Here is a 110,041-nt window from a genome sequence, read left to right as displayed (position 1 = left end):
CTCGCTCGGCGCGGTCATGTGGTACGCATCGGAACTCGCGCCGAAACCGGCCAGCTCGGCATAGATGCGCGCGCCACGCGCCTTGGCGTGTTCGTACTCTTCCAGGATCAGAATGCCGGCACCGTCGCCCAGCACGAAGCCGTCGCGGTCCTTGTCCCACGGTCGCGAGGCTTCAGCCGGCGCGTCGTTGCGGGTGCTCATGGCCTTCATCGCGCAGAAGCCGCCCAGGGCGGTCGGCGAGGAGCCGCGCTCGGCGCCGCCCACCACCATCACGTCCGCATCGCCGTACTGGATCATGCGCATGGCGGTGCCGATGGAGTGGTTGGAGGTGGCGCAGGCCGACACCGCCGAGAACGACGGACCCTTCAGGCCGGTGATGATGCTGAGCTGGCCCGGCAGCATGTTGATGATGGTCTTGGGCACGTAGAAGGGCGAGATTTTCTTGCCCTCGTGGAACTCGATGGTCTGTTCCTCGATGCCCAGCAGACCGCCGATGCCGGCGCCGACGATGGCGCCCACGCGCTCGGCATTGGCGTCGGTGATCTCCAGGCCCGCATCGTGCAGGGCCATGAACGAGGCACCGAGGCCGTAATGGATGAACGGGTCCATCTTCTTGGCATCCTTGCCGCTGACCCGGAATTTGCCGAACTGTTCGTTGTCGGCGGTGATGTCGAAGTCCCTGACCTCACCTGCGATCTTGGTGGTGAAACGGTCCAGGTAGGACTGCGAAACGTTGGTCAGCGGACCGATGCCGGAACGGCCTTCGGTGATGCCCTTCCAACTGGTGGCCATATCATTGCCCAACGGCGAGACCATGCCCATGCCGGTAACGACGACGCGACGCTTCATTGCAGATTCTCCTGACCCGGGTGTTGCGGGTATGACGCGGTACAACGCTCAAATGCACAGGGCCGCATGTGCGGCCCCATGAGTTTGCCGCACGCGGTCGCGGCGATTGCCACGGCCGCGCGCAAGCCGCCTGACATCAAGCCTTGACGTGGGCGTTGATGTAGTCGATCGCAGCCTGGACGGTGCTGATCTTTTCGGCTTCTTCGTCCGGGATCTCGCACTCGAACTCTTCTTCCAGCGCCATCACCAGTTCAACGGTGTCCAGCGAGTCAGCGCCCAGGTCATCGACGAACGATGCGCTGTTGGTGACTTCTTCTTCCTTGACGCCAAGCTGTTCGACGACGATTTTCTTGACGCGTTCTTCGATGGTGCTCATTGGATATCGCTCCAGATGGAGTAGTGGTTCAAAAATGACGCCATCCGGTGAGGGATGACCGTGGGATAGTGTAGTGGAAACCAGCGACGCCTTGCATCGCTGCAAAACATCTTTCAGATCAACCACTTGCGGCGCGATCCCTGCGCCACATGCTTACGGCATGTACATGCCGCCGTTCACATGGAGGGTTTCGCCGGTGATGTAGCTGGCCGAGGGACCGGCCAGGAACGCCACCGCATTGGCGATGTCGGACGGTTCGCCGAGGCGCTCCAGGGCGATCGACTTGACCAGACCGGTGCGCTGCTCTTCCGGCAGGGCCTTGGTCATGTCGGTATCGATGAAGCCCGGCGCCACGACGTTGACGGTGATGCCGCGCGAACCGATTTCCTTGGCCAGCGACTTGGAGAAGGCAATGATGCCGGCCTTGGCCGCCGCGTAATTGGCCTGGCCGGCGTTGCCGGTCACGCCGATCACCGAGGCGATGTTGATGATGCGCCCCTTGCGCGCCTTCATCATGCCGCGGATGACAGCCTTGGAGGTGCGGAACACGCTGGTGAGGTTGGTGTCGAGGATGGCCTGCCAGTCCTCGTCCTTCATGCGCAGCAGCAGGTTGTCGCGGGTGATGCCGGCATTGTTGACCAGGATGGTGATCGCACCGAATTCCTTGGCGATGCCGTCCAGCACGGCGTCCAGCGCGGCCGCGTCGGTGACGTTCAGCGCGCGGCCGTGGCCGCCCACGGCGGCCAGGCGCTCGCCGATGGCGGCGGCACCGGCGTCGGTGGTGGCGGTGCCGATCACGGTCGCGCCCTGCGCGGCCAGTGCGTCGGCGATCGCCGCACCGATGCCACGGCTGGCGCCGGTCACCAGTGCGATTTCACCCTGAAGGGGCTTGCTCATCTGTGTTTCCTCGGACGGGACCGGTCAGCAGCGCAGGCACAGGGCCATGCCGTTGCGGAGGCAGTCGAAAAATCAGGCAGCCCAGGTCTCGCGGGCAGCTTCAAAATCAGCGGGCGTGGACAGTGTGCGCGCGTCCAGCGTTTTGTCGATGCGCTTGATCAATCCGCTCAGGACCTTGCCCGGACCACACTCGGCCACACGGACAACGCCACGGGCTGCCAGCGCCTGCACGCAACCGGTCCATTGCACCGGCAGGTACAGCTGCTGGACCAGCGCCTGGCGGATCGCATCAATGCCGTCATGGATGCGGGCATCCACGTTCTGCACCACCGGCAGCGCCGGGGCGTGCCAGTCCAGGCCGGCCATCGTTTCGGCCAGGCGGTTGGCGGCTTCGCGCATCAGCGGGGTGTGCGAGGGGACGCTGACGGCCAGTTTGACCGCCTTGCGCACGCCCTTGTCGGCCAGCAGCGCCAGCGCGCGGTCGACCGCGGCCGCATCGCCGCCGATCACGATCTGGCCGGGCGAATTGTAGTTGGCCGGAACCACGACCTGGCTGCCGGCGGCCTGCTCGCAGACCTCCAGCACCAGCGCATCCTCGGCGCCAAGCACGGCAGCCATCGCGCCGACGCCGGTGGGCGCGGCATCCTGCATGAGCTGGCCGCGCAGGCGCACCAGATGGGCGCCATCGCGCAGCGACAGGGCGCCCGCCGCGACCAGGGCGGTGTATTCGCCCAGGCTGTGGCCGGCCAGGACCGCCGGCTGGGCACCGCCCACGGCATTCCAGACACGCCACACGCCAATGCTGGCGGCCAGCAGCGCCGGCTGGGTGTACTCGGTGCGGTTGAGCATTTCCTCGGGACCGCCCTGCGAGAGCGCCCACAGGTCCACGCCGGCACCGTCGGACGCTTCGCTGAAGGCCTCACGCACCTGGGGGTGCAGTTCGGCCAGTTCGGCGAGCATGCCCACGGACTGCGAGCCCTGGCCTGGGAACACGAAAGCGAGATTGGAATCGGTCACGCGGTCATCCGCCTGCAAAAATCGAACGGCAAATGATAAGGGCGAACACCGCCCTCCGTCTGTACTGACGCGTATTGAGGGGGGCTGGGCGCGGCGCGCACAGCCCCTTCAAGCGAACGGCAACAGCACCTAGGCTGCACGGTCCCTGATGAGGACCGCGACGAGTGGGGGTGCGGGACACGCCGTGAATACGTCCCTGTAGGCTCGTAGAGAACATCCATGTTTTCTACGGTCCCACACCCCCACACCCCCACTCGCCCCGGTCCCCGCACGGTGCGTCGGTGCGCATGGAACGGGCAGAAGCGGGTGCAGCGGGCAGGCGTGGCACAGCGAACGCTGTGTGCGGTGACGTGGATTGCCCATGCGCGCCGGCCAACTGTCGGCGGTGCGGCGTGCGTGGGTTCACGGGCCCCTTCGCCGCATGGATGCGGCGATGGAGCCTACAGGGACGTACTTCAACCAGCGCTTTCGATCACACCAGCAACTGCAGAATGTCCAGGTCGCCGTCGGAGAAGAAGTCGAAACAGATCACCGCCAGCATCAGCACGCCCAGGGTGGTGGCGCCGTGCACGATCAGGATCGCATGGGCCAGGGCGCGGGCCGAGCGGCCCATTTTCAGGCTGGCGCGGGCCAGACCGCGCAGGCGGCCGGAGACTTCGTGCGCGTGCGCCAGGACCGGTGCCTCGGCACCGTCCATTGCATCGGCCATCAACTGCTGCAGCCGCTGCGGGCGGTCCTCGTAGTACTTGGCCACGCCATAGCCGAACATCAGCCAGTCGCGCGCCTGGGCCTGGGCCAGGTCCATCACTTCCAGTGGGTCCTCCTCGAAATCGATGAAGCCCACCTGCTGTCCGTCCCAGGTCAGGTTGCGCGGCAACGGCTGGCCGAAATAGGCGCCGTTGCGATGTGCCGACGCGATCGCCTGCATCGCGGCCGAAACCAGCCGATCGCGGCCGGCGTCGTCGGCCTGGCGCAGGCAGGTATTGAACGAGCTGCCGTTGTCGCCCAGCACCAGCGCGGCATGGCCACTGCCGATCACCGGCGGCACATTCACTCCCTGGTCCTTCAGCTCGGCCAAGCGGCGGGCTTCGGTTTCACGGGCGGCGTCGCCTCCCCGGTGCGGCGGCGGACGCAGCGCGTCCAACTGGAACCGCCGCGCGATGAAATTGAGCAGGCCCAAGGCCACCACCCGACTTCCTTCGCCGTACTGCTTCAGCCAGGCGCGTTGCCCTTCAATGACGATGGGCTCAACCATGACGGATCTCCTGAAATGCTTACGGCCCCGAATGGGGCCGTAACGACTGCATCACGTTGTCGTAACGTGCGCTATCAATAGCGCAGCAGTGCCGAACCCCAGGTGAAGCCGCCACCGAAGGCCTCCAGCAGCAGCAGCTGACCGCGCTCGACGCGACCGGAGCGGATCGCCACATCCAGCGCCATCGGCACCGAGGCCGACGAGGTGTTGCCATGCTTGTCCACGGTCACCACCACCTGCTCCATCGACATCTCCAGCCGCTTGGCGGTGGCTTCGATGATGCGCAGGTTGGCCTGGTGCGGGATCAGCCAGTCCAGATCGGCCTTGGTCAGGCCATTGGCATCCAGGGTTTCGTCCACGACCGAGTCCAGCGCCTTGACGGCGTACTTGAACACATCGTTGCCCTTCATCAGGATCGCGCCGCGGGCGTTCTCGCCCTCGCCGAAACCGGCCGACACGCCGACAGGATTCCACAGCAGCTCTTTCTTGCTGCCATCCGAATGCAGGTGGGTGCTGAGGATGCCGGTGTCTTCGTCGGCCTTGAGCACGACCGCGCCGGCGCCATCGCCGAACAGTACGCAGGTGGTGCGCTCGGTCCAGTCGACGATCCGGGTCAGGGTTTCCGCGCCGATGACCAGCACATGGCGTGCGTCACCGGAGCGAATGAATTTATCGGCCACGCTCAACGCGAACACGAAGCCCGAACAGGCCGCGTTGACGTCGAAAGCGGGGCAACCGGTCGCACCGAGCTTGGCCTGGATCAGGCACGCGGTGGACGGGAAGATCAGATCCGGGGTGGTCGTACCCACCACGATCATGTCCAGCTGCGAAGCGTCGATACCCGCCGCTTCCAGCGCACGCACCGCGGCGTGATAGCCGAGGTCGCTGGTGGTTTCCGTGTCCGCGGCGATGTGCCGCTCCCGGATACCGGTGCGCGATTGGATCCACTCATCGCTGGTGTCGACCATTTTCTCCAGATCCTGGTTGGTCAACACTTTTTCGGGCAAATAGCTACCAGTGCCCGCGATCCTCGAGTAGATCCGCTTGCTCATTGCATGTCCTGTAGCACGATCGTCAACAGCGACGACCGGGAAGAATGGGGCAAAGGCCGCTGCCCGACCGGGCAGCGGCCTTCACGAATCAATCTTCTTCGACGGCCGAGTTCGACTTGGTCGTGATCACCTTCTTGCCACGGTAGAAACCGTCAGCGGTGATGTGGTGACGCAGATGCACTTCGCCCGTGGTCGGGTCGGTCGACAGCTGCTTGGCGCTCAGGGCGTCATGCGCACGGCGCATACCGCGGCGGGACGGGGTAACACGGGATTTCTGCACAGCCATGGGATTGCTCCAAACTCGGTTCGTTTTGCTTCGTCGTTTCGTCGCACAGGACGCCAGCGCCCAGCACAGTCTTCGCTTTCGCCGCAGCCGCCGACGACAACCGGCTGCTATTGTTTTTTCAACGCCGCCAATGCCGCGAACGGATTGGCCTTGCTGATTTCTTCTTCGGTCGGTGCCCAGTCGCGATCCACTGCCTCACCATCGGGAGACAGCGGTACCACCGGGACGGCCAGGACGAGTTCGTCCTCGACCAGTTCCAGCGGACGCAGTTGGCCGTCCTCGGGGACCAGCCACGGCTCATACCCTTCCGGCAACGAGGATTCATCCTCTTCGCTGCGGATCAGGCCGAGCCGCTGCACCATCGAGACCGGCAACAGGAAGCGCTGCAGGCTGCGCTGACAGATCAGCGGCAACTCGGTGTCGATGGTCAGTTCAACATAGGATACCCGCAGGATGTCGTCGTGCGCGAATTCCAGTGCATAGGTGCACCGGCCTTCGGTATCGGCAACAAGGCCTTGCAGGCGGGTCAATTCAGCCAGATCGACCTGGCCGTCGAAGCGCCTGCGCGCTGCGACCATCCGCCAAGCATCCAGCAATTCGGGCACGTTCGCGGACATAAGCCGCTGAATGTTAAGGATCGCCCGGCCTGCTGTCAAATCCGGTTTCAGTCAGGTTGCAGCGGCCGCCCTGGAGCAGCCAGACTGCCGGCCTTCCGCGCCCGGTATTGTCGCATGACCCCGCTCCTGCTTGCCTCCACCTCCCGCTACCGCCGCGAACTGCTGGCGCGCCTCGGGCTGCCCCTGGACACCGCGCGCCCGGACGTGGACGAGACCCCCGCCCCCGGCGAGGCGCCGCGCGCGCTGGCGGTACGGCTGGCGCAGGCCAAGGCGGCCGAGGTCGCCGCGCGGCATCCGGGCCGCTGGACGCTGGGCTCGGACCAGGTCGCCGAACTGAACGGGGCCCCGCTGGGCAAACCCGGCACCGTGGCCGCCGCGCAGGCCCAGCTGGCGGCGATGTCCGGCCAGTCGGTGGCCTTCCACACAGCCATCTGCCTGATCCGCGATGGCGAGATCCACCAGGCCTGCGACCGGACCGAGGTCCGCTTCCGCACGCTGGGCGCCGATGAGATTGCCCGCTACGTCGCCGCCGAGCAGCCGCTGGACTGCGCCGGCAGCTTCAAGTGCGAAGGCCTGGGCATCACCCTGTTCGATGCAATCGACAACCGCGACCCGACCGCGTTGATCGGGCTGCCGCTGATCGCCGTGGCGCAGCTGCTGCGCCTGGCCGGTTATCGCTTGCCCTGAGCCTCGCCGGCGGGGCGCGCGGGGACCACGAACGCCTGGTCCTGCCAGCGCTCGACACTGCCATCGCGTCCATACAGGTTCAGGCCCAGCCAATGCCGGCCGGGCGCCAGCGCGCGGGTATCGATACGCGCATCGAAGCCGACGTTGGGGTGCTGCGGGTCGTTGGAGATCTTCCAGAAGGCGGTCACGTCGTAGGCCCGACCGTACTGCGCCTCGGCCACCGGACGATCATCGACCAGCAGCTCCACCCGGGCCAGGCCGACGCCATCCTTGAACGCCCAGCCGCGCACATCGAGCATGCCGTCCACCGTGGCATCGGCCACCGGCGTATCGATCCACGCCATCGCCGGCGTCACGCAGGGCCCGGCGGCGCGCTCGGCCGGCAGTTTGAACAGCAGGAAGCGCTGGAAGCCGTGGTCGTTGCTCACCACCTGCGGCGGCGGCAGCGGGCCCACCTGGCGGCAGACATCGTGGTAGCGCTCCAGCAGATCGCGATAGCGCTGGTCGCTGGGCGACAGCACCAGCAGCATGGGCGCATTCCGCTGCCCCTCGTGCAGCAGCCCCCACAGGCCGAGCTGCGCACTGCGTCCGTGCTTGTCGTTCAACGGGTGCTGCAGCACCTCGATCGACGGGTCACGCAACTGGAAGCCCAGCTCCGCACCCACCTTGAAGTTGCCGGCCAGCACCCGCGTGCCGGGCGGCATCGTCGCCAGCGACTCGCGCACGGCGCTGGCCAACGGCTGCCAGCCGGCGAAATTGCGCGGGTAGTACTTGTAGCCGGCCAACTGCTCGCGCAGCGCCGGCGTGGAGGCCACCAGATAGTAGGAGAAGGCCAGCGCCAGACCGGCGCCGGCCATCCACCAGCCGGTGCGGCGCAGCCAGCGCGGCCAGCCATTGAACACCACCGGCACCGCGATCAGCAGCGCCAGGTAGCCCGGCAGCGGCCAGTGGAAACTGATGCGCTCCACATCGGTGAAGAAGCCGAGCACGAAGATCGCCACTGTCGATACCGCGCCGATCAGGCCGAAGTAGCGCCATTGCGCGCGCGCACCACCGCCAGCGCGGGTGCCCGCAAGTGCCACCTTCCACATCGCCACGCACAGGATCGGCGTGACCAGCATCGGCTGGATCACCAGGAACCACAGGCCACTCCACTGGAAGGCCCACGGATGGCGTTCGACCACCTGGAATTTCAGGCCGGCCTCGTGGTTGTCGGCATTCCATGCCAGCAGCGGCAGCCAGGCCAGCACGCCGACAGCCAGCGCCACCCACACGCGCGGATCGCGCAGCATGCGGCGGCCCTGCGGCAGCAGCAGCAGCGCAATGAACCCCACCACGATCACACCGATGAAGCGGTAGTGGCTGAGCGCGCCGATCATCAGGCCCAGCCCCAGCTTCACCGCCGCCGCCGCATCCACCTGGCGCAGCAGGCGGGCCCCGGCGTCCAGGCACAGCACCGCCGCCAACGCCATCGGCACGTCCGGCACCGCCAGCATGCCCAGCGTGGCAGACAGCGGCATCAACAGGGTGAGGCTGCCGGCCTGCCACCCTGCCACCGCACCGAACCAGCGCGTGGCGATCCGCGATACCGCCCAGGGCAACCAGGCACCGATCGCCAGGAACGGCAGGCGCTGTGCCAGCACATGCGGACCACCGATCTCCACGCCCAGCCGCGACAGCCACGCCGTCAGGCCGGGCAGGTCCGAATACGCGGCCGCCAGATGCTGCCCTTCCTGCCAGTAGAACGCTTCGTCCACGAACAGGGGCAGGCGCGCGGCCACCACCAGTTTGACGGCGGTGACCAGCGTCCATAGCAACAGGAAAATTGTGCGTGCGCGTTGTTCGCCTTGCATTGCTCTATAGAATCAGTGGAATCATCGACACGAGACGGACATGGACAACTCGCCCCACGTGCCAGCCATGCTAACCGATGTCCTGCGACAGTCCCTTCGCAGCGCGCAGGACCAGGTCAACGCCCTGCTGCTGGGCAAGCAGCACGAAGTGCGGCTGGCGTTCGTCGCGCTGCTGTCCGGCGGACACCTGTTGATCGAAGATCTGCCCGGCCTGGGCAAGACCACCCTCGCCCATGCGCTGGCCTCCAGCCTCGGGCTGGGCTTCCAGCGGGTGCAGTTCACTTCGGACCTTCTGCCAGCGGATGTGCTCGGCGTCTCGGTTTACGACGCAGGCAGCCGTCAATTCCAGTTCCATCCGGGCCCGGTCTTCACCCATGTGCTGCTGGCCGACGAGATCAACCGCGCGCCGCCCCGCACGCAGAGCGCGCTGCTCGAAGCGATGGCCGAGCAGCAGGTCACCCTTGATGGCACCACCCATCCGCTGCCTGATCCGTTCTTCGTCATCGCGACCCAGAATCCGGTGGACCTGTCCGGCACGTTCCCGTTGCCGGACTCGCAGCTGGACCGCTTCCTGCTGCGGCTGGCGCTGGGCTATCCCAATCCGGAATCGGAGCGCGAACTGCTGCGCGGCACCGACCGCCGCCACCTGATCGCCCGGGCGACCGCCCAGCTGAGCGACGCCGACGTGCGCACGCTGCGCGAGGCCGTGGGCCAGGTGCACGCCAGCGACGCGCTGATCGGGTACGTGCAGGCGCTGCTGACCCGCAGCCGGCAGCACGCCGGGGTGCGCGTCGGCCTGTCGCCACGCGCGGGCCTGGCCCTGCTGCGCGCGGCCAAGGCGCATGCATTGCTGCTGGGGCGCGCGCATGTGGTGCCCGAAGACGTGCAGACCCTGTTCGTCGCCGTGGCTGGCCACCGCCTGGTACCCGAGGCCGAGGCCTCCACGGGACCGGCGCTGGCGCGGGCGATCCTGCAGACCGTCCAGGTCGACTGAGATGCACAGCGGCTGGGGAGACCGCTTGAAGCAGAGGATGCTGCCGGCCAATGGCCGGCACTACACGCGTCCGCGCCAGCCCGACACGTTGCCGCAGCGGATCGACCGCCGCCGCATCTATGTGCTGCCGACCCGCTTCGGCCTGTTCGTGGCCGTCCTGCTGGGCGCGATGCTGCTGGGCGCGCTGAACTACAACAACAACCCCGCGCTGCTGCTGGCCCTGCTGCTGGGTGCGACCGGCATCGCCAGCGCGATCAGCGCGCACCTGCAGTTGTCGGGCGTGCAGGTGGACGCGGTGTCGGCCGACCCGGTGACCGCCGGCCACCCGCTGCGCCTGCGCATCAGCCTGTCGCGCCGCGACGCGCGCGCCCGGCGTGGACTGCGGATCGAACACCACAACGCCCTGGCCTTTGCGCACCTGGCGCACGACGACCAGACCGAAGTCGATCTGGATGTGCCCACCACGCAGCGCGGCTGGCTGGACCTGGACCGCATCCGGCTCTCCACCACCCAGCCGCTGGGCCTGGTGCGCGCCTGGACCTGGGTGTGGCCGGACACGCCGCTGCTGGTCTACGCCGCGCCCGACACCCAGGCGCCGGCACTGCCCGAAGGCGGCGGTGACCCGCTGCACACCCGCGTGCATCCCAGTGGCGAGGAGCTGCATCAACTGCGCCCCTATCGCGCCGGCGACCCGCCGCGCAGCATCGCGTGGAAGCACTCGGCCCGCCGCGATGCGCTGCTCGTGCGCGAGTACGAGCGCCCGGTGGGACTGGACGTCCAGCTGGACTGGCGGCACCTGGCACCGCTGCCGACCGAAGCCCGGATCGCGCGGCTGGCACGCTGGGTGGACCTGGCCGAACGCGAGGGCCGCCGCTACACGCTGACCCTGCCCGGCTACCCGGTGCTGGGCCCGGGCAGCGGCAACGCCCACCACCACCTGTGCCAGCGCGCGCTGGCGGTGCTGCCGCATGACTGATCCCGTGCTGCCCCCCGATCTGCCGCGCAGCGCGCGCGACTGGAGCCTGGCCAGCGCCGCGCTGGGCCTGCTGCCGCTGCTGCTGCAACTGCCCGATGCGCTGGCGGCGGTAATCGCGGCGGTTGCGATCGGCACGGCGCTGGCCTCGCGCGGACGGGTGCTGCCCGCGCCGCTGCGGGTGCTGCTGGTCCTGGCCATGCTCGGCGCGATCTACTGGCAGATGGGCGCCCGGCCCGGCCGCGACACCGGCTGCGCGCTGCTGGCGGCGATGCTGGCGATCAAATCCAGCGAGCTGCGCTCCCTGCGCGATGCCCGCAGCCTGCTCGGCTTTGCGTTGTTCGCCCCGTTCGCCGCGTTTCTGCTCGACCAGGGGCCGCTGACGCTTGCGCTGGCGATGCTGGCCGCGTTGACCGCCCTGCTCGCCCTGCAGCGGCTTGCGCATGTGGAAGGCCAGGCCGCGCCTCCCGCCGCGCGCGGGCAGGCACGCGGCATCGCCCGGCTGGTGGCGCTGGGGCTGCCGCTGGCGCTGGCCGCGTTCTGGCTGTTCCCGCGCCTGAGCGAGCCGCTGTGGGGCATCCCCGAGCGCGCGGTGTCCAAGCCGGGCCTGTCTGACAGCATGGAACCGGGCACCTGGCTGGACCTGATGGCCGATGACACGCCTGCCCTGCGCGTGCAGTTCTTCGGGGCCGTGCCGGCGCCGTCGCAACGCTACTGGCGCGGCCCGGTGATGACGCGGTTCGACGGCCGGCGGTGGCAACAGGATCGCAGCCTCGACCGACGGCCGCCGCCGCAGGTGACCCACGGGGCGACGCGCTGGGACTACCAGATCGACTACGAACCCACCGACCGCCGGCAGCTGGTGGCCCTGGACCTGCCACTGGCGGCGCCGCCGGGCAGCGAACTCAACGCCGACCACAGCCTGCGCAGCCGCGCTCCGCTCGCATCCCTGACCCGATGGCGCCTGCAGTCCTCCCCGGCCACCGCCTACTCCCAGCCACTGACGCCCTACCAGCGCCAGCTCGCGCTGGCGCTGCCGGCCGGCTTCAATCCGCGCACGGCGGCGCTGGCCCGGGCGTGGCGCCGCGATGCCGGCCAGGACGATGCGGCGATCGTGCAGCGCGCCCTGGACTGGATCGGCCAGCGTTTCGCCTACACCCTCGACACGCCGCTGCCCGGGCGCGACGGCGTGGATGAGTTCCTGTTCGACCACCAGGCTGGCTTCTGTGAACACTTCAGCGGGTCGTTCGTGGTGCTGATGCGCAATGCCGGCATCCCCGCGCGGGTGGTCACCGGTTTTGCCGGCGGTGTCCGCAATCGCTATGGCAATTACTGGGTCGTGCGGCGCATGGATGCCCATGCCTGGACCGAAGTCTGGCTGGACGGCCGCGGCTGGGTCCGGGTGGATCCGACAGCCGCTGTAGCGCCCGAGCGCGTCTACGACACGCTGGAAGACCGTCTGGGGGCCGGCGCCGACGGCGGCCTGCAATCGCGCTGGCTGCAGGCCGGCGAGCTCGGCGACTGGCTGCGCCGCGGCTGGAACGACATGGTGCTGTCCTTCGATGCCAACCGCCAACAGCAGCTGCTGCGTCCGCTGGGCATCGAGCGGCTGGAACCGTCACAGCTGATCGCTGTTTTCATGGTCTTCGCACTGGCCGCGCTAGGCTGGATGGCGTGGCTGTTGGCACGCGGGGAGCGCGAGCGCGATCCGCTGCTGCGCGCCTGGCACCGGGTGAACCGGCGCTACGCGCGGTACGGCCTGGCCCGTGCCCCGGCCGAGACGGCCGGCGACTGGGCGCGGCGTGTCCACGCGCAACGGCCCGACCCCGCCCTGCTGGCACTCAGCGTCCGTTTCGTTCATGCGCGGTACGCTGGCGCAGACGTCGACCTCGCTTCATTATTGCGCGACCTGCGCAGGCATCGCCCGAACCCCGGAGCATCCTCATGAAGATCCAACTGCTGCTTCCCCTGGCCGCCTCCCTGGCACTGGCCGCCTGTGCAACCGCACCCAAACCGCTGCAGGGACAGTTCAGCGTCGTCACCCCGCGCGATTCGGTGGCCACCCAGCAGGTCGGCACGCCCGTCCGCTGGGGCGGACGCATCATCGAAACCACGCCGGGCCAGGGCGAAACCTGCTTCCAGCTCATCTCGCGCCCGCTCAACGGCAGTGGCCGCCCGAGCACCACCTCCTCCGATGCCAGCGACGGCCGCTTCATCGCCTGCCGCGCCGGCTTCTACGATCCGGCCGTGTTCGAGCCGGGCCGCGACGTGACCTTCATCGGCAAGATCGACGGCTACCAGAACACCCGCATCGGCGAGTACGACTACCGCCTGCCCAAGATCAACGCGGACGTGATCTACCTGTGGCCGGAACAGCGCCAGGTCGACGTCGTGCCGGCCTACCCCTACGGCCCGTGGGGCCCGGCATGGGGCCCGGGCTGGGGCTACCGCGGCTGGGGTTGGTGGTAAACAAGCAGCAGAAAGACGCCACCCCAGGGTGGCGTTTTTTCATGCCCCGAAATGCCCCAGCGGTGCGCCGGCGAGCAAATGCAGGTGGATGTGGAACACGGTCTGCCCGGCATCGCCCCGGCAGTTCATGACGATGCGGTAGCCGTTCTCGGCGAACCCTTCGCGGCGGGCGTACTCGGCCGCGGCCAGCGCCAGCTTGCCGATCAGGTGTGCCTGCGACGGCTGCACATCGTCCAGGGTCGGAATCGCTTCGTTCTTCGGAATGAACAACACGTGCACCGGCGCCTGCGGTGCGATGTCCTTGAAGGCCAGCACCTCGTCGTCTTCATAGACGATGGTGGCGGGAATCTCGCGGCGGATGATCTTGCCGAACAGGGTGTCGTGGCTCATGGGGCACCGTAGGAAACAGGGCCCTGGAGAGTAGCGCGGATGCGCTGCCGGATTCGACCCATCCCGCGCGCGGTCATTCCTGGATGTCGGTGCGCGTGCCGAAGGCATGCGACAGCGTGCCGCGGTCCACGTACTCCAGTTCACCGCCCAGCGGCAGGCCCTGGGCCAGGCGGCTGGGCCGCACGTTGTGCGTGCGCGCCAGCTGCGCCAGATAGTGGGCCGTCGCTTCACCCTCGACGGTGGCACTGGTGGCGATGATCAGCTCCTGCACCTCGCCCTGTTTCAGGCGGGCGTCGAGCTGGTCCAGCCCGAGTTCGCGCGGGCCGATGCCGTCCAGCGGCGACAGGCGTCCCTGCAGCACGAAGTACACGCCCCGGAAGCCGGTGGCGTGTTCGATCGCCAGGCGGTCGGCCGGCGACTCCACCGCACACAGCTGCTGGCGCTCGCGGCTGCCGTTGGCACAGACCGTGCAGAGCTCGCTCTCGCTGAAATCGCGGCATTGCACGCAATGCCCGATCCGCTCGATCGCCTGCGCCAACACCTCCGACAGGCGCTGCCCGCCATCGCGTTCGCGCTCCAGCACGTGGTAGGCCATGCGCTGTGCGGTCTTCTGGCCCACGCCGGGCAGCACCCGGAAGGCCTCGATCAGTTGTTCGAGCAGGGGCAGGCTCATGGCGGCGGACTCACTCCAGAAACAAACGCGCGAAGCCCGAAGGCTTCGCGGCGCAGGCAACGCGGGACGCCGGGCAGGGCCGGCGCGGCGTTGGGATCAGAACGGCAGCTTCATGCCCGGAGGCAGCTGCATGCCGGCCGTGGCCGAGCCCATGCGGTTCTTGGATTCGGCATCGATCTTGTTGGAGGCATCGTTGAACGCCGCCGCGATCAGGTCTTCGGCCATTTCCGGGTCAGCCAGCACGGCCGGGTCAATGCGCACCTTGCGGCACTCCTTGGCGCCGGTCAGGGTCACGCTGACCATGCCGCCGCCGGCGCTGCCGGTGACTTCCAGCTTGGCGAGTTCTTCCTGGGCCTTCTGCAGGTTCTCCTGCATCTTCTGGGCCTGCTGCATCAGTTGGGCGATATTGCCACGCATGGGTCTTTACTCATCAAAGGGACGGATGGAATCGGTCACGACCCGGGCGCCGTGTTGCTGGATCAGCAACTGCACATCCGGATCGGCCATGAAAACGGCTTCGGCCGCCTGTTGTCGTTCGCCACGCTGGCGGTCCGAACGCTGGTGCAGCGTTTCGGCCTCCGCGCCACCGGCTTCGATGACGATCTTCGGCGCCTGGCCCAGCGGACCGGTCAGGGCGTCGGTCAGCGCCGCCAGCGAGCGGTCCGAACACAGGTACTCAAATCCGGGCGATACCGCCAATTTCAAGACACCGCGCTGATAGCCGATGAACGCCGCGTGCGCCGCGAGCTGCCGCGACGGACCGCTGAGCTGGCTCTGGGCGACCAGTTCCAGCCAGGCTTCGGCGCTGGCCAGGCCGATCGGCGCGTCCGGAGCCACAACGGCGGCCGCCGGTTCATCGGCCGCGGACGACGGCGCAATCGCGATCCCCTGCGGACGATGCGGGACAGCGGCCGACGGGGCCGGTCGTTCCGGCGGTGCTTCCCACGGCGCGACCATTGCCGCATCGGGCGTGGCCATTTCGGCGGCCAGGGCTTCATCGCGGTCGTCGGCGGCCCCGTCCTGGTGCCACGGCGGCAGGTCGTCCGGATCGGCGACCACCGTCGGTGCGGCGGGCGTGGGGGCCGCGGGTTTGGTCGGGGTTGGGGCGGGCGCCGGCGGCGCCACCACCGGGGCCGCTTTCGGCACGGCCGCCGCAGGGGCCGCGGCGACGGCACCAACGCCGTGGCCGCTGCCGGTGCCACCGGTGCTGCCCACCCCGGTGCCGGTCTCCGGATCACGCGGTACCGGCGGCACCGCCGCCGCCGGGCGGAAGGCCAGCATGCGCAGCACGGCCATTTCGAAGCCGGCGCGCGGGCTGGGTGCCAGATACAGATCGCGGCGCCCATTCAGCGCCATCTGGTACCACAGCTGTACCACTTCCGGGCGCAGGCGACCGGCAAAGGCCACCGCATCGATGCCCTCACCCGCCGCCGATGCGCCCGGGACCAGCTGCTGCACCTGGATGCGGTGCAGGCCTTCGGCCAGCGCTTCCAGCACGCCACCCCAGTCCGGCGAGAATTCCGCCAGCAGCGCGACCACCTGCAACAGGCGGGGGCCGTCGCCGTCGGCCAGCGCATCGAGCATGGCGGCCACCTGGGTACGGTCGACCGTCCCCAGCATCGTGCGCACCACGTCTTCGCGCAGCGCACCACCGGCGTAGGCGATGGCCTGGTCCAGCAGCGACAGGCCGTCGCGCAGGCTGCCGTCGGCCGCCTTTGCCAGCTGGACGATCGCGCTCGGGTCCGATTCGATCTCTTCGGCAGCCAGAATCCGGGTCATCTGCCCCTGTATCTGGTCCTCGTCGAGCCGCTTGAGGTTGAACTGCAGGCAGCGCGACAGCACCGTCACCGGCAGCTTCTGCGGATCGGTGGTGGCCAGCAGGAACTTCACGTGCTCCGGCGGCTCTTCCAGCGTCTTCAGCAGCGCGTTGAACGCCGCCTTGGACAGCATGTGCACTTCGTCGATCAGGTAGACCTTGTACTTGCCGCGGGACGGCATGTACTGGGCGTTCTCGATCACCTCGCGGACGTCATCGACACCGGTATTGGATGCGGCATCGATCTCCAGCAGGTCGATGTAGCGACCCGAATCGATGTCCAGGCAGGCCGGGCACTGGCCGCACGGGTCGGCGCTGGTGCCCTGCTCGCAGTTCAGCGACTTGGCGAAAATACGCGCGATCGTGGTCTTGCCCACCCCGCGGGTGCCGGTAAACAGGAACGCATGGTGCACACGGCCGCTGTCCAGCGCATTGCTGAGCGCGCGGACCACGTGTTCCTGGCCCACCAGCTCGGCAAAACGCTTCGGACGCCACTTGCGGGCAAGGACGAGATAGGACATCAGGCCACCGTCTTCATCGGGACGTCCATTGTGCCACGCCTGTCCAGCCACCCTGCCCCCCGCGTCGTGCCGCTTGTGCGTTGGCGATTCCCCCGCTAGAATCTGCGCCCCTGCAGCGGGTTGTTGCCGCAGGTCCGGAGAGGTGTCCGAGTGGTTGAAGGAGCACGCCTGGAAAGTGTGTAAGCGTCTAAACCGCGCTTCGGGGGTTCGAATCCCCCTCTCTCCGCCAGACAAACGTAGAAAGGCCGCCTTCGGGCGGCCTTTCTGCTTTTCGCCCTTCGATCTCAGCCGCCGCGACAACGTCGCGCGATTCTTTGGCGGCGTCAGTCGTCCCGACGTTACCATCCCCCCATCGCATACACGTGAGGCCTCACTTTGTTCGCCCCCCCCCCTACCGCCAGGCCGAAGGCGAAGCCGCTGCAGACCGCCCGGTCAGGAACGTTCACGGACAACATGCGGCTGCCCGTCCACCGGTGGTTTCGCTATTCGGCAGGCTTTTCTGCTGAATGGGCGGAAAGCGTCATCGATGCCCACGGCGGCAAGCACTGCACCGTGCTTGATCCCTTCGCAGGATCCGGCACCACGCTTGTCGCCGCGGAGCACTGCGGCGCGGCCGCGTTCGGGTTTGAGAGCCATCCGTTCGTAAACCGCATTGCCGAGGCCAAGCTGTCCTGGCCCAGCGACAGCGATGCGTTCCTGGACGCCGCCGAGACGGTAAAGCAGCATCTCGACACCTGGGAGACGCTCATCACCGAGGCACAGGGTGCGCCCGATCTGCTGCAGAAGTGCTACTCCGTTGACGTGCTTGCCCAGCTCTATGCCCTGCGCAACGGATACACGACGGAGTCCGGCGCGCTCGATCCCGCTGCGGCGCGACTGGTGTGGCTGGCCATCACGGGCATCCTGCGCGCCTGCAGCGGCGTGGGTACGGCGCAATGGCAGTACATCCTGCCCAACAAGTCGAAGGCCAAGGTGCTGGAGCCACGGGTGGCATTTGATGCCAAGGTGCAACAGATGGCCGCGGACATGCGCTCGGCCCAGGAACACCGGTGGAGCGGTTCTGCCCGTGTGTTCGCCCACGATTCGCGCAATGCGCAGATCCCGATTGAACCTGGTTCCGTCGATCTCGTTCTGACGTCCCCGCCCTATGCAAACAACTATGACTATGCGGACGCTACCCGGCTGGAAATGATGTTCTGGGGGGAGATCAAGGGCTGGGGTGATCTGCAGAATGCCGTTCGTCAGCACATCGTTCGTTCGTGCTCCCAGCACGCGGCCGCCGATCGCGTCGATCTGGCGAGCATGCTTGAACATCCCAGCCTGTCAGCCATTCACAGCGAGATAAGCGAGGTCTGCAACGAACTCGCCACGGTACGCCTCGGCAAGGGCGGCAAGAAGGCGTACCACATCATGGTCGCAGCGTACTTCCACGACATGGCGGCCACGTTCACCATGCTTCGCCGCGCCTGCCGTGACGGCGCGCGGATGTGTTTTGTGGTCGGCGATTCCGCGCCGTACGGCGTCTACGTGCCTGTCGACGACTGGCTGGGACGCCTGGCGGTGGCCGCCGGCTTCACCTCGTATTCCTTCGAAAAGCTGCGTGACCGCAACACGAAGTGGAAAAACCGGAAACACACCGTGCCTTTGCACGAAGGCCATCTATGGATTGAGGGTTGACTGTGGCGAAATCTCCATCCCACCGCTTTGGACAGATCATTGGCGACCTCCTGGAGGAGATCGTCCTGCCGCAACTCCAGGCGTACTGCGATGCACGCGGGCTCTATCTGGACAAGAAGGGAAAGCGCGCGGCCCGCTCGGGCTCGAAGGTCAGTTGGCAGGATCGCTACAAGAACTTCCACGACCTCGATTTCGTCATCGAGTCGGGCGGAAGCGATGGCGTACGTGGGCGCCCGGTTGCCTTCATTGAAGCTGCCTGGCGCCGCTACACGAAGCACTCCCGCGCCAAAGCCCAGGAAATCCAGGGCGCGGTCATGCCGATCGCCGAACAACACTCCTGGGACAAGCCTTTCCTTGGCGCCATCCTCGCGGGTGTGTTTACCAGGGACTCGCTGGCGCAGATGCGCAGCTGTGGTTTCGAAACCATTCTGATGCCCTATGACTCGATTGTTGAGGCATTTGCGTCCGTCGGCATTGACGCACGATTCGATGAGGAAACGCCGGATCAGGAGTTCGCGCATGCCGTCGAGCAGATCGAATCACTCACGCCCGAGAAGAGAGCCTCGCTCAAAGCGCAACTGACCGCGAACAATGCAGCGCAGTTGGCGGGCTTCTTCGACAGCCTGAAGAAGGCCATCGACAGGGCCGTATCCAAGGTCATGGTCATTCCGCTGCACGGCGTGGAAAGGGAGTTCACCGGGGTGGATGCGGCAACGCAGTTCCTCGCGGAGCACGACCAGGCCAGAGTCGACGAAGGCGCGTTCCGCAAATACGAAATCGTCGTGCGTTACTCCAATGGTGACCGCGTTGAGGCCTCCTTTGAAGACAGGGCAGCGGCCCTTGGCTTCCTGGGTTACATCGGGGCCACTGCGCACTAACCGGGCGCGCGGGGATCGGCCCCAGTGGGGACAAGGTGCATTGTCCCTCCCATGTGGCAGGATCGGGCACTCGGTCAACTGCAAGGAATGCACGATGATGACAAGGACGATGTGTTGTGCCCTCGTACTGGCCTGCGCGGTGGGCATAACCGCCTGCACGCAACCGGCCGCATCCGATGGACCGGCCGCGCCTGGCGCGCCAACGCCCGAAGCAGGTGCGCCGGACGCAGGTGCCGATCCGGCACCCGGCACGGCGGTGACCCACATTGCGCCCGGCCCTTCGCAGCAGGCCCGTGCCTGCATGATTGCAGGCGAGTTCCACCTGTTCGGAAAGACGCTCCGCTCCCGCGATTGCGTGCAGTCCAGCGGCGCCTCGAGCGACGCCGAGCTGAAGAAGATCTGCGAAGGCCTGGCGGCCACCTCCGCGCAGATGGGAGGCAAGGCAGGCCAGGTCACGTATATGGACGCCTGCCCGTCCCCATCGCAGGGCCGCTGCAGACAGCTGTTCGGCCTGGCGTTCGATGGCTACTACTACGAGCGTTCCGCCGACGACCTGGCCGGCCTGCCGGACAGCTGCACCCACGGGGGCGGCCACTGGACCACCGGCTGAACCTGCCGGTCCGGCCATCCGTCGATCGGCCGCAGCGCCCCGGATCTGGATTACAGTCGCTTCGCCTCCCTCGCCTGTGCGCTGCCCCCATGTCCGACTGCTGCGGTTGCGGAAAGATCGTCGATGTTGCCGCCCTCCAGGCCAGGCAGCGCCGCGTGCTGGGCATCGTGCTGGCCATCAACCTGGCCACGTTCGTGATGATGGCCGGCGCGGCCTGGTGGAGCCACTCGTCCTCGCTGCTCTCCGGCAGCCTGGACAATCTGGGCGACGCGCTCACTTACGCGATCAGCCTGGCGGTGGTGGGCGCTTCCGCGCGGGCCAAGGGGCGCGTGGCGCTCCTGAAGGGACTGCTGATCCTTGGCGCCGCCCTGGCCGTTGCCGTGCAGATCGGCTGGCGGCTCACCCATCCCGCCGTCCCGTTGTTCGAGGGCATGGGAATTGCCGGCGCGCTGAACCTGGCGGCCAACGGGGTCTGCCTCTGGCTGCTCACGCCCTTCCGCCACGGCGACGTCAACCTGGCATCGGCATGGGAATGCTCGCGCAACGACATTGCCGAGGGCGTGGCCGTGCTGCTGGCAGCGCTCGCCGTGTGGGTGTTCGGTGCTGGCTGGCCGGACCTGCTGATCGCCGGCGCGCTGCTGGTGATGTTCCTGCGCTCGGCAGTGCGCGTCCTGCGCGCGGCCTGGCAGGCGCTGCGTGTACAGGCAACGTCGAACACGCCGGTGGCACGCTAGCCATCTCCCCACGATGCGCATCTCCCGCCCCTACCGCCCCGCCGACGCGGACGCCTGCCTGCGCATCTTCGACAGCAATGTGCCCGGCTATTTCGGCGCACATGAGCGCGCCGGCTTCGCTGCGTACCTGCAGCATCCAGACCGCACGGGCGACTACCGGGTGATCGAGCGCGACGGCCGGATCGTTGCCTGTGCCGGCCTGGCGATCGATGGAACAACCGCCGCGTTCTGCTGGGGGATGGTCGAGCATGGCCTCCACCGCCAGGGGCTCGGCCACACGCTGGCGCAGGCGCGCCTGGGGCTGGCGCGTGCCGTGGGTGCACAGCGCGTGACTCTCAGCACCAGCCAGCACACGCGCGGCTTCTACGCGGCGCTGGGCTTCACCGTGACCCGGGTCGTCACCAACGGCCACGGCCCGGGCCTGGATGCGGTGGAGATGGAACAGGTCCTGTCCGGCCGATGACGGCTCAGCCGCTCGAGACTTTCATCAGCACCAACCCACTGACGATCAGCACCGCCGCGCCGATCCGCATCGCGCTGATCTGCTCGCCCAGGAAGACGATGCCGACCACGAACGCACCGACCGCACCGATGCCGGTCCAGATCGTATACGCGGTCCCCAGCGGCAGCGTGCGCATGGCCAGCGACAACAGCCAGAAACTGGCGGTCATGGTGACCAGGGTGATGATCGAGGGAGTGAGTTTGCTGAACCCGTCGGACTGCTTCATCGCGAACGCCCAGACGATTTCCAGCACACCGGCTGCCAACAGATAGATCCAGGCCATGCGGCCCTCCTTGATGGGGCCAGGCCGTCCTGGTCAGTCGTACCCGATGCGGGGGAGGTCGTTCCTCCTGTGCGGCGTATTTTACCCACCCGACCGCCCGATGGGCGGTCTGCCGGCCAGCGGGCTACACGGGATTCAGACTCGCCAGTCTGGCACTGCGCGCCGCGCATGCGCTAGAATGCGCGACTGCACTGCCGGACCTGTTCCGTCGCGCAGCTCCAGCATCCAGTGGCCGATCCTGATCGCCCTGTCTGCGGAACGTCTCTATGGTGGCCCCGTCGGCCCCTCGCGACGCTAGGTCGAAAATCCCGCCAGGGCCGGAAGGCAGCAACGGTATCGATCGACGCGGGCGCCGAGGTCAGCCGGCGGGGCCGCCACCTTTTCAGGGGTCCGGTACCGGCGTGCCCTGGTGGAACACCATCCGCCACGCGCCTGCGCGCAACCGCCACAGCGAACTGCGCAGCACCGTGCGCTGGCGCTCGCCATTGATCACGTAGGCGCTGCGATAGCGCACCTGCGCAACGTGCGCGTCGAGCAGCAGGACGCTGACGTCCTCGGCGAGGATCTCGACCTGCGCCCGTTCGGCCGGCAGTTCCGCCAACGCGGTGGCGCGGTCGAAACAACCGCCGGAACTCCCTATTTCGGCGAAGTCGTCATCCAGCAGTGCCGACAGGCGCGCCCGGTCACCACGCACGACCGGGTCGTGCAGCGCGCGCTCCAGCGCCTCCAGATGATCGGCCAGCGCACTGGGCACCCGGCCGGCCGCCATGCTCAGGGGTCCTGCGCGACCACGTTCGCGGCAGTCGGCGTGGCCAGCACCACGCACTCGCCGGGCAGCGCGACGCGATGGCCACGCTGGCGCAGGGCCTCGCCATCGGCGTGGCTGGCGTAGTGGTACAACATCATCCGCGCCTGCAGCGCGCGGCTGTACTCGCGCTCCAGGTCATCCACACCGGTGTGCGACGGATTGCCGTGCAGGCCGCAGTCGTGGGCGATCAGTTCGTTGTCGTCGGCAAAGCGCGCGAGCATTTCCGGGATCGGCCGGGTATCTCCGCTCCAGGTCAGGGCACCCTTCAGGCGCAGGCCGTAGGCGGTTTCCGGCCAGTGGTGGCGCACCGGGAACACTTCCATGCGCACGCCGTCGTGCCAGAACGCGTCACCGACCACGATCAACTGGAACGCATCCCAGAAGTTGGCACCGCCCTCGGCCAGCACGTTGGGGTAGTCGGCGACCCGCCGATGCAACAGCGGCACTACCGGGGCCGGCACGTACAGGCGGATGCGCCCGCGGCGCTGCGGCGAGAAGAACGCATCCACGAACAGGCGCTCGAACCCGGCCACGTGGTCCAGATGCACATGGGTCACGAACAACGCCTGCGGCATGTGTCCGTAGTGGGCCTGGAAGGCGGTGAGCCCCTCGCCGCCGCAGTCGATGGTCAGCCACGGCCGTCCGGCGCGCTCGATCACCGCCATCGGCGACCCCAGTTCGACGGCCGACGCATTGCCGACCCCCATGAAACGCAGCGCCCAGTCCATCAGTAACCCCGGTTCCAGGCCAGGTCGTAGGCACGGCGCAGCCGTGCATAGTCTTTTTCCACGTCGTCGTGGCTGCGTTCGCCGCGCAGCTTGATCAGCGAGCGCAGCAGCCGCTTGAGATTGCGCTCGCGCCAGCGGGTGGCGGGAATGCGCTGCACGCCGCGGTCGAAATCGATCAGCCAGCCGTGGCCGTTGGCGTCGAACAGGATGTTGTGCGCGTTGAGGTCGGCATGGTCCAGGCCGGCGCGGTGGAACCGGGCGATCAGCCGGCCGGTCTCCTCCCAGGGCGCGCCACGGCCCGCCACCAGCGCACGGTCGGCCAGCGAGCGCACGCCTTCCAGGCGTTCCATCAGGATGGCCGCGCGGTACCGCAGCCCCTCGCGCATGTAGAACGCGGCGATCGGACGCGGCACCGGCAGCTTCTGCGCGCGCAGCGCGCGCATCAGGCGGAATTCGGCGAAACTGCGGGTGTGGTTGGCGCCCCGCCAGAAATACTGGTCACGGCTGAATCTGGCCGCCACGCCGCCGCGCAGGTACTGGCGCAGCACGCTATGGCCGAACGGCGCATCGACGAACCAGGCGCCGCCGCGGCCCCCATCACCGACCGGGCGCGCACGCTCGCCCCAGTGCGCCGGCGAGAACAGGCTCATCTCGGCTTGCCGCAGCCGCTCGCGGTCGAACAGAATGGCACCCATCCCGCGTCCATCGCGGCAGGGCGTCAGCGCTTCAGTGGCGTCGAATGCGACCATTCCTTCGAGTCTAACAACACCATGCCATCAGCGTCCTCTTCCTTGTGCCTTTTGCGTTTGTCCGCACTCGGGGACGTGACCCATGTGGTCCCCCTCGTCCGCACCCTGCAGCGCGCCCGACCGGGCCAGACCCTGCACTGGATCATCGACAAGGCTGGCCACAAGCTGCTGGACGGATTGCCCGGCGTGGTGTTCCACCCCTACGACAAAAAGACCGGGCTGGCCGGGATGCGCGCGCTGCGCGCGAGCCTGCCGCCCGGCCGCTTCGAGGCGCTGCTGCAGATGCAGGTGGCGTTCCGCGCCAACGTGCTGTCGGCCTTTGTGCCGGCGCAGCGCCGGATCGGCTACGACCGCGCCCGCTCCAAGGATCTTCACGGGCTTTTCATCAATGAACGCATTCCCGACCGCCCCGGCATCCATGTACTGGACGCGATCGGCAGCTTCTGCGAGCCGCTGGGCCTGGTGCAGGACACGGTGAGCTGGGACCTGGCGGTACCGCCTGCGGCGTTCGAATGGGCGCAGGCGCAGTGGGAGGATGACGGCCGGCCGGTGCTGATCATCTCGCCCTGCTCCAGCCATGTGCGCCGCAACTGGTATGCCGATCGCTACGCGGCCGTGGCCAACCATGCCACTGCTCGCGGCTGGCGGGTGGTGCTGTGCGGTGGGCGCAGCACGCTGGAGCGGGACATGACCGATGCCATCCAGGCCCAGCTGCAGACCCCGGCACTCGACCTGGTCGGCAAGGACACGCTCAAGCAGCTCCCCGCGCTGCTTGCCCGCGCCAATCTGGTGATGACGCCCGACTCCGGGCCGATGCACATCGCCAACGCAATGGGCGCCAAGGTGCTGGGCCTGCATGCGGCCAGCAACCCCCATCGCAGCGGGCCCTACTCGGACCGCCGCTACTGTGTGGACCGCTACGACGATGCCGCGCGGAAGTTCCTCGGCAAGCCGGCCAGCGAACTGAAGTGGGGCGCCAAGGTGGAGTTCGACGACGTGATGCAGCTGATCACCGTCGAGGACGGCATTGCGGCATTCGAACGGTATGTTGCCGACCGGTAGGGCCGGGCGCTGCCCGGCACCGTCGCCGCTCATGCGCCCGCAGCGTAGTCCTTGTACGACTTCTCTTCGACGTAGGCCGAGCCCAGCGCGAGATTGATGTCTTTCTTGATCCGGGCGCGCGCGTCGTTCTGCAGGTAGACCGTGCGGGCCAGCTCGATGAAGCGCTCGTCGAAGGCCTGGGCCTTGTCCTGCAGGCGGATGTCGTCTTCGGTATCCCACAGGCGCTCGTTGACGGCCTTCAGCTCGGCGCGCAGGCGCGCGACATCCTTGACCGCAGCCGGATGCGCCATCCAGGTCTGTTCCAGCGCGCTCAACTCGGCGCGGATATTGGCCAGCTTGGCCGGATCGCTGATGCGCTCGGACTTGATCTGCAGGATGGAAATCTTGTCGAGCAGCTCGCCGAAGGACACGGGAACGAGGATTTCAGCGGTCATGGTGGGGCATCCGTTACGTGAGGCGGTCAGTTTAACGGACCGCGCCGCGCGGGGCGTCCGCCGCCGGAACGGAGCGCAGCCGACCAACGGTCGGCTCTACCGGATTGCCAATAAAAAAGCCGCCCAGTGGGCGGCTTCTTCATTGATCTGGCGGAGAGGGGGGGATTGCGGGGCGCATCCGTGCGCCCCGCCCTTCCGCGCCATGCGCTCCAGGGCCAGCCTTTCGGCTGGCCGGATTCGCTCCTGGCGAATCCGTCGAACCCCAGCGGGTGTGCGATCAACCCGGCTCCCCGTCAGACCAATAAAAAAGCCGCCCAGTGGGCGGCTTCTTCATTGATCTGGCGGAGAGGGGGGGGAGTCTCAACCACACACTCCCCCAAACCCTTGCCGCGATTGACTTGGCGCCCTAGGCACCCACAAAAGGTGTCCAAGGAAGTGTCCACAGTACCAATCACCCGCCACGTTGCCAATTACCCACATAGGACCTGGGACTGAAACTGAACGAGCGATGCTAACTCGACGAAATCTCGGCACCGATGGCCTTGCGCCAGTCTCCGCTACGAATGTTACGCCCTATCAAAAGTTCAATCTTGCGAAGGGTATCAACGTATTGCTCTTTGAACTCGGCGACGTTTTTTGCGCAATGCGTGCAGTACAACGCATACCAATAGTGGTCTCCGTAGTAGTCACCGTCATAGTTCTTACTCATCAGTTGACACTGACACGAAGGGCAAATAGGGGTAAGACTTTCAACGGATGAGTGCGGTCCAACGCCATACCCCCAGTGCCAAACAACACCGTTGAATGTGTCCCTTCTGTAACTTCGCCATGTGGGCGCAGAACTATTGGCAGCACGTATGGTGAATATAGTTCTGGCCACAATGTAGAGGAACACCACAAACGCCGATAGCCACAGAATTATAAGCAGCCAGTTCGGGTGGGACGATGGCAGCGAAAGCCAGTTCCATGCATAACCTAAGCCTGCCCATATCTTAGGCCACCAACCCTTGAACGTTGCAATAACCGACCCAGTAATCGCCAGAATTGCCCCTCCAATCACCGCGCTTCCAACTGGATCCTTCCAGATCGTTTTTATCATGCTCATTCGCGCCCCCTTGATGGACGCATCTTACCAACTTGGCGGCTGACACACGCTGGTTTAGAGATGTTCTGATGGACGCCGCCGGGGCTTCTCCTCCAGCGATGGATGGTCCTTTCTGAACGGAGAGAAGCCGGGCCTCGTATCCAAGTTCTGCTGCGGAGGGGAGTCGCCGCTCCCAACAAGGTCAGCACAGACGACTACGGCCCTCGCCAAGGTCCGTCGCATTTTGTCGCGATCCTTCTGCAACGCATCCAACGCGGCCAGATCGGCAGACCTTTTAGCCTCCTCGTAGCGCTGAAGAGCCGCGTGCAATAGAGCCCGCCGCCTTTCAAAGGCCGCTGCCTATGGGCAGGCAAAAAGCGCCATGGCGAAGGATTGGCCACCTTCCAATGTTGCAGCGAGGCCTCGACTGTTTCAAATTCGCGCTTGAGCCCCTCCCGCTCCCGAAACCGTCGTTGCTCCTCGTGTTCGTTGTCCGCCAACCATGCCTGGCACCTAGCAATCTGCCTTTGTGCTTCCCTGAAGCGAATAGCATCGGCACTCGAAAACGCCGCTAGCAGCGCCTCCGTATCACGTTGCTGGCGTTGAATCGACTGGCGGGCGTCATCTTCCAAGTCCAAACGCTCTTGAATGAGCATCAGCGCTTGGCGGGAGGATGCATCCCCGTCGATGGTCAGCCGGACGCGCCCACCACCGGAGCCGCCGCCAACGCTTACGCGCGTGGCCGGAACGCCGTGCAGCGGCGGACCATGACTTCTATGTCCCGGTTCATTGCCCCGCAGTGGACCACTGCTGAGTTGTTCACCCCATCGGGGCTTGAGAGTTGCAAGACGGTTGCCAACTGGCACTCGAAGCACCGGCTTGGTGCCATCGCTGTCAGGTCGCAATCGACAAGTATCGACTTGATCTCGGGTGAGAGGGCTGCCAGCGCGTTGCCGGTTTCGTCGGGTTCCTGGGTGGTGGTTTTCTCCATTATTGCTCCTATTTTCTGTATTGGTATCGTGGGCAGCGGCCATCAACCGTCCTTCGTTGCGAGCCCTCTGCTCCCACATGTCCCACTTACGTTGAGTGGCGGCGTTGCTGTTGCGAATACGGCTGTTGATGGCGCGCCGCGCGCGCCGCTGTCCCTGTGCGTGGCCTTCTTTCACGGTGGGCAGGCGATCTGTTTCCCGAGCCTTCACCCAATCCCCTTGCTCTATGGCGTCTTGGTTTTGGTCCACTAGAGAGCGGGCGTCCACGCGCTCCGAGTAGCCCCCCCCTGCTCCAAATGTTGGTTCATGATTTGGGCAACGGTGGTACGCAGCGCAGTGATTTCCTTCCTGCCCTGCTTGAAATCGTCGAGAATTTTTGATGCGTACGCGCCCAAGCCCTCCGCCGCGATCTGACGGGACGTGAACAAAATATGGGCGTGGTAGTTGCGCTGATCGCCTTCCTTATCGGGCGAGTGCAAAGCAATTTGGGTGGGCACCTTATAGCGGTCCACCAGCATTTGCCCAATCCCAATCGCCAGTTCACGCCGTTGCGTGTCGCTCATTTCGTGCGGCAACGCCACAATCATCTCCCTCCCCACCCGCGCGTTCTTTCGCGTTTCAGCGACCCCAGCGGCGTTCCACAACATGCTGGGATCAGCAGCCCAGGTCGGCGTATCGGCCGGGGCTAGCATTTCCACCGATACCACACCTTTTTTCCGGGTGTAGTCGTGTATCAGTCCCGTAGTGTTGTCCTCGATCCGAATACCGGCGCGGTAGGCAGCGGCGGCGGTGACGCTATGGCCTTGGCCTCGGCTGATGCTCTTTATCGAACAGTGGTAAATCGCCATGACGCTTTTTCCCCAAAACCCCAAAAGGGCCGCTTTCGGCTCCGTGGGGTGTCAGGGGCGAAGCCCCTGACCGCAGGTTTTCACCCGGAGGGGGAAAACATAACTGCGCTTTTAATAGGCCCCTTCGGACCTTTTCAAAGAACCCGCAACTACAAGCGCGGCATATATTTATATAAACAGAAAATCAGGACTTGTCGAATCCTTATTTTCTGCTTATGTAATGTGATACCCAAAACTAGGAAAACTCATGACGAAGAAATCACTGAAAGAGCGGGCAGCGGACGCCGACAAACGCGCGAGACAACTCAAGGCGCAGTTAAACCTCAAGAACAAACGCGAGCGAACGCGGGAGGCTAACGCTCAGGAACGCAAACAACTAGCTCAGGCCATGAAATGGACCTGCCAGAAAGACGCCCATCGCAAGATCGAACTCGGCGGCGTAGTGATTGCAGCGGGCGCAGATCAGATGGATCCTGCCGAACTGTGCGGACTTCTCTTGGTGGCCCTGCGCAACCTCGCGGCCGAAAAATTGCCTGCACTCAGGCAAATTGGATTGACACATTTCGAAGCGAGAAAACATTCAAGAGGAGAGGAATGATGAAACCCGATCCGATTCCAAGACAATCGAATCTTTCCCTTACCCCAGAGCAACTGCGTGTCATCCGCGTTGTGCTTGAGTACAACCACTCGCATTTCGTTCGCCGCTACCTGATGCATCCCGGCTGTATGTGCCCAGATGAGATGGTGGAGCAGATCGCCTCGGCGCTGCCCGGCACGAACTACGCCCTGCCAGTGCAGGACATCTCAGCGCCTCCCGCCGCCCCTGGAGGTCTCGCTGATAAGACTTCCGCCTAGCCATCGCATCTGGCTGTGCGCTATCGTTCACGGATTGAAAGCCACAGGGGGGAAGCGCGTGGACTACACGTTAGGCAGGCTTCTAGGCGGCGTCGCCAATGGATTGGACGCTCCCAGTTACTGGGACACCATTGCCGAGTGGGAAGAGCGAGGCACAGGCAGGAAGACCATATACGAGAAGCGATATTTCTTTCATCGCGGCGACAAGTTCACCGTCTGGGTTGCAACGGGAATTCCGGAGCCTGACTTCCAAGCAATCATGCAATGGCACCGTGAGATGTATCGCGGTGACTTCGTTGCGATCCAGAAGGAAGTACTGAAGGAAAGTATTGCGGCGGCAACCAGTTACACGAACGTAATTCTCGCTGTCGGCTACGCTGCAATGGCAGCTTTGCTTTCAGCAGGGAAGCCAACGTTCACGCCTGTGACGTACTTCTCAGCGACAATTTTCCTGTCCATTTCCGTCTTCGCATTTGTCGCGTGGGAAGTGTACGGAATGATTGTTCGGTCGAAATCAAATATTGCGCTTGCGCAGGCCGTCAATGATCCGGAGACCTTCGAGACACGAATGAGCAGGCATCAGGAAGAGATGGCGGGGACCATGCGCCGCCTTCAGCCCCTCTGGGTTCTTAACGTCGGTGTCGCCGCTGGATGCGGCATTGTCTCCTTCGCCATCATGGTATTTGCATACATCCATGCGGCGTGGATGGCGCTTTAGGCTGGCCATGTAGAGCACTCAAGCGGCCGCCCCTTCAGTCGCCTGGAGGGGCGCTCGCCATTAGACGCGAAGGCCGCCCTGCCTCAATAGGGCATTGCTGCCGACATTGATAGCCAGTTCTTTCGATGCGGCGATGATAAGGATTAAGCCGATCCCCATGAAGGGCAGGCCGATGATACCGAACATCATCATGAAAAGTGAGCCAATCGGCTCCTTCTTCCAGCAGTAGGTTTTTCCTTCGGGCGTGGTGACGCCGTAGATAAAGTTACCTTCAACATAGAGCGTGGTGGGGCCCCTGCCGTGTACCGCTTTTTGCAGGTAGGTATTGATTCCTGCGGGTGCTCGGAACTTCGAGTAGACGTTGCTGCCAATTTCGATCACCGAGTACTGACGAACGCCATTTGGCCCGAACTGAGCGTCGCCTAACAACGTGAGTTCACCTGTAATTTTGTATCCCATCCCTATTCCCTGATGTGCAATCAGCCGCGGTTGCCGCTGGGTTCAAAACCGGCGATCCACATGCGGTAGTCGTAGAAGATGGAGGCATGGGACAGATCATTGCCCTGCCCATAGAACCCCGATACCCACGCGGCGTTGATGACAATGTTGCGCATCTTGTCGCGCATGGCCTTGTCTACATCGACCTGGAACAGCAGCCGGGGCGGATTGGGGCCACGCGTGCGACTGTCGCCCTAGGTGGGCACAGCACCGAAGCGTGGCTGCGCATTCAGAAGCCCTACGAACCCAATAGAGCGACCATACGTGCTGGCCTCACCCAGATCGTTGGTTTTGGTCAATTTTGCATCCGCGCAGGTTTTGAACGTCTCCTCGCGTGAGGCTGTCGGACTACTCCAGATCGTGGCCTTGACCGTCTAACAGGGAAGGTTCCGCCCTTATTCCACGAACGTCAGTGCCGCACGAGGCCACTGCAAGCGACCTTGAATGGCTTGGTCGTGATCTTCGTTGCGGAACAACGTGGGAAAGGTCTGGCCACCACTGATCGGCGCGACGTCCCCCCGGGATTGAGTAGCACGACGGTTTGGAGTCCAATCCTCAACGACAAGGAGATTGGACGTGAAGAAGCGCTTTTCCGAAGAACAGATCATCGGCTTCCTGCGCGAGGCGGAGGCCGGCATGCCGATCAAGGATCTGTGCCGCCAACATGGCTTCAGTGAGGCCTCGTACTACCTGTGGCGCAGCAAGTTCGGTGGCATGAGCGTGCCCGACGCCAAGCGGCTCAAAGACCTGGAGGCCGAGAACACGCGCCTGAAGAAGCTGCTGGCCGAGCAGATGTTCGAGAACGACGTGATAAAGGATGCATTGCAAAAAAAGTGGTGACCGCACCGGCGCGCAGGTTGCTGGTGCGGAGCATGGTCGAGAAAGGGCTCAGTGAGCGGCGTGCGTTGGTGGTTGCACGCATGAGCGCCAGCGCGCTGCGTTACGAGCCCAGGCCGGACCACAACGTTTAACTGCGTGAGCAGATCGCGGCACTGGCACACCGGCATTGACGTTACGGCGTGGGCATGATCCATCTGAAGCTGCGACAGAGTGGGTTCGTCGTGAACTACAAGCGTGTGGAGCGCCTGTATCAGGAAGCTGGCCTGCAGGTGCGTCGCAGGAAGCGCAAGAAGGTACCTGTCGGTGAACGTCAGCCCTCGCTGCGCCCGTCCGCCGCCAACCAGGTGTGGTCGATGGATTTTGTGTTCGACCGCACCGCGGAAGGCCGAGTAATCAAGTGTTTGACCATCGTTGATGACGCCACTCACGAGGCCGTGGCCATTGAGGTTGAACGAGCTATTTCCGGGCAAGGCGTTGCCAGGGTGCTGGACAGATTGGCCGTTCAGCGCGGTTTGCCGCAGGTGATCAGGACAGAGAACGGCAAGGAGTTTTGCGGAAAAGCGATGGTGGCGTGGGCTCACGAGAAGGGAATTGCCCTGCGCCTGATCGAGCCGGGGAAGCCGAACCAAAACGCTTACGTTGAGTCCTTCAACGGGCGGCTGCGCGATGAATGTCTGAACGAGCATTGGTTCCCGACGTTGCTCCATGCCAGGACCATTATCGAAAGCTGGCGGCGTGACTACAACGAAGAACGGCCCAAGCGGGCTCTTGGCGGGCTGACGCCCGCCCAGTACGCCGCACAGTTGGCTGGAAAGAGAGATACCATCAGCACCGGACTCTAAACCCGCCCACTACTCAAGCCGGGGGGGGCGTCGGCCCTTGGGGTAATAGCCTGCTGCCATGGCCCAGTCAAAGAACAGCGACAGCCAACGCGTCTTTGTTTCGATGTAACTGTCCGCCAGTGGCTTACCGGTCCGCTCTGCGGGCGCTTGCTTCAGACTGATGACCCATTCGGCGCAGTCGGTCTTGGACAAGTCGCCCAACGCCACCCTCGCAGGTGATCGCTTACGCGTGGAGTTCTTCCACGCAACAAAGGCCTTCACCGCCTCCAACTTCTGACCTGGCGTATTGCGCGCCCCGCTGGTCAAGGTTTTGGATCATTTCTCGACTGCTATCTCAAAGGCGATGCGAGTGGATGCCGCCAGTGGCGCACCACCCACAGAGGCCACACCGTGCTCGTTCAGCAGCCGGACGGTTTCGAGGGCCGCCGCGTTGTCTTGCGCCGAACCGTCGGTTTTGACCGTGTAGCCGTGAGGACCGGCAACGACTTCAAAGTCCGCCTGCCCCTTCTGCGCGCTGCGTAGCAGTTGGTCCATGCTCTTTGCCATATCCCCTCCTTGAAGGGCCACAGCATAGCGGGAGGCGAGAACAAGGGCTTGCAGATGCGCCACACGGGCATCGCGAGTGCCGAGCGAGCGCTTGACCACCTTCAGGCCCAGCGGGCCTTGGAAGCGCTTGGGAACTTTCCAGCGGAAGTCATAGACGCCGGTAGATGACAAGACAAGGTAATTTGGCAATCGCATGAGTGTCCAAGCGAGTGCCCAAGTGCGCGCAAACAGAAACGCCCGCAAGTCATTGACTGGCGGGCGCTTCGTTCAATCTGGCGGAGAGGGGGGGATTCGAACCCCCGAGGCGCTATAAACGCCTGCCTGATTTCGAGTCAGGTACATTCAACCGCTCTGCCACCTCTCCAGATGGTCCCGGCGAACCGGGGAGCGAATGATACGGGCAGGACGCGCCGGCGACAAGTCATTGCGTGCAATGAAGTGAATTTCTTCTGTATGGATGCCTTGCCGGATGTCCGGCGGGCCGCGATCATGCCGTTCATCCCCGCAACAATCCCCGGCCTTCGCACCGCCATGATCGAATTCGGACACCTGACCCACCCCGGCCTGCGCCGTGACCTCAACGAGGACACCTACTACGGCGATGGAGAGCTGTCCCTGTGGCTGGTGGCTGACGGCATGGGCGGCCACGCCTGCGGCGAAGTCGCCAGCGCCCTCGCCCGAGAGACCATCGTGCGCGAGATACGCCGCGGCGCCACCCTCGCCCAGGCCATCCGCGTGGCCGATGAGGAGATCATCCGCACCTCGCGCCGCCGCAACGACAGCCTGCCGATGGGCACCACCGTGGTTGCCGCGCGCGTGCAGGGCAATCGCTATGAAGTGGCGTGGGTCGGCGACAGCCGCGCCTACCTGTGGCGCGATGGCACGCTGGCGCAGTTGAGCCAGGATCACAGCGTCGTCCAGGAAATGGTCAGCCAGGGCAATCTGACCGCCGAGCAGGCGCGCGCGCACCCGCACCGCAACGTGGTGACCCAGGCGCTCGGCGTGACCGACCCGGCGCACCTGAACGTGGCCACCACCACCGGCGAGCTGCGCCCGGGCATGCAGCTGCTGCTGTGCAGCGACGGCCTGACCGAGGAAGTGGAAGACCAGGGGATCGCCCGCACCCTCGCCTTCGACGACGCCAGCGCGCAGGAATGCGTGGATACCCTGGTGGCCGCTGCACTGGATGGCGGCGGCTCGGACAACATCACCGTCATCCTGGTGCGCTGCCACTGACGCCGTCCCGCCCCGGGCAGCGCCGACCACGGGTCGGCCGCCCGGGGGCTGCAGACGCTCCCGCGCGCCCGGCGCGATTCAGGCGCTGGCGGCTTCCGCCATCTCCGGCTCGCCGTCCCAGATGGCACGACCGGCCTTCTTGCGCAGTTTGGCCAGACGCGCCTCATGGGCCTCCAGCTCCGAGGCGGTGGCGACCACGCGCGGGCGCGGCAGCAGGCGCGAGGTGTCGAAGACCTGGGCGTGCGCCGTGCCCGGCCGGCCCTCATCGACCGACCCGAAGCCGATCTCCTCCTGGCCCGACGTCAGCGCGATATACACATCGCCCAGGATCTGGGCATCGAGCAGGCCGCCGTGCAGCTGGCGGTGCGCGTTGTCCACGCCCAGCCGCTTGCACAGCGCATCCAGCGAGTTGCGCTGGCCCGGGAATCGCTCGCGGGCCATTTTCAGCGTATCGATGACCGAACAGCGGTCGGTGATCCGACCGTACTGGTCACCCAGCAGCGACAGCTCGTTGTCCAGGAAGCCCAGATCGAACGCCGCGTTGTGGATGATCAGCTCGGCGCCGTCGATGAAGGCCAGGAAGTCCTCGGCCACCTCGGCGAACGTGGGTTTGTCGGCGAGAAACTCCAGGGTCAGGCCGGTGACTTCCTGCGCGCCGGGTTCGAACTCGCAGTCGGGCTTGAGGTAACGGTGGAAGTGGTTGCCGCTGGGTCGGCGCTCGAGGTATTCCACGCAGCCGATTTCGACGACGCGGTTGCCCTTCTTCCACTCCAGGCCGGTGGTTTCGGTATCCAGGATGATCTGACGCATGGGCTCAGTGTACCGGTCCAGTGGCGCGGATCCGCATGGCCGCGTCGCGGGCGAGCTGGTCCACGCGCTCGTTGTCCGGGTCGCCGGAATGCCCCTTCACCCAGCGCCAGTCGATGGTGTGGCGCAGGGTGGCCGCGTGCAGGCGCTCCCACAGTTCGCGGTTCTTGACCGGATCACCGCCGGCGGTCTTCCAGTTCTTGCGGATCCAGCCCGGCATCCACTGGGTCAGGCCCTGGCGCACGTACTGGGAGTCGGTGAACAGCACGATGTTGCAAGGCTCGGTCAGCGCCTCGAGTCCGGAAATGGCTGCCATCAGCTCCATCCGGTTGTTGGTGGTGTGCGCTTCACCGCCGCTCAGCTCGCGCTCGTGCGCGTTGTAGCGCAGCAGCGCCGCCCAGCCGCCGGGGCCGGGATTGCCAAGGCAGGAACCGTCGGTGTGTATTTCAATTGTTTTCATTGCAGTCCAGATCAGGTCGCCACGGTGCCGTGCCAACGGCGTACCGGCAGTGGCGTTGGCCCCGGCAGGGCCAGGGTGCGTTTTTCAGCAGTGAACAGACAGGCCGCGCGCAGTGGCGCCAGGCTGCTGCGGTCGGGCGCGCGGTCGCGCCACATCGGGCCGAGGTAGCGCAGTTCCTCACAGGTGAGCCCCGCCTGGGCCAGGGTATGGCGCAGGCGCTGCGGCGAGCGCACCACCAGGCCGTGCCGGCGCCATTGGCTGCGCCACGGGCTGAACGGATTGAGGGTGGACAGCCACAGGCGGCCGCCGGGCATCAGCACGCGCGCGCACTCGTCGATCAGGTGCTCGGCGTCGCGCGCGGTCACATGCTGCAGGACGATGGCGTTGACGCTTTCGCCGGGCAGCGGCAGCGGCAGGCCGCAGCGGGCGTCGCCGGCGTAGCCCCCTGCGTCGCGGTACAGGCGCAGGCCGCGTCCAGGCAGTGTGGCCTGCTCCAGCCATGCAGGGGTCGGGGCGATCCACAGCCACGGGGTCACCGGGTGCACGGACAGCAGCGGATGCAGGCGCTCGAACTCCAGGCGGCGCAACGCCTGCGCCGGTTCAGTATCAAACCAGGATGCGACTGTCGCTTGACGGGGGCGCGGCGCGGCGGGCATGGTCCAATTCTATGCGACTGACCGCCCTGCCCGCCTTCGCGGACAATTACATCTGGACGCTGGTCGCCGACGACGGCCGTGCGTTGATCATCGACCCCGGCCAGGCCGCGCCCGTGCTGGCCGCCGCAGCGCAGCAGAACTGGCGTCCGGAGGCCATCCTGCTCACCCATCACCACGACGACCACATCGGCGGCGTGGCCGAACTGCAGGCCCGTTTCCCGGGGGTGGAGGTGTATGCGCCGGTGGAACCGCGCATCGACCTGCCTGCCCATCGGGTCGCCGAAGGTGAATGCATTCAGGCATTGGGGCTGGGCTTGCACGTAGTATCCGTGCCCGGGCACACCCGGAGCCACATCGCGTTTCACACCGCTGAACACCTTTTCAGTGGCGATGCGCTGTTCAGCCTGGGCTGTGGGCGCATGTTCGAAGGTACGCCGTCCCAGCTTCTGGCATCCCTGCACAAGCTGGCGTCCCTGCCGTCGCAACTGCTGGTCTGTTGCGCCCACGAGTACACCGTGTCAAATGCCGTCTTCGCGCGGCATGTCGACCCCACCAACGCTGCGTTGTCGCAGCGCCATGAGGAGGCTTTGGCCATGCGCCGCGATGACCGCCCCACGCTGCCGGTAACCCTGGCAAGCGAGCTCCAGTGCAATCCGTTCCTGCGTACCCATACTGCCGTGATCCAGCAGGCCGTCAGCGCCCATCTGGGTCGTCCCGTCACCGATGACGTCGACGTGGTCGCCGGTCTGCGGCGCTGGAAAGACGGATTCAGTACGTGAGTCGGCGATTGTTGCCGCTCGCGCTTGGCCTGGCGATCGCCGTGGCCGGCAGCGCGGGCGCCCAGTCGTTGACCGCCGGCATGTCGCAGAACGTCGCAGGGCTGTCCTCGCTGCCACTGGACCCGTCCGCCCTGCCGCCGCCGTCGGTGCGCAATGGCCAGGAGATCTTCGCCAGCTTCCGTGAGGGCCTGGCCGAGCCGACCTGCAATACCGAGGCCACCAGCCCGCGCTGGCAGAAGCAGTTCGCCCACGCCCCGTCCCGCCTGGCCAACCAGGATGATGACGCCTTGGTGCTGTTCGGCTATGTGGTCGAAGAGCTGCGCAAGGCCGACCTGCCGACCGAATTCGCGCTGATCCCGTTCGTGGAGAGTGGCTACCGCCCCAACGCCCGCAACGGCAGTGGGCCGACGGGCCTGTGGCAGTTCATCGCCACCACCGCCAGGAACCACCGCGTGCAGATGACGCCGGGCTACGACGGCCGCCTGTCGGCGGTGGACTCGACCCAGGCGGCGGTGCGGTACCTCAAGACGCTGCACGGCATGTTCGGCGGCGACTGGCGCCTGGCCACAATGGCCTACAACGCCGGCGAGTACCGGGTGCTGCAGTCGCTGCGCAAGGCCGGCATGAACGCGCAGAATGCGCGGCCGGCCGAGCTGCCGGGTCTGTCGCCGATCACCTATGCCTACGTCGAGAAGCTGCATGCCCTGGCCTGCGTGCTTGAAGACGCCGAGACCGAGCCGGCAGTGATGGCCTCGCTGGACCGGACCGTGCCGGTGCTCAAAGGTCACACCCTGCCCGCGGGTACCAGCGTGCAGCAGTGGGCCGCCCAGCGCTCGCTGGACCCGGCACGCATCGCACGCCTCAACCCGGCCCTGGCAAGCGGCAAGGGCCGCCCGTCCGGGCAGGTGACCGTGCTGGCCCCGACCACGCACGCGCCCGTGGACGCCAGTGCCAGTGTCGCCGCCGTGGCCAGTGCCCCGGCCTCCCCGGTAGAGGCGACCAGTCCCCGCAACGCACCCGCTCCGGCCAACAGCCGCACGGTGGCCAGCGCCGATCGCCCGCGCAGCCGCCGCCACACCGTGCGCGACGGCGAGTCGGCGTGGACCATCGCGCGCCGCTACGGCATGCCGCTCAAGGCGCTGCTGTCGCTCAATGGCTTGTCCGGCAGCAGCGTACTCAAACCTGGCGCGGTGCTTCGCGTCGAAGACTGAGCCACCCGCCCGGTCGATACCTGTCAGAAGCCCGGCCATGCCGGGCTTTTTTTGTCAGGCGCACAACGCAGAAAGCCCGGCGATGCCGGGCTTTCTGCTGTCCCTGGAACCGGGGTCGGTTACAGGTTCGCTTCTTCGGTCTGCACCTTGTAGTGCTTGCGCATGGCCTGGATGTAGGCCTTGGCCGCGGCCATGCCGTCGATCTGGCTCAGCTGCTGCTTGAGCTGCTGCTGCTGCTCCGGCGTGACCTCAGCCACGTTGCCCGGGGTGACCTTGTTCACCGCGAACACCAGGTAACGCCCCTGCACCTCGACCTTGCCGTAGGTCGGCTTGCCTTCCGCCGGCTGCGCCGCAGAGAACACCGCGCGGTTGATTTCCGGGGTCGGTACCGGCTGCGTGCGCGGCAGGCCCGGCAGCGGGCTGATCTGCAGCTGCTCGCTGGCCTGCAGCGCCTGCAGGGCCTGTCCGGCCTTGAGCTTGGCCAACAGAGCATCCACGGCCTTTTCCGACGCCTGGCGGGTACGGTCGGCATGGATCGCCGCGATCACCTGCTCACGCGCCTTGTCCAGCGGCAATGCCTGCTCGGGGGTGTGCTCGGTGACGCGGATCATCACGCTGTGGTTCGGTTCCAGCTCGATCGGGTCGCTGACCGTGCCGTCCTGCGTCAGCACGTCGGAGAATGCAGCGCGCAGCACGGCCGGGTTGGTGGCGATGCCGCTGGCGGTGGCGCGGTTGAACGGGCCCAGGGTCTGCACCGGCAGACCGATCTCCTTGGCCGCGCCTTCCAGCGAGGTCGGGTTCTTGTAGACCAGATCCACCAGGCGGCCGCTCAGCTCAGTGAACGCACGGTCGTTGTCGGCCTTGAGCTGTTCGGCGGCCAACTGGTCGCGCACCTCCTCAAATGCACGGCCCTCGCCGCCCTTGAGTTCGCGCAGCTTCAGCACGTGGTAACCGAAGTCGGTCTTGACCGGCCCGGTCACGTCACCGACCTTCATCGCAAACAGCGCGTCTTCGAACGGCTTGACCATCGCACCACGCTCGACCCAGCCCAGATCACCGCCGGTGCCCTTGGATCCCGGATCTTCGGAGTTGGCATTGGCCAGCGCGGCGAAATCGGCACCCGGCGCCTTGGCCTCGGCGGCAATGCGCGTTGCCTTCTCTTCGGCGGCCTTGAGCTTGGCCGGGTCGCTGCCGTCGGCGGCGATCAGGATGTGCGAGGCCAGACGCTGTTCGGGCGTGGCGAAACGCGCCTTTTCATCGTCATAGCGTTTGCGCAGCGTGGCCTCATCGGCGGGCGCCGCGGCCGGCAGGTTCGCGCCATTGATCTCCACATACTCCAGCGCCACCGTCTCCGGCTGGCGGAAGTCCTTCAGATGCGCGTCGTACCACTGCTTGATCTGCGCGTCGGTGACCTCGGCGGTATCGGCCGGCGTTTCCGGCAGCGCGGCGATCTCCACGTCACGCGTTTCGCCCAGCAGCTTCATCAGACGCTCGGCTTCGGCCTGGGTGGTGAAGCCGGACAGCTGCAGCGCCGAGGGCACCACGGACTGCTGGATGCTCTCGCGCACCAGCGCCTCGAACTGCGTCGGGGTGCGCGGCGGGTTGCTGCTGGCCAGTGCGATGCGGTACTGGTCGTTGTTGAACTTGCCGTCCGGTCCGATGAACCCGGGGATCGACACGATGTAGTCGCGCACGGCCTTGTCACCGATCACGATGCCGGACTGTTCGCCGGCCAGGCGCACGACCTGCTCGTCGATCATCTGGTCGAGCACGGCCAGCTTGTTCTCGGTGCTTTCGAACTCACGCGGGTCGAAATTCTCGCCCTGCTCCTGACGCGCCTGCTGGCGGGCCTGTTCAAAACGCACGCGGAAGTCCTGCGAGCTGATCTCGTGGTGCTGCCACAGGAACGACATCGGCCACCATGACGGTGCCGACTTCCACCAGGTTGGCGGCGCCGCCACCTTGGCCACGTTCTGCGCACCGACGCCACCGAGGTAGCTGTTGTCGATCACGAACAGGAACGGAATCATCAGCAGCCCCAGGATCACGGTGACGATCCAGCCTGAGGTCTTGTCGCGAAGTTTCTGCAGCATGGGAAGAATCAAGGCCTGATTGGCGAGCCCGGCAGTGTAACCCGCTTCGGGCGCGGCTCCAAAAGCGGCGCGGCGGCCTGCAGTCGCGGGCTTTCCACGCGCGGGCGGGAACGACACGTGCGGGGGCGGCGGACGCGCAAAAGAAAGGCCCCTGGTTTGCACCAGGGGCCCTCAAGAATTGGCGGAGCGGACGGGACTCGAACCCGCGACCTCCGGCGTGACAGGCCAGCATTCTAACCAGCTGAACTACCGCTCCGCGCTTGAAACTTTGCAGGCGCTCATTATATCCGAAGATATTCTGAAAAACCTACCCCGATTTACTGCTTTTCGAGGATTTATTTACAACTGGCGGAGCGGACGGGACTCGAACCCGCGACCTCCGGCGTGACAGGCCAGCATTCTAACCAGCTGAACTACCGCTCCGCGCTTGGACTCTTCTGTTTTCCGCAGCGACTCGCACCGTTGCAGAAAACAAGGCCCCCGATTGCTCAGGGGCCCGGTGTAGTGGCGGAGCGGACGGGACTCGAACCCGCGACCTCCGGCGTGACAGGCCAGCATTCTAACCAGCTGAACTACCGCTCCACTTTCAAACCAGTGTTACTGGCAGTGCTTGGTGGGTGCTGAGGGTTTCGAACCCCCGACCCTCTCCGTGTAAAGGAGACGCTCTACCGCTGAGCTAAGCACCCCAGCAAGCCGCTTAGTTTACGGCATCCTTCAGGGCTTTGCCAGCCTTGAACGACGGATTCTTCGAAGCAGCGATCTTGATGGTGTCGCCGGTCTTCGGGTTGCGGCCGGTACGGGCAGCGCGCGCACGGACCTGGAACGTGCCGAAGCCAACCAGCGTCACCGCTTCACCGCCCTTCAGGGCCTTGGTGACGGAAGCGATGACGGCATCGACGGCGCGGCTGGACTCGGCCTTGGTCAGGTCGGCGGCTTCAGCAACGGCGTCGATCAATTCGGTCTTGTTCATTCTCTACAGCTCCTTTGGCGGGGATTCCGCGTATTCGACAGTAAAGCATCCGACCGACAGTGCAGTCGGATACCGTGAAGTTCTCAGTTCGCCGAATTCAGTTTTTTGCTGACTCGCGAGTGGTGCTTTTATACCAGTCGCCCCCTACCCACGCAAGCTGAAAAGCCAATAACGACGCGGGTTTCGGCGATTTCCAGATGGCGCGTCAGTGCTTGACGCGCGTCGTGGAAGCTGTCTTGCTCTTGCCGCGCACTGTGACGCGCTGCCCATCTTTACCGGGCTTCTTCGGCGTCAGCGGTGTCTCCAGCGCCAGGTCGAGCACTTCTTCGATCCACTTCACCGGCACGATCTTCAGATCACGGGTGACGTTGGCCGGGATGTCCGCCAGATCCTTGCGGTTCTCCTCGGGAATGATCACCGTGGTGATGCCACCGCGCAGCGCCGCCAACAGCTTCTCCTTGAGGCCACCGATGGCGGTCACACGGCCGCGCAGGGTGATCTCACCGGTCATGGCGACTTCGGCGCGGATCGGCACCTTGGTCAGCATCGACACCAGCGAGGTCACCATCGCGATGCCGGCGCTGGGACCGTCCTTGGGCGTGGCACCGTCCGGCACGTGGACGTGCACGTCATGCTTCTGCAGGAACTCGGCGTCGATGCCCAGGCGCTCGGCACGCGAACGCACCACCGACAGGGCGGCCGACGCCGATTCCTTCATCACGTTGCCGAGCTGGCCGGTCAGGATCAGCGCGCCCTTGCCCGGGACGAGGGTGGATTCGATCTGCAGCAGGTCGCCGCCCACCTCGGTCCAGGCCAGACCGGTCACCAGGCCGATCTCGTTCTGTTCCTCGGCACGGCCGAAGTCGAAGCGGCGCACGCCCAGGTACTTGTCCAGGTTCTTGCCAGTGACCGACACCAGGGCCTTCTTCTTCGCCCCGGCCTTCTTGCCGGCCTTGGCCGGCTTGGCCGCCGCGACCGGACCGGCCAGTGCGATCTCCTTGACCACCTTGCGGCAGATCTTGGCGACTTCGCGCTCCAGGTTGCGCACGCCCGATTCGCGGGTGTAGTAACGCACCACGTCCTGGATGGCGTCGGCCCCGATGTCCAGTTCCTCCGGCTTCAGGCCGTTGGCCTTGAGCTGCTTGGGCACCAGGTAGCGCATGGCGATATTGAGCTTCTCATCCTCGGTGTAGCCGGGGATGCGGATGACTTCCATGCGGTCCAGCAGCGGGCCGGGGATGTTGAGCGAATTGGAGGTCGCCACGAACATCACTTCGGACAGGTCCAGGTCCACTTCCAGGTAGTGGTCGTTGAACGCGTTGTTCTGCTCGGGATCGAGCACTTCCAGCAGCGCCGACGACGGATCGCCACGGAAGTCCATCGACATCTTGTCGATCTCGTCCAGCACGAACAGCGGGTTCTTGCTGCCGACCTTGTTGAGGTTCTGCACGATGCGGCCCGGCATCGAGCCGACATAGGTGCGACGGTGGCCGCGGATCTCGGCCTCGTCGCGCACGCCGCCCAGGCTCATGCGCACGAACTTGCGGTTGGTCGCCTTGGCGATGGACTGGCCCAGCGAGGTCTTGCCAACGCCCGGCGGCCCGACCAGGCACAGGATCGGCCCCTTCATCTGCTTCACCCGCGACTGCACGGCGAGGTACTCGAGGATGCGGTCCTTGACCTTGTCCAGGCCGAAGTGATCGGCATCGAGCGTGTCCTGCGCGGCCTTGAGGTCCTTGCGCACCTTGGTGCGCTTCTTCCACGGCACGCCCAGCAGCCAGTCCAGGTAGTTGCGCACGACCGCCGCTTCGGCCGACATCGGCGACATCTGCTTGAGCTTGTTGAGCTCGGCCTTGGCCTTGGTCTCCACCGGCTTGGGCATGCCCGCCTCGGCGATCTTGCGGGCCAGCTCTTCCAGTTCGCCCGGCGCGTCGTCCAGATCACCCAGTTCCTTCTGGATGGCCTTCATCTGTTCGTTGAGGTAGTACTCGCGCTGGCTCTTTTCCATCTGCGACTTCACGCGGCCGCGGATGCGTTTTTCCATCTGCTGCACGTCGATTTCGCCGTCGACCAGGCCGACCAGCATTTCCAGGCGGTCGCCGATCTGCAGGGTCTCCAGCAGGCGCTGCTTGTCGGCCAGGCGCACGCTGATGTGCGCGGCGATGGTATCGGCCAGACGCGCCGGTTCGTCGATGCCGGCCAGGGTCTGCAGCAGTTCCGGCGGCAGCTTGCGGTTGGTCTTGACGTACTGCTCGAACAGCGACATCAGCGAACGGGCGATCGCTTCGATCTCACGCGGCTCGCGCGATTCGTCCGATTCGATTTCCACGCCCACGCCATGCAGCGAGCCGTCGCGCTCGGTGACCTGGGTGACGTTGACGCGCGACAGGCCTTCCACCAGCACCTTGATGGTGCCGTCGGGCAGTTTCAGCAGCTGCAGCACCTGGGCCAGCGTGCCGACCTGATAGAGGTCGGCCGCAGCCGGGTCGTCGGTCTCGGCCGACTTCTGCGCGAGCAGCAGGATGCGCTTGTCCGCCTCCATCGCCTGCTCCAGCGCATGCATGGACTTGTCGCGGCCGACGAACAGCGGAATGACCATGTGCGGGAACACCACCACGTCACGCAGCGGCAATACCGGCAGGTCGAGAGTCTCAGTAGGGGAACGGGCCATGTGGGCTCCAGTGGAACAGTGGGAATGGCCTCCGGGCGGCCTCGCCCGGATACAAAAAAAGCCGATGGCCTCGTTATGGGGCCATCGGCTTCTAGATGCAAGCTGTTCTGAAAAAATTCTTTCAATTCAATTACTTGAACTGATTATTCAGCACCAGCCGCCTTCTGTTCAGGCGCCGGCGGCGTCTGGTAGATCAGGTACGGTTCGGACTTGTGTTCGATCACCGATTCGTCCACCACCACCTTGCTGACGTTCTCTGCCGACGGCAGGTCGTACATGGTGTCCAGCAGAACCGATTCGACGATCGTCCGCAGGCCGCGGGCACCGGTCTTGCGCTTGAGCGCCTTGCGGGCAATGGCAGCCAGGGCGTCCGGACGGAACTCGAGCTCGACGTGTTCCATCTCGAACAGCTTCTTGAACTGCTTGGTGATGGCGTTCTTCGGCTCGGTCAGGATCCGCACCAGGGCCGCTTCGTCCAGCTCTTCCAGGGTGGCCACGACCGGCAGGCGGCCGACGAACTCGGGAATCAGGCCGAACTTGATCAGGTCCTCCGGCTCGACTTCGGCCAGCACCTTGCCCACTTCCTGCTTGCGCTCGGCGCTCTTGACCTTGGCCCCGAAGCCGATGCCGCCCGAATCGTTGGACCGCTGCTGGATCACCTTGTCCAGCCCGGCAAACGCGCCGCCGCAGATGAACAGGATGTTCTTGGTGTCCACCTGCAGGAATTCCTGCTGCGGGTGCTTGCGGCCGCCCTGCGGCGGAACGCTGGCCACAGTGCCTTCGATCAGCTTCAGCAGGGCCTGCTGCACGCCTTCGCCGGACACATCGCGGGTAATCGACGGGTTCTCGCTCTTGCGCGAGATCTTGTCGATTTCATCGATATAGACGATGCCCTGCTGTGCCTTCTCGACGTCGTAGTCGCACTTCTGCAGCAGCTTCTGGATGATGTTCTCCACGTCCTCGCCCACGTAACCGGCTTCGGTCAGCGTGGTGGCGTCGGCCATGGTGAACGGCACGTTGAGCAGGCGGGCCAGGGTTTCGGCCAGCAGCGTCTTGCCCGAACCGGTCGGACCGACCAGCAGGATGTTCGACTTCGCCAGCTCGACGTCGTCGTTCTTCTGGCGGCTCTCGATGCGCTTGTAGTGGTTGTACACGGCCACGGCCAGCGTGCGCTTGGCGCGGTTCTGGCCGATCACGTACTGGTCCAGGACCTCGAGGATCTCGCGCGGCTTGGGCAGCGAACTGCGTGCCGACTGCGCCTTCTCCTCCAGCTCCTCACGGATGATGTCGTTGCACAGCTCCACGCATTCATCGCAGATGAATACGCTCGGACCCGCAATCAGCTTGCGCACCTCATGCTGGCTCTTACCGCAGAAGGAGCAGTAGAGGATCTTGCCGCTGTCCGTGGAACGACCTTGGCGGTCTTCGCTCATGCTTCGCTTACCCAGTTACCCCACCCGCTGAACGGGGGTTCGATTCGAGAATAACACAGGGCCCGGAGGACGCCAGTCCTGCCCGACCCTGCGGAAACAAGCCGGAATGCCGGCCTGGTGGCGTCATCACGCCGGCTGGATCGACTCTTCCGGACGACGTTCCAGCACCTGATCGACCAGCCCGTAGGCCATCGCCTCGGACGCGCTCTTGAAGTTGTCGCGTTCGGTATCGCGCGCGATGGTCTCCAGCGACTGACCGGTGTGCCGTGCCAGGATTTCATTCAGGCGCGAACGCAGCGTCAGGATCTCGCGCGCATGGATGTCGATATCCGTGGCCTGGCCTTGGTAACCGCCCAGCGGCTGGTGGATCATCACGCGCGAATTGGGCAGCGCATAGCGCTTGCCGGCTTCGCCCGCGGCCAGCAGGAGGGCGCCCATCGAGGCCGCCTGGCCGATGCAGGTGGTGCTCACATTCGGCTTGATGTACTGCATGGTGTCGTAGATCGCCATGCCGGCGGTGACCACGCCACCGGGCGAGTTGATGTAGATGTTGATGTCCTTTTCCGGATTCTCCGACTCCAGGAACAGCAACTGCGCCACCACCACGTTGGCCATGTGATCGTCGATCGGGCCCACGAGGAAGATCAGGCGCTCCTTCAACAGGCGCGAATAGATGTCATAGGCGCGCTCGCCGCGGCTGGTCTGCTCGACCACCATCGGAACCAGGTTCAGGGCTTTGGTTCGGTTGTCCATTACGTGAGGCACCTATCTTGGGGGGGACAACCCCGCGCCGGAGCGCGGGGCGTGAAACGCCGTCCGCTTACTGACGGATGGCGTCCTGGAACGACATCTGCTGCTCGGTGTGCTGGGCGCGCTCGGCGATCCAGTCGATCACCTGCTCTTCCATCACGCGGTTCTGCAGCCCACTCATCAGCTGGGGGTCGTTGCGGTACATCTCAATGACCTGCTCCGGCTCTTCGTAGGTCGAGGCGATCAGGCGCATGGTTTCATTCAGGCGCTTGGGGTCCAGGCGCAGGTCGTTCCTGCGGGCCACTTCACCAACCAGCAGGCCGACGAGCACGCGCTTGGCGGCGGCGTCCTTGAAGCCTTCGTGGGCATCGGCCGGGACGTCGCCCGGGTTGCGGCCGCTGCGGCGGATCTGCTCGATCTGCTGGGCCAGCATGGCGCGGGCTTCGTTCTCGACCAGGCGCGGCGGCATTTCCACCGACGCATAGGCAGCGATCAGCTGTTCACCCACTTCACGACGCAGGCGGTTCATGAGCGCACCCTTCAGCTCGCGCTCCAGGTTGGCGCGGATGTCCTTGCGGAACTGCTCCACATCGCCACCCTTCACACCAAAGCTCTTGATGAAGTCTGCATCGACCTCCGGCAGCACCGGTTCGGACACGTCCACCGCCTTGACGGTGACCTTGACCTGCTTGCCCGCCAGCGCCGGCACGCGCCAGTCGGCCGGGAATTCGACGTCGAGGGTCTTTTCCTCACCCTTGGCCAGACCGACCAGGCCCTGTTCGATCTGCTCGAACATCATGCCCTGGCCCACGATCACGCTGCCCTTTTCGCTGCCTTCGGCCGGCAGGCGCTCGTCGCCGGCCTGCGACCAGGTTTCCAGCGCGACCAGGTCGCCGTCCTGGGCACCCCGGGTGACCGGGCTCCAGCTGCGGCGCTGTTCGCGCAGGTTCTGGATCATCTGGTCGATGTCGGCATCGTTGATCTCGGCGGTGTGACGCACCACGGTCAGCTTGCTGACGTCCACGTCGCCGAAGTCCGGCACCAGTTCGACGGTGGCCACGAAGGAGAATTCGCCGTCATCGCCCTTGTCGATGCGCGGGGTGCCGGCGATGCGCAGCTCATGCTCGCGCAGGGCGGCATCGAAGGTTTCGCGCAGCAGGCCGTCGACGGCTTCGCTGCGGACCTGCTGACCGAAACGCTGCTCGATCACCTTGGCCGGGATCTTGCCCGGACGGAAGCCCTTGATCCGCGCAGTACGGGCGATTTCGCCCAGACGGCCGCTGATGTGGGTCTGCAGGCGGTCTTCCGGCAGCGAGAAGGTCAGGCGGCGTTCCAGGTTGCCGGTGGATTCGATCGAAGCTTGCATGTTGACTCCTGCCACCGGCGGCATGGGCCCCGGCACGATGTGATGGATGAAACGGGTTTTGGACGCGGGGTCGTGAACGCGCTTGCCCGCCGCAGCCCTGTAGTTTCGCCGATTACGGCCAGCGCCGCCAGCACAGGGCCGGGAACGTCACAGGGCGCGTCACGCCCAGCATGTGGCCGTCTCCCGGATCCGGGACGTGCCCTTGGTCATGGGTGCGGGCCAAACCGGCCCGCACTGGTGCGAAAGGGGGGACTCGAACCCCCACGCCTTGCGGCACTGGAACCTAAATCCAGGGCGTCTACCAATTCCGCCACTTTCGCGAGCGTGCGCTCAGCAGTGCATTGTTGCAGGCGGACGCACAAACAGGAAGATCATCACCTTGCTTAACCGGCCGCCGACGGCGTTGCGACGGCGGTGGGTGGCGGCATGGCCTGCTGCAGCCGGTCGGCCAGGGCCCGGTAGATCGGCGTGCGGCATACCCACGACGAGGTTGCCCGCGCGACGAGCACCGCCGCCAGAATGGGCAGCAGCAGATCGCTGGTATTGGTGAGCTCCAGCGAGATCACCGCAGAGGTCAGCGGCGCCTGGGTCACGCCGGTCAGATAGGCGCACATGCCCAGCACCACCACCGCCGCCGGGTCCACCCCCGGCAGCAGCGCGGCGAGGTTGTGGCCGATGCCGGCGCCCACCGCCAGCGCAGGTGAGAACAGCCCGCCCGGGATGCCGGCAGCGTAGGAGACCAGGTTGGCGGCAAACTTCATCAGCCCGAACTCATGCCCGACCAGGGCCTGGCCCTGCACCAGGCCCCGCGCCTGTTCGTAGCCGGTTCCGAACGCGCCGGCCCCGAACACCAGGCCGAGCAGCGCCAGCAGCAGGCCACAGCCGGCGGCGAACAGGACCGGACGGGCCGTGCGTGCGCGGCCGAGCCAGCGCGGCCGGCCATCCATCACCGCCAGCACCAGGCGACTGAACAGACCGCCGCCCAGGCCACCGACCACACCGCACAGCAGGACCGCCACCCAGCCGATGCCCAACGGCAGCGTCGCGCCCACCCGGCCGAAGTAGGTGTAGTTGCCCAGCAGCCCGAGCGAGACCACGCCGCCGACGATCACGGCCGTCAGCAACGCGCCGGAGAAACGGTGCTCAAAACGCCCGGACAGCTCCTCGATCGCGAACACCACGCCGGCCAGCGGGGTATTGAACGCGGCGGCGATGCCGGCTGCGCCCCCGGCCAGCAGGAAGTGGGTGGCCTGGCGCGGATCGCGGAAGCCCAGCGCGCGCCCGATCACGTACATGAGGCTGGCACCGACGTGGACGGTTGGCCCTTCGCGCCCCACCGACGCACCACCGAACAGGGCCAGCACGGTCAAGCCGAGCTTGCCGACGGACACCGGCAACGACAGATTGCGCTGGCGGAACGCGGCATCGGGCGTATCCAGCGCGGCAATCACCTGCGGGATACCGCTGCCGCGGGTGGGCCGGAGTACGCCCTGGGTGAGCCACGCCAGCACGGCGAACACCGTCGGGGTCAGCAGCAGCGGCCACCACGGGGAAGCATCGTAGATATGCCGGAACAGGGCGAATGCCGCGTCGCTGGCCTTGGCAAAGAGGATCGCCGCCAGCGCGACCGCGACCGCCCCGCCCCACAGGGCCAGCCGTTCAAGCCACTGGCGCCGCGACCCCAGCCAGCGGGGAGAGGGAATAGGTGAAGGCGCGTCCATGCCCACATTGTTTCACCGCCCGGCTCCACGCGATGTGCAGGGGCTGGCGACAGAGCCGATCGGATCGGGGCATCGGACGGACGCTGCCGCGCAGTCGCGGGGCTTTGCTGCAGACAGTGCGTGGGCTGCTGTCCGGGTCCAGGAAAAGAAAAAAGCCGCCTGGCGGACCAGGCGGCTTCTGTCTTGGTGGGCTGTCAAGGATTCGAACCTTGGACCTATTGATTAAGAGTCAACTGCTCTACCAACTGAGCTAACAGCCCGAAAATCGGGAGGCGAATTATGCAGGAATCCTGGCGATGGATGCAAGCACTTTGTTTGAACGGCAGAAAAACCACCGTGCCGGCAAAGAAAAAAGCCACCCGGCTGACCGGATGGCTTCTGTCTTGGTGGGCTGTCAAGGATTCGAACCTTGGACCTATTGATTAAGAGTCAACTGCTCTACCAACTGAGCTAACAGCCCTGAAAACGCAGGCGCACATTGTAACGTGACTGCCCTTTTTTGCAACCCTGATTCACTTTCGGTGAACCAGGTTCTGATCAGTGGGGTGGCTGAGGGGATTCGAACCCCCGACCACCGGAATCACAATCCGGTACTCTAACCAACTGAGCTACAGCCACCACTGAAACCTTTGCTTCCTACCGCTTGCACCGAATGGCGCGCCCGACAGGAATCGAACCTGTAACCGCCGGCTTAGAAGGCCGGTGCTCTATCCAGTTGAGCTACGGGCGCTCGATCCGGATTGTCGCATTTCCAATCCCGTTCTGAGCAGCGGATTGGTCGGGGTAGAGGGATTCGAACCCCCGACATCCTGCTCCCAAAGCAGGCGCGCTACCAGACTGCGCTATACCCCGGCGGTTTTGTTTCCCTCCGAGGTTCCCCCCGAAAGAGTCGGCTATTGTGGGAATCAGCGAGGCATCTGTCAACGGTTTTCACACATCGATTCACCTGTCGCCATCGACTCCCCCTCCTTCGGCTATCCTCGACACAGCGGCCGGATGGCCAAACCGTACCCCTTTCAAGGAGATTGACAATGCGCAGCGGTAATCCCGCCCTTTCCGAGTCGACCTTCCTCGACCTGGCCAGCGGCTCGGTCGTGAGCTCACCCGACCAGGCGATGACCATCAATGGCACGGTCAACAAGACCGGCATCCTGCTGTTGCTCACCGTGCTGACCGCTGCATTCGCCTGGAGCCAGACCGTTGGCGCCGATGGGCAGATCGCGCCGGGCGCGATGATCTACGCCGTCGGCGGCGCGATCGGCGGCCTGGTGCTGGCGCTGGTCACGGTGTTCAAGAAGGCGTGGTCGCCGGTGACCGCGCCGCTGTACGCACTGGTGGAAGGCTTCTTCCTCGGCGCGATCTCGGCCGTGTTCGAAATGAAGTTCCCGGGCATCGTGTTCCAGGCCGTGCTGCTCACCTTCGGCACCCTGTTCGCCCTGCTGGTGGCCTACCGCACCGGCCTGATCAAGGTCACCGAGAACTTCAAGCTCGGCGTCGTGGCCGCCACCGGCGGCATCGCACTGCTGTACCTGGCCTCATTCGTGCTGGGCTTCTTCAACATCAATGTGCCGGTCATCCACGAAGCCAGCGGCTGGGGCATCGCCTTCAGCCTGTTCGTGGTGGTGGTGGCGGCGCTGAACCTGGTGCTGGACTTCGACTTCATCGAAACCGGTGCCGCCGCGCGCGCGCCCAAGTACATGGAGTGGTACGGCGCGTTCGGCCTGATGGTCACGCTGGTGTGGCTGTACGTGGAGTTCCTGCGCCTGCTGTCCAAGCTGCAGAGCCGCTGAGCGCCGCACCCTCACCACGAAAAAGGGCGCCTGCGGGCGCCCTTTTTCGTTGATCAGCCCGCGCGTGCCAGCAGCGCCGGCACCGACGAGGCGAGCAGCGCCACGCCCGAGGCGGTGAGCAGGCCCAGCACGATCTGCCGGAAGCGTGCCTCGCTGATGCCGACGTACAGCTTTGCGCCGAACAGGGTGGGCAGCAGCATCGCCGGTGCGACGATCGCGAACAGGGGCAGCACCTGCCGGGTCACCACACCGGTCGCCAGGTAGATGCCCATCGTCACCAGCAGCATGGACAGGTTGAAGTTCTGGACAATGGCGCGCTGGGCATCCTTGTCCATGCCACGCAGCGTGCACCACAGCGTCGGCAGCGTCCCGGTGAAGCCACCGATGCCACCCAGCACGCCACCGGCCATCCCCACCGCCGCATCCGCGATCCGACCGCCGGCGGTGATCCGCGGCAATGCGCGCGCCATCAGCATGGCCGGGCACCAGATCACCAGCAGCCCGCCGAGCAGCGCCTTGAACCAGTCCATGTCCAGGTGCGGCAACACGGCCACGCCGAGCGGAATGCCGGCCAGGCCCCCCAGCACGAACGGCAGCAGCCGCTGCAGCTCGAAGCCGCGGCGCACGGTGAAGGCCGCCAGCACCTGCCCCACCAGGGCGCCGAACACCGACAGGGTCGCCGCCAGACGCGGATCCAGGGTCCATGCCCAGAACGACATGGCGACCAGGCCAAAGGCGAACCCCGACAGCCCCTGCACGAATCCCGCCACGATCGCGCCCAGGGCCACGATCAGATACACCGACTCCATTGCCTTGCTCCTGTCGCACTGCGCGCCGCGTGCGACGCAAACGCAACGGGGCGCCCGAAGGCGCCCCGCTGGAGGTACCAGGCGATGCCAGGACCGCTTACAGGCGGCTGGCGATGGCCTGGGCGAAGCCCATCGTGTTGCCGCTGCCGCCGAGATCGCCGGTCAGCGAATCCTTGGCTTCCAGCGTGGCCACGATGGCCTTGCGCAGGCGCTCGGCGTTCTCGGTCTGGCCGACGTGGTCCAGCATCTGCGCGGCGGCGAGCAGCAGCGCGCACGGATTGGCCTTGCCCTGGCCGGCGATGTCCGGGGCGGTGCCGTGCACGGCTTCGAAGATCGCCGCGTTCTCACCGATGTTGGCGCCCGGAGCCAGGCCCAGCCCGCCGACGAGGCCGGCGCACAGGTCGGAGATGATGTCGCCGAACAGGTTGGTGGTGACGATGATGTCGAACTGCTCCGGACGCATCACCAGCTGCATGCAGGCGTTGTCGACGATCATTTCCTGGAACTCGATGTCCGGGTACTTGGCCGCCACTTCGCGCGCCACGGCCAGGAACAGGCCCGAGGTCGACTTGATGATGTTGGCCTTGTGCACGGCGGTGACCTTCTTGCGGCCGGTGCTGCGGGCCAGCTCGAAGGCGTAGCGCACGATGCGCTCGGAGCCCTTGCGGGTGATGCGGGTACCGGAGAAGGCGGTTTCGCCGTCGGCCGAGACTTCCTGGCCTTCGGCCAGGTAGGCGCCTTCGGTGTTCTCACGGACGGTGATCAGGTTCACGCCGTCGCCGAAGCGCGACTTGGTGTTCGGGAACGAGGTCGCCGGACGCACGTTGGCGTACAGGTCGAAGTGGCGACGCAGGCTGACGTTGATCGAGGTGAAGCCACCACCGACCGGCGTGGTCAGCGGGCTCTTCAGGGCGATCTTGTTGCGTGCGATCGATTCCAGCGTGGCCGCCGGCATCAGGTCGCCGTGCTTTTCCAGCGCGACCAGACCCGCGTCGGCGTCTTCGTATTCAAAGCCGGTGTCCAGCTTGCCGAGCACGAACAGGGTAGCGTCCATGATCTCCGGGCCGATGCCGTCACCGCGGATGACCGTGATTTTCTGCGTCATTTGATCTGTTTCCGAACCGAGGGGGAGCGCCGTCCAGCAGGTGCGGAAAGCACCGGCGCAAGGGAAGTTTCACCCGCAATTATGCCTGACCCGGCCCGGGGACCCCAAATCAGCCTTTGGTCCAAGACCGCAGGCCGTACCGGCCTGCGCTTGGCACCTGCCGGTACGGTGGCGGAGAGACAACCGGTGGCGCCCGACCGCCGGCCGGACAGTTCCGGTCAATGTTCGTGAACAGCCGGGGCGGCGGCGCCACCTTCGAGCTGGTCCAGGAAGTCCACCGCGCGGCGCAGGTGCGGAATCACGATGGAGCCGCCGACCACCAGACCGACCGAGAAGGTCTCGAAGAACTCCTCGCGGGTGACGCCGGCGTCCTTGCACTGGGCCACGTGGTAGCTGATGCAGTCGTCGCAGCGCAGCACCATCGAGGCGACCAGACCGAGCAGCTCCTTGGTCTTCACATCCAGCGCGCCGGCCTGGTAGGTCTGGGTATCCAGCGCGAAGAAGCGCCGCACGACCTGGTTGGGCTCGCCGAGGATGCGCTGGTTCATGCGCTGGCGGAATTCGGTGAATTCGGCGATGCGGTCCCGGCTGCCGTCGTCGGCCGCGCTCATGCCTGGCCCTCGCCGGCCAGCAGCGGTTCGAGCTTGCCGGCGCGGTGCAGCGCCATCATGTCGTCGTAGCCACCGACGTGGACCTCGCCGACGAAGATCTGCGGCACGCTGGTGCGGCGGGTCCTGGCCATCATTTTTTCGCGCTCGACCGGGTCCAGGTCAATCCGGACTTCGGTCCAGTCGCGGCCCTTGCTCTTGAGGAAGTTCTTGGCCGCCACGCAATAGGGGCAGACCGCGGTCGAATAGATGGTGATGGCGGGGGTGCCACCCGGGGTGGAAGCGACATCTTGGCTCACGGGAAACTCCACAGCGGAACGAGTGTCTGTATATGGTAGCGGCCCGCTGGAATTTCCACGTCACCGCCGCAACACTGTGGATTAACCATAGATTTGCAGGCCCCCTGCCACCCTGTACCGGCTGTACCTGCCCCCCCTTCCAGGAGCTTCGTTTGCGCCCTCTGCTGCTTTCCGCTGCGTTGACCCTGGCCTTGGCCGTGCCACTGGCCTCGGCCCAGGACAGCAAGCTGCCGGACATCGGCTCCTCGGCCGGCGAACTGCTGACCCCTGCGCGCCAGGCCGAATACGGCGGGATGATGCTGCGCGAACTGCGCAACTATGGCTATCTGCTCGATGACCCGCTGGTGGACGACTGGCTGCAGACGATGGGTGCACGGCTGGGTTCCAACAGCGCCCAGCCGCGGCAGCCCTACACGTTCTTCATGCTCAAGGACCGCCAGATCAATGCCTTTGCCACGCTGGGCGGCTACATCGGGGTCAATGCCGGGCTGGTGCTGACCGCCGAGCGCGAAGACGAGGTGGCGGCGGTGCTGTCCCACGAAATCGCCCACGTCACCCAGCAGCATGTGCTGCGTGGGGTCGAACGCGCCCAGCGTGACCAGATTCCGATCCTGCTGGGCATGCTGGCGGCGGTGGTCGCCGCGCAGCAGGCCGGGGGCAACTCCTCGGGCGATGCGACGATGGCGGCGATCACCTCCGGCATGGGCCTGATGCAGCAGCGGCAGATCAACTACACCCGGTCCAATGAATCCGAAGCCGACCGGCTCGGCATCCGCACCCTGGTCCGCAGTGGCTACGACGTGGATGCGATGGCCGGCTTCTTCGAACGCATGTCCGCCTCGATGCGGGGCAACGCCGGCGGCTATTCGGTGCCGGACTTCCTGCAGACGCATCCGGTCACCACCACCCGCATCAGCGAGGCCAAATCCCGCGCCGAGCAGATGAAGAAGGACACCGTGCTGCTGACCACCGCCGTACCCGGCGGCGTGCGCGAGGAACGCGTGGACCCGGCCGACCCGGCGCTGTCCGATCCGCTGGTCCGGCGCAACAATCCGCTGCTGCCGGCGTCCATGCAGGTCTCGGTGACCACGCTCAGCCGCGGCGCCACCGGGCAGTTCGAGTGGGCCCGCGAGCGGCTGCGGGTGCTGAGCGCCGACACACCCGGCGATGTGCTGAAGGAATATGAAAACCTGCAGCGCGCGCAGAAGGACGGCCTGACCGAGCCCCAGCGCTATGGGCTGGCCCTGGCCCGGCTGCGCAGCAGCGCCGCCGGCCAGGCCCGCGACGACCTGCAGGCCCTGCTGCGCGATCACCCCGACAACCTCTGGGTGGCGCTGGCCCTGGGCGAGGCCGAATCCCGCGCCGGCCAGCCGGCCCAGGCCAACGCCCGTTTCGAGGCGCTGCTGCGCCAGCATCCCGGCAGCCGACCGGTGGCGTTGACCTTCGCCGCCATCCTCAATGAGCAGGGCGGGCGCGAGGCCGGGCAGCGCGCGCAGGCGATGCTGCGTCCGCTGCTGTCGCAAAGTGGTAATGATCCGGTGTTCCAGACCCGTTTCGCCCGGGCCAGCGAACTGGCCGGAGACACCACCCGCGCCAGCGAGGCCTATGCCGAAGCGGCGTTCCTCAGCGGCCGGCCGGAGCAGGCGTTGATCCAGCTGCAGGCGCTCAAGCGCCAGCCCGCGCTGGACTATGTGGGCCGCGCACGGGTGGATGCCCGCATCGAGGCGATCACGCCGACGGTGCTGGAAATGCGCCGGCAGGGTATCCAGGACCCCGATCTGGACCGGCGCTGAGCCGGCCGCCGCCCCCGTCCACATGACCGGCCGATGGCACCGGGCACCGATACCGCCCCGGTCGTCACAAACATGTCATGAAACCGTAGTCTACTGGGCTCAATCCCGGTCTGATAAGCATTACGGTGGGCACGTGCAGAAACGCATCCTGATCGTCGACGACGAACCCGCGATCCGCGAAATGGTCGCGTTCGCCCTCCGCAAGGGCGATTACGACCCGATCCACGCCGGCGATGCCCGCGAGGCCCAGACCGCCATCGCCGATCGCGTCCCGGACCTGATCCTGCTGGACTGGATGCTCCCGGGCACCAGCGGCCTGGACCTGGCTCGGCGCTGGCGCAAGGAGGCCCTCACCCGTGAGGTGCCGATCATCATGCTCACCGCCCGTGGCGAAGAAAATGACCGCGTCGGTGGGCTGGAAGCCGGCGTGGACGACTACGTGGTCAAACCCTTCTCGGCGCGCGAACTGCTCGCGCGTATCCGGGCGGTGATGCGCCGTGCGCGCGACGATGACGAAGACGGCAGCGTGGCGGTCGGCACGATCCGTATCGACGGCGCGGCGCACCGCGTGTTCGCCGGCGACCAGCCGGTGCCGATCGGCCCCACCGAGTACCGCCTGCTGCACTTCTTCATGACCCATCCCGAGCGGGTCTATACCCGCGCGCAGCTGCTCGACCACGTGTGGGGCGGCAGCGTGTATGTTGAAGAACGTACCATCGACGTGCACATCCGCCGCCTGCGCAAGACGCTGGAGCCGTTCGGTGCGGAGAACATGGTGCAGACCGTGCGCGGCGCGGGCTACCGTTTCTCCACCGCCACCTGATTCCAGCCCGTCCAGCGCGGGGCAGATCCTCTTGATTCAGCCGGGCAGAGCCCCGCGCTACGGACACTTTTTACGAGACTGTAATGCCGCGCCACATCCGTTCCGCCTGGTTGAAAACGCTGGCTACCCTGGCCACCCTGCTGCTGGCGGCCGCCGTTCTGGGCCTGCTGCTGGGACAGGTGTGGATGTGCATCGCGCTGGCGGCCATCGGTGCGCTGGCCTGGCATTACTGGCGGCTGCGGCGGGTGCTGCGCCGGCTGACCGCGCGTCATCGCTGGGATGTGGGCGACGGCACCGGCGTGTGGAATGAGCTGGACCGGCTGCTGTACCGCAACCAGCTGGAAATGCGCACGCGCAAGCGGCGCCTGCTGGACATGCTGCGCAGCTACCGCGCCGCCGCCGCGGCGCTGCCCGACGCGGTGGTGGTGGTGGATCGCAACAGCCAGCGCGTGCAGTGGTTCAACGAAGCGGCAACCTCGCTGCTCGGACTGCATCATCCCGGCGATCTCGGCGAGGCGCTGGTCGAACGCCTGCAGCCGATGCCGCTGGCGCACTGGCTGGCGGGCGGCCGCAATGCCGAGCCGATCCTGGACGTGCCATCGCCGGTGGACCCGGCGATCCGCCTGAATCTGCGCCTGATCCCCTACTCGCCCGACTACTGGCTGCTGATCGCGCGCGATGTGAGCAAGCTGCTGCGACTGGAGCAGGTGCGCCGCGACTTCGTCGCCAATGTCTCGCACGAACTGCGCACGCCGCTGACGGTGGTGCACGGCTACCTGGACATGATGGACCCGGAGGATTTCCCCGGCACCGGCCCGATGCTGGAGGAGATGCGCAAGCAGTCCCAGCGCATGGCCCAGCTGGTGGAAGACCTGCTGACGCTGTCGCGGCTGGAATCGCAGGAACATACCGAAGAAGAAACGGTGGCCATGACGCCGATGCTGGCCACCCTGCGCCGCGAGGCCGAGGCGCACAGCCAGGGCCGCCACCAGATCAGCATCGTCGACAGCGCCGGCGTGGACCTGCAGGGCTCCAACAAGGAACTGCACAGCGCCTTCTCCAACCTGGTCACCAACGCCGTGCGCTACACGCCCGCCGGTGGCCGCGTCGAGGTGGTACTGGCACGCGAAGGCGACGGCGCGGTACTGTCGGTGCGCGACAGCGGCTACGGCATTCCGGCCAACCACCTGCCGCGCCTGACCGAGCGCTTCTACCGTGTCTCCAGCAGCCGTTCACGCGAAAGCGGCGGCACCGGGCTGGGCCTGTCGATCGTCAAACACATTCTCGGCCTCCACCACGCCCGCCTGGAGATCCAGAGCGAGGTCGGCAAGGGCAGCGTGTTCTCCTGCCACTTCGATGCCGATCACGTGCGCGCGCGCAATGAGCTGGCCTCCCTCCCCTCTTCCGAGGACTTTTCCGCATGAGCAATCTCGTTCCAGCCGTTGTGAATGTGGACAGCGACCCGCTGCGCGACCCCGCGCTGTACATCAACCGCGAGCTGTCCCAGCTCGACTTCAACTTCCGGGTGTTGGCCCAGGCGCTGGATACCCAGGTGCCGCTGCTGGAGCGCCTGCGATTCCTGTGCATTTCCTGCACCAACCTGGACGAGTTCTTCGAGATCCGCGCCGCCGCGGTGCGCCACGCGCAGGAATTCGGTCTGCCGCCGGCCCCGGACGGCATGAGTCCGCAGGCGATCCTCAACGCCATCCACGACCGCGCCGCGCAACTGGTCGATCAGCAGTACCGCTGCTGGAATGACACGCTGCGCCCGGCCCTGCACGAGGCCGGCATCGACGTGCTCGGCCGCCACTCCTGGAACCATCGGCAGAAGCGCTGGCTGCGTGCCTACTTCCGCAACGAGATCATGCCGGTGCTGTCGCCGCTGGGCCTGGACCCGTCGCACCCGTTCCCGAAGATCCTCAACAAGTCACTGAACATCGTGGTGGTGCTCAAGGGCACCGACGCGTTCGGCCGCGCCGGCCACCTGGCCATCGTGCGTGCGCCGCGCTCGCTGCCGCGCATCATCCAGCTGCCGGAAAAGCTCGGCGGGGGGCAGACCTATGTCTTCCTGTCCTCGGTGCTGTCCACCTTCGTGGACGAGCTGTTCCCGGGCATGGAGGTCCAGGGCGCCTACCAGTTCCGCGTCACCCGCAACTCCGAACTGGTGGTGGACGAGGAAGAGGTGGAGAACCTTGCGTTGGCGCTGCGCGACGAGCTGGTCGACCGCGGCTACCGGCCTGCGGTGCGGCTGGAGATCGCGCAGGATTGCCCGCGCGACATCGTGCGCACCCTGCTGCAGAACTTCGGGCTGACCGAGAACGCGGTCTACCGCATCGACGGGCCGGTCAACCTCAACCGCGTGGTCCAGCTGTACGATCTGCTGGCCCGCCCGGACCTGAAGTACCCGCCGATGAGCCCGCGCACGCTGCGCGACAGCGACGGCATCTTCGAGGTGGTGGCGCGCAGGGACGTGCTGCTGCACCACCCGTTCGACGCGTTCACGGCCGTGCTGGATCTGATCAAGCAGGCCGCGATCGACCCCAACGTGCTGGCGATCAAGCAGACGCTGTACCGCACCGGCAAGGACTCGCTGATCGTCGATGCGCTGATCCAGGCCGCGCGCAACGGCAAGGACGTCACGGTGGTGGTCGAACTGCGCGCGCGCTTCGACGAAGAGGCGAATCTCGGCCTGGCCGATCGCCTGCAGGAAGCCGGCGTGCAGGTGGTGTACGGCGTGGTGGGTTACAAGACCCACGCCAAAATGCTGCTGATCGTGCGTCGTGAAGGCCGCAAGCTGCGTCGCTACGTGCACCTGGGTACCGGCAATTATCACAGCGGCACCGCACGCGCCTACACCGACCTGAGCCTGATCACCGCCGATGCCGATATCGGCAACGATGTACACCTGCTGTTCCAGCAGCTGTCCGGGCTGGCCCCGCGGATGAAGCTCAAGCGCCTGCTGCAGTCCCCCTTCACCCTGCACACCGGCGTGCTGCAGCGGATCGAACGCGAAACCCGGCTGGCCGCCAGCGGACGTCCGGGCCGGATCATCGCCAAGATGAACGCACTGAACGAACCCCAGGTGGTGCGGGCGCTGTATGCCGCCTCGCAGGCCGGCGTGCAGATCGACCTGATCGTGCGCGGCGCGTGCACGCTGCGTCCCGGCGTGCCGGGGGTGTCGGACAACATCCGGGTGCGCTCGATCGTCGGGCGCTTCCTGGAACACAGCCGGGTGTACTGGTTCGGCAACGATGGCGCCGCCGAGCTGTACTGCGCCAGCGCCGACTGGCTGGAGCGCAACCTGCTGCGCCGGGTCGAGACCTGTTTCCCGATCCTGGACCCGGAACTGGCACGCAAGGTGTACCGCGATGTGCTGCAGAACTACCTGGATGACAACCTCAACGCCTGGGAACTGCACGCGGACGGCAACTACCACAAGTGCGCCCCGGCCCATGACGAGCCGCCGCACTCGGCGCAGATGGCGTTGATGCAGGGTCTGTAAGGGGCCCCTCGAGGCAGCGCGGTGTTCCGGCCATTGGCCGGCCCTGTCACGCGACACTGCGTCGCATCCCATGTGAAGGCCGTGCGGTGACGCCGCACACCGGCCTTCGGCTAACATTCGCCCATGCCGCATACCACCACGACTCCGCCCGCCCTGCAGGATGGCGACCTGCTCGCCGCCATCGATCTTGGATCGAACAGTTTCCATATGGTCATCGCGCGCTACACGCTCGGGCAGCTGCGGGTGGTTGACCGCCTGCGCGAGACGGTGCGCATGGCCGATGGGCTGGATGGCAAGGGCGGCCTGTCCGCCGACGCGCGGCAGCGCGCGCTGGAATGCCTGGCCCGGTTTGGCCAGCGCATCCGCGCCATTCCGCCGGTGCGCGTCCGCGCCCTGGCCACCAATACCGTGCGCCAGCTGCGCTCGCCGCAGGCCTTCCTGATGCCGGCCGAAACCGCGCTGGGGCATGCCATCGAAGTGGTCAGCGGCCGCGAGGAGGCGCGCCTGATCTACCTGGGCGTGGCCCACGCGCAGCCGCCCAAAGCGGACCAGCGCCGCCTGGTGATCGACATCGGCGGCGGCTCCACCGAGTTCATCATCGGCCAGGGCATGCAGACCCTGGAGCGCGAAAGCCTGCAGGCTGGCTGCATTGCCAGCACGCGGCGCTTCTTCCCCGGCGGCAAACTCAGCCGCAAGCGCTGGAAGGACGCATTGACCGAGATCGGCGCCGAGTTCCAGCAGTTCGCCACCAAATACCGCGCGCTGGGCTGGCACGAAGCGCTCGGCTCGTCGGGCACACACAAAGCGATCAGCGAAATCTGCGCGACGATGAAGCTGAGCAAGGGCGCGATCACCGCCGAGGCCCTGCCGCAGCTGCGCGACGAGCTGCTCAAGGCCAAACGGATCGACGACATCGACCTGCCCGGCCTGTCGGCCGACCGCCGCCCGATCATCGCCGGCGGCATCCTGGTGCTGGAGGCCGCCTTCCAGGCGTTGGGCCTGCAGAAGCTGCTGGTCAGCAAAGCGGCCATGCGCGAAGGCATCCTGTACGACATCCTCGGCCGCGCCAGCGAGAACGACCTGCGCGACGAGTCGGTGGCCGCGCTCAGCCTGCGCTACGGGATCGATACCGTGCAGGCCGAGCGCGTGGAACGCACCGCGATGGACCTGCTTGGCCAGGTGGACGCCGCCTGGGGGCTGGACCCCGACGATGCACGCATGCTGGGCTGGGCCGCGCGCCTGCACGAGCTGGGCCTGATGATCGCGCACAGCGGCTACCACGTGCATGGCAGCTATGTGCTGGAGAACTCCGACATCGCCGGCTTCTCGCGCCAGGAACAGCAGCTGCTGGCCGCGCTGGTGCGCACCCATCGCCGCAACGTGCCCAAGGCCGCCTTCGATGCGCTGCCCGAGCGCCTGCTGCTGCCGGCACGCCGGATGGCCGCCCTACTGCGGTTGGCGGTGCTGCTCAACCGCGCCCACGAGGACACCCCCATGCCGGCACTGGAACTGACCGCCGACGACACCCGGCTGTCGCTGATCCTCCCACAGGCGTTCATCGACGCGCGGCCGCTGCTGCGCGCCGACCTGATCGGCGAAACCGAGGGCCTGGCAGGGCTGGGGATGCAGTTCAGGCCGTTCGTGGCCTGAACCGGGCGGCCCGGCCGGGCCGTCATCCGATGGTCATGCCAGGGTCATGTCGGCTACATCGCCGGCGCCCAGCATGCGCGCATACGGGAGGTCCGCCATGCGCTATGCCATCGTCACCGAGACATATCCACCCGAGGTCAACGGCGTTGCATTGACCGTCCAGGGGCTCGAACAGGGGCTGCGTGCGGCCGGCCACCAGGTTGATCTGGTGCGTCCACGCCAGGCCGGCGACGCCGACGGGGAGAGCACCCTGCTGGTGTCCGGAGCGGCCCTGCCCCGCTACCCCGGCCTGCGCTTCGGCCTGCCGGCACCCAAGCGGCTGGCGCGCCAGTGGCAGCAGCAGCGCCCGGATGCGATCTACATCGCCACTGAAGGCCCGTTGGGCTGGTCGGCCCTGCGTACCGCGCGGCGGATGGGCATCCCGGTCGCCACCGGTTTCCACACGCGCTTTGACGAGTACCTGCCCGACTACGGCGTGGCCTGGCTGCAGGCTGCGGCACTGCGCTGGATGCGGCGCTTCCACAACCAGTCCGACGCCACCCTGGTCCCCACCCAGGAGCTGCAGCAGTTCCTCTGCGAACAGGGCTTTGAGCGGGTGCGCCTGCTGGCGCGCGCGGTGGACAGCCGTCAGTTCGAGCCGACCCGGCGCGATCCGGCGCTGCGCGAGGAATGGGGCATCGACGGCACCGGCTTTGCCGCGATCTACGTCGGCCGCATCGCACCCGAAAAGAACCTTGCGCTGGCCGTGAAGGCCTTCCGGCGGCTGCAGCAGGTGCGGCCCAAAGCCCGCTTCGTGTTCGTCGGCGACGGCCCGTCGCGCGCCGCACTGGCGCATGACAACCCGGACTTCATCTTCTGCGGTGTACAGCGCGGGGATGCGCTGGCCCGCCATTTCGCCAGTGGCGATCTGTTCCTGTTCCCCAGTCGCAGCGAGACCTTCGGCAACGTGACCCTGGAAGCGATGGCCAGCGGCCTGGCCACGGTGGCCTTCGACTATGGCGCGGCGCGCGAACACCTGCGCACCGATGAGAGCGGCATTGCGGTCGGCGACGACGCCGCGTTCGTGACCGCCGCCGTGCAGTTGGCCGGGGACGATGTGCTGCGGGCGCGGCTCGGGCGCAACGCGGCCCTCGCCATGAAGCGGCTGCATCCGCAGCAGGTGGTGGCCGAGTTCGATGCCCTGCTTGCCGAGCTGGCCCAGGCCCGGAGGCCGCATGCCGACCACGCCGCTTGACGCCCTGCGCGGCCATGAAGCGCGCTGGTGCCGCCGCGCCAATCACTACTGCCGGCGACGGCGGGTACGGCAGGGGTTTGCCGCGGTCAGCCGCCTCGGCGACGGCGTGTTCTGGTACGTCCTGATGGGCGCGCTGGTGCTGCTGGACGGCTTCGACGGCCTGCGCGCCTCGCTGCACATGGCGGCCACCGGGCTGTTGGCGCTGCTGCTCTACAAGGGCCTCAAGCGCTGGACACGACGCCCGCGCCCCTACACCGCCGATCTGCGTATCCGCGCGTGGGTAGCGCCGCTGGACGAGTTCAGCTTTCCGTCCGGCCATACCCTGCACGCAGTGTCCTTCACCATCGTGGCGCTGGCCTACTACCCGTGGCTGGCACCGCTGCTGGTACCGTTCACGGCGGCGGTCGGGGTGTCGCGAGTGGTACTGGGCCTGCACTATCCCAGCGATGTGCTGGCCGCCACCGCGATCGCCACCGGCCTGGCCGGTGCCAGCCTGCAGTGGTTGCCGCTGCCGGTGTGAGGCGGTGCGGCGGCGCCCGACGTTTTACAATGCGCGCATGACCACGTTGTTCATTTCCGATCTGCATCTGGACCCCAGCCGTCCAGCCATCACCGACCTGTTCCTGGCCTTCCTGCAGCGCGACGCACTGCAGGCCGACGCGCTGTACATCCTGGGCGATCTGTTCGAGGCCTGGATCGGCGACGACACGCCGTCCGCCGCCGCCGATGCGGTGGCCGATGCGCTGCACGCGGTAGCCGACGCCGGGGTGCCGGTGTACTTCATCCGCGGCAACCGCGACTTCCTGGTCGGAGACGACTACGCCCGGCGCGCGGGGTTCCGAATCCTGCCCGACCCGAGCGTGATCGACCTCTACGGCCGGCCGGTGCTGCTGCAGCACGGCGACCTGCTATGCACCGATGACGTGGCCTACCAGCAGTTCCGCACGCAGACCCGCGACCCGGCCTTCCAGGCGCAGTTCCTGGCGCAGCCGCTGGCCGCGCGCATCGCGTTCGCACAGAAGGCGCGCGATGCCAGCCAGGCGCGCCAGTCGGAGATGAAGCAGGGCGACAGGGCCCAGTTCGAAACGGTCACCGACGTCGCCCCGGCCGACGTGGAGGCCGCCTTCATCCGGTACGGTGTGGACACCATGATCCACGGCCATACCCATCGTCCGGCGATCCACACGCTCCACGCGGGCGGGCGCGAGTGCACGCGCATCGTGCTCGGCGACTGGTACGAACAGGGTTCGGTTCTGCGCGTGACCCCGCAGGGGTGGACGCTGGAATCGCTGGCGTAAGGTACCGATCCACCGTTGGCACCTGCCCGCTTGGTCGAGTGGGTACCCACCCTTGCCGGGTGGGCACCCACAGTCCCCGGCAGCGTCAGCGGAACGCGGCGACGGCTGCCTTGGTGTTGACCAGCACCCGCTGGTTGTCCGCACTGGCGGCAATGCCCATCGGAATCCCGTTGTAGCTGATGTTCGGGTTGGACCAGAAGTTCAACCGCGGGCAGCTGCGCGTGCAGTTGTAGGCCATGATCGTGCGCCAGCCGGTGCCCGTGGCCGGTTGGTAACGGTAGCCGTGGCCATAGGCGTACGGCGAGGTGCTCGAATCGGTGGCGATGTCGTGGCGGGCGCTCTGCAGATGGCCGATCTCATGGGCGAAGGAGTAGTACCCGGTCGCGCAGTCCCAGTGCACGGCGGCGAACGCTGTGCTGGCGGTGGAGCCGATGCCCGAGGCCAGGCCGCAGGAACTGGCGTTGTTGATCACCAGGACCGCCACGTCGGCGCGGGTGGTGTTGCGGCTGGTGTGGATGCTGTCCATATAGCCGTCACTGGTCTGGCGGAAGCGCGCCAGGTCGGTGGAGAAGCTGCTGGACTCGGTATATGCGGTGGTCTCGTAGCCGGCCAGCTGCAGCGTGATGCCGACGTTGCTGTTGACGTAGCCCTGGTTGGATTCCGCCACGGCCAACTGCACCAGCGACTGCATGTTGCCGCCGTACGCGGCGACCGCGCCGTTGGTGGCCACCACCAGTACGCGGATGGTGGCCGGCGTACCCGAGGACGCGGCCGCAATGCCGATCTGCTCGTTGACCGGCATCGCCACCGTCGGCAGCCGGTTGTAGTCGGCCGGATGGTCGGCCGGCATGCGCGACTCATCCACTTCCACCAGCACGTGGCGCCCGTCGCTGATCGGACGCAGGCGGTACAGCTGGCCATCACGCCGGATGGTGCCGGTGACCGTGTCGCCGGCGCGCACCAGGATGACCTGGTTGAGCGGGTCCGGGGCACCGGCCTTGGCCAGCCGCGCACCGGCACGGGTACCGAGCTGGCCGTACCACACGCTGCCCCCGTCGGCGAGAGTCTCCACACGGCTCTGCAGGGCCTGCACCGGCTGCCCGAGCAGCTCGAACTCAAGTTGCTTCTGGGTCGCGGTCACCGCAGCCGCATCCACCTGCACTTCCTGCACGGTGGCCGTGGACGGGGAGTTCATCAGCGCGCTCAGCGCCGGCTGGCTGCTGGCCGATGCGCGGCTCACCACGGTGACCGGGGCGAACAGCGACGCGGCCGAGGCACTGCCGGCGGTCAACAGGCACAACGTGATCACACCTGCGGTCTTGCTCATCGATCTGGACATCATGTCGGCTCTCTATGAGTGGGAACACTGCGGGGAAGTCGTTGCTGCAAGCGGCCGATTGCGACAGGCCAGCGCCATATGGCGCCTGTTGATCGCGTGAATTCAATAGATGCAACTGATGACCTTTCAAATCTGTGATCCGCATCCGCACGGTTCAGCAACATCACGTTCCGCCTCCCCGTCGCGCCAGTCCCGGTTTCGCGCTAACGTGATCGGGCATCGACCGGGGGGCAGGAGCGACATGGCGGGGGGACATGGCAATGAAGGCACGGCAGCGGCGGTACCGCTGCAGATCGGCCTGTTCTTCGACGGCACCCGCAACAATGCCGACAACCTGCGGCACGCCTCGCGTCCGCCCGGCAGCACCACACCCGCTCCACGCCCGCCGGCGATCCGCGCCGACGATGCCTCGCCCTACCAGAGCCGGCTGACCAGCAGCTACAGCAATGGCCTGACCAACATTGCGCGTCTGCACGGCCTGTACCCGGACCATCGCGGCACGGGCCACCCGGCCGCCGGCCCGCTGTCACTGGCGATCTACATCGAGGGCGTCGGCACGCGCACCGGCAAGGACGACGACCTGATGGGCCTGGCCTTCGGCGTTGGCCGGACCGGCGTGCGCGCCAAGGTCCACCGCGCCTTGGACGTCCTGCTGCCCGATGCCCTGCGCACGCTGGCCCGGCAGCCCAGGCTGCCGGCGATCGCCGCGGTGCGGGTGGACCTGTTCGGCTATTCGCGCGGTGCCGCCGCCGCACGCGATGCCGTCAATCGCCTTGCGCGCCCCGAGGGAGCGGCCTGGCTGCGTGAACAACTGGTGCGCGCCGGGCTGGCGCTGGCGCCGGCGTTCCCCGGGCAAGCGCGCCGGGTCCGTTTCGTCGGGCTGCTCGATACCGTGGTGGCGGTCGATCGTCGCCAGCGCGACCAGCTGCCCGAGGTCGCACTCGCCGCCGACTGCGCGGACACGGTGCTGCAGCTCACCGCCCGCGACGAACATCGCGAGCACTTCGCGCTGACCAGCGTGGCACCGCCGCACGAGGAAATCGCCCTGCCCGGTGTGCACGCCAACATCGGCGGCGGCTACGACCAGACGGTGGAAGGCCCCAAACTGCTGACCCGCCCGCTCGGCCAGATCCTCGATGACCACGGCTTGGCCGACGGCGCGACGCCGCCCCTGTCGCTGCTGCGTGCCAGCGACGTCCATCGTCGTGCACAGGCGCAGTGTCGCCAGTGGCAGGCCACCTTGAGCCTGGGCGACGAGGCGGTGTGGGTCGACGTGTGGCACCAGTGGCAGCAGCAGCGTCGGGCCGGCAGCCGCAGCGTGCGCCTGCTGCCCACGCTGCACGTCTACGCGGCGGTGGTACTGCGGCGGTCCATCGACCCGCGCTACCAGTGGATCGCACTGCGCCTGCTGCACCAGCGGGCGGCGGCGGCCGGCGTGCCCTGGCGGGCCACACCGGACCAGGACCCGGCGCTGGCTCTGCCGGCACCGCTGCTGCCCATTGCCGCGCGCCTGCTGGCCGGCCAGCCGCTGGATGCCGCGCAGGAACGGTTGCTGCGGCAGCGCTACGTGATGCAGTCGGCCCACTGGAATTTCGATGCGCTGGGCGATACGGCGCTGCTGTACGCCGCCGACGAGGCCGCCCGCGAGCTGCCCTATCGGCCCGGCCCGGGACTGTTCTACGTGAACCGGCCGACCGAGGACGGTCAGCGCGTGGTGCTGGCCAACGCCTGACCGCGCATCTCGGTCTGCTCGATCAGTTCGGCCAGTTCGTCCTCGTCGAACCCGGCCAGCAGCCGCGCTTCGAGATTGAACGGGCCATACAGGAAACCGCCGGCGTACTCCTTCAGCAGTGCCATGAAGCGCGGCCGTGGTTCGACGCCTGCACGGGTGCAGTACCAGCGGTACCAGCGCGAGCCGGCCGCCACATGCGCCACTTCCTCGCGCAGGATGATCTCCAGCACGTCGGCGGTGTCGGCATCGCCGCTGGAACGCAGCTTGACGATCATGCCCGGGGTCACATCCAGCCCGCGCGCTTCGAGCACGCGCGGCACCAGCGCCATCCGTGCCAGGCCGTCATGCGCGGTCTTCTCGCACATCTCCCACAGGCCGTTGTGCGCGTCGAAGTCGCCGTAGGCATGGCCCAGGGCCTGCAGGCGACCATGCAGCAGCATGAAATGACGCGACTCGTCGTCCGCCACGCCCACCCAGTCGGCGTGGAACGATCCGGGGAGCCCGCGGAAGCGGTACACCGCATCCCACGCGAGGTCGATGGCATTGAGTTCGATGTGGGCGATGGCGTGGATGAACGCAGCGCGCCCCTCCGCACTGCCCAGGCCGCGTCGCGGCAACTCGCGCGGGTGCACCAGGGTCGGCCGCACCGGGCGGCCCGGCATGCGGATTGGTTCGGGGGGCGGCGCCTCGGCCGGTGCCTTCAGGCGCCCGGCGCGGAACTGCGCCGCGTAGTGCTGGGTGAGCGCGACCTTGCGCAGCGGATCGGGCTCGGCCAGGCACTGCTGCGCGGCGCGCAGCAGGTTGCCGGCGGCAGTGTCCATCGCCTCGCCCATGCCAACGGCCTCAGGCGCGCCGCTTGTGCTTGGCATCGTCCGAACGCAACTGCTGGATGCGCTCGAAGTAGCCCGGTTCAATCCCGGTCGGGTAGATCCCGTTGAAGCACGAGGAGTCGAACGTCTTCAGCTCCGGATTGCCTTCGCGCACCGCCGCTTCCATGTCCTCGATGTCCTGGTAGATCAACCAGTCACAGCCCAGGTGCGCCTCGATTTCCTCGACGCTCCGGTTGTGCGCGACCAGTTCCTCGGCCGCCGGCATGTCGATGCCGTAGATGTTGGGGTAACGCACCGGCGGCGCGGCGCTGGCCAGGTAGACCTTGCGCGCACCGGCGTCGCGCGCCATCTGGACGATCTGCTGGCTGGTGGTGCCGCGCACGATCGAATCGTCTACCAGCAGCACCACGCGGTTGCGGAATTCCAGGTGGATCGGATTGAGTTTGCGACGCACCGACTTCACCCGCTCGCCCTGCCCCGGCATGATGAAGGTGCGGCCGATGTAGCGGTTCTTGATGAAGCCTTCGCGGTACTTCACCCCGAGCGTGTTGGAGATCTCCAGCGCGGCGTCACGCGAGGTGTCCGGGATCGGAATGATGGTGTCGATGTCGTGGTCCGGGCGCAGGCGCAGGATCTTCTCGCCCAGCTTGATGCCCATGCGCATGCGCGCCTTGTGCACCGAGACGTTGTCGATCATCGAATCCGGGCGCGCGAAGTACACGTACTCGAAGATGCACGGGCTGTGCTCGGCCGGCTCGGCGCACACTTCGGAGAACAGCTCGCCGCGCGCGGTGATCACCAGCGCTTCGCCCGGGCGCACATCGCGCACGCGCTGGAAGCCCAGCACGTCCAGCGCGGACGACTCGGACGCCACGATGTATTCATCGCCTTCGGCATGGGCGCGCTTGCCCAGCACCAGCGGGCGGATGCCATGCGGATCGCGGAAGGCGACCAGGCCCAGGCCCAGCACCACGCTGATCACCGCATAACCGCCCTTGCAGCGGCGGTGCACGCCGGCCACGGCACGGATCGCCGCTTCCGGGGTGAGCTGGCGCTGCGCGTCCAGCTCGTAGGCGAATACGTTCAGCAGCACTTCGCTGTCCGAATCGGTGTTGACGTTGCGGCGGTCCTGTTCGAACACCTGCTGGCGCAGCGCTTCGGTGTTGATCAGGTTGCCGTTGTGGGCCAGCGCGATGCCATACGGCGAATTGACGTAGAACGGCTGCGCTTCATCCATGCCTTCCGAACCGGCGGTCGGGTAGCGCACATGCGCGATGCCGACGCGACCCTCCAGGGTCGACATCCGCTTGGCGTCGAACACGTCGCGGACCAGACCGTTGGCCTTCTGCACGCGCAGGCGGGTGCCATCGGCGGTGGCGATGCCGGCCGCATCCTGGCCGCGATGCTGGAGGACGGTCAGGCCGTCATACAACTGCCCGGCGACGTTCTGGTTGCCGACGATTCCGACGATGCCACACATGGTGCGAATCTCCGCTGGGCTGTGCCCATCTACAGTGAAGGTGGCCGTGCCTGGCCGGGGGAACCGTTCCGCGAGGGAGCGGTGTCGTCCGGACGCGCGCGCGCCGGCTCGATGTTGGTGGGCAGTGTGGAAGCCGGTCCGCGCGCCGCAGCGTCGGCAGGTACCGGGTCCCTCGCCTCGTCAACCGGACGCGGCCATCCGCGCCCTGCCACTACCTCGCCAAGCACGCCATTATCGCCTGTCGCGAGCGGCTTGCCCAATTCCAGCGGAGGCAGTTGCGGCAGATTCACCTCCGGCAGCGCCACCTCGGGCAGCTGCGCCTGCATCCAGCGCACGCCGGGCTGGAGCAGTGGGCGGACCTGGGAGTCGCGCCAGGCGGCCTCGTCGGGCAGCGGCGTGAAGGCGGCGAGCATCAGCAGGACGCAGCCCAGGAACGCCCCACGGACCAGGCCCAGGGCCCCGCCCAGCAGGCGGTCGGCGCCGGTCAGGCAGGTCACCTTCACGGCCGCTTTGATCAGCATTCCGATCCCGCCCACGGCAATCATCACCGCCAGGAACACGCCCAGGTAGCCGCCCACGTAATGGCCGGTGCCGGGCGCCGCCGGTGCAGCCCACCAGTGCGCGGCGTCGTTGCCGAACAGGAACGCCGCCCAGCCGGCCAGCAGCCAGGACAGCGTGGCGACCACGATGCCGACGAACCCGCGCATCAGCCCGAGCAGCACCGAAGTGCCGATCAGCGCCAGCAGCACGATGTCGATCACGCCCGCACGCCGCGGTGGGGCCGTGGGGCCGGCAGCCGGTGCATGCCGGGGCTCAAGGGTGCGGGCGGACCATGCCGGCCACGCCGACCTTGGCCGCGACCTGGGCCTTGAGGTTTTCGGCGTCGGCGCGGTTGGCCACCGGCCCGACGCGCACGCGGTTCAACGTGCCCTTGTCGGTGCGGACCTGCTCGACGAAGGCGCTGAAGCCCGCCGCGCGCACCTTGTCGCGCAGTGCATTGGCTTCAGCGGCCTGGCCGAAGGCGCCCAGCTGCACGGCGAACCCGACGCTGCTGGCGGCCGGTGCGGCCGGTGCGGAAACGGTGGCGGCTGCAGGTGCCGGCTTGGCGGGGGCCGGCTTCGGCTCGGGCTCGGGCTTGGGCGCGGCCGGCTTCGGCTCGGGCTTGGCGGCCGCCACCGGTTCGGCCGGCAGCGCTTCGGTTTTGACCGTATTGGCGGCTGCAGCGGCCGGGGTGGCGCTGGAGGCGCTGGCCGGGGCGGCAGCGGGCGTCGGCGTGGGTGTGGCAGCCACGGCGCTGTCGGCACGGGCGTCCAAGGTCACTACTTCGGCCTTGACGTCGCTGCGCACCTTCACTGCCTGCAGGCGGGCCGACTCGGCTTGGGCGCGATCCGCGTAGGGCCCCACGCGCACGCGCCAGGCCGGGCGGCCGTTGATCGTGGCCGGCTCGCTGAACCCGGGAAGCTGCGATTTCCTGAGGTAGGCGATCACCGCGTCGGCATCGGCCTGGCTGCCGTAGGCGCCGAAGCTGACCGCGTAATTGCCCGCAGCCACGGCCGGGGAGGTGTCAGCCGGCGCCGCATCGGCAGCCACGGCACTGGTGTCGGCCAGCGGCTGGGTGCTGGACACCCCGCTCTGCAGGCCGGTGGCGGCCCCGGTCGGCGCCACCAGGGGCAACTCTCGCGTTTCGAATTGTCCGTCTGACGGTGCAGCCGGCGCGGTGATCGGCACATTGGCCACGCCGCTGTCCGGCGCGGGGCCCTTGACCAGCATGGGCAGGAAGATCACAGCCAAAGCCACCAGAACGATGGCACCAATCAGTCGCTGTTTCAGAGGAGTATCCACGGAAGGCAGGCAGGGCGGCGCGGCGGAATGCCACGGCGATTATACGGTCGCGCGCACGCGCGGCGTCGAATGCGGCTGAACGGCGGCACAGGACCGCCGACGGGATTCACGCTGTCGCTTCCAGCCACTGCAGGGCCTGCGCGGCCGTGTGGAAGGAACCGAACACCAGCACGCGATCACCGGGCTGGCTATCCCGCAGGGCCTGGTGCAGCGCATCGGTCACGCTGGCATGGCGGTTGCCATCGGCCGCGGCCGTGCCGGCCAGGCGCGCCTGCAACGCCTCGGCGCTCTGCGCACGCGCGCCGTCCAGGCCGGCCAGGTGCCAGGTCTGGACCTGCGCCGCCAACGCCTCGACCACACCGGCGGCGTCCTTGTCCTGCAGTGCCGCGAACACGGCCACGGTGCGCCCGGCGGCCGGTGCGGCCTTGAGCGCGGCGGCCAGCTCGCGTGCGGCCTGCGGATTGTGGCCGACGTCGACCAGCACCTCCACGCCGTTGCGGTCGAAGGACTGCAGGCGGCCACGGATGCGCGCATTGGCAATGCCCTCCACGAACGCCGCGCGCGGCAACGGCTTGTCCAGCGCGCGCAGCGCGGCAATCGCCGAGGCGGCATTGCGCAGCTGGATCGGCCCACGCAGCGCCGGCGTCGGCAGGTCGATGCGGAACCCGACGTCGCGCCAGCGCCAGTGCTGTGCGTCAATGACGTCGGCGAAGAAGTCGCTGCCGCCGCGGATCGCGTTGGCACCCAGCACGTAGGCGCGGGCCAGCACGCTGGACGGCGGATCGGTTTCACCGAGGATGACCGGCTTCCAGCCGCGGATGATGCCGGCCTTCTCGGTGCCGATCGCCTCGCGGTCTTCGCCGAGCCAGTCACTGTGGTCGATGTCCACGGTGGTGATCACGGCCACGTCGGCGTCGACAATGTTGACCGCATCCAGGCGCCCGCCCAGACCGACCTCCAGCACCGCCAGGTCCAGCCCGGCGGCGGCGAACAGGTGCAGCGCGGCAAGGGTGCCATACTCGAAATAGGTCAGCGTGGTCTGCCCGCGCGCCTGTTCAACCGCGGCGAATGCAGCGACGAGTGCCTCGTCGGCAACGTCCTGGCCATCGATGCGCACGCGTTCGTTGTAACGCAGCAGGTGCGGGGAGGTGTATGCGCCGACCTTCCAGCCGGCGGCACGTGCGATGGCCTCGATGAAGGCTACGGTCGAGCCTTTGCCGTTGGTGCCGCCGACGACGATGGTACGGGCGGCCGGCGCGCCCAGGCTCATCGCCTGCGCCACGGTACGCACCCGGTCCAGCCCCATGTCGATGGTGGCCGGGTGCTGCTGCTCGATGTAGGTGAGCCAGTCGGTGAGGGTCTGCGGGCGGGCGATGGTCATGGGCGTTGGATCAATGTGGCGGACGACGGGGCGGGACGGGACGGCGTTACAGCGCGCGGTGCTTGGCTTCGCCGAAGAACGGCGTGTGGTGGGCGCAGTCGTTCAGGCGAACCACTTCCAGGCTGTCCAGGTCGGAACCTTCGAGCAGGTTGAGGGTGGTCGGCGCCTGGCGGAAGGTCCACAGGCGGGAAAGCGGCAGGCCGAGGATGCGGCACAGGATCACGCGGTTGACGGCGTCGTGGGCGACGACCAGCAGGGTGTCGTGCTCGCCGAGGCCATCGGCGGCGCGGGCCAGGCCGCGCCAGCTGCGCTCCAGGACCAGGCGCAGCGATTCGCCACCCGGCATCAGGACGGTGTCCGGTTCTTCGCGCCAGGCCTTCAGCCGCGACGGATCCTTGTCGTTGATTTCGCTGGCCAGCAGACCCTCCCACTCACCGTGGGCGATTTCCTGCAGATCCGGTTCGGTGAGCAGCATGTCGGCGCGCGCGCTGCCCAATGCAAGCTGGGCGGTGCGCTGCGCACGCGACAGCGGCGAGGCGACGGCGCGGGTGATGTCGACCGAGACCAGGCGTTCGCCCAGCGCCTGGGCCTGGGCTTCGCCGATCGGCGACAGCGGGATATCGATCTGGCCCTGGTAGCGGCCTTCGGCGTTCCACGGGGTTTCGCCGTGACGGGCAAGCAGGATGCGCATGCGAGCAAAGGGTCCTTGGGGGGAGGAGTTCCGGCGTTTCGTTCACATCCTGTGAAAGCGCGCGGAACAGGGATCATACCCGGTTGACGCATCGAACCCGTGCCGGACGCGGTCTGGCCGCTCTGCGCCCACGTTGCGCCGGGGACCACCCGGTTGCGGTTGACGGCGGCCGCGATCAGTGCAGCGCCGCGCGCGGCCAGCCGGCCAACGGTCGGCTCAACCGGCCACAAAAAAAGCCCCGCTGCTTTCGCAGCGGGGCTCGGTGGATCTGCCCTGCCCGGCTTACTTGACCAGGTTCAGTTCCTTCAGCAGCTGCGGCGCCGGCGCCACTTCCTGCATGATCCACTGCATGTAACGGCTGTCCACCGAGATCATGCGGGTCATCACCGGGTCGAACACCCAGTTGGAGCTGACCGACTCCCAGTTGCCGTCGAAGGCCAGGCCGACCAGCTTGCCGTTGGCATCCAGCACCGGCGAACCCGAGTTGCCGCCGGTGATGTCCAGGTTGGACAGGAAGTTCACCGGTACCGAGCCGATGCGCTTGTCTTCCAGACCGCCGTACCGCTTGGCCTTGACCGCATCAAGCAGCGCCTTGGGCGAGTCGAACGGATCGGCACCGGTTTCCTTGGCGACGATGCCTTCCAGCGTGGTGAACGGGGTGTAGGCCACGCCGTCCTTCGGCGCATAGCCCATGACGTTGCCGAAGGTGATGCGCAGCGACAGGTTGGCGTCCGGGTACACGAACTCGCCCTGGCTCTTCTTGTAGTCCGCCAGCGCCTGCAGGTACAGCGGACGCGCGACCAGCGACTCGCCTTCGCGGGTCTTCCTCTGCTCTTCCTGCTTCAGCAGCGCAGGCATGACGGCCACCGCGTACTGGATCGCCGGATCGGTGCTGGCTTCAAATGCCGCGCGGTCGGCCTTGAACCACTTCAGGCGTTCATCCAGGCTGCCCAGCTTTGTACCCGACAACTTGCTCACCAGACCGTCGATGGCGGCCTTGTCGCTGCCCGCCAGCCACTGGTTCAGCACCTCGTTGTTGCGCTGCGCGGCCGGCAGTGCGGCGTACTGGCCCAGCCAGTAGGCCTGCAGCTGCTGATCCATGCGCGCCACATAGCGGCGGTCCATCTGCTTGAGCGAACCCTCGATCGACGGCAGGTCGCGCTCCTGGTAACCGGCTTCGCGCTCGGCGTCGGCCTTGCTGCGCTCGATCGACAGGCGATACAGCGCGATTGCCGAACCCAGCACCGAGGTGTTGTTGAACTGGCCCACGATCAGGTCGCGGTCGCGGGTGGCGCGGCCTTCTTCCAGGTGCTTGATCAGCTGCGCGTGCGCGGCCAGCGCCGGCTTGCCGGCGGCGCCCTGCTTCTTCAGCCATGCCAGCACGGCCGCTTCCTCGGCCTGCTTCTGGCCGGCGGCGTCGATGCGCTTGAAGCCATCCAGCTGGCCCTGGTAGTTCTTGGCGGTGTTGTTGAGGCCGGCCATCGTGGCGGCGTACTTCACCTTGATGTCCGCGTCCTGCTGGCCGGCCTTGCCGATCAGGTCGATCACCGCGTTGTAGTGGCGCGCGATGGTCGGGTAGGTCCAGCTGGCGGTGTCGTTGAACTCAGCGGCCAGCGCGTAGCGGTTGGTACGGCCCGGGTAGCCGGCCACCATCACGAAGTCGTCGGCGCCCAGCGGCTGGTCGGCGAACTTCAGGAAGTGCTTGGGCTGGTAGGGCACGTTGTCGGCCGAGAACGCGGCCGGCTTGCCGTCCTTGCCCACGTAGGCACGGTAGAACGAGAAGTCGCCGGTGTGGCGCGGCCACATCCAGTTGTCGATGTCGCCACCGAACTTGCCCACGCTGCCCGGGGGCGCGTAGACCAGGCGGACGTCCTTGATTTCCATGTTGCGGAACAGGCGGTAGGTATTGCCGCCGGAGAAGCTGTACAGGCGGCAGCGGAAGCCGGCATCGGCTTCGCAGGCGGCGGTCTGGGCCTTGTCGAAGGCATCCAGCGCGCGGGTGCGGGCCAGCGGGTTCTTGCCGGCGGCGGCGATGGCGGCCTTGGCCTGGTCGGTCACGTCGGTGATCTGGTCGAGCACGAATACGCGGGCGTTGGGGCCTGCGCTCAGTTCATCGCCCAGGGTCGGTGCGTTGAAGCCGTCCTTGATCAGGTTCTTCTCGGCGGTGGAGTTGAGCTGGATCGCGCCGTAGGCACAGTGGTGGTTGGTGACCACCAGGCCCTGCGGCGACACGAAGCTGGCGGTGCAGCCACCCAGTGCCACCACCGCGCCCATCGGATCGCCGGTCAGGTTGGAGATCTGCTCCGGGGACAGCTTCAGGCCGGCCTGCTTGAGCGGGCCGGCAATCTCCGGCAGCTGTTGGGGCACCCACATGCCTTCGGCGGCATGGGCGACCTGGACCAGCCCAAGGCTGGCGACGACGGAGAAAGCGAGCAGGTTCGAGCGCATTGAGCAGCCCCTGGTGAAAGAACCACCGAGTGTAGCCCAGCACCCGCCCCGCCCCGATGCCCGGAAGTCATGGCCCCCCAGGGGGACCCCGGACCACCCGCAACGCAGCATGGGAAAACTGCCGGCGGCTCTATAATCCGCGTTTCCCCCCAGACGAGTTCCACCCCGATGGCGCAGCAAACAATGAAGGCCCTGGTCAAGCGTGAAGCCGCCAAGGGCATCTGGCTGGAAGAGGTTCCGGTCCCCACCCCGGGCCCGAACGAAGTCCTGATCAAGCTGGAAAAGACCGCCATCTGCGGTACCGACCTGCACATCTACCTGTGGGACGAATGGAGCCAGCGCACCATCAAGCCGGGTCTGACCATCGGCCACGAATTCGTCGGCCGCATCGCCGGGATCGGCCCGGGCGTGACCGGCTATGAGATCGGCCAGCGCGTCTCGGCCGAAGGCCACATCGTGTGCGGCCACTGCCGCAACTGCCGTGGGGGCCGCCCGCACCTGTGCCCGAACACCGTGGGCATCGGCGTCAACGTCAACGGCGCCTTCGCCGAGTACATGGTGATGCCGGCCAGCAACCTGTGGCCGATCCCCGACCAGATCCCGTCCGAGCTGGCCGCCTTCTTCGACCCGTATGGCAACGCCGCGCACTGCGCGCTGGAGTTCAACGTGATCGGCGAAGACGTGCTGATCACCGGTGCCGGTCCGATCGGAATCATCGCTGCCGGCATCTGCAAGCACATCGGTGCGCGCAACGTGGTGGTCACCGACGTCAACGATTTCCGCCTGAAGCTGGCGGCCGACATGGGCGCCACCCGCGTGGTCAACGTGTCCAACACCTCGCTCAAGGACGTGATGAAGGACCTGCACATGGAGGGCTTCGACGTGGGCCTGGAAATGAGCGGCAATCCGCGCGCCTTCAACGACATGCTCGACTGCATGTACCACGGTGGCAAGATCGCCATGCTCGGCATCATGCCCAAGGGCGCCGGCTGCGACTGGGACAAGATCATCTTCAAGGGCCTCACGGTGCAGGGCATCTACGGCCGCAAGATGTACGAGACCTGGTACAAGATGACCCAGCTGGTACTGTCCGGCTTCCCGCTCGGCAAGGTGCTCACCCACCAGTTGCCGATCGACGACTTCCAGAAGGGCTTCGACCTGATGGAACAGGGCAAGGCCGGCAAGGTCGTGCTGAGCTGGAATTGACCATGCGGCGCGTCACGACCACCGGTCGTGACCTGCCACGGAGGTGATGCCCTGCCGGGTTGGGTACCGACCGGGTGTCGGTACGAAAAAGGCGCCTTTCGGCGCCTTTTTCATGCCCATCGCCGCGTCAGATCATTTGCCCACGGCCACGGTGAACACCACGCGGTTGTCGGCCAGCCTGCCGTTGTTGTCACGACCGGCACCATCGGTACCGTGGTAGCCCAGACCCAGGTTGAACAGGCCGAACTGGCGGCTCACGCCGACGTTGAAGTCGGTGTAGTCCTTGCCGAAATCGGTCTCGAGCGAGGTGCGGCCGACGTTCGCGCTCAGGGTGAAGTCATTGGGCAGGCCCCACTCGCCGCCCACCGCGTAATACCAGCTCTTGGTATCGGACCCGGACAGGTCGTTGGTGTAGGCCACCGTGAGCTTGTACTGCTCGGCAAACGTGGTGGTGGTGATCAGCTCGTTGTAGTTCAGCTCGCTGGCGCCCGGGTAGGTGTAGCGGTTGAGCAGCACGTCGAAATTGACGCCGTCCGTGACATCCACTCCGTAGCCGATCAGGTAGTCGATCTCCAGGTTCGGGTCGCCCGGCCCGAAGTCCACGCCCGAGCCCCACACGCCCGCATACAGGCCCACCGGCGAGGTGTAGGTGAAGCCGGCCTGCAGGGTCGGGTCCTCGTCGGTCTGGGAGACACCCCGGAACACGTAGTCCGATACCGCGGTGACGTTCCAGCTGAAGGGAGACTCGGTCTCGTCCTGGGCAGCGGCGGCGAACGGGGCAAGCAGGGCGGCGCAGAGCACAACGGCGGCGGTGCAGCGCGTGGCGTGGTTCATGCGGGGTCTCTCCAGACGTGGGGGCAGGTGCGGCGGGGTTTACGGTTTTTTAACCTGATTGATATTGCGATGCAACAATCACATGCGCAACCGTTTTCGCTCATGCCCCGGCCCGCCCGCCGCCGGAGGGCGGCCCCGGTACCGACGGGGACAGGTAAAATCCCGGGTTTCCCGTGCCGAAGACTGCCTGCCATGAGCGACGCCATCACCGCCCCGCTGACCCAGCACTACGTTGAAGAACTGGAGGCGATCCGCGCCCAGGGCCTGTTCAAGTCCGAACGCATCATCACCAGCCCGCAGTCGGCCGAGATCACGCTGGATGACGGCCGCACGGTGCTGAACTTCTGCGCCAACAACTACCTTGGCCTGGCCGACCACCCGGACCTGATCCAGGCGGCCAAGGATGCGCTGGACAGCCACGGCTTCGGCATGGCATCGGTGCGCTTCATCTGCGGCACCCAGGACCTGCACAAGCAGCTGGAAAGGCAGATCGCCGACTTCTTCGGCAAGCAGGACACCATTCTCTATGCGGCCTGCTTCGATGCCAACGGCGGCCTGTTCGAACCGCTGCTCGGCGAAAACGACGCCATCATCTCCGATGCGCTCAACCATGCGTCGATCATCGACGGCGTGCGCCTGTGCAAGGCCAAGCGGTTCCGCTACGCCAACTGCGACATGGCCGACCTGGAAGCGCAGCTGCAGGCCGCCGATGCCGCCGGCTGCAGGACCAAGCTGATCACCACCGACGGCGTGTTCTCGATGGACGGTTTCATCGCGCCGCTGGACGAGATCACCGCGCTGGCGAAGAAGTACAACGCACTGGTGCACATCGACGAATGCCACGCCACCGGCTTCCTCGGCGCCACCGGCCGCGGCTCGGCCGAAGTCAAGGGCGTGCTGGAGAAGATCGACATCATCACCGGTACGCTGGGCAAGGCGATGGGCGGCGCGCTGGGCGGCTTCACCACCGCCAGCGCGGAAGTGATCGAGCTGCTGCGCCAGCGCTCGCGCCCCTATCTGTTCTCCAACTCCCTGCCGCCGCACGTGGTGGCTGCCGGCATCAAGGCCTTCGAGATGCTGGCCGCCGCCGGCGACCTGCGCAGCACGCTGGCCGACAACACCGCCTACTTCCGCCAGAAGATGACGGCCGCCGGTTTCGACGTGAAGCCGGGCGTGCATCCGATCAGCCCGGTGATGCTGTACGACGCGCCGCTCGCGCAGAAATTCGCCGAGCGCCTGCTCGAGGAAGGCATCTACGCGATCGGGTTCTTCTTCCCGGTCGTGCCCAAGGGCCAGGCGCGCATCCGCACCCAGATCAGCGCCGCACATACGCGTGCGCACCTGGATCGCGCGATCGACGCTTTCACCCGCATCGGTGTCGAGCTGGGCGTCATCAAGGGGTGATCAGCGCCTGCCGTAGCGCGGGCATTGCCCCGCGCTACGGCATTGGCCCGCCCTTGCCCGGTCGCGCACAGGGCGTCATTTCTTTTTCTTCTTGTCCTTCGCCGTTTCCTTGCTGGCCACCACCACCGCAGCGGCGCGATCCTGCGCGTTGCCCTTGGCCACGCGGATACCGTTGGCCTTCATCCAGGCATCGAACTCGTCGGCGCTCATGCGCCTGTCGCCGTCACTCATCAGGAAACGGTAACTGCCCCGGCCGTCCAGCTCCGGCGTGTGGATCTCCACGATCGGTTCGCTCGTCGGTGGCGGCGCCTTGGCCATCTGCTTATGGCCGCCGCAGGCGCCCAGCAGCGCGACGGGTACCAGCAGGCAGCCGCCGCGCAGGAGGAAACGGTGGAAAGAGTTGACGTGCATGGTCTTGCTCCCGGTGATGATCGGAATGTCCCTTCGAAGGCCATCCATTGCCCGGGTCGACTGGCCTGCCACATGCCGGCAGGCCGCGAGGTCACGGTGAGGCCGCAGCGCCCTTGGCCGCGGCATACAGCAGGTCCAGATCGTGTTGGCTGAGTTCGCGCCAGGCGCCCTTGCCCAGCTCACCCATCGGCAGCTGTCCGATGGCCACGCGCACCAGCCGCAGCACATTGATGTCGACGGCGGCCAGCAGGCGGCGGATGTGGCGGTTGCGCCCCTCCTCCAGCACCACTTCCAGCCAGGCGGTTTTCTCGCCGCTGCGCAGCAGGTCGACACGCCGCGCGCACAGGCGCTCGCCGTCATCCTCGACGCCGGCGCACAGCGCCTGCAACTGCGCGGCATCGGGGATCGTGTCGATCTGCACGTGATAGGTCTTGTCCGGCCCGGTCGTCGGGTCGGTGAGCCGGGCGGCCCACTGCGGATCGTTGCTGAACAGCAGCAGCCCTTCGCTGGCCTTGTCCAGGCGCCCCACCGGCGCGATCCACGGCAGGCCCGCACCGTCGAAGCAGCGGTAGACCGTGTCGCGGCCCTGCTCGTCCTGTGCGGTCGTGACCAGCCCGCGCGGTTTGTTGAGCATCAGATGGATGCGCCGCGGCGCATCCAGCGCGCGTCCATCCACGCGCACCTGGTGGCGCCCATCGATGATCGGGTACTCGGGGTTGTTGATGACCCGCCCGTCCACCGTGACCCGTCCGTCGGCAATCCAGCGCGCCGCTTCGGTGCGCGAGCACAGGCCCGCCTTGGACAGCACCCGGGCCAGGCCGTGCCGCACGGCCCCGGCACTGCCCGGAGAGGGGGACTTCTGCGGGGACGCACGCCGCTCGGGGCGGCGTGGTCGGGGCGCGGACGCGGCGGGGGGCCGGCGTGTGGTCATGAGCTCCGCGCGCGGCGGCTTACTTCTTCTCGCCCGGCTTGGTGTCAGCCGGTGCTTCCGCGGCGGCCGGGACGGCAGCCGGCGCCGGACGCGCCTTGACCACGCGCACACCGCGCGCCTTCATCCAGGCGTCGAATTCCTCGGCGGTCATGCGCTTGCCGTTCTGGCTCATGTCAAAGCGCCACGGCGTGTTGTCGAACTCGGTCTGCGGCTTGTAGGCCGCCGGATCGTTCGGCTTGATCGCCGGTGCACCCGGCATCGCCTTGGCGATGTTCTGGCAGCCATCAATGCGCAGGCGCTGCAACACGCGGTCCAGCGACTGGTGCTGGTCGAAATTGGAGGTCAGCACACCAGCCGGCATGCCGAGCTGCACGTTGCGGATGTACAGCTCCTCGGCCACGGGCGCGATCGCGGTGGCCGGCAGCGGCAGCGGCGAAGCGCTGGTGTTCGCCGAACAATCCACGGCTGCGTGGGCGGCGGGAACCAGGGCCAGGCCAAGCACGGTGGCCAGTGCGATACGCAGCATGGGATGCATCCAGGAAAGGGGTCGACGCGCCGAGTTTAACAGCGCCACAACGGCTTTCAAGATCCCACATTCAATGAATACGGCAACTTGTTGGATTTAAAGCAAAGATCCAATGCGGCCTGCGTCGGCGTGCTCGGTAGCTGCCGCCGCCGAACCGAAGGCGCATGGCAATGACAGTGGTCCGGCGCTTGGCGTTTGGGCGCAAAAAAAAGGGCCCGGCAATGCCGGGCCCTCTTCTGAGGCTGTACAACCAGACAGATCAGTTCTGGACGTTCAGCTCGGTACGACGGTTCTTTGCACGGCCTTCCGGGTTGTCCGAACCGTCCGGGTTGGTGTTCGGAGCAATCGGACGGCTCTCGCCGTAGCCGATCGGACCCACCAGACGCGAAGCGGACACGCCGTTCTTGGTCAGGTAGTCGTACACGGTGGTGGCGCGACGCTCGGACAGCTTCTGGTTGTAAGCGTCGGTGCCCTTCGAGTCGGTGTGGCCGGCCACTTCAACGCGCAGATCCGGGTAACGCTTCAGGATCTCGGTGGCTTCGCTCAGGATCGCCACGGCGTCCGGACGCAGGGTCGACTTGTCGAAGTCGAAGTTGACGCCCTTCAGGTCGATGGAGACCGGCACCGGGCAGCCGTCCGGACCGATGGTCTGGCCAGGCTGGGAGTTCGGGCACTTGTCGTCGCAGTTGTTGACGCCGTCACCGTCGTCATCCAGGTCGGCGCAGCTCGGGGCAACCGGAGCCGGAGCAACCACAGCCGCGGTCGGGGCCGGGCCCAGCGGGATCACGACGCCGACCGAAGCCAGCACGTCGCCGAACCAGTCTTCCGTCGGAGCAGCGATGCTCTGGTCGTCGAAGTCAGCGCGGTAGGCCACTTCGGCACGGACAGCAACGCGCTTTTCGAAGGTGGTCTGCAGACCCACGCCGACCTTGGCGGCGAAGTTGCCGTCCTTGCGCTCACGCGGACCGTTGTTGTCCAGCGCCGGGTACTCTTCTTCCGACTTCTGGTAGCCCAGACCCATCAGCAGGTACGGGTTCCAGCCACGGCCTTCGGAGATGAAGTGGCGACGCAGGTCGATCGAGGCGCCGTACTGGCTCCAGTTCAGATCCTGGTTGGCGTCGAAGTTCGGGTTCTGGTAGTTCAGTTCACCGTCCAGCGACCAGTTGGGGCTGATGAACTTACCGAGGCCCAGGGTCACGAACGGAGCGTCGTTGGTCAGACGGTCGTTATCCTGGAAGTTGAAGCCGGCCGAACCGGTCAGGTACCAGCGGTCGTCAAAATCCTGCGCCGATGCAGCCTGGGCGAAAGCCAGACCGCCCAGCAGCGCGGCAGTGAGGATCTTCTTGTTCATTGAGTACAGCTCCTATTTCGGGGGTATGAAACCGGTAGAGGCATGGGCCAGCACTACTGCGTCGTTTTCAGACTGCCGATTCAGCACGCCACCGCCGCGAACATTATGCTCAGGAGGGTGAAGGTGATGTTAACAGTCCCGTAACATGTGAAGAGAACGGCCAGGCCCCTACCCGGCCCAGCGGGTGGCACCGTATACAGGTTGATGAAATTGCGCAAGCGCCTTTGATGACAAGGGTTTCCCGGGATTCATCCCGCTATGGGTGCCAACCGGGAGTATTTCGCCCCTGCGCGATGCCCGCATTGATTCAGCGCAGAAACAGCAATGTCAGCAACCGTATGATGGCGTCAACACCCCGATATCGGAGCTGTCATGAAAGCCGTGGGACTGACCCGCTACCTGCCCGTCGATGACCCCGAGGCCCTGCAGGATCTGCAGCTTTCCGAGCCGGGCCCGCCGCAGGGACGCGACCTGCTGGTGCGGGTGCAGGCGATCTCGGTCAACCCGGTGGACACCAAACTGCGGGCCCCGCGCGAGGGCCGGGAAGAGTCGCCCCGCATCCTCGGTTTCGACGCCGCCGGCGTGGTGGACGCGGTCGGGCCGGAAGTGACTGCTTTCATGCCGGGCGATACGGTTTATTACGCCGGCGACGTCACCCGACCGGGCTGCAACGCCCAATGGCAGTGGGTGGATGAGCGTCTGGTCGGACGCCAGCCAACCACGCTGGACGCCGCGGATGCCGCTGCGCTGCCTCTCACCGCGCTCACCGCCTGGGAACTGCTGTTCGAGCGCATGCCCCTGCGCTTCGATGACCGCCATCATGCCGGGCAGCATCTGCTGGTCATCGGCGGCGCCGGTGGCGTCGGCTCGATCGCGATCCAGCTGGCCCGGCATGCGGGCTTCACGGTGATCGCCACCGCCTCCCGCGACGCGACGCGCGCGTGGTGCACGCAGATGGGCGCCGACCATGTGATCGACCATCGCCAGCCGCTGCTACCGCAGCTTCAGGCGCTGGGCATCGACCAGGTCGAGGTCGTGCTGAATCTGGCCGATACCGATCACTACTGGGACGCGATCGGCGACCTGCTGGCACCGCAGGGGCATGTCGGGCTGATCGTGGAGCCGCGCGGCGCGCTGCGCATCGGCGATCCATACAAGGCCAAGTGCATCGGCATCCACTGGGAATTCATGTTCGCGCGGGCGCGTTTCCGCACCCACGACATGATCGAACAGCATCGCATTCTCAACCGCGTGGCCAGCCTGTTGGACGCCGGCGAACTGCGCAGCACCGCGCACACGCTGCTGGGCCCGATCAATGCGGCAAACCTGCGCGAGGCGCACCGTCGCCTCGAAACCGGGGAGGTGATCGGCAAGCTGGTGCTGTCCGGCTGGGACTGACCCGCCAACGCGCCGCTGTGGGCGCGGATTGGTATGCATCTGTATCTGTCGGCGCGTCCCGGCCGGCCCTACATTCAAGGGCCTTTCCGGTGAACGCGCCATGCCCACGTCCCTCCCCCTCCGCCTGGCCCAGCTGCTGCTGGGTCTGTTCCTGTATGGCATCGGCGCGGCGGTGATGATCCGTGCCGCCATTGGCGTCGCCCCGTGGGATGTGCTGTCGCAGGGCATCGCGCTGCAGACCCCGCTGTCGTTCGGGGTGGCGACCAATGTGATCGGCGCACTGGTCCTGCTGCTGTGGTGGCCGATCCGGCAGAAGCCGGGGCTGGGCACGGTACTGAACGTGATGCTGATCGGCCCCAGCGCGCAGTTCGGGCTGTGGCTGCTGCCGGAGGTGCACGGCCTGGCATGGCAGGTGCCGATGTTCGTGCTGGGCCTGCTGCTGGTGGCGGTGGCGACCGGGTTGTACATCGGCGCCCGCTTCGGCCCGGGCCCGCGCGATGGCCTGATGACCGGCCTGCACGCGCGGACCGGCTGGCCGATCTGGATCGTGCGCAGCCTGATCGAAGGCACGGTGCTGGTGATCGGCTGGCAGCTCGGTGGCGACGTCGGCGTGGGCACCCTCGCCTTCGCCCTGCTGATCGGCCCCCTGTGCGGCGTGACTCTGCCCTTCTTCGGCATCCACAGGCCCACTCCGGCAGCCGCCGCCCGGTAGTGCCGGCCGCTGGCCGGCGCCCCGTCGGGCTGGCGCCAGCGGCGGGCATCACCCGCCTCAACGGCCGCCCGCCACCAGACGCCCCTTGCCGTTGGGGCCATTTCGCGGCACGCTTCATGCTTCCGTACGCAAGCGTATCGACATGTCGCCAGCCGCCGAATCCACCGCCTATCCCCACCTGTTCACCCCGCTGGACCTGGGCTTCACCCAGCTCCGCAACCGCGTGCTGATGGGGTCCATGCACACCGGCCTGGAAGACCGGGCCCGCGACTTCCCCCGGCTGGCGGCGTATTTCGCCGAGCGTGCGGCCGGCGGCGTCGGCCTGATCGTCACCGGTGGCTTTGCCCCGAACGTGGTGGGCTGGCTCAAGCCGTTCGGCGGCAAGCTGTCCTGGCCGTGGGAGGTGCGTCCGCATCGCCAGGTCACCCGTGCGGTGCACGACAACGGCGGCCGGATCTGCCTGCAGTTGCTGCACGCGGGCCGCTATGCCTACCACCCCCTGTCGGTGGCACCGTCCCGGCTGAAAGCACCGATCAATCCGTTCACCCCGCGCGCGCTGTCGGCCCGCGGTGTGGATCGCCACATCGCCGATTACGCGCGCAGCGCGCGGCTGGCCCGCGAGGCCGGCTATGACGGCGTGGAAGTGATGGGGTCGGAAGGCTATCTGATCAACGAATTCATCGCCCCGCGCACCAACCAGCGCACCGACCGCTGGGGCGGCGACGCCGCGCAGCGCATGCGCTTCGCGGTGGAGATCGTGCGCCGCATCCGCGAGGCGTGCGGGCCGGATTTCATCATCATCTACCGGCTGTCACTGGTGGACCTGGTGGACAACGGCAGCAACTGGGAAGAGATCGTGCAGCAGGCGCAGGCGATCGAAGCCGCCGGTGCGACCCTGATCAATTCGGGCATCGGCTGGCACGAGGCGCGCATTCCCACTATCGCCACCTCGGTGCCGCGTGGCGCCTTCGCCGGGGTCACCGCCAAGCTCAAGCCGCACGTGCGCGTTCCACTGATCGCCACCAACCGGATCAACATGCCGGATGTGGCCGAGCGCATCCTGGCCGGCGGCGGGGCCGATATGGTCTCTCTGGCGCGCCCGCTGCTGGCCGATCCGGCGTGGGCCAACAAGGCACGCAGCGGCCGCCCGGAGTCGATCAATACCTGCATCGCGTGCAACCAGGCCTGCCTGGATCACGTGTTCGAGAACAAGACCGCCAGTTGCCTGGTCAATCCGCGGGCGGTGCATGAAACCGAGCTGGTCTACCGCCCGGTCGCCACCGCGCGGCGCGTGGCCGTGGTCGGCGCCGGGCCGGCCGGCCTGGCATGCGCGACCGTGGCCGCCGAACGCGGGCACCGGGTGACGCTGTTTGACGCCAACAGCGAGATCGGCGGCCAGTTCAACGTGGCCAAGCGCATCCCCGGCAAGGAGGAGTTCCACGAAACCCTGCGCTACTTCGGGCACAGGCTGGCCGAGACCGGCGTGGAGCTGAAGCTGGGCACCGTGGCCGATGTCGCCACGCTGGCCGGCTTCGATGCGGTGGTGGTCGCCACCGGCATCACCCCGCGCCAGGTCGATTTCCCCGGCGCCGACCATCCCAAGGTGGTCAGCTATCTGGACGTGCTGCTCGGCCGGGTGGTCGTGGGGCCGCAGGCGGCGATCATCGGTGCCGGCGGTATCGGCTTCGATGTCGGCGAATTCCTGGTGCACGAGGGTCCGTCGCCGGCGCTGGATACGGCGCGCTGGATGGCCGAATGGGGCGTGGACCCGAGTTTCGAGACGCGCGGCGCGCTGACGCGACCGGCCCCGGAAGCGCCGGCCCGCAAGGTCTGGCTGCTGCAGCGCAGCCCCGGCAGACCGGGTGCCCGCCTGGGCAAGACCACCGGCTGGATCCACCGCGCCACGCTCAAGGCCAAGGGCGTGACCCTGCTCGGCGGCGTGGAGTACCTGGGCGTGGACGACGCCGGCCTGCGTGTCCGCGTGGGCGACCAGGAACAGACCTTGCCGGTCGACCACGTGGTGATCTGCGCGGGGCAGGAACCGCGGCGCGATCTGCACGCCGCACTGGTGGCGGCGGGTGTGCAGGCCCACCTGATCGGCGGTGCCGACGTGGCCGCCGAACTGGATGCCAAGCGCGCGATCCGCCAGGGCAGCGAGCTGGCGGCGGCGCTGTAAAACGGGTTGCCGGCGCGCGGCCGGCACTCCCTGAATGGGCGAATTCGGCCGCCCTCCGAACCTGAATGTCAAGTCTTCAGGTTCAGGATGCATTGGGAAATGGCCCCCTATCGTGCGCCAACTTTCCCGCTCACCACCCAGTTCGAGTGAGCGCGCGGACCCGTCATCCTGATCGGGTCCGCCACCGGGCGGCCCCGATGGCCGCCTCCCCATGACGCCAAGTCGTACCCCACGCCCCGTCCGAATGATCGGATGGACAGCCAGGTGCGGCCCATACGGAGCAAGGAGATTTATGAAACTGGCCTGGATTCTCTGGCTGTCGCAGTTGTTGCCGCAGCCGGCCGCCGATTCGTTGTGCCTGAGCACGACCGTCTACCTCGAAGCGCGTGACCAGACCCTGCGCGGCCAGCAAGCCGTCGCGGAAGTGGCCCTGCGCCGCTTGGACAGCGGCCTGTGGGGCGACTCGATGTGCCAGGTGGTCACCGCCCGCAAGCAGTTCGCCCCGACCATCGTGGCCCCCGGTACGCAGCTTGGCAACGCCGACGCGTGGCAGGAAGCGATGACCGTGGCCTTCGACGCCGAGCGCAACTGGGCGCTGCCGGTGGGCGAGCGCAAGGAGATCGTGCCCGGCGCGAGCCACTTCGCCGCCTTGGCCATCGCCAATCCGAGCTGGCGCAATGCCTACCAGGTGGCCACCATCGGCGACCACACGTTCTATCGCGTGCAGAAACTCAAGCCGCGCACGTCGTAACGATCTGTTACAGCCATACCGTTGAGGATGCGTGGCCCGCTCTGGAATAGTGAGCGGCTCACCCATCACCATCCGCAACGGAGTTCCCATGAAGCTGTACAGCAAGCCCGGTGCCTGCTCCACTGCCGACCACATTGCCCTGCAGTGGACCGGCCAGCCGTATGACGTGGAACTGCTGACCAAGGAAACCCTGAAGGCGCCTGCGTTCCTGGCCATCAATCCGGCCGGCTCGGTACCGGCGGTGGTCGACGGCGATTTCGTACTGACCCAGAACGCCGCGATCATGGGGTACATCGCCGATACCCATCCCCAGGCGGGTCTGGCCGGCGACGGCAGCGCCCGGCAGCGTGCCGAAGCCACCCGCTGGCTGTCCTTCGTCAATTCGGACCTGCACCCGGCGTTTTCGCCGCTGTTCGGGCCGGGCAACTACATCGGCGACGAAAGCCAGTACGACGCCATCCGCGCCGCCGCGCACAAGCGCCTGCGCGGCCTGTTCGAACGCGCCAACACGCAGCTGGAAGGCCGCCAGTGGCTGGCCGGGTTCCGCAGCTTCGCCGATCCGTATTTCTACATCACGCTGCGCTGGGCGGCCGGCGCCAAGGTCGACCTGACCGGCCTGGACAACATCGCCGCGTTCAAGCAGCGCATGGATGCCGACCCAGGCGTGCAGGCCGCGTTGAAGGCTGAAGGCCTGCTCTGAGCGGGACGACGAACGATCAACGAAGAGCCCGGCCATGCCGGGCTCTTTCGTTATCGTCGCCACGCACCGCTCAGCCTATCTCGCGTACGACGTTGTCCTGCGCGTCGCGCAGCGCGGTGGGCACTACCTCCACCACCAGACCGGTACCGGGCAACGGGTAGCGACCGCGCTGGGCACGCACGTCGCGCAGCAGCGCGTCCAGGCTTGCCGGCGTCAACGTGCACGTCATCCCGCCCTCGCCACGGCGCAACGCATCGCGTTCACCGGGCTGGAAGGTCCACTCGCGATCGCCGCCGATCACGGTCAGCGGGTGGCCGTAACGCAGACGCAGCGGCAGCAGGTCCAGCAGGCTTGGCACCTGGCCGGCACCAAGCACCAGCACCGTGCTGTCACCCTCCTCACGCCACGCCAGGGTTTCCACGAACAGCAGCGCGGTGCTGGAGCCGTCGCGGGCGCTGCCCGCCTCCACCTGCCGGGCCAGGTCCGCATCGTCAAGCAGTGAGGGGCGATGCAGGTCGGTGATCCACAACGGCATGCGCGGCGCCAGCGCATGCAGCACGCCATCGGTGGACCAGCGCTTGATTGCCGCCATCTCCGCATCGCTCACGCCGATCACCTGCAGGAAGACCAGGCGACCGTTGGCGGTGTCGCGCGCCGGCAGCTGCGGGTCGGGCAGGAACGCCACATGACGCAGGCAGGTGTCGGTGTCCAACGCGATTGGCCCGTTGGCATCCATGTGATGCCCGGCTTCGAACACGTTGCCGGTGGCGAACACGTAGCGGGCGAGATTCTGCAGCAGGTTCATCGGCCACGTGGGCGGACTGGCGGCATCGTCGTCCACCGCCAGGCGGAAGGTCAGCTCGAAGCCGTAGCCGCTGTCGACCGCGTCGTCGCTCTGCTTGTCGTACAGCTCGGAGAAGCCGTAGGTGACGTAATGCCAGTGCGGGCGCGGGACGTCGGCCCGGTACACGCTGATGCCGTCCAGCGGATCATTGCCGCCCAGCGTGTAGGGCAGCGCCGTGCCGTAGTGCGTCGGCTCCTGGCCGGGATACAGCGCGGCCAGGGCCGCGTTGATGGCATCCCAGCCCGGGGTGCCGTCATCGTCCTTCGTGGGGTCCATCGCGTGGCTCCTGCATGTGTAGCCTGGCAAGGTAACGCCGGTGCGCGGCGACCACCACCCTTGCGCTGCGCCACGCGTCAGCCCGGAACCGCGGCCACCGTGTCCTGCAGCGGTGGCGTTGGTGCGTCAGGTACATCGAGCAGCGCGTGGGTATCGCTCAGCCAGCGATTGGCCAGCGCCGGGCTCCTGGCCTTGGCGACGGCAGCGGCCATGTCCGGCCACAGTTTTTCCAGCGCGCCGGCATCGGTGCAACGCTCGATCTTGAGCTGCATGAAATACCCCTTGAGCCCGAGGTGCCTGCGTACCGATTCGCTCATCCAGTCGTACAGGCGCTTGTACAGGTCCGGGTCCTGCTCACGGCCGGCGGTGAGCGTGCGCGCGGCGGGCGGTGCCACCGCACCGCCGACGATCTCGATCAGTCCCATCCCGGCAAGCTGCGCCAGCGCGTCGTCAGGCGCGCGCAGGCCCGGCAGCACCGCGGTCAACACATCGTCATCGCGCTGACCATCGACCATCAACAGAATGGACCGCAATGACGGCGGCAGACGCCGCGCGCGGTCCTCGATTTCCTGACGGCCCGCGGCCGTCTTGGCATGGATGTACGCCATGTGGTGCTTCCCCCTGTCACCTGCTGCATTGCCACGCGCGGCCGCCAGCCGTTGGCCGGTGCACGTGCGCCCCCTTGCGACCGTTCCAGGCGATTGCCCACGCCGACGTCCCCGCGCGCGCCGTGTCCCCAGCGCGCGACGCCAGGCGCCGGGGGCCTGCAGCGGTCACGCCCGGAGCTTACCTGAGGCTGGCCGCCCCCGATAATGCGGTGCAGCAACGGGCGGGTCAGGCGTCCGCGCGGAACTGCGGATACCTGCGGGTGGCGCGGCCCCCCCCATTCCGGGGCCGCGCAGGCGCGCCTGCACCCTGCGACGCGGACGGTGCGGGTCAGCGCCCCAGCGCGCGCCGGATCTCGTCCAGCGCACCCGGGTCGTCCAGGGTGGACAGGTCCCCCGGATCACGCTCCTCCGCCAACGCCTGCAGCGAGCGGCGCAGCAGCTTGCCCGAGCGTGTCTTCGGCAGCGCGTTGACGATGTGGACGTGCGCCGGTCGTGCCACCGCCCCCAGCGACTGGGTCACACGCTGCATCATCTCCGCGATCACCGCCGCCGGCTCGGTGGTGGCCTGCTTGAGGGTAACGAACACCAGCGGCACCTGGCCCTTGAGTTCGTCCTTGACGCCGATCACGGCCGCTTCGGCGACCAGCGGATGGCCGGCGATGCACTCTTCGATTTCGCGCGTGCCCAGGCGGTGCCCGGCCACGTTGATCACATCGTCGGTGCGGCCCAGGATGAAGGTGTAGCCGTCCTCGTCGCGGATCGCCCAGTCCAGCGAGCTGTACAGCAGCTCCTTGAAGTGGCTGAAGTAGCTCTGCAGGAAGCGGTCGTCGTCCTTCCACACCGTGGTCATGCAGCCCGGCGGCAGCGGCGGGGTCATCACCAGCACGCCCTTCTGCCCGGCCGGCACTTCCTCGCCGGTGGTCTCGTCGATCACCTTCATCCGATAGCCCAGATTGGGGAACCCCGGCGAACCGAAACGCACCGGCTTCATGTCCACGCCGGGCAGCAGCGTCAGCGCCGGCCAGCCGGTTTCGGTCTGCCAGTAGTTGTCGATGATCGGCTTGCCGAGCGCGTCGTTGATCCAGTGCGCGGTGGGCTCGTCCAGCGGCTCGCCGGCCAGGAACACGTACTGCAGGGCGGACAGATCGTGGCGGCGGATGAAGTCCACGTCATGCTTTTTCAGCACGCGGATCGCGGTAGGCGAGGAGAACAGCGTGCGCACGCCGTACTGTTCGCACAACGCCCACCAGATGCCCGGATCGGGGTGGGTCGGCAGCCCTTCATAGAGCAGCGAGGTGCAGCCGCCGATCAGCGGTCCATAGACATTGTAGGAATGCCCCACCGCCCAACCGACATCGGAGGTGGAGAACATCACCTGCCCGGGCCGGCAGTCGAACACCGTTTCCATCGACTGCGCCATCGCCACGGCGTAGCCGCCCACATCGCGCTGCACGCCCTTGGGCTTGCCGGTGGTGCCGGAGGTGTACAGCAGATAGCTCGGTTCGCTCGACTCCAGCCACACCACCGGCACGTCCTGGTCGCCGACCTCGGCGCGCAGGGTGGCGTAATCGACGTCGCGGCCCGGCACCTTCGGCTCGGCCGGGTCCAGCCCGCGCGAGACGATCAGCACGTGCGGCGGCGGCGACTGCGCTTCGGCGCAGGCGGCATCGACCATCGCCTTGTACGGGATCACTTTGCCACCGCGCTTGCCGGCATCGGCGGCGATCAGCAGCTTGGGTTCGGCATCGTCGATGCGCAGCGCCAGGTTGTGCGCGGCGAAGCCGCCGAACACCACCGAGTGGATCGCACCGATGCGCGCGCAGGCCAGCATCGCGAACACGGCTTCGGCCATGTTCGGCATGTAGATCACCACGCGATCACCACGCTGCACATCCAGTCGCTGCAGCACCGCCGCGAAGGCATTCACTTCGCGGTACAGCTCGCGGTAGGTGATCTCGCGGGTGACGTCGGTTTCGGTCGAGACGGTCACCAGCGCCAGCTGGTCCGGCCGCTCGACCAGATGGCGGTCCACCGCGTTGTAGCAGAGGTTGGTTTCACCGCCCACGAACCAGCGCCGGAACGGCGGGTTGCTGTAGTCCAGGATCCGCTCCGGCGCTTTATGCCAGTAGATGCGCTGCGCCTCCTCGGCCCAGAACGCCTCGGGTTCTTCGATGGAACGTCGGTACATCGCTTCGTAACGCATGACAGCCCTCCCAGACAAAGCCATGAATCGAGCATAGTCCGATGCCGGCTGCCGAGCCGTTCTACCTTGGTCGTAAGGCGCCCGGGCGTGCGCTGCCTGGAACAGACGCGGCCGCCGGCGGGTCGAGTTGCCGCGGCGGGGCCCTCGAGGCTTGCGATGACGTGGACCGAAGAGCCTCCGCCAAGCGTCGAAGAGCAAAAAAAACGCCGGGCAAGCCCGGCGTTTTTCACATGCAGTCGCAGCGCGCGATCAACCCAGCAGGTGGGCGACGCCGGCGCGCTCTTCTTCCAGTTCGGCCAGGGTCTTGTCGATGTACTTCTGGCTGAAGTCGTCAACCGGCAGATCCTTGACCAGGGTGTACTCACCATTCTCGGTGGTCACCGCGAAGCCGAAGATCACGCCTTCCGGGATGCCGTAGGAGCCGTCGGACGGCACGCCCATCGTCACCCACTTGCCGTTGCTGCCCAGCACCCAGTCGCGCACGTGGTCGATGGCGGCATTGGCGGCCGAGGCAGCCGAGGACGAACCACGGGCTTCGATGATCGCCGCGCCGCGCTTGCCCACGGTCGGGATGAAGGTGCCGGCATTCCATTCCTGGTCGTTGATCGCATCGGCGACGGAGGCACCATCGGCGGTGGCGAAACGGTAGTCCGGGTACATGGTCGGGCTGTGGTTGCCCCACACGACCAGCTTCTCGATGCCACCGACCGACTTGCCCAGCTTGGACGACAGCTGGCTCAGGGCACGGTTGTGGTCCAGGCGCAGCATGGCGGTGAAGTTGCGCGGATTCAGGTCCGGCGCCGACTTCATGGCGATGTAGGCGTTGGTGTTGGCCGGATTGCCGACCACCAGCACCTTCACGTTGCGGCTGGCGACCTTGTTCAGCGCCGCGCCCTGCGCGGTGAAGATCTTGGCGTTTTCCAGCAGCAGGTCCTTGCGCTCCATGCCCGGGCCGCGCGGACGCGCGCCGACCAGCAGGGCGATGTCGGCATCCTTGAAGGCCACTTCGGCGTCATCGGTACCCACCATGCCGGCCAGCAGCGGGAAGGCGCAGTCTTCCAGTTCCATCATCACGCCGCGCAGCGCGGCCTGGGCCTTGTCGACCGGCAGCTCGAGCAGCTGCAGGATGACCGGCTGGTCCTTGCCCAGCATTTCGCCGGAAGCGATGCGGAACAGCAGGGCGTAGCCGATCTGGCCGGCGGCGCCGGTCACGGCAACACGAACAGGTGCTTTCATGGGGATTTCCTCTGCTAAAAAGCTGTGTGGGAGTGGCCACCGGGCGGGGAAAACCTGGCGGGGCGGCCGGAAACGCGAAACGGCCTCCCGTTACAGGAGGCCGTTGGAGGGGATCAGGCGGAGAGGATCTTGTTCCACTCGGCCACCTGGTCGGCCTGGGCGGCCAGCACGGCGTCGGTGTCGCCTTCCAGGGTGATCGAATGGATCACGTCGCCCTGCTTGACCGAATCGACGATGGCCTGGCCTTCCAGCACCTGGCCGAACACGGTGTGCTTGCCGTCCAGCCAGTCGGTCTTGATGTGGGTGATGAAGAACTGGCTGCCGTTGGTGTTCGGGCCGGCGTTGGCCATCGACAGCGAGCCGATCTGGTGCTTCACGCCGTTCTTTTCGTCCTCGAACTTGTAGCCCGGGCCGCCGGTGCCACGCCCCTGCGGGCAGCCACCCTGGATCATGAAGTCGGGGATCACGCGATGGAAGATCAGGCCGTCATAGAAGCCCTTCTTGACCAGGTTCACGAAGTTGGCGACGGTCTTGGGTGCCTTGTCGGCGAACAGCTCGACCTTGATCGGGCCCTGGGTAGTGTCGAAAGTGGCGATGAGGGACATGCAAATCCTTGGGGTACGGGGGTTTGTCGTTAGCTGCATAGGATACACCCGTGATTATCCGCCGGCCCGCCCGACAATGGTCGTCATGCCGGCCGCCGCCCCCCACCCCGGTGTCCATGCCGTGTTCAGCCTGGGGACCGGCCAGCGGCCGGCGCTACCTGAATGCCCGTCCGGCAAGGGATGCGAGGCACTTTTCGCGATTGGTCATGTTGGCCGTATAATGTTGGACTTCTTTTTCCAAATCCGGCGCCGACTGGCCCCCTTTCGCATGTCTATCGAAAATCTTCGCAACATCGCCATCGTCGCCCACGTCGACCACGGTAAGACCACCCTCGTCGACCAGCTGCTCAAGCAGTCCGGCACCCTCTCCGAGCGCACCGTGCTCGCAGAGCGCGTGATGGACAGCAATGACCAGGAAAAGGAACGCGGCATCACCATCCTGGCCAAGAACACGGCCATCACCTGGGAAGACAAGAAGACCGGCATCAAGAACCGGATCAACATCGTCGACACCCCGGGACACGCCGACTTCGGCGGCGAAGTGGAGCGCGTGCTGTCGATGGTCGACACCGTGCTGATCCTGGTCGACGCGATGGACGGCCCGATGCCGCAGACCCGCTTCGTCACCCAGAAGGCGTTCGCGATGGGCTTCAAGCCGATCGTGGTGGTCAACAAGGTCGACCGCCCCGGCTCGCGTCCGGATTGGGTGATCGACCAGGTGTTCGACCTGTTCGACAAGCTCGGCGCCACCAATGAACAGCTCGACTTCCCGATCGTCTACGCCTCGGCCCTGAACGGCTATGCCGGCCTGGAAGACAGCGTGCGCGATGGCGACATGACCCCGCTGTACGAAGCGATCATGCAGCACGCGCCGAAGCCGGAAGTGGACCCGGAAGGTCCGTTCCAGATGCGCATCAGCCAGCTGGACTACAACAACTTCGTGGGCGTGATCGGCATCGGCCGCATCCAGCGCGGCACCCTGAAGAAGAACATGCAGGTCGCGGTGATCGACCGTGAAGGCAAGAAGCGCAACGGCAAGGTCGCGCAGGTACTGGGCTTCCTGGGCCTGGAGCGCATCGAGCAGGACAGCGCCGAAGCCGGCGACATCGTCGCCATCTCGGGCATTCCGGAGCTGACCATCTCCGACACCCTGTGCCACCCGGAAACCCCGGAAGCCCTGCCGGCGCTGACCGTCGACGAACCCACCATCTCGATGACCTTCCAGGTCAACAACTCGCCGTTCGCGGGCAACAAGGATCTGTCCGGCGGCAAGTTCCTGACCAGCCGCCAGATCAAGGACCGCCTGGACCGCGAACAGGTCCACAACGTGGCCCTGAAGGTTGAACAGCTGGAAGACGCCGACAAGTTCCTGGTCTCCGGCCGTGGCGAACTGCACCTGTCGGTGCTGATCGAAAACATGCGTCGTGAAGGCTACGAACTGGCCGTCTCGCGTCCGGAAGTGATCATCAAGCAGATCGATGGCCAGGCTATGGAGCCGATCGAACAGCTCGTGGTGGACGTGGAAGAAGTGCACCAGGGCGGCGTGATGGAAAAGCTGGGTACCCGCAAGGGCCAGCTCAAGAACATGGAGCCGGACGGCAAGGGCCGTGTGCGCCTGGAATACATGATCCCGGCCCGTGGCCTGATCGGTTTCCAGAACGAGTTCAAGACCCTGACCCAGGGTTCGGGCCTGCTGTTCCACGTGTTCGATCATTACGGCCCGAAGGAACAGGGCGCCATCGCCAAGCGCCAGAACGGCGTGATGATCGCCAATGCGCCAGGCGCCACCCCCGCTTACTCGCTGGGGCCGCTGCAGGAGCGCGGCAAGCTGTTCGCCGCTGAAGGCGATAACGTGTACGAAGGCCAGCTGATCGGTATCCACTCCAAGGACAACGACCTGACCGTCAATGCGATCAAGACCAAGCCGCTGACCAACATGCGCGCTTCGGGCAAGGACGATGCGATCCAGCTGACCCCGGCAATCAAGTACTCGCTGGAGCAGGCCCTGGACTTCATCGAGGACGACGAGCTGGTCGAGATCACCCCGAAGGAGATCCGCCTGCGCAAGAAGTTCCTGACCGAAAGCGACCGCAAGAAGGCCTCGCGCGGCGGTTGATCGGACCCTGTCGTGACCGACACGCCCTATAACCCGGATCCGCACAGGCATCCGGGTCTCCATGTGATCGCCTTGCTGGAAGCCAGCAAGGCGGCACTGGCGCTGCTGGCGGCCACCGGACTGGAGATTCTCGGTCCGCAGCCGCTTCGCGATGCGGTCAATGCCCTGATCCGGCGTTTCAGTCTGGACCCGGATCACGGCACCCTGCCCTCGCTGCTCAACATGATCAGCCCCGATGCCGTCCACCTCGCCGCCGCGGCGATGGTCGCCTACGGTGTGCTGCACCTTTTCGAGGCCTGGGGTCTCTGGCGTGCCAAAGCCTGGGCATCCTGGCTGGGCTGCGTCACCGCCGGCATCTATCTGCCGTTCGATGTCTACGCCATCATCCGCCACCCTGGCTGGGCCTCGTGGTCGGTGCTGGTGATCAATCTGATCGTGGTCGGTGTGCTCGCCCGCGATATCCGCAAGCGGCATGGCGGCCCCCCGGCACAGGCCTGAGTTGCCAAGCGGTACGGCCGCTGGTTAGCCTGTCGGCCGGTTTCCGGGACGCACCGATGCGCCTGTCGCTGACACCCCTGCTGATCGTCTGCACCCTGATGGGGTGCACGCCCGCGCCCCTGCCGGCGCACGCACGCGATGCCGCCACGCCCTCCGCCCCCGCGGCCCCCTTCCCGTACGCCGAAACCGGCATCGCCGACCTGCAGTCACGCATGGCCGCCGGCGAACTGGACAGCGTCACCCTGACCCGCGCGTACCTGGAACGCATCGCCCGCCTGGATCGCGCCGGCCCACGCCTGCGCGCGGTGATCGAACTCAACCCTGATGCGCTCAAGGACGCCGCCCAGCTCGACGCCGAACGGCGTGCCGGTCAGCTGCGCGGCCCCCTGCACGGCATTCCGGTCCTGCTAAAGGACAACATCGGTGCCACCCCGATGAGCACCACCGCCGGCTCGCTCGCCCTGGAGGGGTTCCGCCCCGACGATGCGTTCCTGGTGGGGCGCCTGCGCGGTGCCGGCGCCCTGATCCTGGGCAAGACCAACCTCAGCGAGTGGGCCAACTTCCGCTCCACCCGGTCCATTTCCGGCTGGAGCGCACGTGGCGGACAGACCCGCAACCCCTATCGCCTCAGCCACAACCCCTGCGGCTCCAGCAGCGGCAGCGCGGTCGCCGTGGCCGCCAACCTCGCCTCGGCCGCGGTCGGCACCGAAACCGACGGCAGCATCGTCTGCCCCGCCGCCATCAACGGCGTCGTCGGCCTGAAGCCGACCGTGGGCCTGGTCAGCCGCGAAGGCATCATCCCGATCTCCTTCAGCCAGGACACCGCCGGCCCGATGACCCGCAGCGTGGCCGACGCCGCCGCGCTGCTCACCGCAATGGCCGGGCGCGACGATGCCGATCCGGCGACCGCGACCATGCCCGGCCGCGCGGTGTACGACTACACCTCGCGACTGAATCCGGACGGCCTGCGTGGCGCACGCATCGGCGTGCTGTACACCGGGCTGGAAAAGCGCCCCGGCATCGGCCCGGCGCTGGACCACGCCATTGCGATCCTGCGCGAGGCCGGCGCGGTCGTTGTGCCGGCCAGCCTGCCCACGCAGGGCCAGTGGCAGGACGCGGAACGGACGGTGCTGCTGCACGAGTTCAAGGCCGGCCTGCAGCGCTACTTCACCACCTACAAGGCACCGGTGCGCAGCCTCGACGAGGTCATTGCCTGGAACCGCGAGCACGCCGGCAGGGAAATGAGCCTGTTCGGCCAGGAAATCATGGAACTGGCCAACACCACCGACGGCCTGGGGACGCCCGAGTACATCCGCGCCCGCAGCGACGCACGCCGCCTGGCCGGTCCGGAGGGGATCGATGCCGCGCTGCACGCGCAGCAGCTCGATGCCCTGATCGCCCCCACCACCGGTGTGGCCTGGCCGATCCGCGATGGCCACGGCGACGATTTTCCGGGCGAGAGCTACAGCGCCGCCGCCGTGGCCGGCTACCCGAGCCTGACCGTGCCGATGGCGCATGTCGACGGCCTGCCGCTGGGGCTGCTGTTCATGGGCACAGCGTGGAGCGAGCCGCGCCTGATCGAACTGGGCTTTGCCTACGAGCAGCGCACCCGGGCACGCCGTCCGCCGCGCTTCAAGACCGACACGCTGCTGCCGCATACGGCACCCCCCTGAGGTAATGCGCGCGCCGCCTGGCGCAGCGCAGGCCGGCTGGCCGCTCCTGTATGCCTGGGCTACCGGGATGGCGCGCATCCATACGCCAGCCGGCCGGCGGCTGGCTCTACGGGCCGTCTTCGGCGCCGGGCGAACGCACGCCGTCCAGCGGCTGCGCGTCCGGCCGCTGCGGCGGATCGGGCTGCCGGAGCAGCTCGGCGCGGGTGCGAGGCAACGCCTGTGGGTGCTCGCGGGCAATGAAGTCCAGCATCCGTTCACGCACCAGGCAGCGCAGGTCGAACGCATCGCCGGAGTTGCGCGCACTGACCAGCAGACGCACCTGCACGGTGTGCTCCGACGTCTCGGTGACCTGGGTGACGCACACCCGCCCATCCCAGAGCGGCTCGGCATGGCAGATCCGTTCCAGCTCGGCGCGGATCGCGTTGATCGGCGCCCGATAGTCGAGCCACAGGAAAGCCGTCCCCAGCAGGTCCGCGCTGCGCCGGGTCCAGTTCTGGAACGGGTGCTCGATGAACCACGTCAGCGGCACCACCATGCGCCGCTCATCCCAAATCCGGACCACCACGTAGCTGCTGCCGATCTCCTCGACCCGGCCCCATTCGCCCTCCACGATCACCACGTCGTCCAGGCGGATCGGCTGGGTCAAGGCGATCTGCAGCCCGGCGATCAGATTGCCGAATACCGGCTTGGCGGCGATACCGGCGACCAGCCCGATGATACCCGCCGAGGCCAGCAGCGCCGTGCCGATCTGGCGCACCATCGGGAAGGTCAACAGGATCAGCGATACCCCGACCAGGATGATCGCCCCCATCAGCACACGGCTGAGCACGCGGGTCTGGGTCTGGATGCGGCGGGCCTCCAGATTGTCCGCCACTTCCACCGGGTGGTCGCGCAGGATGGCCTGCTCGCCGGCCGCGACCGCCCGCACCAGGCACCAGATCACGCAGGCGGTCAGCCCGATGTGCAGCAGCCGCAGCGACTGATCGAGCCAGCGCCCCTGCAGCGGCGTGGCTTCCAGCGCAGGAATCAGCAGCAGCAGGGGCAAGGCGAACGCCAGCGGGCGACTGAACACCCGCGCGATCCGCGCGCGCCGCCGCTCGCTGCCTTTCAGGCGACGCGTCAGCGCCATCAGCAACCACCACCCGACCACACCGACCGCCAGCGCGATCGCCACCGGCCATAGATACGCCGCTGCCACCTGCCAATCCACTGTCACCGCACGCTCCCGTGATCCCGTCTGGACGACCACAGAATGCCGGTGCGGCGATGACCGCGATGTCGCCCGGATGTCAGCCGGGCGTGGACGCCGCCGTCAGGCGACGTGGTGCTCCTGCTTGCGCACGATCGCCATCGCAATTTCCAGCGACTGCTCGTAGTTCAACCGCGGGTCCACCGAAGAGCGGTAGGCACGCTCCAGGTCACGCTCGGTCAGCTCCCGCGCGCCGCCTGTGCATTCGGTCACGTCCTCACCGGTCAGCTCCAGATGCACGCCGCCCAGACGCGTGCCGGCGGCAGCGTGCAGGTCGAACGACATCTCCACCTCGCTGCGCACATTGTCGAAGCGACGCGTCTTGAAGCCATTGCTGGTGCTTTCGGTATTGCCATGCATCGCATCGCACACCCACAGCACGCGCCGGCCGTCGCGCTTGACCGCCTGCAGCAGCGGCGGCAGCTTCTCGGCGATCTGCGCCGCCCCCATGCGATGGATGAAGCTCAGGCGCCCCGGTTCGTCGTGCGGGTTGAGCACGTCGATCAGACGCAGCAGCTGATCCGGCTGCACCGACGGCCCCACCTTGATCGCGATCGGGTTGCGCACACCACGCAGGTACTCCACGTGCGCCCCGTCCAGCGCGGCCGTACGCATGCCGATCCACGGATAGTGCGTGCTCAGGTTCAACCAGCCCTGCTGGCGCGGCACCTGGCGGGTCAGCGCCTGCTCGTAGGGCAGCAGCAGCGCCTCGTGCGAGGTGTAGAAATCGATCCGGTTGAGGTTGTGCACCTGCGACCCGGCCAGCGTCTCCATGAAGCGCACCGCATCGCCGATCGACGCCACCATCTTCTGGTAGTCACCGGCCAGCGGCGAATGCCGGACCCACTCCAGGTTCCAGTATTCGGGGTGGTGCAGGTCGGCGAAGCCACCGTCGATCAGCGCCCGCACGAAGTTCATGGTCATCGCCGAGTGCGCATGCGCCTGCAGCATCCGCCGCGGGTCCGGCAGCCGCGCCGCCTCGGTGAACTCCGGCGCATTGATCACATCGCCGCGGTAGCTGGGCAATGTGACCCCATCGCGCGTTTCGGTATCGGCCGAGCGCGGCTTGGCGTACTGCCCGGCAAAGCGCCCCACCCGCGTCACCGGCTTGCGCAGCCCATGCACCAGCACCAGGCTCATCTGCAGCAGCACCTTGAGCCGGTTGGAAATGGTGGTGGACTCGCAGTCGCTGAAGTTCTCGGCACAGTCGCCGCCCTGCAGCAGGAAGCGCTTGCCCTCCTGGGCCTCGGCGAGCTGCTGCTTCAGCGCCAGGATTTCCCACGACGTGACCAATGGTGGCAGGCGCTTGAGCTCATGCAACGCCGCATCCAGCGCCACCGGATCGGGATAGGTCGGCATCTGCAGGGCCGGCCTGCCGCGCCAGCTCTCCGGCGACCAGTCGGTCGGCAGCATGGCGGGGGCAGTGGCGGGGTCGGCAGCATTCATCGGTATATCCAGTGGGGGGTAGAGCAATCAGGGGAATCAGCTACGTCGCGCGGGGCGACGGAATGAGGCGAACAACGCCCAGGCAGCGAGCAGCACGAACCACACCAGGCTCCACATCGGCATGGTCAGCCCCAGGAACTGCCAATCGATATTGCCGCAATCACCGGTACCGGTCAGCACGGTGCGGAACACTTCCAGCGGTCCCATCGTCTCGCTGAGAAAGGCCAGCGGCGGGCCGCAGCTCGACCCCATGTCCTTGGGCAGCAGCTGCACATAGACATGGCGCCCGGCAATGCCGATTCCCACCGCGGCGGCAATGAAGGCCAGGACGCCGTACGTCGCGCGCCCCGCGCGCTCACGCGGGCCATGCAACGCCCCGATCAGGAACAGCAGACCCAGCGCGGCAAACGCCAGCCGCTGGAAGATGCACAGCGGGCACGGCTCAAGGCCGATCTTGAGCTGCAGGAAGATCGCGTAGGCGAGCAGGCCAACGCAGACCAGGAAGCCCAGCAGGAACTGGGCACGGTAACTCCAACGCAGTGGATTCATTGCCAACACTCGTGAACGTCCAGACACCAAGATTAACAGGCCCTCACGCCCCTCTGCCGCCGACCATCGGCCCAGCCGACCAGACAGCGTGTTCCGGATGGAAGCCAGACGCCAACCACCACGCGTCGCTGCAGGTCAGCGCCCCGGGACGCCAGACGCCCAACGGGGGACGTTGCTTCCGTCTTCAGCACCCGAAAACGGAAAAACCCGGCACGAGGCCGGGTTCTTCACCGAATAACGGGTGTTGCCCGTCGATTACTCTTCGACGGCTTCAGCCACGGCCGGACGGTCCACCAGTTCCACATAGGCCATCGGCGCGTTGTCGCCAGCGCGGAAGCCGCACTTCAACAGACGCAGGTAGCCACCCGGACGGGTCGCGTAGCGCGGGCCCAGGATGGTGAACAGGTTGCCGACGGCTTCCTGGTCGCGCAGACGGGCGAAGGCCAGACGGCGGTTGGCGACGGAGTCGACCTTGGCCAGGGTGATCAGCGGCTCGGCGACGCGGCGCAGTTCCTTGGCCTTCGGCAGGGTGGTCTTGATCAGCTCGTGCTTGAACAGCGACGCGGCCATGTTCTTGAACATTGCTTCGCGATGGGCGCTGGTACGGTTGAACTTGCGACCGGATTTCATATGACGCATGACGGTGATTCCTGAAGTGAATGTTGGATCGGTTGGGTTTCGCTGTCGCCTTCCCGGCGTTGCTGCTTGGACTGCGGATGGTCCGGTGCCGGCCCTCCTGGCCGACCGTCACCGCAGGCTATGGGCCTGTCGATGCGAGGTGTTGCGGGTGAAGCCCCCGCACCCGAAGGTGCGGGGTCAAGCATCTTGCGTAGCGCTGGATCAGCCGAGCATGCCGTGCTGGGCGACACCGGCCGGCGGCCAGTTCTCCAGCTTCATGCCGAGCGAAAGACCGCGCTGTGCGAGGACTTCCTTGATCTCGGTCAGCGACTTCTTGCCGAGGTTCGGGGTCTTGAGCAGTTCCACTTCGGTCTTCTGGATCAGATCGCCGATGTAGTAAATGCTCTCTGCCTTCAGGCAGTTGGCCGAACGCACGGTCAGTTCCAGGTCGTCGATCGGGCGCAGCAGCACCGGATCCACGCCGTTGTTGGCCGGCTTGGCCGCACCGCGGTCGCGGTGGGTGAAGTCACCGAACACCGACAGCTGATCGCTGAGGATGTCGGCGGCGGTGCGCACGGCTTCCTCGGCATCGATCGTGCCGTTGGTTTCGATATCCAGGACCAGCTTGTCCAGGTCGGTACGCTGTTCGACGCGGGCCGCTTCCACCGAATAGGCGACGCGACGGACCGGCGAGAACGAGGCGTCCAGGACCAGACGACCGATGGCACGGGTTTCTTCGTCCGGACGACGACGCGCGGCCGCCGGCTGGTAGCCGAAGCCACGCTCGATCTTCAGACGCATATTGATTGCCGTGTCCTTGGTCAGGTGGCAAATGATATGGTCGTTGTTGAGGATCTCGACGTTGTGGTCGACCTTGATATCGGCAGCGGTCACAACACCCGGACCCTGCTTGGACAGCGACAGCGTGGCGCTGTCACCGGTATGCATACGGATGGCCACGTCCTTCAGGTTGAGCAGGACTTCCAGCACGTCCTCCTGCAAGCCTTCGAGCGTGGTGTACTCGTGCAGCACGCCGTCGATCTCGACTTCCGTGATGGCGAAGCCCGGGATGGACGACAGCAGCACGCGACGCAGGGCATTGCCCAGCGTATGCCCGTAACCACGCTCCAAGGGCTCGATAACGACCTTGGCGCGGGTGTCGGTAAGGCGTTCGATCTGCGGACCGCGAGGACGCAGAACCTGGTTGGCGGTAACCGTCATGTTGCGGGTTCTCCTAGTGAATCCCCGGCCGTCGCCGGGGATTCTCCAATGTGAATTACTTCGAATACAACTCGACGATCAGCGCTTCGTTGATATCCGCAGGCAGGTCCGCACGATCCGGCACAGCCTTGAAGATGCCGGCGAACTTGCCGGAATCCACTTCAACCCACGACGGACGCAGGTCGTGCTGGGCGGCAACGGTCAGGGCTTCCTGAACGCGCAGCTGCTTGGCAGCCTTCTCGGACAGAGCGACGGCGTCGCCAGCCTTGACCTGGTACGAAGCCAGGTTGACCGACTTGCCGTTCACGGTGACGCCGCGGTGCGAAACCAGCTGACGCGCAGCCGGACGGGTCACAGCGAAGCCCATGCGATAGACGACGTTGTCCAGACGGGTTTCCAACAGCTGCAGCAGGTTCTCGCCGGTGTTGCCCTTCTTGGTCGAGGCCTTCTTGTAGTAGTTGCGGAACTGACGCTCCAGCAGGCCGTAGATACGCTTGACCTTCTGCTTTTCACGCAGCTGGGTGGCGTAGTCGGACAGCTTGCCCTTGCGGGCGGTCGCGCCGTGCTGGCCGGGCTTCTGCTCCAGCTTGCACTTGGAGTCCAGCGCACGCGCCGGGCTCTTGAGGGAAAGGTCGGCGCCTTCGCGGCGGGCGAGCTTACAGGTAGGACCGATATAACGAGCCATTTCTTATCGCTCCTTTAGACGCGACGCTTCTTCGGCGGACGGCACCCGTTGTGCGGGATAGGCGTCACGTCGATGATGTTGGTGATCTTGTAGCCCACGTTGTTCAGCGAGCGCACGGCCGACTCACGACCCGGACCCGGGCCCTTGATGCGGACTTCCAGGGACTTGACGCCGTAGTCGAGCGCGGCACGGCCGGCCTTCTCGGCAGCCACCTGGGCAGCGAACGGGGTGGACTTGCGCGAACCGCGGAAGCCAGCGCCACCGGAGGTCGCCCACGACAGAGCGTTGCCCTGACGGTCGGTGATGGTCACGATGGTGTTGTTGAAAGAAGCGTGGACGTGGGCAACGCCGTCAGTGACGACGCGCTTGATCTTCTTCTTGGTCTTAGCGACGGGCTTAGCCATTTCTTAGGTCCCTTACTTCCTGATCGCCTTGCGCGGGCCCTTGCGGGTGCGGGCGTTGGTACGGGTGCGCTGGCCACGCAGCGGCAGGCCGCGACGGTGACGCAGACCGCGGTAGCAGCCCAGATCCATCAGGCGCTTGATCGCGATACCGATTTCACGGCGCAGATCGCCTTCCACGATGTACTTGGCCACTTCCGAGCGCAGACGCTCGATTTCCGGCTCCGACAGATCGCGGATCTTGGTGGTCGAGGTCACGCCTGCGGCGTCGCAGACCTTCTTCGAACGGGTACGGCCGATGCCGTAAATGCTTTGCAACCCGACCCAGACGTGCTTCTGGGCTGGCAGGTTGACGCCTGCAATACGCGCCATGACGCGGTTCTCCAGCTGAGTGATGGCCGACAGCGCACCACGGGCGCGCCAATCCGGCAGGATGGATCAAAAAAGTGAACTAGCGATTCTATCAAGGTCTCGGTTTACTTGGAAGCCCGTGAAACCACGAAGGTTTCATGAACCCGGCATGGGGAGTGTGCCCATGCTCCGGCGCCGGATGTCGTTGACTGCAGAGGTTGCCCTCGCCGCCGCCCGCGCTACTCCCGCGCGGGACCACCACATCTCACCCCCACCCGAGACCGCTGCGGGGGCCGCCCTTCGATTTGGAAGGCCAGGTCCGGGAACCGGAGGGCCTTCGCAACAAGAAGACAAGTGTAACAGGTGAATCAGCCGCGGGCAAAACCGCCGCGGTTGCCGCCCTTCAGGTTGGCCTTCTTCAACAGGCTCTCATACTGGTGCGACATCAGGTGCGCCTGGATCTGGGCAATGAAGTCCATCACCACCACCACCACGATCAGCAGCGAGGTACCACCGAAGTAGAACGACGCGCCGAGCTGGGTCCGCATGATTTCCGGCAGCAGACACACGATCACCAGGTACAGCGAGCCGGCGGCCGTCAAGCGGGTCAGCACGCCGTCGATGTAATCGGCGGTGGCCTTGCCCGGGCGGATGCCCGGAATCAGTGCGCCGGACTTCTTCAGGTTGTCGGCGGTTTCCTGCGAGTTGAACACCAGCGCGGTATAGAAGAACGCGAAACCGGTGATCAGCGCGGCGAAGACGATCATGTGCAGCGGCTCGCCCGGCCCAAGGGCGCTGGCAACCTTCTGCAGCCACGTGGCCGAACTGGCCTGGCCGGACCACATTGCCAGGGTCGTCGGGAACGCCAGGATGCTGGAGGCGAAGATGGCCGGAATCACGCCCGCCATGTTCAGCTTCAGCGGCAGGAACGAGGTCTGGTTCATGTACGCGTTGCGGCCGCCCTGACGACGTGCATAGTTCACCGTGATGCGGCGCTGGCCGCGTTCGACGAACACCACGAAGTAGGTGAAGGCCAACACCACCAGCACGATCAGCAGCAGGGCGATGAAGCTCATGTTGCCCTCGCGGTAGGCTTCCAGGGTGTGGATGACCGCGCCAGGCAGGCCGGCGACGATGCCGGCGAAGATGATCAGCGACACACCATTGCCGATGCCACGCTCGGTGACCTGCTCACCGACCCACATCAGGAAGATGGTGCCGGCGGTCAGCGCGACCACGGCCGTGAGCACAAAGCCCATGCCAGGCGCGTAGACCACGGGCGCACCGCTCGGGGACAGCTGGTCCTGCAGCGCCAGCGCGATGCTGCCGCCCTGCACCACCGCCAGGAACACGGCGCCGATGCGGGAATACTGGGTGATCTTGCGACGGCCCGATTCGCCTTCCTTCTGCATCGCCTTCAATGCCGGGAAGATATGGACCGCCAGCTGCATCACGATCGATGCCGAAATGTACGGCATGACGTTCAGCGCGAAAATGCTGAAACGGTGCAGGGCGCCGCCCGAGAACATGTTGAACATGTCCACGATGCCGCCGCCCTGCGCCTGCATGAGCGCAAGCATGGCATCGGGATTGACGCCCGGCACCGGCACATAACAGCCGATGCGATAGACAGCCAAAGCCCCGAGGACGAACAGCAGACGCTGGCGAAGTTCCGTGAACTTGCCGAGCCCGCCGCCGAGGTTACCAATGCCAGCTTGCGCCATGTCTTACTCCTGTACGCTGCCGCCGGCAGCTTCGATCGCGGCCTTGGCACCGGCCGTTGCTGCGATGCCCTTCAGGGTGAAGGCCTTGGTCAGGCCGCCCTTCATGACGATCTTGGCCTTCTTGGCCGTGCTCGGGACCAGCTTCGCAGCGCGCAGCGCGGCGAAATCGACCTCACCGGCCTCCAGCTTGTCCAGGTGGTACGACAGGACTTCAGCAGTGTCCTTGGCGATCTTGGAACGGAAACCGACCTTCGGCAGACGACGCTGCATGGGGGTCTGGCCGCCTTCGAAGCCTGCCTTGATCTTGCCGCCACCCTTGCGGGCGAACGAACCCTTGTGGCCGCGGCCACAGGTCTTGCCCAGGCCCGAGCCGATACCACGGCCCACGCGGGTGCGCTCTTTGCGCGCGCCCGGCGCCGGGCTCAGTTCATTGAGATGCATGGTCATTGGATTATTCCTCAACCTGGACGAGGTACTGAACCTTGTTGATCAGGCCGCGAACCTGCGGGCTGTCCTTCAGTTCACGCACATCATTGAGCTTGTTCAGGCCCAGCGCACGCACCGACAGGCGGTGACGCGACTGGGTGCCACGCAGGCCACGCACCAGGCGGACCTTCACGGTCTTGGCGGTTTCATTAGCCATGATTGAGATCCTCCACCTTCTTGCCGCGCTTGGCCGCAATGCGGACCGGCGACTGCATGTCGGTCAGGCCCTTCAGCGTGGCGCGAACCAGGTTGATCGGGTTACGCGAACCGACCGCCTTGGCCAGCACGTTCTTCACGCCAACGGCTTCCAGCACAGCGCGCATGGCGCCGCCGGCGATGACACCGGTACCTTCCGACGCCGGCATCATGAACACGCGGGCTGCGCCGTGGCCGGCCTTCACCGGGTGCCACAGGGTGCCGTTGTTCAGATCGACGGTGGCCAGGTTCTTGCGGGCCTGCTCCATCGACTTCTGGATCGCGACCGGCACTTCGCGCGCCTTGCCGTAACCGAAACCGACCTTGCCTTCGCCATCACCAACCACGGTCAGTGCGGTGAAGGTGAACTGGCGACCGCCCTTGACGGTCTTGCTGACGCGGTTGACCGCGACCAGCTTCTCGATCATGCCGTCGTCGACTTTCTCTTCGCGGTTGCGATCGCGATCGCGACCCCGCGGCTGACGTTCTTCTGCCATGTTGATTCCTTGATTGATTGAGTATGTACGGCTCGGGGCCGCTTATAGCTGTGAGATGAAGCGGTGGATCGAGCGCCCCTGCATAAGAAGGACGTCGCCCGGCGCAACCCGCGCCGGCAGGCAGGCGGAAGCGGGGACATGCCCCGCTTCCTTATCCCTTAGAACTGCAGGCCGCCTTCGCGGGCTGCATCGGCCAGCGCCTTGATGCGGCCGTGGTAGCGGTAGCCCGAGCGGTCGAAAGCGACCTTCTCGATGCCCGCAGCCTTGGCGCGCTCGGCGACCAACTTGCCAACCTTGGCGGCGGCGTCGCTGTTCTTGCCGTTCTTCAGACCTTCCTTGACGTCGGCCTGGGTGGTGTTGGCAGCTGCCAGCACCTTGGAGCCGTCGGCGGTGAAGACCTGGGCGTACAGGTGCTGACCGGTGCGCAGCACCGACAGACGCGGCACGCCGAGTTCGCGGATGTGTGCACGGGTCGACTTGGCACGACGCAGGCGAGCGATGTTCTTGTTCATTATCTTTTTCCTTGAAAGCTGAGGACCTGAATCAGGCCTTCTTGGCTTCCTTACGAATGATGACTTCGCCGGCGTACTTCACACCCTTGCCCTTGTAGGGCTCCGGCGGACGGTAACCACGGATCTTGGCGGCAACTTCGCCCACCTGCTGCTTGTCCGTGCCCTGGACCACGATTTCGGTCTGGGTCGGAGTCGACAGGGTGATGCCTTCCGGCGCCACGAACACCACCGGGTGCGAGAAACCGAGCGACAGGTTCAGGTCCTTGCCCTGCATGGCGGCACGGTAACCGACGCCGACCAGCTCGAGCTTGCGCTCGAAGCCTTCGGTGACGCCGTGGACCATGTTGGCCAGGATCGCGCGCACGGTGCCGGTGAGGGCAGTCAGCGACGGATCGTTGGCGGCCAGGTTGGCAACGCCGTTTTCAACGGTGATTTCGACGCCAGCGACCTTCGGCAGCGACAGGGTGCCCTTCGGGCCCTTCACACTGACGGATTCCGGCTGGATGTTCAGTTCAACGCCCTTGGGCAGGTTGACCGGCTTCTTGGCTACGCGGGACATAGTAGTTTCCTTCTCGCCTTAGGCCACGAAGCACAGGACTTCGCCGCCGACGCCCAGCTGGCGCGCCTGCGCATCAGTCATGATGCCCTTGGAGGTGGAGATGATGGAGATGCCCAGGCCATTGAGGACCTTCGGCAGCTCGGACTTGCCGCGGTACTGACGCAGACCCGAACGCGAGAAGCGCTTCAGGGTCTCGATGACCGGCTTGCCTTCGAAATACTTCAGGACGATTTCAAGCTCGGCCTTGTTGTTCTCGGTCTTGGTCACGCGCAGGTCGGTGATGTAGCCTTCGGCCTTCAACACTTCTGCGATTGCAACCTTGATCTTGGAGGACGGTGCCTTCACCGTCTGCTTGCCAACCGCGGCCGCATTCTTGATGCGTACCAGCAGGTCGGCGATGGGATCAGTCATGCTCATAGTCGATACCTTTGAGTGCACCGATATCCGCTTTCGCGAAAATCTTGCTGTGTTCCTGGGAGGGGCCAGTACCCTTCACATAGTGACCGGCGGACCGGCGGCCCGCCCTACCCTCGCCCCTGTGAAAAGGCAAGACGCGGGAGTATACGGCAAAAAGAGCCCGACTTGCGCCGGACTCTTCAATTGGGGACAAACCTGAATGAACCGGTTGGTCCCCCTGCTCCGCACCCTGGGGATGCGAAGCAGGTTCCGGGACGAATCCCTTACCAGCTGGCCTTGCGCAGGCCCGGCACGTCACCACGCATGGTGGCTTCACGCAGCTTGTTGCGGCCGAGGCCGAACTTGCTGTAAACGCCACGCGGGCGGCCGGACAGTTCGCAGCGGTTGCGGTGGCGGCTCGGCGACGAATCGCGCGGCAGCTTCTGCAACTTGACCACGGCGTCAGCCTTTTCGTCGTACGAAGCGGTCGGGCTGGAGATGATCTTCTTCAGCTCTTCACGCTTACCGGCGTACTTGGCGGCCAGCTTGGCACGCTTCAGATCGCGGTTGACCATGGAGGTCTTTGCCATTTCGGATTCCTCGACGTATCAGTTACGGAACGGGAACTTGAACGCTGCGAGCAGCGCCTTCGCTTCCGCGTCGGTCTTGGCGGTGGTGGTGATGGCGATATCCATGCCGCGGATCGCGTCGACAGCGTCGAAGTCGATTTCCGGGAAGATGATCTGTTCCTTCACACCCATGTTGAAGTTGCCACGACCGTCGAAGGAACGACCCGAGACACCGCGGAAGTCGCGCACGCGCGGCAGCGAGATGTTGATCAGGCGGTCCAGGAACTCATACATCTTTTCACGACGCAGCGTGGTCTTGCAGCCGATCGGCCAACCATCGCGGATCTTGAACGAAGCCACCGAGACGCGGGACTTGGTCACGACCGGCTTCTGGCCGGAGACCTTGGCCATGTCGGCGACGGCGTTTTCCAGGATCTTCTTGTTCGTGGCTGCTTCGCCGACACCCATGTTCAGGGTGACCTTGACCAGCTTCGGAACCTGCATCGGATTGGTGTAGCCGAACTGCTTCATCAGCGCCGGCACCACTTCTTCCTTGTAGAACTTTTCGAGACGGGTATTCATCAGCGCATCCTCAGGCGTCGAGCGCCTCACCGCTGGAGCGGAACACACGCAGTTTGCGTCCATCCTCCAGCACCTTGAAACCAACGCGTTCGCCCTTGCCCGAAGCCGGGTTGAGCACGTTCACGTTGGAGATATGGATCGACGCTTCACGCTCGACCACGCCGCCGGCAACGCCTGCCTGCGGATTCGGCTTGGTGTGGCGCTTGACGATGTTCACGTTGGCGACGATCACACGATCGCCGTCGACGCGGACGACTTCGCCCTGCTTGCCCTTGTCCTTGCCGGTGTTGACGACGACCTGGTCGCCCGTGTTGTTACGGTTAGC

At 66.4% G+C, this 110,041-nt stretch carries 110 protein-coding genes, 12 tRNA genes, 1 other RNA gene and 1 pseudogene (1 of these 124 cut by a window edge); 40 read left to right on the top strand and 84 right to left on the bottom strand.

All coding sequences use genetic code 11. The features are described from left to right. From fabF to ACPEH8_RS09085, 8 genes are all read right to left on the bottom strand, one after another. Nucleotides 1-849, bottom strand: partial view of a beta-ketoacyl-ACP synthase II gene (fabF, locus tag ACPEH8_RS09120; RefSeq protein ID WP_017357545.1) — the 5' portion only. The gene continues 414 nt to the left of window position 1, outside the view; the window shows 849 of its 1,263 coding nt (coding positions 1-849); its start codon is at nt 847-849; the stop codon falls past the left edge of the window. Nucleotides 850-985: 136 nt separating this feature from the next. Then, the gene (gene acpP, locus ACPEH8_RS09115; RefSeq protein WP_017357544.1) at nt 986-1,225 is read right to left on the bottom strand and encodes an acyl carrier protein; all 240 of its coding nucleotides are present in this window, start codon (nt 1,223-1,225) and stop codon (nt 986-988) included. Nucleotides 1,226-1,378: 153 nt separating this feature from the next. Then, nucleotides 1,379-2,122: a 3-oxoacyl-ACP reductase FabG gene (gene fabG / locus ACPEH8_RS09110; protein ID WP_136005609.1), complete on the bottom strand. Its 744-nt coding sequence runs from the start codon at nt 2,120-2,122 to the stop codon at nt 1,379-1,381. Between the two features lie 72 nt (nt 2,123-2,194). Next, the gene (gene fabD, locus ACPEH8_RS09105; protein ID WP_026071039.1) at nt 2,195-3,139 is read right to left on the bottom strand and encodes an ACP S-malonyltransferase; all 945 of its coding nucleotides are present in this window, start codon (nt 3,137-3,139) and stop codon (nt 2,195-2,197) included. A gap of 472 nt (nt 3,140-3,611) precedes the next feature. Continuing rightward, the gene (locus ACPEH8_RS09100) at nt 3,612-4,394 is read right to left on the bottom strand and encodes a serine/threonine protein kinase (protein ID WP_017357624.1); all 783 of its coding nucleotides are present in this window, start codon (nt 4,392-4,394) and stop codon (nt 3,612-3,614) included. Nucleotides 4,395-4,468: 74 nt separating this feature from the next. Further along, the gene (locus ACPEH8_RS09095; protein ID WP_017357625.1) at nt 4,469-5,446 is read right to left on the bottom strand and encodes a beta-ketoacyl-ACP synthase III; all 978 of its coding nucleotides are present in this window, start codon (nt 5,444-5,446) and stop codon (nt 4,469-4,471) included. A gap of 88 nt (nt 5,447-5,534) precedes the next feature. Then, the gene (gene rpmF, locus ACPEH8_RS09090; protein WP_017357626.1) at nt 5,535-5,732 is read right to left on the bottom strand and encodes a 50S ribosomal protein L32; all 198 of its coding nucleotides are present in this window, start codon (nt 5,730-5,732) and stop codon (nt 5,535-5,537) included. Between the two features lie 107 nt (nt 5,733-5,839). After that, nucleotides 5,840-6,349, bottom strand: coding sequence for a YceD family protein (locus ACPEH8_RS09085; RefSeq protein WP_136005608.1), 510 nt, complete (start codon nt 6,347-6,349; stop codon nt 5,840-5,842). 114 nt (nt 6,350-6,463) lie between these two features. On the opposite strand from ACPEH8_RS09085, the gene ACPEH8_RS09080 reads away from it, so the two are divergent. Further along, on the top strand, nt 6,464-7,036 hold the full coding sequence (locus ACPEH8_RS09080; protein ID WP_262072109.1) for a Maf family protein: 573 nt from the start codon (nt 6,464-6,466) through the stop codon (nt 7,034-7,036). Here ACPEH8_RS09080 and ACPEH8_RS09075 read toward each other — a convergent pair. Further along, nucleotides 7,021-8,889 (bottom strand): ArnT family glycosyltransferase, encoded by a 1,869-nt coding sequence (locus tag ACPEH8_RS09075; RefSeq protein ID WP_166472658.1) that lies wholly within the window; start codon nt 8,887-8,889, stop codon nt 7,021-7,023. The two genes, ACPEH8_RS09080 and ACPEH8_RS09075, sit on opposite strands and share 16 nt — an antisense overlap. 67 nt (nt 8,890-8,956) lie before the next feature. On the opposite strand from ACPEH8_RS09075, the gene ACPEH8_RS09070 reads away from it, so the two are divergent. From ACPEH8_RS09070 to ACPEH8_RS09055, 4 genes are read left to right on the top strand one after another with little or no spacing between them, the layout of a single operon-like run. Further along, nucleotides 8,957-9,883: an AAA family ATPase gene (locus ACPEH8_RS09070; protein WP_136005600.1), complete on the top strand. Its 927-nt coding sequence runs from the start codon at nt 8,957-8,959 to the stop codon at nt 9,881-9,883. Between the two features lie 37 nt (nt 9,884-9,920). Further along, a complete protein-coding gene (locus tag ACPEH8_RS09065) occupies nt 9,921-10,859 on the top strand; it encodes a DUF58 domain-containing protein (RefSeq protein ID WP_423666671.1) in 939 nt (312 codons plus the stop codon). Further along, nucleotides 10,852-12,804, top strand: a complete 1,953-nt coding sequence (locus ACPEH8_RS09060; RefSeq protein WP_423666537.1) for a transglutaminase TgpA family protein — start codon at nt 10,852-10,854, stop codon at nt 12,802-12,804. The genes ACPEH8_RS09065 and ACPEH8_RS09060 overlap by 8 nt, the downstream gene beginning before the upstream one ends. After that, nucleotides 12,801-13,325, top strand: coding sequence for a Slp family lipoprotein (locus ACPEH8_RS09055; RefSeq protein WP_017355152.1), 525 nt, complete (start codon nt 12,801-12,803; stop codon nt 13,323-13,325). The genes ACPEH8_RS09060 and ACPEH8_RS09055 overlap by 4 nt, the downstream gene beginning before the upstream one ends. Nucleotides 13,326-13,364: 39 nt before the next feature. On the opposite strand, the gene ACPEH8_RS09050 is transcribed toward ACPEH8_RS09055, so the two are convergent. From ACPEH8_RS09050 to dnaX, 4 genes are all read right to left on the bottom strand, one after another. Continuing rightward, complete coding sequence (locus ACPEH8_RS09050) at nt 13,365-13,715, bottom strand: histidine triad nucleotide-binding protein (protein WP_017355153.1); 351 nt, start codon at nt 13,713-13,715, stop codon at nt 13,365-13,367. Nucleotides 13,716-13,788: 73 nt separating this feature from the next. Next, nucleotides 13,789-14,388 carry a recombination mediator RecR gene (recR, locus tag ACPEH8_RS09045; protein WP_017355154.1) on the bottom strand — a complete coding sequence of 200 codons (600 nt, stop codon included), beginning with the start codon at nt 14,386-14,388 and terminating at the stop codon, nt 13,789-13,791. Between the two features lie 96 nt (nt 14,389-14,484). After that, nucleotides 14,485-14,805, bottom strand: a complete 321-nt coding sequence (locus tag ACPEH8_RS09040) for a YbaB/EbfC family nucleoid-associated protein (protein ID WP_017355155.1) — start codon at nt 14,803-14,805, stop codon at nt 14,485-14,487. A gap of 6 nt (nt 14,806-14,811) precedes the next feature. Next, nucleotides 14,812-16,725 (bottom strand): DNA polymerase III subunit gamma/tau, encoded by a 1,914-nt coding sequence (dnaX, locus tag ACPEH8_RS09035; protein WP_313160647.1) that lies wholly within the window; start codon nt 16,723-16,725, stop codon nt 14,812-14,814. A gap of 136 nt (nt 16,726-16,861) precedes the next feature. On the opposite strand from dnaX, the gene ACPEH8_RS09030 reads away from it, so the two are divergent. The 6 genes from ACPEH8_RS09030 (at nt 16,862) to ACPEH8_RS09005 (ending at nt 21,087) form a co-directional block, all read left to right on the top strand. Further along, nucleotides 16,862-16,954: transfer RNA gene (locus tag ACPEH8_RS09030), tRNA-Ser, on the top strand. A 224-nt stretch (nt 16,955-17,178) separates the two neighbouring features. Continuing rightward, nucleotides 17,179-18,402, top strand: a complete 1,224-nt coding sequence (locus ACPEH8_RS09025) for a DNA methyltransferase (RefSeq protein ID WP_017355643.1) — start codon at nt 17,179-17,181, stop codon at nt 18,400-18,402. A gap of 2 nt (nt 18,403-18,404) precedes the next feature. After that, nucleotides 18,405-19,280: a DNA methylase gene (locus ACPEH8_RS09020; RefSeq protein WP_229296475.1), complete on the top strand. Its 876-nt coding sequence runs from the start codon at nt 18,405-18,407 to the stop codon at nt 19,278-19,280. A 301-nt stretch (nt 19,281-19,581) separates the two neighbouring features. Next, complete coding sequence (locus tag ACPEH8_RS09015) at nt 19,582-19,890, top strand: hypothetical protein (protein WP_017355641.1); 309 nt, start codon at nt 19,582-19,584, stop codon at nt 19,888-19,890. 89 nt (nt 19,891-19,979) lie between these two features. Then, nucleotides 19,980-20,624 (top strand): cation transporter, encoded by a 645-nt coding sequence (locus ACPEH8_RS09010; RefSeq protein ID WP_017355640.1) that lies wholly within the window; start codon nt 19,980-19,982, stop codon nt 20,622-20,624. 13 nt (nt 20,625-20,637) lie between these two features. Further along, nucleotides 20,638-21,087 carry a GNAT family N-acetyltransferase gene (locus tag ACPEH8_RS09005; protein WP_136005590.1) on the top strand — a complete coding sequence of 150 codons (450 nt, stop codon included), beginning with the start codon at nt 20,638-20,640 and terminating at the stop codon, nt 21,085-21,087. Between the two features lie 4 nt (nt 21,088-21,091). Here ACPEH8_RS09005 and ACPEH8_RS09000 read toward each other — a convergent pair whose 3' ends face one another. Next, the gene (locus ACPEH8_RS09000; protein WP_017355638.1) at nt 21,092-21,409 is read right to left on the bottom strand and encodes a DMT family transporter; all 318 of its coding nucleotides are present in this window, start codon (nt 21,407-21,409) and stop codon (nt 21,092-21,094) included. 275 nt (nt 21,410-21,684) lie between these two features. On the opposite strand from ACPEH8_RS09000, the gene ffs reads away from it, so the two are divergent. Next, nucleotides 21,685-21,781, top strand: an RNA gene (ffs, locus tag ACPEH8_RS08995) — signal recognition particle sRNA small type. Between the two features lie 10 nt (nt 21,782-21,791). Here the strand turns inward: ffs and ACPEH8_RS08990 are convergent. From ACPEH8_RS08990 to ACPEH8_RS08980, 3 genes are read right to left on the bottom strand one after another with little or no spacing between them, the layout of a single operon-like run. Then, nucleotides 21,792-22,178, bottom strand: coding sequence for a DUF4440 domain-containing protein (locus ACPEH8_RS08990; protein ID WP_017355637.1), 387 nt, complete (start codon nt 22,176-22,178; stop codon nt 21,792-21,794). 2 nt (nt 22,179-22,180) lie between these two features. Next, nucleotides 22,181-22,945 (bottom strand): MBL fold metallo-hydrolase, encoded by a 765-nt coding sequence (locus tag ACPEH8_RS08985; RefSeq protein WP_017355636.1) that lies wholly within the window; start codon nt 22,943-22,945, stop codon nt 22,181-22,183. After that, a complete protein-coding gene (locus tag ACPEH8_RS08980) occupies nt 22,945-23,694 on the bottom strand; it encodes a 3-deoxy-D-manno-octulosonic acid kinase (protein ID WP_017355635.1) in 750 nt (249 codons plus the stop codon). Before ACPEH8_RS08980 ends, ACPEH8_RS08985 begins: the two co-directional genes overlap by 1 nt. Nucleotides 23,695-23,715: 21 nt before the next feature. Between ACPEH8_RS08980 and ACPEH8_RS08975 the strand changes: the two genes are divergently transcribed. After that, nucleotides 23,716-24,756, top strand: a complete 1,041-nt coding sequence (locus tag ACPEH8_RS08975; protein WP_017355634.1) for a glycosyltransferase family 9 protein — start codon at nt 23,716-23,718, stop codon at nt 24,754-24,756. A 29-nt stretch (nt 24,757-24,785) separates the two neighbouring features. Here the strand turns inward: ACPEH8_RS08975 and ACPEH8_RS08970 are convergent, their stop codons facing one another. The 3 genes from ACPEH8_RS08970 to ACPEH8_RS08960 all read right to left on the bottom strand — a co-directional run bounded on the left by ACPEH8_RS08970 (nt 24,786) and on the right by ACPEH8_RS08960 (nt 28,111). Then, nucleotides 24,786-25,190, bottom strand: a complete 405-nt coding sequence (locus tag ACPEH8_RS08970; RefSeq protein ID WP_017355633.1) for a DUF6165 family protein — start codon at nt 25,188-25,190, stop codon at nt 24,786-24,788. Between the two features lie 1,814 nt (nt 25,191-27,004). After that, nucleotides 27,005-27,265: a hypothetical protein gene (locus ACPEH8_RS08965; RefSeq protein ID WP_423666535.1), complete on the bottom strand. Its 261-nt coding sequence runs from the start codon at nt 27,263-27,265 to the stop codon at nt 27,005-27,007. Between the two features lie 246 nt (nt 27,266-27,511). Further along, nucleotides 27,512-28,111 (bottom strand): MobA/MobL family protein, encoded by a 600-nt coding sequence (locus ACPEH8_RS08960; RefSeq protein ID WP_423666533.1) that lies wholly within the window; start codon nt 28,109-28,111, stop codon nt 27,512-27,514. Nucleotides 28,112-28,358: 247 nt separating this feature from the next. Between ACPEH8_RS08960 and ACPEH8_RS08955 the strand changes: the two genes are divergently transcribed. Genes ACPEH8_RS08955 through ACPEH8_RS08945 form a run of 3 tightly spaced genes read left to right on the top strand, consistent with a single transcriptional unit; the run spans nt 28,359 to nt 29,684 of the window. Then, nucleotides 28,359-28,709: a conjugal transfer protein TraD gene (locus ACPEH8_RS08955; RefSeq protein WP_423666531.1), complete on the top strand. Its 351-nt coding sequence runs from the start codon at nt 28,359-28,361 to the stop codon at nt 28,707-28,709. Then, on the top strand, nt 28,709-28,966 hold the full coding sequence (locus ACPEH8_RS08950) for a hypothetical protein (RefSeq protein ID WP_423666529.1): 258 nt from the start codon (nt 28,709-28,711) through the stop codon (nt 28,964-28,966). The genes ACPEH8_RS08955 and ACPEH8_RS08950 overlap by 1 nt, the downstream gene beginning before the upstream one ends. 58 nt (nt 28,967-29,024) lie before the next feature. Next, a complete protein-coding gene (locus ACPEH8_RS08945; protein ID WP_423666527.1) occupies nt 29,025-29,684 on the top strand; it encodes a hypothetical protein in 660 nt (219 codons plus the stop codon). Nucleotides 29,685-29,744: 60 nt separating this feature from the next. On the opposite strand, the gene ACPEH8_RS08940 is transcribed toward ACPEH8_RS08945, so the two are convergent. Both ACPEH8_RS08940 and ACPEH8_RS08935 read right to left on the bottom strand, forming a co-directional pair. Beyond that, nucleotides 29,745-30,143, bottom strand: a complete 399-nt coding sequence (locus tag ACPEH8_RS08940; protein ID WP_423666525.1) for a hypothetical protein — start codon at nt 30,141-30,143, stop codon at nt 29,745-29,747. A 20-nt stretch (nt 30,144-30,163) separates the two neighbouring features. Further along, nucleotides 30,164-30,310: a hypothetical protein gene (locus ACPEH8_RS08935; RefSeq protein ID WP_423666523.1), complete on the bottom strand. Its 147-nt coding sequence runs from the start codon at nt 30,308-30,310 to the stop codon at nt 30,164-30,166. Nucleotides 30,311-30,818: 508 nt separating this feature from the next. Here ACPEH8_RS08935 and ACPEH8_RS08930 point away from each other — a divergent pair. Next, nucleotides 30,819-31,864 (top strand): annotated as a pseudogene (locus tag ACPEH8_RS08930) (IS3 family transposase). A 315-nt stretch (nt 31,865-32,179) separates the two neighbouring features. Here the strand turns inward: ACPEH8_RS08930 and ACPEH8_RS08925 are convergent. Beyond that, a complete protein-coding gene (locus ACPEH8_RS08925; RefSeq protein WP_423666521.1) occupies nt 32,180-32,605 on the bottom strand; it encodes a DUF6538 domain-containing protein in 426 nt (141 codons plus the stop codon). Nucleotides 32,606-32,683: 78 nt separating this feature from the next. Beyond that, nucleotides 32,684-32,774 (bottom strand) — tRNA-Ser (locus tag ACPEH8_RS08920). Between the two features lie 167 nt (nt 32,775-32,941). On the opposite strand from ACPEH8_RS08920, the gene ACPEH8_RS08915 reads away from it, so the two are divergent. After that, nucleotides 32,942-33,646 carry a PP2C family protein-serine/threonine phosphatase gene (locus ACPEH8_RS08915; RefSeq protein ID WP_026070711.1) on the top strand — a complete coding sequence of 235 codons (705 nt, stop codon included), beginning with the start codon at nt 32,942-32,944 and terminating at the stop codon, nt 33,644-33,646. A gap of 78 nt (nt 33,647-33,724) precedes the next feature. On the opposite strand, the gene dnaQ is transcribed toward ACPEH8_RS08915, so the two are convergent. From dnaQ to ACPEH8_RS08900, 3 genes are read right to left on the bottom strand one after another with little or no spacing between them, the layout of a single operon-like run. Then, entirely contained in the window at nt 33,725-34,456 is a 732-nt protein-coding gene (dnaQ, locus tag ACPEH8_RS08910; protein WP_136005587.1) for a DNA polymerase III subunit epsilon, read from the bottom strand. Between the two features lie 4 nt (nt 34,457-34,460). Continuing rightward, the gene (rnhA, locus tag ACPEH8_RS08905; protein ID WP_017355630.1) at nt 34,461-34,913 is read right to left on the bottom strand and encodes a ribonuclease HI; all 453 of its coding nucleotides are present in this window, start codon (nt 34,911-34,913) and stop codon (nt 34,461-34,463) included. A gap of 11 nt (nt 34,914-34,924) precedes the next feature. Continuing rightward, nucleotides 34,925-35,569, bottom strand: coding sequence for a hypothetical protein (locus tag ACPEH8_RS08900; RefSeq protein ID WP_017355629.1), 645 nt, complete (start codon nt 35,567-35,569; stop codon nt 34,925-34,927). Nucleotides 35,570-35,580: 11 nt separating this feature from the next. Between ACPEH8_RS08900 and gloB the strand changes: the two genes are divergently transcribed. Next, nucleotides 35,581-36,348 carry a hydroxyacylglutathione hydrolase gene (gene gloB, locus ACPEH8_RS08895; protein ID WP_136005583.1) on the top strand — a complete coding sequence of 256 codons (768 nt, stop codon included), beginning with the start codon at nt 35,581-35,583 and terminating at the stop codon, nt 36,346-36,348. Next, complete coding sequence (locus ACPEH8_RS08890; RefSeq protein ID WP_423666519.1) at nt 36,345-37,559, top strand: transglycosylase SLT domain-containing protein; 1,215 nt, start codon at nt 36,345-36,347, stop codon at nt 37,557-37,559. The genes gloB and ACPEH8_RS08890 overlap by 4 nt, the downstream gene beginning before the upstream one ends. Nucleotides 37,560-37,678: 119 nt before the next feature. Here ACPEH8_RS08890 and ACPEH8_RS08885 read toward each other — a convergent pair whose 3' ends face one another. From ACPEH8_RS08885 to ACPEH8_RS08805, 17 genes are all read right to left on the bottom strand, one after another. After that, nucleotides 37,679-39,652, bottom strand: a complete 1,974-nt coding sequence (locus ACPEH8_RS08885) for a peptidyl-prolyl cis-trans isomerase (RefSeq protein WP_423666517.1) — start codon at nt 39,650-39,652, stop codon at nt 37,679-37,681. A gap of 179 nt (nt 39,653-39,831) precedes the next feature. Continuing rightward, nucleotides 39,832-39,908 (bottom strand) — tRNA-Asp (locus ACPEH8_RS08880). A gap of 90 nt (nt 39,909-39,998) precedes the next feature. Further along, nucleotides 39,999-40,075, bottom strand: a tRNA-Asp gene (locus ACPEH8_RS08875). An 82-nt stretch (nt 40,076-40,157) separates the two neighbouring features. Then, nucleotides 40,158-40,234, bottom strand: a tRNA-Asp gene (locus ACPEH8_RS08870). A 29-nt stretch (nt 40,235-40,263) separates the two neighbouring features. Next, nucleotides 40,264-40,338, bottom strand: a tRNA-Val gene (locus ACPEH8_RS08865). Nucleotides 40,339-40,349: 11 nt separating this feature from the next. Next, nucleotides 40,350-40,622 carry an HU family DNA-binding protein gene (locus tag ACPEH8_RS08860; protein WP_017356992.1) on the bottom strand — a complete coding sequence of 91 codons (273 nt, stop codon included), beginning with the start codon at nt 40,620-40,622 and terminating at the stop codon, nt 40,350-40,352. A 205-nt stretch (nt 40,623-40,827) separates the two neighbouring features. Continuing rightward, nucleotides 40,828-43,293, bottom strand: a complete 2,466-nt coding sequence (lon, locus tag ACPEH8_RS08855) for an endopeptidase La (protein WP_017356991.1) — start codon at nt 43,291-43,293, stop codon at nt 40,828-40,830. A 143-nt stretch (nt 43,294-43,436) separates the two neighbouring features. Beyond that, complete coding sequence (gene clpX, locus ACPEH8_RS08850; protein WP_017356990.1) at nt 43,437-44,726, bottom strand: ATP-dependent Clp protease ATP-binding subunit ClpX; 1,290 nt, start codon at nt 44,724-44,726, stop codon at nt 43,437-43,439. A 126-nt stretch (nt 44,727-44,852) separates the two neighbouring features. Next, nucleotides 44,853-45,479: an ATP-dependent Clp endopeptidase proteolytic subunit ClpP gene (gene clpP / locus ACPEH8_RS08845; RefSeq protein ID WP_017356989.1), complete on the bottom strand. Its 627-nt coding sequence runs from the start codon at nt 45,477-45,479 to the stop codon at nt 44,853-44,855. Nucleotides 45,480-45,546: 67 nt separating this feature from the next. After that, entirely contained in the window at nt 45,547-46,842 is a 1,296-nt protein-coding gene (tig, locus tag ACPEH8_RS08840; protein WP_153164568.1) for a trigger factor, read from the bottom strand. Between the two features lie 235 nt (nt 46,843-47,077). Continuing rightward, nucleotides 47,078-47,162 (bottom strand) — tRNA-Leu (locus tag ACPEH8_RS08835). A gap of 63 nt (nt 47,163-47,225) precedes the next feature. Further along, nucleotides 47,226-48,563, bottom strand: coding sequence for a chloride channel protein (locus tag ACPEH8_RS08830; protein ID WP_423666515.1), 1,338 nt, complete (start codon nt 48,561-48,563; stop codon nt 47,226-47,228). A gap of 184 nt (nt 48,564-48,747) precedes the next feature. Further along, nucleotides 48,748-48,823: transfer RNA gene (locus ACPEH8_RS08825), tRNA-Lys, on the bottom strand. A 124-nt stretch (nt 48,824-48,947) separates the two neighbouring features. After that, nucleotides 48,948-49,023 (bottom strand) — tRNA-Lys (locus ACPEH8_RS08820). Nucleotides 49,024-49,104: 81 nt separating this feature from the next. Next, nucleotides 49,105-49,181, bottom strand: a tRNA-His gene (locus ACPEH8_RS08815). A 35-nt stretch (nt 49,182-49,216) separates the two neighbouring features. Further along, nucleotides 49,217-49,293: transfer RNA gene (locus ACPEH8_RS08810), tRNA-Arg, on the bottom strand. A gap of 45 nt (nt 49,294-49,338) precedes the next feature. Continuing rightward, nucleotides 49,339-49,415, bottom strand: a tRNA-Pro gene (locus ACPEH8_RS08805). Between the two features lie 179 nt (nt 49,416-49,594). On the opposite strand from ACPEH8_RS08805, the gene ACPEH8_RS08800 reads away from it, so the two are divergent. After that, a complete protein-coding gene (locus tag ACPEH8_RS08800; protein ID WP_017357323.1) occupies nt 49,595-50,353 on the top strand; it encodes a Bax inhibitor-1/YccA family protein in 759 nt (252 codons plus the stop codon). A gap of 53 nt (nt 50,354-50,406) precedes the next feature. Here the strand turns inward: ACPEH8_RS08800 and ACPEH8_RS08795 are convergent, their stop codons facing one another. The 4 genes from ACPEH8_RS08795 to grxC all read right to left on the bottom strand — a co-directional run bounded on the left by ACPEH8_RS08795 (nt 50,407) and on the right by grxC (nt 53,174). Further along, nucleotides 50,407-51,162, bottom strand: a complete 756-nt coding sequence (locus ACPEH8_RS08795; RefSeq protein WP_017357322.1) for a sulfite exporter TauE/SafE family protein — start codon at nt 51,160-51,162, stop codon at nt 50,407-50,409. Between the two features lie 97 nt (nt 51,163-51,259). Continuing rightward, nucleotides 51,260-52,267, bottom strand: a complete 1,008-nt coding sequence (locus ACPEH8_RS08790) for an isocitrate dehydrogenase (RefSeq protein WP_017357321.1) — start codon at nt 52,265-52,267, stop codon at nt 51,260-51,262. 218 nt (nt 52,268-52,485) lie between these two features. Then, entirely contained in the window at nt 52,486-52,878 is a 393-nt protein-coding gene (locus tag ACPEH8_RS08785) for a carboxymuconolactone decarboxylase family protein (protein WP_017357320.1), read from the bottom strand. Next, on the bottom strand, nt 52,875-53,174 hold the full coding sequence (gene grxC / locus ACPEH8_RS08780) for a glutaredoxin 3 (RefSeq protein WP_017357319.1): 300 nt from the start codon (nt 53,172-53,174) through the stop codon (nt 52,875-52,877). The genes ACPEH8_RS08785 and grxC overlap by 4 nt, the downstream gene beginning before the upstream one ends. 152 nt (nt 53,175-53,326) lie before the next feature. Between grxC and ACPEH8_RS08775 the strand changes: the two genes are divergently transcribed. The 8 genes from ACPEH8_RS08775 (at nt 53,327) to lpxH (ending at nt 63,474) form a co-directional block, all read left to right on the top strand. Continuing rightward, the gene (locus ACPEH8_RS08775; RefSeq protein ID WP_423666513.1) at nt 53,327-54,967 is read left to right on the top strand and encodes a M48 family metalloprotease; all 1,641 of its coding nucleotides are present in this window, start codon (nt 53,327-53,329) and stop codon (nt 54,965-54,967) included. A 133-nt stretch (nt 54,968-55,100) separates the two neighbouring features. Continuing rightward, nucleotides 55,101-55,790 (top strand): phosphate regulon transcriptional regulator PhoB, encoded by a 690-nt coding sequence (gene phoB, locus ACPEH8_RS08770; RefSeq protein WP_017357317.1) that lies wholly within the window; start codon nt 55,101-55,103, stop codon nt 55,788-55,790. Nucleotides 55,791-55,873: 83 nt separating this feature from the next. Beyond that, nucleotides 55,874-57,214: a phosphate regulon sensor histidine kinase PhoR gene (gene phoR / locus ACPEH8_RS08765; RefSeq protein ID WP_136005559.1), complete on the top strand. Its 1,341-nt coding sequence runs from the start codon at nt 55,874-55,876 to the stop codon at nt 57,212-57,214. Further along, nucleotides 57,211-59,292: a polyphosphate kinase 1 gene (gene ppk1 / locus ACPEH8_RS08760; RefSeq protein ID WP_017357094.1), complete on the top strand. Its 2,082-nt coding sequence runs from the start codon at nt 57,211-57,213 to the stop codon at nt 59,290-59,292. Before phoR ends, ppk1 begins: the two co-directional genes overlap by 4 nt. Nucleotides 59,293-59,415: 123 nt before the next feature. Further along, on the top strand, nt 59,416-60,942 hold the full coding sequence (gene ppx / locus ACPEH8_RS08755) for an exopolyphosphatase (protein ID WP_136005556.1): 1,527 nt from the start codon (nt 59,416-59,418) through the stop codon (nt 60,940-60,942). Nucleotides 60,943-61,039: 97 nt separating this feature from the next. Next, nucleotides 61,040-62,176 (top strand): glycosyltransferase family 4 protein, encoded by a 1,137-nt coding sequence (locus ACPEH8_RS08750; protein WP_017357092.1) that lies wholly within the window; start codon nt 61,040-61,042, stop codon nt 62,174-62,176. Then, nucleotides 62,157-62,696, top strand: coding sequence for a phosphatase PAP2 family protein (locus ACPEH8_RS08745; protein ID WP_153164571.1), 540 nt, complete (start codon nt 62,157-62,159; stop codon nt 62,694-62,696). The genes ACPEH8_RS08750 and ACPEH8_RS08745 overlap by 20 nt, the downstream gene beginning before the upstream one ends. A 37-nt stretch (nt 62,697-62,733) precedes the next feature. Then, a complete protein-coding gene (gene lpxH / locus ACPEH8_RS08740) occupies nt 62,734-63,474 on the top strand; it encodes a UDP-2,3-diacylglucosamine diphosphatase (protein ID WP_017357090.1) in 741 nt (246 codons plus the stop codon). 85 nt (nt 63,475-63,559) lie between these two features. Here the strand turns inward: lpxH and ACPEH8_RS08735 are convergent, their stop codons facing one another. Continuing rightward, entirely contained in the window at nt 63,560-64,816 is a 1,257-nt protein-coding gene (locus ACPEH8_RS08735; RefSeq protein ID WP_017357089.1) for a zinc-dependent metalloprotease, read from the bottom strand. A gap of 238 nt (nt 64,817-65,054) precedes the next feature. On the opposite strand from ACPEH8_RS08735, the gene ACPEH8_RS08730 reads away from it, so the two are divergent. Beyond that, nucleotides 65,055-66,545: a phospholipase effector Tle1 domain-containing protein gene (locus tag ACPEH8_RS08730; RefSeq protein ID WP_017357088.1), complete on the top strand. Its 1,491-nt coding sequence runs from the start codon at nt 65,055-65,057 to the stop codon at nt 66,543-66,545. On the opposite strand, the gene ACPEH8_RS08725 is transcribed toward ACPEH8_RS08730, so the two are convergent. The 7 genes from ACPEH8_RS08725 to ACPEH8_RS08695 all read right to left on the bottom strand — a co-directional run bounded on the left by ACPEH8_RS08725 (nt 66,518) and on the right by ACPEH8_RS08695 (nt 75,217). Then, nucleotides 66,518-67,378: a ferritin-like domain-containing protein gene (locus ACPEH8_RS08725; protein WP_017357087.1), complete on the bottom strand. Its 861-nt coding sequence runs from the start codon at nt 67,376-67,378 to the stop codon at nt 66,518-66,520. The two genes, ACPEH8_RS08730 and ACPEH8_RS08725, sit on opposite strands and share 28 nt — an antisense overlap. 10 nt (nt 67,379-67,388) lie before the next feature. After that, on the bottom strand, nt 67,389-68,855 hold the full coding sequence (gene purF / locus ACPEH8_RS08720) for an amidophosphoribosyltransferase (RefSeq protein WP_017357086.1): 1,467 nt from the start codon (nt 68,853-68,855) through the stop codon (nt 67,389-67,391). A gap of 29 nt (nt 68,856-68,884) precedes the next feature. Further along, nucleotides 68,885-69,616: a CvpA family protein gene (locus ACPEH8_RS08715; RefSeq protein WP_136005548.1), complete on the bottom strand. Its 732-nt coding sequence runs from the start codon at nt 69,614-69,616 to the stop codon at nt 68,885-68,887. A 52-nt stretch (nt 69,617-69,668) separates the two neighbouring features. After that, nucleotides 69,669-70,697, bottom strand: a complete 1,029-nt coding sequence (locus tag ACPEH8_RS08710; RefSeq protein WP_423666511.1) for an SPOR domain-containing protein — start codon at nt 70,695-70,697, stop codon at nt 69,669-69,671. Between the two features lie 106 nt (nt 70,698-70,803). Beyond that, nucleotides 70,804-72,078 (bottom strand): bifunctional tetrahydrofolate synthase/dihydrofolate synthase, encoded by a 1,275-nt coding sequence (gene folC / locus ACPEH8_RS08705; RefSeq protein ID WP_153164574.1) that lies wholly within the window; start codon nt 72,076-72,078, stop codon nt 70,804-70,806. Between the two features lie 46 nt (nt 72,079-72,124). Next, nucleotides 72,125-72,769, bottom strand: a complete 645-nt coding sequence (locus tag ACPEH8_RS08700; RefSeq protein ID WP_017356794.1) for a histidine phosphatase family protein — start codon at nt 72,767-72,769, stop codon at nt 72,125-72,127. Between the two features lie 282 nt (nt 72,770-73,051). Next, entirely contained in the window at nt 73,052-75,217 is a 2,166-nt protein-coding gene (locus ACPEH8_RS08695; protein ID WP_017356795.1) for a S46 family peptidase, read from the bottom strand. Nucleotides 75,218-75,400: 183 nt separating this feature from the next. Here ACPEH8_RS08695 and tdh point away from each other — a divergent pair, with 183 nt between their 5' ends. After that, a complete protein-coding gene (gene tdh, locus ACPEH8_RS08690) occupies nt 75,401-76,423 on the top strand; it encodes an L-threonine 3-dehydrogenase (RefSeq protein WP_026070885.1) in 1,023 nt (340 codons plus the stop codon). A gap of 132 nt (nt 76,424-76,555) precedes the next feature. Here tdh and ACPEH8_RS08685 read toward each other — a convergent pair whose 3' ends face one another. Then, complete coding sequence (locus ACPEH8_RS08685; protein ID WP_017356797.1) at nt 76,556-77,257, bottom strand: TorF family putative porin; 702 nt, start codon at nt 77,255-77,257, stop codon at nt 76,556-76,558. A gap of 192 nt (nt 77,258-77,449) precedes the next feature. Here ACPEH8_RS08685 and kbl point away from each other — a divergent pair, with 192 nt between their 5' ends. Further along, the gene (gene kbl, locus ACPEH8_RS08680; RefSeq protein WP_017356798.1) at nt 77,450-78,661 is read left to right on the top strand and encodes a glycine C-acetyltransferase; all 1,212 of its coding nucleotides are present in this window, start codon (nt 77,450-77,452) and stop codon (nt 78,659-78,661) included. 75 nt (nt 78,662-78,736) lie between these two features. On the opposite strand, the gene ACPEH8_RS08675 is transcribed toward kbl, so the two are convergent. From ACPEH8_RS08675 to ACPEH8_RS08660, 4 genes are all read right to left on the bottom strand, one after another. Next, complete coding sequence (locus ACPEH8_RS08675; protein WP_262071651.1) at nt 78,737-79,072, bottom strand: hypothetical protein; 336 nt, start codon at nt 79,070-79,072, stop codon at nt 78,737-78,739. A 91-nt stretch (nt 79,073-79,163) separates the two neighbouring features. Further along, nucleotides 79,164-80,003, bottom strand: coding sequence for a pseudouridine synthase (locus tag ACPEH8_RS08670; protein WP_136005538.1), 840 nt, complete (start codon nt 80,001-80,003; stop codon nt 79,164-79,166). 19 nt (nt 80,004-80,022) lie between these two features. Further along, nucleotides 80,023-80,529 carry a hypothetical protein gene (locus ACPEH8_RS08665; protein ID WP_017356945.1) on the bottom strand — a complete coding sequence of 169 codons (507 nt, stop codon included), beginning with the start codon at nt 80,527-80,529 and terminating at the stop codon, nt 80,023-80,025. Between the two features lie 259 nt (nt 80,530-80,788). Next, nucleotides 80,789-81,880, bottom strand: coding sequence for an OmpA family protein (locus ACPEH8_RS08660; protein ID WP_017356946.1), 1,092 nt, complete (start codon nt 81,878-81,880; stop codon nt 80,789-80,791). Nucleotides 81,881-82,252: 372 nt separating this feature from the next. On the opposite strand from ACPEH8_RS08660, the gene ACPEH8_RS08655 reads away from it, so the two are divergent. From ACPEH8_RS08655 to ACPEH8_RS08635, 5 genes are all read left to right on the top strand, one after another. Next, entirely contained in the window at nt 82,253-83,278 is a 1,026-nt protein-coding gene (locus ACPEH8_RS08655) for a zinc-binding alcohol dehydrogenase family protein (RefSeq protein WP_423666509.1), read from the top strand. Between the two features lie 100 nt (nt 83,279-83,378). Beyond that, entirely contained in the window at nt 83,379-83,990 is a 612-nt protein-coding gene (locus ACPEH8_RS08650; RefSeq protein ID WP_017356949.1) for a YczE/YyaS/YitT family protein, read from the top strand. Nucleotides 83,991-84,132: 142 nt separating this feature from the next. After that, nucleotides 84,133-86,166 carry an NADPH-dependent 2,4-dienoyl-CoA reductase gene (locus tag ACPEH8_RS08645; protein ID WP_017357268.1) on the top strand — a complete coding sequence of 678 codons (2,034 nt, stop codon included), beginning with the start codon at nt 84,133-84,135 and terminating at the stop codon, nt 86,164-86,166. Between the two features lie 292 nt (nt 86,167-86,458). Further along, on the top strand, nt 86,459-86,917 hold the full coding sequence (locus ACPEH8_RS08640; protein WP_017357267.1) for a cell wall hydrolase: 459 nt from the start codon (nt 86,459-86,461) through the stop codon (nt 86,915-86,917). 88 nt (nt 86,918-87,005) lie between these two features. Beyond that, a complete protein-coding gene (locus ACPEH8_RS08635) occupies nt 87,006-87,617 on the top strand; it encodes a glutathione S-transferase N-terminal domain-containing protein (RefSeq protein WP_017357266.1) in 612 nt (203 codons plus the stop codon). A gap of 70 nt (nt 87,618-87,687) precedes the next feature. Here the strand turns inward: ACPEH8_RS08635 and ACPEH8_RS08630 are convergent, their stop codons facing one another. The 5 genes from ACPEH8_RS08630 to ACPEH8_RS08610 form a co-directional block, all read right to left on the bottom strand. Beyond that, the gene (locus ACPEH8_RS08630; RefSeq protein WP_153164579.1) at nt 87,688-88,737 is read right to left on the bottom strand and encodes a suppressor of fused domain protein; all 1,050 of its coding nucleotides are present in this window, start codon (nt 88,735-88,737) and stop codon (nt 87,688-87,690) included. A 77-nt stretch (nt 88,738-88,814) separates the two neighbouring features. Next, on the bottom strand, nt 88,815-89,345 hold the full coding sequence (locus tag ACPEH8_RS08625; RefSeq protein WP_423666508.1) for a hypothetical protein: 531 nt from the start codon (nt 89,343-89,345) through the stop codon (nt 88,815-88,817). Nucleotides 89,346-89,673: 328 nt separating this feature from the next. Continuing rightward, nucleotides 89,674-91,548, bottom strand: a complete 1,875-nt coding sequence (gene prpE / locus ACPEH8_RS08620; RefSeq protein ID WP_262071655.1) for a propionate--CoA ligase — start codon at nt 91,546-91,548, stop codon at nt 89,674-89,676. Between the two features lie 249 nt (nt 91,549-91,797). Beyond that, nucleotides 91,798-92,784 (bottom strand): malate dehydrogenase, encoded by a 987-nt coding sequence (locus ACPEH8_RS08615; protein WP_017355438.1) that lies wholly within the window; start codon nt 92,782-92,784, stop codon nt 91,798-91,800. 113 nt (nt 92,785-92,897) lie between these two features. Next, nucleotides 92,898-93,389 (bottom strand): peptidylprolyl isomerase, encoded by a 492-nt coding sequence (locus ACPEH8_RS08610; RefSeq protein WP_017355437.1) that lies wholly within the window; start codon nt 93,387-93,389, stop codon nt 92,898-92,900. A gap of 268 nt (nt 93,390-93,657) precedes the next feature. On the opposite strand from ACPEH8_RS08610, the gene typA reads away from it, so the two are divergent. From typA to ACPEH8_RS08595, 3 genes are read left to right on the top strand one after another with little or no spacing between them, the layout of a single operon-like run. After that, nucleotides 93,658-95,505, top strand: a complete 1,848-nt coding sequence (typA, locus tag ACPEH8_RS08605; protein ID WP_026070669.1) for a translational GTPase TypA — start codon at nt 93,658-93,660, stop codon at nt 95,503-95,505. Nucleotides 95,506-95,517: 12 nt separating this feature from the next. Then, a complete protein-coding gene (locus ACPEH8_RS08600; RefSeq protein ID WP_017355435.1) occupies nt 95,518-96,003 on the top strand; it encodes a DUF2127 domain-containing protein in 486 nt (161 codons plus the stop codon). 56 nt (nt 96,004-96,059) lie between these two features. After that, nucleotides 96,060-97,676 (top strand): amidase, encoded by a 1,617-nt coding sequence (locus ACPEH8_RS08595; protein ID WP_423666506.1) that lies wholly within the window; start codon nt 96,060-96,062, stop codon nt 97,674-97,676. A 106-nt stretch (nt 97,677-97,782) separates the two neighbouring features. On the opposite strand, the gene ACPEH8_RS08590 is transcribed toward ACPEH8_RS08595, so the two are convergent. The 18 genes from ACPEH8_RS08590 to rplX all read right to left on the bottom strand — a co-directional run. Beyond that, nucleotides 97,783-98,886: a mechanosensitive ion channel family protein gene (locus tag ACPEH8_RS08590; protein ID WP_423666669.1), complete on the bottom strand. Its 1,104-nt coding sequence runs from the start codon at nt 98,884-98,886 to the stop codon at nt 97,783-97,785. 102 nt (nt 98,887-98,988) lie between these two features. Next, nucleotides 98,989-100,371, bottom strand: a complete 1,383-nt coding sequence (locus ACPEH8_RS08585; RefSeq protein ID WP_017355432.1) for a class II 3-deoxy-7-phosphoheptulonate synthase — start codon at nt 100,369-100,371, stop codon at nt 98,989-98,991. A 36-nt stretch (nt 100,372-100,407) separates the two neighbouring features. Then, nucleotides 100,408-100,920 (bottom strand): disulfide bond formation protein B, encoded by a 513-nt coding sequence (locus tag ACPEH8_RS08580; protein WP_017355431.1) that lies wholly within the window; start codon nt 100,918-100,920, stop codon nt 100,408-100,410. Between the two features lie 255 nt (nt 100,921-101,175). Further along, nucleotides 101,176-101,559 carry a 50S ribosomal protein L17 gene (rplQ, locus tag ACPEH8_RS08575; RefSeq protein WP_017355430.1) on the bottom strand — a complete coding sequence of 128 codons (384 nt, stop codon included), beginning with the start codon at nt 101,557-101,559 and terminating at the stop codon, nt 101,176-101,178. 201 nt (nt 101,560-101,760) lie between these two features. Beyond that, nucleotides 101,761-102,759, bottom strand: a complete 999-nt coding sequence (locus ACPEH8_RS08570; RefSeq protein ID WP_017355429.1) for a DNA-directed RNA polymerase subunit alpha — start codon at nt 102,757-102,759, stop codon at nt 101,761-101,763. 55 nt (nt 102,760-102,814) lie between these two features. Beyond that, on the bottom strand, nt 102,815-103,444 hold the full coding sequence (rpsD, locus tag ACPEH8_RS08565) for a 30S ribosomal protein S4 (RefSeq protein ID WP_017355428.1): 630 nt from the start codon (nt 103,442-103,444) through the stop codon (nt 102,815-102,817). A gap of 14 nt (nt 103,445-103,458) precedes the next feature. Beyond that, a complete protein-coding gene (rpsK, locus tag ACPEH8_RS08560) occupies nt 103,459-103,848 on the bottom strand; it encodes a 30S ribosomal protein S11 (RefSeq protein WP_017355427.1) in 390 nt (129 codons plus the stop codon). 12 nt (nt 103,849-103,860) lie between these two features. Beyond that, nucleotides 103,861-104,217: a 30S ribosomal protein S13 gene (rpsM, locus tag ACPEH8_RS08555; protein ID WP_017355426.1), complete on the bottom strand. Its 357-nt coding sequence runs from the start codon at nt 104,215-104,217 to the stop codon at nt 103,861-103,863. Between the two features lie 347 nt (nt 104,218-104,564). Beyond that, nucleotides 104,565-105,920 (bottom strand): preprotein translocase subunit SecY, encoded by a 1,356-nt coding sequence (gene secY / locus ACPEH8_RS08550; RefSeq protein ID WP_136005521.1) that lies wholly within the window; start codon nt 105,918-105,920, stop codon nt 104,565-104,567. A 3-nt stretch (nt 105,921-105,923) separates the two neighbouring features. Then, complete coding sequence (gene rplO / locus ACPEH8_RS08545; RefSeq protein ID WP_017355424.1) at nt 105,924-106,367, bottom strand: 50S ribosomal protein L15; 444 nt, start codon at nt 106,365-106,367, stop codon at nt 105,924-105,926. A 4-nt stretch (nt 106,368-106,371) separates the two neighbouring features. Next, a complete protein-coding gene (gene rpmD, locus ACPEH8_RS08540) occupies nt 106,372-106,563 on the bottom strand; it encodes a 50S ribosomal protein L30 (RefSeq protein WP_017355423.1) in 192 nt (63 codons plus the stop codon). Further along, nucleotides 106,556-107,098 (bottom strand): 30S ribosomal protein S5, encoded by a 543-nt coding sequence (rpsE, locus tag ACPEH8_RS08535; RefSeq protein ID WP_017355422.1) that lies wholly within the window; start codon nt 107,096-107,098, stop codon nt 106,556-106,558. Before rpsE ends, rpmD begins: the two co-directional genes overlap by 8 nt. A 158-nt stretch (nt 107,099-107,256) precedes the next feature. Beyond that, nucleotides 107,257-107,610: a 50S ribosomal protein L18 gene (rplR, locus tag ACPEH8_RS08530; protein WP_017355421.1), complete on the bottom strand. Its 354-nt coding sequence runs from the start codon at nt 107,608-107,610 to the stop codon at nt 107,257-107,259. Between the two features lie 31 nt (nt 107,611-107,641). Continuing rightward, nucleotides 107,642-108,169 (bottom strand): 50S ribosomal protein L6, encoded by a 528-nt coding sequence (gene rplF, locus ACPEH8_RS08525; protein ID WP_017355420.1) that lies wholly within the window; start codon nt 108,167-108,169, stop codon nt 107,642-107,644. 18 nt (nt 108,170-108,187) lie between these two features. Next, nucleotides 108,188-108,586 carry a 30S ribosomal protein S8 gene (gene rpsH, locus ACPEH8_RS08520; RefSeq protein WP_017355419.1) on the bottom strand — a complete coding sequence of 133 codons (399 nt, stop codon included), beginning with the start codon at nt 108,584-108,586 and terminating at the stop codon, nt 108,188-108,190. A gap of 263 nt (nt 108,587-108,849) precedes the next feature. After that, a complete protein-coding gene (gene rpsN, locus ACPEH8_RS08515) occupies nt 108,850-109,155 on the bottom strand; it encodes a 30S ribosomal protein S14 (RefSeq protein WP_017355418.1) in 306 nt (101 codons plus the stop codon). 18 nt (nt 109,156-109,173) lie between these two features. Beyond that, entirely contained in the window at nt 109,174-109,716 is a 543-nt protein-coding gene (gene rplE, locus ACPEH8_RS08510; RefSeq protein WP_017355417.1) for a 50S ribosomal protein L5, read from the bottom strand. Nucleotides 109,717-109,726: 10 nt separating this feature from the next. Beyond that, nucleotides 109,727-110,041, bottom strand: a 315-nt coding sequence (rplX, locus tag ACPEH8_RS08505; RefSeq protein ID WP_423666505.1) for a 50S ribosomal protein L24, incomplete at its 5' end; no start/stop codon positions are given.

Source organism: Stenotrophomonas sp. NPDC077461, assembly GCF_049545475.1.
Classification (GTDB): domain Bacteria; phylum Pseudomonadota; class Gammaproteobacteria; order Xanthomonadales; family Xanthomonadaceae; genus Stenotrophomonas; species Stenotrophomonas nematodicola.
Note: the sequence above shows the minus strand (reverse complement) of the source record. Positions and strands in the feature narration are given on the sequence as shown.

Excerpts from the sequence above, each read along its gene's own strand:
- fabG (WP_136005609.1), bottom strand. The coding sequence starts at position 2,122 with ATGAGCAAGCCCCTTCAGGGTGAAATCGCACTGGTGACCGGCGCCAGC.
- ACPEH8_RS09095 (WP_017357625.1), bottom strand. The coding sequence starts at position 5,446 with ATGAGCAAGCGGATCTACTCGAGGATCGCGGGCACTGGTAGCTATTTG.
- ACPEH8_RS08750 (WP_017357092.1), top strand. The coding sequence starts at position 61,040 with ATGCGCTATGCCATCGTCACCGAGACATATCCACCCGAGGTCAACGGC.
- tdh (WP_026070885.1), top strand. The coding sequence starts at position 75,401 with ATGAAGGCCCTGGTCAAGCGTGAAGCCGCCAAGGGCATCTGGCTGGAA.
- ACPEH8_RS09015 (WP_017355641.1), top strand. The coding sequence starts at position 19,582 with ATGATTGCAGGCGAGTTCCACCTGTTCGGAAAGACGCTCCGCTCCCGC.
- ACPEH8_RS08985 (WP_017355636.1), bottom strand. The coding sequence starts at position 22,945 with ATGGACTGGGCGCTGCGTTTCATGGGGGTCGGCAATGCGTCGGCCGTC.
- ACPEH8_RS08610 (WP_017355437.1), bottom strand. The coding sequence starts at position 93,389 with ATGTCCCTCATCGCCACTTTCGACACTACCCAGGGCCCGATCAAGGTC.
- ACPEH8_RS09040 (WP_017355155.1), bottom strand. The coding sequence starts at position 14,805 with ATGCGTGGCAATATCGCCCAACTGATGCAGCAGGCCCAGAAGATGCAG.
- rpsN (WP_017355418.1), bottom strand. The coding sequence starts at position 109,155 with ATGGCAAAGACCTCCATGGTCAACCGCGATCTGAAGCGTGCCAAGCTG.
- ACPEH8_RS08860 (WP_017356992.1), bottom strand. The coding sequence starts at position 40,622 with ATGAACAAGACCGAATTGATCGACGCCGTTGCTGAAGCCGCCGACCTG.
- tig (WP_153164568.1), bottom strand. The coding sequence starts at position 46,842 with ATGCAAGCTTCGATCGAATCCACCGGCAACCTGGAACGCCGCCTGACC.
- ACPEH8_RS08965 (WP_423666535.1), bottom strand. The coding sequence starts at position 27,265 with ATGGAGAAAACCACCACCCAGGAACCCGACGAAACCGGCAACGCGCTG.
- phoR (WP_136005559.1), top strand. The coding sequence starts at position 55,874 with ATGCCGCGCCACATCCGTTCCGCCTGGTTGAAAACGCTGGCTACCCTG.
- ACPEH8_RS08950 (WP_423666529.1), top strand. The coding sequence starts at position 28,709 with ATGAAACCCGATCCGATTCCAAGACAATCGAATCTTTCCCTTACCCCA.
- ACPEH8_RS08790 (WP_017357321.1), bottom strand. The coding sequence starts at position 52,267 with ATGACGCAGAAAATCACGGTCATCCGCGGTGACGGCATCGGCCCGGAG.
- ACPEH8_RS08980 (WP_017355635.1), bottom strand. The coding sequence starts at position 23,694 with ATGGTCGCATTCGACGCCACTGAAGCGCTGACGCCCTGCCGCGATGGA.
- rpsK (WP_017355427.1), bottom strand. The coding sequence starts at position 103,848 with ATGGCTAAGCCCGTCGCTAAGACCAAGAAGAAGATCAAGCGCGTCGTC.
- ACPEH8_RS09060 (WP_423666537.1), top strand. The coding sequence starts at position 10,852 with ATGACTGATCCCGTGCTGCCCCCCGATCTGCCGCGCAGCGCGCGCGAC.
- ACPEH8_RS08925 (WP_423666521.1), bottom strand. The coding sequence starts at position 32,605 with ATGCGATTGCCAAATTACCTTGTCTTGTCATCTACCGGCGTCTATGAC.
- rpsH (WP_017355419.1), bottom strand. The coding sequence starts at position 108,586 with ATGAGCATGACTGATCCCATCGCCGACCTGCTGGTACGCATCAAGAAT.
- clpX (WP_017356990.1), bottom strand. The coding sequence starts at position 44,726 with ATGAGCGAAGACCGCCAAGGTCGTTCCACGGACAGCGGCAAGATCCTC.
- ACPEH8_RS08915 (WP_026070711.1), top strand. The coding sequence starts at position 32,942 with ATGATCGAATTCGGACACCTGACCCACCCCGGCCTGCGCCGTGACCTC.
- ACPEH8_RS09055 (WP_017355152.1), top strand. The coding sequence starts at position 12,801 with ATGAAGATCCAACTGCTGCTTCCCCTGGCCGCCTCCCTGGCACTGGCC.
- ACPEH8_RS08830 (WP_423666515.1), bottom strand. The coding sequence starts at position 48,563 with ATGGACGCGCCTTCACCTATTCCCTCTCCCCGCTGGCTGGGGTCGCGG.
- ACPEH8_RS08665 (WP_017356945.1), bottom strand. The coding sequence starts at position 80,529 with ATGCTGCGTATCGCACTGGCCACCGTGCTTGGCCTGGCCCTGGTTCCC.
- ACPEH8_RS08730 (WP_017357088.1), top strand. The coding sequence starts at position 65,055 with ATGGCGGGGGGACATGGCAATGAAGGCACGGCAGCGGCGGTACCGCTG.
- ACPEH8_RS08580 (WP_017355431.1), bottom strand. The coding sequence starts at position 100,920 with ATGAATCCACTGCGTTGGAGTTACCGTGCCCAGTTCCTGCTGGGCTTC.
- ACPEH8_RS08745 (WP_153164571.1), top strand. The coding sequence starts at position 62,157 with ATGCCGACCACGCCGCTTGACGCCCTGCGCGGCCATGAAGCGCGCTGG.
- ACPEH8_RS08640 (WP_017357267.1), top strand. The coding sequence starts at position 86,459 with ATGAAACTGGCCTGGATTCTCTGGCTGTCGCAGTTGTTGCCGCAGCCG.
- ACPEH8_RS09025 (WP_017355643.1), top strand. The coding sequence starts at position 17,179 with ATGCGGCTGCCCGTCCACCGGTGGTTTCGCTATTCGGCAGGCTTTTCT.
- secY (WP_136005521.1), bottom strand. The coding sequence starts at position 105,920 with ATGGCGCAAGCTGGCATTGGTAACCTCGGCGGCGGGCTCGGCAAGTTC.
- ACPEH8_RS08960 (WP_423666533.1), bottom strand. The coding sequence starts at position 28,111 with ATGGCGATTTACCACTGTTCGATAAAGAGCATCAGCCGAGGCCAAGGC.
- ACPEH8_RS08990 (WP_017355637.1), bottom strand. The coding sequence starts at position 22,178 with ATGGCGGCCGGCCGGGTGCCCAGTGCGCTGGCCGATCATCTGGAGGCG.
- rpmF (WP_017357626.1), bottom strand. The coding sequence starts at position 5,732 with ATGGCTGTGCAGAAATCCCGTGTTACCCCGTCCCGCCGCGGTATGCGC.
- ACPEH8_RS08595 (WP_423666506.1), top strand. The coding sequence starts at position 96,060 with ATGCGCCTGTCGCTGACACCCCTGCTGATCGTCTGCACCCTGATGGGG.
- ACPEH8_RS09050 (WP_017355153.1), bottom strand. The coding sequence starts at position 13,715 with ATGAGCCACGACACCCTGTTCGGCAAGATCATCCGCCGCGAGATTCCC.
- ACPEH8_RS08735 (WP_017357089.1), bottom strand. The coding sequence starts at position 64,816 with ATGATGTCCAGATCGATGAGCAAGACCGCAGGTGTGATCACGTTGTGC.
- rpsM (WP_017355426.1), bottom strand. The coding sequence starts at position 104,217 with ATGGCGCGTATTGCAGGCGTCAACCTGCCAGCCCAGAAGCACGTCTGG.
- ACPEH8_RS08955 (WP_423666531.1), top strand. The coding sequence starts at position 28,359 with ATGACGAAGAAATCACTGAAAGAGCGGGCAGCGGACGCCGACAAACGC.
- lon (WP_017356991.1), bottom strand. The coding sequence starts at position 43,293 with ATGGCCCGTTCCCCTACTGAGACTCTCGACCTGCCGGTATTGCCGCTG.
- rplE (WP_017355417.1), bottom strand. The coding sequence starts at position 109,716 with ATGAATACCCGTCTCGAAAAGTTCTACAAGGAAGAAGTGGTGCCGGCG.
- ACPEH8_RS09075 (WP_166472658.1), bottom strand. The coding sequence starts at position 8,889 with ATGCAAGGCGAACAACGCGCACGCACAATTTTCCTGTTGCTATGGACG.
- recR (WP_017355154.1), bottom strand. The coding sequence starts at position 14,388 with ATGAGCCTGCCCCTGCTCGAACAACTGATCGAGGCCTTCCGGGTGCTG.
- ACPEH8_RS08645 (WP_017357268.1), top strand. The coding sequence starts at position 84,133 with ATGTCGCCAGCCGCCGAATCCACCGCCTATCCCCACCTGTTCACCCCG.
- ACPEH8_RS08660 (WP_017356946.1), bottom strand. The coding sequence starts at position 81,880 with ATGAACAAGAAGATCCTCACTGCCGCGCTGCTGGGCGGTCTGGCTTTC.
- ACPEH8_RS08935 (WP_423666523.1), bottom strand. The coding sequence starts at position 30,310 with ATGCGCGACAAGATGCGCAACATTGTCATCAACGCCGCGTGGGTATCG.
- ACPEH8_RS08970 (WP_017355633.1), bottom strand. The coding sequence starts at position 25,190 with ATGACCGCTGAAATCCTCGTTCCCGTGTCCTTCGGCGAGCTGCTCGAC.
- ACPEH8_RS08625 (WP_423666508.1), bottom strand. The coding sequence starts at position 89,345 with ATGGCGTACATCCATGCCAAGACGGCCGCGGGCCGTCAGGAAATCGAG.
- ACPEH8_RS08655 (WP_423666509.1), top strand. The coding sequence starts at position 82,253 with ATGAAAGCCGTGGGACTGACCCGCTACCTGCCCGTCGATGACCCCGAG.
- ACPEH8_RS09005 (WP_136005590.1), top strand. The coding sequence starts at position 20,638 with ATGCGCATCTCCCGCCCCTACCGCCCCGCCGACGCGGACGCCTGCCTG.
- ACPEH8_RS08670 (WP_136005538.1), bottom strand. The coding sequence starts at position 80,003 with ATGACCACACGCCGGCCCCCCGCCGCGTCCGCGCCCCGACCACGCCGC.
- ppk1 (WP_017357094.1), top strand. The coding sequence starts at position 57,211 with ATGAGCAATCTCGTTCCAGCCGTTGTGAATGTGGACAGCGACCCGCTG.
- ACPEH8_RS09085 (WP_136005608.1), bottom strand. The coding sequence starts at position 6,349 with ATGTCCGCGAACGTGCCCGAATTGCTGGATGCTTGGCGGATGGTCGCA.
- ACPEH8_RS08675 (WP_262071651.1), bottom strand. The coding sequence starts at position 79,072 with ATGCACGTCAACTCTTTCCACCGTTTCCTCCTGCGCGGCGGCTGCCTG.
- dnaQ (WP_136005587.1), bottom strand. The coding sequence starts at position 34,456 with ATGCGTCAGATCATCCTGGATACCGAAACCACCGGCCTGGAGTGGAAG.
- ACPEH8_RS08940 (WP_423666525.1), bottom strand. The coding sequence starts at position 30,143 with ATGGGATACAAAATTACAGGTGAACTCACGTTGTTAGGCGACGCTCAG.
- ACPEH8_RS08585 (WP_017355432.1), bottom strand. The coding sequence starts at position 100,371 with ATGAATGCTGCCGACCCCGCCACTGCCCCCGCCATGCTGCCGACCGAC.
- ppx (WP_136005556.1), top strand. The coding sequence starts at position 59,416 with ATGCCGCATACCACCACGACTCCGCCCGCCCTGCAGGATGGCGACCTG.
- ACPEH8_RS09010 (WP_017355640.1), top strand. The coding sequence starts at position 19,980 with ATGTCCGACTGCTGCGGTTGCGGAAAGATCGTCGATGTTGCCGCCCTC.
- ACPEH8_RS08725 (WP_017357087.1), bottom strand. The coding sequence starts at position 67,378 with ATGGGCGAGGCGATGGACACTGCCGCCGGCAACCTGCTGCGCGCCGCG.
- prpE (WP_262071655.1), bottom strand. The coding sequence starts at position 91,548 with ATGCGTTACGAAGCGATGTACCGACGTTCCATCGAAGAACCCGAGGCG.
- ACPEH8_RS09000 (WP_017355638.1), bottom strand. The coding sequence starts at position 21,409 with ATGGCCTGGATCTATCTGTTGGCAGCCGGTGTGCTGGAAATCGTCTGG.
- rpsD (WP_017355428.1), bottom strand. The coding sequence starts at position 103,444 with ATGGCTCGTTATATCGGTCCTACCTGTAAGCTCGCCCGCCGCGAAGGC.
- ACPEH8_RS09100 (WP_017357624.1), bottom strand. The coding sequence starts at position 4,394 with ATGGTTGAGCCCATCGTCATTGAAGGGCAACGCGCCTGGCTGAAGCAG.
- ACPEH8_RS09070 (WP_136005600.1), top strand. The coding sequence starts at position 8,957 with ATGCTAACCGATGTCCTGCGACAGTCCCTTCGCAGCGCGCAGGACCAG.
- ACPEH8_RS08785 (WP_017357320.1), bottom strand. The coding sequence starts at position 52,878 with ATGAGCGCGGCCGACGACGGCAGCCGGGACCGCATCGCCGAATTCACC.
- ACPEH8_RS08795 (WP_017357322.1), bottom strand. The coding sequence starts at position 51,162 with ATGGAGTCGGTGTATCTGATCGTGGCCCTGGGCGCGATCGTGGCGGGA.
- ACPEH8_RS08650 (WP_017356949.1), top strand. The coding sequence starts at position 83,379 with ATGCCCACGTCCCTCCCCCTCCGCCTGGCCCAGCTGCTGCTGGGTCTG.
- ACPEH8_RS08975 (WP_017355634.1), top strand. The coding sequence starts at position 23,716 with ATGCCATCAGCGTCCTCTTCCTTGTGCCTTTTGCGTTTGTCCGCACTC.
- lpxH (WP_017357090.1), top strand. The coding sequence starts at position 62,734 with ATGACCACGTTGTTCATTTCCGATCTGCATCTGGACCCCAGCCGTCCA.
- ACPEH8_RS08685 (WP_017356797.1), bottom strand. The coding sequence starts at position 77,257 with ATGAACCACGCCACGCGCTGCACCGCCGCCGTTGTGCTCTGCGCCGCC.
- rplQ (WP_017355430.1), bottom strand. The coding sequence starts at position 101,559 with ATGCGTCATATGAAATCCGGTCGCAAGTTCAACCGTACCAGCGCCCAT.
- ACPEH8_RS08570 (WP_017355429.1), bottom strand. The coding sequence starts at position 102,759 with ATGACGGTTACCGCCAACCAGGTTCTGCGTCCTCGCGGTCCGCAGATC.
- dnaX (WP_313160647.1), bottom strand. The coding sequence starts at position 16,725 with ATGTCCTATCTCGTCCTTGCCCGCAAGTGGCGTCCGAAGCGTTTTGCC.
- ACPEH8_RS08885 (WP_423666517.1), bottom strand. The coding sequence starts at position 39,652 with ATGCTGCAGAAACTTCGCGACAAGACCTCAGGCTGGATCGTCACCGTG.
- rplR (WP_017355421.1), bottom strand. The coding sequence starts at position 107,610 with ATGAACAAGAACATCGCTCGCCTGCGTCGTGCCAAGTCGACCCGTGCA.
- rnhA (WP_017355630.1), bottom strand. The coding sequence starts at position 34,913 with ATGAAAACAATTGAAATACACACCGACGGTTCCTGCCTTGGCAATCCC.
- ACPEH8_RS08635 (WP_017357266.1), top strand. The coding sequence starts at position 87,006 with ATGAAGCTGTACAGCAAGCCCGGTGCCTGCTCCACTGCCGACCACATT.
- clpP (WP_017356989.1), bottom strand. The coding sequence starts at position 45,479 with ATGGACAACCGAACCAAAGCCCTGAACCTGGTTCCGATGGTGGTCGAG.
- rplO (WP_017355424.1), bottom strand. The coding sequence starts at position 106,367 with ATGACCATGCATCTCAATGAACTGAGCCCGGCGCCGGGCGCGCGCAAA.
- ACPEH8_RS08900 (WP_017355629.1), bottom strand. The coding sequence starts at position 35,569 with ATGCCCGCCGCGCCGCGCCCCCGTCAAGCGACAGTCGCATCCTGGTTT.
- acpP (WP_017357544.1), bottom strand. The coding sequence starts at position 1,225 with ATGAGCACCATCGAAGAACGCGTCAAGAAAATCGTCGTCGAACAGCTT.
- ACPEH8_RS08800 (WP_017357323.1), top strand. The coding sequence starts at position 49,595 with ATGCGCAGCGGTAATCCCGCCCTTTCCGAGTCGACCTTCCTCGACCTG.
- folC (WP_153164574.1), bottom strand. The coding sequence starts at position 72,078 with ATGACCATCGCCCGCCCGCAGACCCTCACCGACTGGCTCACCTACATC.
- ACPEH8_RS08615 (WP_017355438.1), bottom strand. The coding sequence starts at position 92,784 with ATGAAAGCACCTGTTCGTGTTGCCGTGACCGGCGCCGCCGGCCAGATC.
- ACPEH8_RS08700 (WP_017356794.1), bottom strand. The coding sequence starts at position 72,769 with ATGCGCATCCTGCTTGCCCGTCACGGCGAAACCCCGTGGAACGCCGAA.
- ACPEH8_RS09065 (WP_423666671.1), top strand. The coding sequence starts at position 9,921 with ATGCTGCCGGCCAATGGCCGGCACTACACGCGTCCGCGCCAGCCCGAC.
- rpsE (WP_017355422.1), bottom strand. The coding sequence starts at position 107,098 with ATGGCAGAAGAACGTCAGCCGCGGGGTCGCGATCGCGATCGCAACCGC.
- ACPEH8_RS08630 (WP_153164579.1), bottom strand. The coding sequence starts at position 88,737 with ATGGACCCCACGAAGGACGATGACGGCACCCCGGGCTGGGATGCCATC.
- kbl (WP_017356798.1), top strand. The coding sequence starts at position 77,450 with ATGAGCGACGCCATCACCGCCCCGCTGACCCAGCACTACGTTGAAGAA.
- purF (WP_017357086.1), bottom strand. The coding sequence starts at position 68,855 with ATGTGTGGCATCGTCGGAATCGTCGGCAACCAGAACGTCGCCGGGCAG.
- ACPEH8_RS08695 (WP_017356795.1), bottom strand. The coding sequence starts at position 75,217 with ATGCGCTCGAACCTGCTCGCTTTCTCCGTCGTCGCCAGCCTTGGGCTG.
- gloB (WP_136005583.1), top strand. The coding sequence starts at position 35,581 with ATGCGACTGACCGCCCTGCCCGCCTTCGCGGACAATTACATCTGGACG.
- ACPEH8_RS09080 (WP_262072109.1), top strand. The coding sequence starts at position 6,464 with ATGACCCCGCTCCTGCTTGCCTCCACCTCCCGCTACCGCCGCGAACTG.
- rplF (WP_017355420.1), bottom strand. The coding sequence starts at position 108,169 with ATGTCCCGCGTAGCCAAGAAGCCGGTCAACCTGCCCAAGGGCGTTGAA.
- rpmD (WP_017355423.1), bottom strand. The coding sequence starts at position 106,563 with ATGGCTAATGAAACCGCCAAGACCGTGAAGGTCCGCCTGGTGCGTGGC.
- typA (WP_026070669.1), top strand. The coding sequence starts at position 93,658 with ATGTCTATCGAAAATCTTCGCAACATCGCCATCGTCGCCCACGTCGAC.